This window comes from Halobacillus sp. ACCC02827, assembly GCF_030291935.1.
Classification (GTDB): Bacteria; Bacillota; Bacilli; order Bacillales; family Halobacillaceae; genus Halobacillus.
The window spans coordinates 3384990-3500332 of record NZ_CP128168.1 but is presented as its reverse complement, the minus strand read 5'-3'; the positions used below and the strand labels follow the sequence as shown (position 1 = coordinate 3500332).

The 115343-nt window shown below is 47.4% G+C and carries 107 protein-coding genes and 3 riboswitches (1 of these 110 only partly in view); of the genes, 75 read left to right on the top strand and 32 right to left on the bottom strand.

Annotation, left to right across the window (positions count from 1 at the left end):
- Positions 1 to 41 precede the first annotated feature (41 nt).
- The 3 genes from QRD89_RS18355 to QRD89_RS18345 all read right to left on the bottom strand — a co-directional run bounded on the left by QRD89_RS18355 (position 42) and on the right by QRD89_RS18345 (position 4625).
- Positions 42 to 1442 (bottom strand): MDR family MFS transporter, encoded by a 1401-nt coding sequence (locus tag QRD89_RS18355; protein ID WP_026577719.1) that lies wholly within the window; start codon positions 1440 to 1442, stop codon positions 42 to 44.
- A gap of 386 nt (positions 1443 to 1828) precedes the next feature.
- Positions 1829 to 3049, bottom strand: a complete 1221-nt coding sequence (locus QRD89_RS18350; RefSeq protein ID WP_286095989.1) for a dicarboxylate/amino acid:cation symporter — start codon at positions 3047 to 3049, stop codon at positions 1829 to 1831.
- Between the two features lie 181 nt (positions 3050 to 3230).
- Positions 3231 to 4625: a sodium/glutamate symporter gene (locus tag QRD89_RS18345; protein ID WP_026577721.1), complete on the bottom strand. Its 1395-nt coding sequence runs from the start codon at positions 4623 to 4625 to the stop codon at positions 3231 to 3233.
- 139 nt (positions 4626 to 4764) lie between these two features.
- Here QRD89_RS18345 and QRD89_RS18340 point away from each other — a divergent pair, with 139 nt between their 5' ends.
- From QRD89_RS18340 to QRD89_RS18330, 3 genes are all read left to right on the top strand, one after another.
- The gene (locus QRD89_RS18340) at positions 4765 to 6186 is read left to right on the top strand and encodes an NAD(P)H-binding protein (RefSeq protein WP_286095988.1); all 1422 of its coding nucleotides are present in this window, start codon (positions 4765 to 4767) and stop codon (positions 6184 to 6186) included.
- A gap of 62 nt (positions 6187 to 6248) precedes the next feature.
- Complete coding sequence (locus QRD89_RS18335; RefSeq protein WP_008633681.1) at positions 6249 to 6398, top strand: hypothetical protein; 150 nt, start codon at positions 6249 to 6251, stop codon at positions 6396 to 6398.
- Positions 6399 to 6530: 132 nt separating this feature from the next.
- The gene (locus tag QRD89_RS18330; protein WP_286095987.1) at positions 6531 to 7811 is read left to right on the top strand and encodes a globin-coupled sensor protein; all 1281 of its coding nucleotides are present in this window, start codon (positions 6531 to 6533) and stop codon (positions 7809 to 7811) included.
- Between the two features lie 50 nt (positions 7812 to 7861).
- On the opposite strand, the gene QRD89_RS18325 is transcribed toward QRD89_RS18330, so the two are convergent.
- From QRD89_RS18325 to QRD89_RS18315, 3 genes are read right to left on the bottom strand one after another with little or no spacing between them, the layout of a single operon-like run.
- A complete protein-coding gene (locus QRD89_RS18325) occupies positions 7862 to 8572 on the bottom strand; it encodes a hypothetical protein (protein WP_008633673.1) in 711 nt (236 codons plus the stop codon).
- Entirely contained in the window at positions 8569 to 9018 is a 450-nt protein-coding gene (locus tag QRD89_RS18320; RefSeq protein ID WP_286095986.1) for a DUF948 domain-containing protein, read from the bottom strand. The genes QRD89_RS18325 and QRD89_RS18320 overlap by 4 nt, the downstream gene beginning before the upstream one ends.
- A gap of 15 nt (positions 9019 to 9033) precedes the next feature.
- Positions 9034 to 9447 carry a DUF948 domain-containing protein gene (locus QRD89_RS18315; protein WP_008633669.1) on the bottom strand — a complete coding sequence of 138 codons (414 nt, stop codon included), beginning with the start codon at positions 9445 to 9447 and terminating at the stop codon, positions 9034 to 9036.
- Between the two features lie 367 nt (positions 9448 to 9814).
- Here QRD89_RS18315 and glgB point away from each other — a divergent pair, with 367 nt between their 5' ends.
- The 9 genes from glgB (at position 9815) to QRD89_RS18270 (ending at position 22732) form a co-directional block, all read left to right on the top strand.
- Positions 9815 to 11734 (top strand): 1,4-alpha-glucan branching protein GlgB, encoded by a 1920-nt coding sequence (glgB, locus tag QRD89_RS18310; RefSeq protein WP_008633666.1) that lies wholly within the window; start codon positions 9815 to 9817, stop codon positions 11732 to 11734.
- Positions 11724 to 12884 carry a glucose-1-phosphate adenylyltransferase gene (locus QRD89_RS18305; protein WP_035388126.1) on the top strand — a complete coding sequence of 387 codons (1161 nt, stop codon included), beginning with the start codon at positions 11724 to 11726 and terminating at the stop codon, positions 12882 to 12884. Before glgB ends, QRD89_RS18305 begins: the two co-directional genes overlap by 11 nt.
- 12 nt (positions 12885 to 12896) lie before the next feature.
- The gene (gene glgD / locus QRD89_RS18300; protein WP_026577724.1) at positions 12897 to 14003 is read left to right on the top strand and encodes a glucose-1-phosphate adenylyltransferase subunit GlgD; all 1107 of its coding nucleotides are present in this window, start codon (positions 12897 to 12899) and stop codon (positions 14001 to 14003) included.
- 125 nt (positions 14004 to 14128) lie between these two features.
- The gene (glgA, locus tag QRD89_RS18295) at positions 14129 to 15559 is read left to right on the top strand and encodes a glycogen synthase GlgA (RefSeq protein WP_008633660.1); all 1431 of its coding nucleotides are present in this window, start codon (positions 14129 to 14131) and stop codon (positions 15557 to 15559) included.
- A gap of 30 nt (positions 15560 to 15589) precedes the next feature.
- Entirely contained in the window at positions 15590 to 18028 is a 2439-nt protein-coding gene (locus QRD89_RS18290) for a glycogen/starch/alpha-glucan phosphorylase (protein ID WP_286096897.1), read from the top strand.
- 20 nt (positions 18029 to 18048) lie between these two features.
- Complete coding sequence (locus QRD89_RS18285) at positions 18049 to 19968, top strand: glycoside hydrolase family 13 protein (RefSeq protein WP_026577726.1); 1920 nt, start codon at positions 18049 to 18051, stop codon at positions 19966 to 19968.
- Between the two features lie 15 nt (positions 19969 to 19983).
- Complete coding sequence (locus QRD89_RS18280; protein ID WP_286095985.1) at positions 19984 to 20358, top strand: PH domain-containing protein; 375 nt, start codon at positions 19984 to 19986, stop codon at positions 20356 to 20358.
- A 178-nt stretch (positions 20359 to 20536) separates the two neighbouring features.
- A complete protein-coding gene (gene rpoN, locus QRD89_RS18275; RefSeq protein WP_286095984.1) occupies positions 20537 to 21817 on the top strand; it encodes an RNA polymerase factor sigma-54 in 1281 nt (426 codons plus the stop codon).
- A gap of 90 nt (positions 21818 to 21907) precedes the next feature.
- Complete coding sequence (locus tag QRD89_RS18270) at positions 21908 to 22732, top strand: YihY/virulence factor BrkB family protein (protein ID WP_008633649.1); 825 nt, start codon at positions 21908 to 21910, stop codon at positions 22730 to 22732.
- Positions 22733 to 22967: 235 nt separating this feature from the next.
- Here the strand turns inward: QRD89_RS18270 and QRD89_RS18265 are convergent, their stop codons facing one another.
- Positions 22968 to 24029: a DmpA family aminopeptidase gene (locus QRD89_RS18265; RefSeq protein WP_286095983.1), complete on the bottom strand. Its 1062-nt coding sequence runs from the start codon at positions 24027 to 24029 to the stop codon at positions 22968 to 22970.
- Positions 24030 to 24381: 352 nt separating this feature from the next.
- Here QRD89_RS18265 and gltB point away from each other — a divergent pair, with 352 nt between their 5' ends.
- From gltB to QRD89_RS18205, 12 genes are all read left to right on the top strand, one after another.
- Entirely contained in the window at positions 24382 to 28962 is a 4581-nt protein-coding gene (gltB, locus tag QRD89_RS18260; RefSeq protein WP_286095982.1) for a glutamate synthase large subunit, read from the top strand.
- A gap of 19 nt (positions 28963 to 28981) precedes the next feature.
- Complete coding sequence (locus tag QRD89_RS18255) at positions 28982 to 30469, top strand: glutamate synthase subunit beta (RefSeq protein WP_008633644.1); 1488 nt, start codon at positions 28982 to 28984, stop codon at positions 30467 to 30469.
- A gap of 199 nt (positions 30470 to 30668) precedes the next feature.
- Positions 30669 to 32705, top strand: coding sequence for a catalase (locus QRD89_RS18250; RefSeq protein WP_286095981.1), 2037 nt, complete (start codon positions 30669 to 30671; stop codon positions 32703 to 32705).
- A gap of 293 nt (positions 32706 to 32998) precedes the next feature.
- On the top strand, positions 32999 to 34348 hold the full coding sequence (locus QRD89_RS18245) for a dipeptidase (RefSeq protein WP_286095980.1): 1350 nt from the start codon (positions 32999 to 33001) through the stop codon (positions 34346 to 34348).
- Positions 34349 to 34531: 183 nt separating this feature from the next.
- Complete coding sequence (locus QRD89_RS18240; protein ID WP_026577730.1) at positions 34532 to 35719, top strand: carboxylate--amine ligase; 1188 nt, start codon at positions 34532 to 34534, stop codon at positions 35717 to 35719.
- Positions 35720 to 35825: 106 nt separating this feature from the next.
- On the top strand, positions 35826 to 37373 hold the full coding sequence (locus QRD89_RS18235; RefSeq protein ID WP_008633638.1) for a Mur ligase family protein: 1548 nt from the start codon (positions 35826 to 35828) through the stop codon (positions 37371 to 37373).
- 39 nt (positions 37374 to 37412) lie between these two features.
- Complete coding sequence (gene cuyB / locus QRD89_RS18230; protein WP_008633637.1) at positions 37413 to 38123, top strand: cysteate racemase; 711 nt, start codon at positions 37413 to 37415, stop codon at positions 38121 to 38123.
- Positions 38124 to 38180: 57 nt separating this feature from the next.
- Positions 38181 to 38468, top strand: a complete 288-nt coding sequence (locus QRD89_RS18225; RefSeq protein ID WP_008633636.1) for a hypothetical protein — start codon at positions 38181 to 38183, stop codon at positions 38466 to 38468.
- A gap of 371 nt (positions 38469 to 38839) precedes the next feature.
- Positions 38840 to 39733 (top strand): permease-like cell division protein FtsX, encoded by an 894-nt coding sequence (ftsX, locus tag QRD89_RS18220; RefSeq protein WP_026577732.1) that lies wholly within the window; start codon positions 38840 to 38842, stop codon positions 39731 to 39733.
- A gap of 58 nt (positions 39734 to 39791) precedes the next feature.
- On the top strand, positions 39792 to 41207 hold the full coding sequence (locus QRD89_RS18215; RefSeq protein WP_064503500.1) for a murein hydrolase activator EnvC family protein: 1416 nt from the start codon (positions 39792 to 39794) through the stop codon (positions 41205 to 41207).
- A 141-nt stretch (positions 41208 to 41348) separates the two neighbouring features.
- Positions 41349 to 41696, top strand: a complete 348-nt coding sequence (locus tag QRD89_RS18210; RefSeq protein WP_008633630.1) for a DUF3992 domain-containing protein — start codon at positions 41349 to 41351, stop codon at positions 41694 to 41696.
- A 21-nt stretch (positions 41697 to 41717) separates the two neighbouring features.
- Positions 41718 to 42164, top strand: a complete 447-nt coding sequence (locus QRD89_RS18205) for a BclA C-terminal domain-containing protein (protein WP_008633628.1) — start codon at positions 41718 to 41720, stop codon at positions 42162 to 42164.
- On the opposite strand, the gene QRD89_RS18200 is transcribed toward QRD89_RS18205, so the two are convergent.
- Positions 42142 to 42996, bottom strand: coding sequence for an S-Ena type endospore appendage (locus tag QRD89_RS18200; RefSeq protein ID WP_353477955.1), 855 nt, complete (start codon positions 42994 to 42996; stop codon positions 42142 to 42144). The two genes, QRD89_RS18205 and QRD89_RS18200, sit on opposite strands and share 23 nt — an antisense overlap.
- 424 nt (positions 42997 to 43420) lie before the next feature.
- Between QRD89_RS18200 and QRD89_RS18195 the strand changes: the two genes are divergently transcribed.
- The 3 genes from QRD89_RS18195 to QRD89_RS18185 all read left to right on the top strand — a co-directional run bounded on the left by QRD89_RS18195 (position 43421) and on the right by QRD89_RS18185 (position 46799).
- Positions 43421 to 44386, top strand: a complete 966-nt coding sequence (locus tag QRD89_RS18195; protein WP_286095977.1) for a S8 family peptidase — start codon at positions 43421 to 43423, stop codon at positions 44384 to 44386.
- Between the two features lie 631 nt (positions 44387 to 45017).
- A complete protein-coding gene (locus QRD89_RS18190; protein WP_008633622.1) occupies positions 45018 to 46205 on the top strand; it encodes a ParM/StbA family protein in 1188 nt (395 codons plus the stop codon).
- A 12-nt stretch (positions 46206 to 46217) separates the two neighbouring features.
- Positions 46218 to 46799 carry a hypothetical protein gene (locus tag QRD89_RS18185; protein ID WP_062515021.1) on the top strand — a complete coding sequence of 194 codons (582 nt, stop codon included), beginning with the start codon at positions 46218 to 46220 and terminating at the stop codon, positions 46797 to 46799.
- A gap of 50 nt (positions 46800 to 46849) precedes the next feature.
- Here the strand turns inward: QRD89_RS18185 and QRD89_RS18180 are convergent, their stop codons facing one another.
- Positions 46850 to 47098: a hypothetical protein gene (locus tag QRD89_RS18180; RefSeq protein ID WP_008640206.1), complete on the bottom strand. Its 249-nt coding sequence runs from the start codon at positions 47096 to 47098 to the stop codon at positions 46850 to 46852.
- Between the two features lie 78 nt (positions 47099 to 47176).
- Positions 47177 to 47728, bottom strand: a complete 552-nt coding sequence (locus QRD89_RS18175; RefSeq protein WP_026577738.1) for a biotin transporter BioY — start codon at positions 47726 to 47728, stop codon at positions 47177 to 47179.
- Positions 47729 to 47940: 212 nt separating this feature from the next.
- Here QRD89_RS18175 and QRD89_RS18170 point away from each other — a divergent pair, with 212 nt between their 5' ends.
- Positions 47941 to 49845, top strand: a complete 1905-nt coding sequence (locus tag QRD89_RS18170) for an LTA synthase family protein (RefSeq protein WP_062515018.1) — start codon at positions 47941 to 47943, stop codon at positions 49843 to 49845.
- A 51-nt stretch (positions 49846 to 49896) separates the two neighbouring features.
- Here the strand turns inward: QRD89_RS18170 and QRD89_RS18165 are convergent, their stop codons facing one another.
- The 7 genes from QRD89_RS18165 to QRD89_RS18135 form a co-directional block, all read right to left on the bottom strand.
- A complete protein-coding gene (locus QRD89_RS18165) occupies positions 49897 to 50673 on the bottom strand; it encodes a sulfite exporter TauE/SafE family protein (protein WP_286095976.1) in 777 nt (258 codons plus the stop codon).
- A gap of 56 nt (positions 50674 to 50729) precedes the next feature.
- Complete coding sequence (locus QRD89_RS18160) at positions 50730 to 50957, bottom strand: sulfurtransferase TusA family protein (protein ID WP_286095974.1); 228 nt, start codon at positions 50955 to 50957, stop codon at positions 50730 to 50732.
- Between the two features lie 40 nt (positions 50958 to 50997).
- The gene (locus QRD89_RS18155; protein ID WP_286095973.1) at positions 50998 to 52128 is read right to left on the bottom strand and encodes an MBL fold metallo-hydrolase; all 1131 of its coding nucleotides are present in this window, start codon (positions 52126 to 52128) and stop codon (positions 50998 to 51000) included.
- A gap of 39 nt (positions 52129 to 52167) precedes the next feature.
- The gene (locus QRD89_RS18150) at positions 52168 to 52734 is read right to left on the bottom strand and encodes a sulfurtransferase TusA family protein (protein ID WP_026577741.1); all 567 of its coding nucleotides are present in this window, start codon (positions 52732 to 52734) and stop codon (positions 52168 to 52170) included.
- Positions 52735 to 52768: 34 nt separating this feature from the next.
- Positions 52769 to 53059 carry a rhodanese-like domain-containing protein gene (locus tag QRD89_RS18145; RefSeq protein WP_286095972.1) on the bottom strand — a complete coding sequence of 97 codons (291 nt, stop codon included), beginning with the start codon at positions 53057 to 53059 and terminating at the stop codon, positions 52769 to 52771.
- An 18-nt stretch (positions 53060 to 53077) separates the two neighbouring features.
- Positions 53078 to 53557, bottom strand: a complete 480-nt coding sequence (locus QRD89_RS18140) for a DsrE/DsrF/DrsH-like family protein (RefSeq protein WP_008637832.1) — start codon at positions 53555 to 53557, stop codon at positions 53078 to 53080.
- Between the two features lie 61 nt (positions 53558 to 53618).
- Positions 53619 to 53876 carry a metal-sensitive transcriptional regulator gene (locus QRD89_RS18135; protein ID WP_026577742.1) on the bottom strand — a complete coding sequence of 86 codons (258 nt, stop codon included), beginning with the start codon at positions 53874 to 53876 and terminating at the stop codon, positions 53619 to 53621.
- 141 nt (positions 53877 to 54017) lie between these two features.
- Between QRD89_RS18135 and QRD89_RS18130 the strand changes: the two genes are divergently transcribed.
- On the top strand, positions 54018 to 54731 hold the full coding sequence (locus tag QRD89_RS18130; protein ID WP_062515009.1) for a DUF421 domain-containing protein: 714 nt from the start codon (positions 54018 to 54020) through the stop codon (positions 54729 to 54731).
- A gap of 53 nt (positions 54732 to 54784) precedes the next feature.
- Here QRD89_RS18130 and QRD89_RS18125 read toward each other — a convergent pair whose 3' ends face one another.
- Positions 54785 to 55168, bottom strand: coding sequence for a DUF302 domain-containing protein (locus QRD89_RS18125; protein ID WP_286095971.1), 384 nt, complete (start codon positions 55166 to 55168; stop codon positions 54785 to 54787).
- Between the two features lie 173 nt (positions 55169 to 55341).
- Positions 55342 to 55459: riboswitch (SAM riboswitch) on the top strand.
- Between the two features lie 92 nt (positions 55460 to 55551).
- On the opposite strand from QRD89_RS18125, the gene QRD89_RS18120 reads away from it, so the two are divergent.
- From QRD89_RS18120 to QRD89_RS18090, 7 genes are all read left to right on the top strand, one after another.
- Positions 55552 to 56580 carry a methionine ABC transporter ATP-binding protein gene (locus QRD89_RS18120; protein WP_008638905.1) on the top strand — a complete coding sequence of 343 codons (1029 nt, stop codon included), beginning with the start codon at positions 55552 to 55554 and terminating at the stop codon, positions 56578 to 56580.
- A complete protein-coding gene (locus tag QRD89_RS18115; protein WP_008638903.1) occupies positions 56570 to 57232 on the top strand; it encodes a methionine ABC transporter permease in 663 nt (220 codons plus the stop codon). Before QRD89_RS18120 ends, QRD89_RS18115 begins: the two co-directional genes overlap by 11 nt.
- A gap of 15 nt (positions 57233 to 57247) precedes the next feature.
- Positions 57248 to 58084, top strand: a complete 837-nt coding sequence (locus tag QRD89_RS18110) for a MetQ/NlpA family ABC transporter substrate-binding protein (protein WP_286095970.1) — start codon at positions 57248 to 57250, stop codon at positions 58082 to 58084.
- A gap of 13 nt (positions 58085 to 58097) precedes the next feature.
- A complete protein-coding gene (locus tag QRD89_RS18105; protein WP_286095969.1) occupies positions 58098 to 59285 on the top strand; it encodes a M20 family metallopeptidase in 1188 nt (395 codons plus the stop codon).
- Positions 59286 to 59407: 122 nt separating this feature from the next.
- On the top strand, positions 59408 to 60148 hold the full coding sequence (locus QRD89_RS18100; protein WP_286095968.1) for a Cof-type HAD-IIB family hydrolase: 741 nt from the start codon (positions 59408 to 59410) through the stop codon (positions 60146 to 60148).
- A 282-nt stretch (positions 60149 to 60430) separates the two neighbouring features.
- On the top strand, positions 60431 to 61570 hold the full coding sequence (locus tag QRD89_RS18095; protein ID WP_286095967.1) for a thiolase family protein: 1140 nt from the start codon (positions 60431 to 60433) through the stop codon (positions 61568 to 61570).
- A gap of 69 nt (positions 61571 to 61639) precedes the next feature.
- Entirely contained in the window at positions 61640 to 63196 is a 1557-nt protein-coding gene (locus QRD89_RS18090) for a fatty acid--CoA ligase (RefSeq protein ID WP_026577746.1), read from the top strand.
- Positions 63197 to 63269: 73 nt separating this feature from the next.
- Here the strand turns inward: QRD89_RS18090 and ligD are convergent, their stop codons facing one another.
- Positions 63270 to 65003: a DNA ligase D gene (ligD, locus tag QRD89_RS18085; RefSeq protein WP_286096896.1), complete on the bottom strand. Its 1734-nt coding sequence runs from the start codon at positions 65001 to 65003 to the stop codon at positions 63270 to 63272.
- Positions 65004 to 65114: 111 nt separating this feature from the next.
- Here ligD and ku point away from each other — a divergent pair, with 111 nt between their 5' ends.
- The 3 genes from ku to QRD89_RS18070 all read left to right on the top strand — a co-directional run bounded on the left by ku (position 65115) and on the right by QRD89_RS18070 (position 66822).
- The gene (gene ku, locus QRD89_RS18080) at positions 65115 to 65951 is read left to right on the top strand and encodes a non-homologous end joining protein Ku (protein WP_026577748.1); all 837 of its coding nucleotides are present in this window, start codon (positions 65115 to 65117) and stop codon (positions 65949 to 65951) included.
- A gap of 99 nt (positions 65952 to 66050) precedes the next feature.
- The gene (locus QRD89_RS18075; protein ID WP_008636785.1) at positions 66051 to 66230 is read left to right on the top strand and encodes a hypothetical protein; all 180 of its coding nucleotides are present in this window, start codon (positions 66051 to 66053) and stop codon (positions 66228 to 66230) included.
- A gap of 49 nt (positions 66231 to 66279) precedes the next feature.
- The gene (locus QRD89_RS18070; protein WP_286095965.1) at positions 66280 to 66822 is read left to right on the top strand and encodes a Fic/DOC family protein; all 543 of its coding nucleotides are present in this window, start codon (positions 66280 to 66282) and stop codon (positions 66820 to 66822) included.
- 27 nt (positions 66823 to 66849) lie between these two features.
- On the opposite strand, the gene QRD89_RS18065 is transcribed toward QRD89_RS18070, so the two are convergent.
- Positions 66850 to 67365 carry a DUF3221 domain-containing protein gene (locus QRD89_RS18065; protein ID WP_062514999.1) on the bottom strand — a complete coding sequence of 172 codons (516 nt, stop codon included), beginning with the start codon at positions 67363 to 67365 and terminating at the stop codon, positions 66850 to 66852.
- 99 nt (positions 67366 to 67464) lie between these two features.
- Positions 67465 to 67575: riboswitch (TPP riboswitch) on the top strand.
- Positions 67576 to 67661: 86 nt separating this feature from the next.
- On the opposite strand from QRD89_RS18065, the gene thiW reads away from it, so the two are divergent.
- The 5 genes from thiW (at position 67662) to thiE (ending at position 71163) form a co-directional block, all read left to right on the top strand.
- Positions 67662 to 68150 (top strand): energy coupling factor transporter S component ThiW, encoded by a 489-nt coding sequence (gene thiW / locus QRD89_RS18060; RefSeq protein ID WP_286095964.1) that lies wholly within the window; start codon positions 67662 to 67664, stop codon positions 68148 to 68150.
- Positions 68151 to 68155: 5 nt separating this feature from the next.
- Positions 68156 to 68259, top strand: a riboswitch (TPP riboswitch).
- 42 nt (positions 68260 to 68301) lie between these two features.
- Positions 68302 to 68988, top strand: a complete 687-nt coding sequence (tenA, locus tag QRD89_RS18055; protein ID WP_008636790.1) for a thiaminase II — start codon at positions 68302 to 68304, stop codon at positions 68986 to 68988.
- Entirely contained in the window at positions 68985 to 69791 is an 807-nt protein-coding gene (gene thiD, locus QRD89_RS18050) for a bifunctional hydroxymethylpyrimidine kinase/phosphomethylpyrimidine kinase (protein WP_008636791.1), read from the top strand. The genes tenA and thiD overlap by 4 nt, the downstream gene beginning before the upstream one ends.
- Entirely contained in the window at positions 69788 to 70549 is a 762-nt protein-coding gene (thiM, locus tag QRD89_RS18045) for a hydroxyethylthiazole kinase (RefSeq protein ID WP_286095963.1), read from the top strand. Before thiD ends, thiM begins: the two co-directional genes overlap by 4 nt.
- Positions 70546 to 71163: a thiamine phosphate synthase gene (gene thiE / locus QRD89_RS18040; protein WP_286095962.1), complete on the top strand. Its 618-nt coding sequence runs from the start codon at positions 70546 to 70548 to the stop codon at positions 71161 to 71163. The genes thiM and thiE overlap by 4 nt, the downstream gene beginning before the upstream one ends.
- 82 nt (positions 71164 to 71245) lie before the next feature.
- Here the strand turns inward: thiE and QRD89_RS18035 are convergent, their stop codons facing one another.
- A complete protein-coding gene (locus QRD89_RS18035; RefSeq protein ID WP_286095961.1) occupies positions 71246 to 72148 on the bottom strand; it encodes an aldo/keto reductase in 903 nt (300 codons plus the stop codon).
- A gap of 137 nt (positions 72149 to 72285) precedes the next feature.
- Between QRD89_RS18035 and QRD89_RS18030 the strand changes: the two genes are divergently transcribed.
- The 4 genes from QRD89_RS18030 (at position 72286) to QRD89_RS18015 (ending at position 75099) form a co-directional block, all read left to right on the top strand.
- Complete coding sequence (locus QRD89_RS18030; RefSeq protein ID WP_008636796.1) at positions 72286 to 72489, top strand: hypothetical protein; 204 nt, start codon at positions 72286 to 72288, stop codon at positions 72487 to 72489.
- Between the two features lie 119 nt (positions 72490 to 72608).
- Positions 72609 to 73277: a CAP domain-containing protein gene (locus QRD89_RS18025; protein ID WP_286095960.1), complete on the top strand. Its 669-nt coding sequence runs from the start codon at positions 72609 to 72611 to the stop codon at positions 73275 to 73277.
- Between the two features lie 61 nt (positions 73278 to 73338).
- On the top strand, positions 73339 to 74034 hold the full coding sequence (locus tag QRD89_RS18020; protein ID WP_062514991.1) for an SGNH/GDSL hydrolase family protein: 696 nt from the start codon (positions 73339 to 73341) through the stop codon (positions 74032 to 74034).
- 72 nt (positions 74035 to 74106) lie between these two features.
- Positions 74107 to 75099 (top strand): Gfo/Idh/MocA family protein, encoded by a 993-nt coding sequence (locus tag QRD89_RS18015; protein ID WP_286095959.1) that lies wholly within the window; start codon positions 74107 to 74109, stop codon positions 75097 to 75099.
- Between the two features lie 47 nt (positions 75100 to 75146).
- Here QRD89_RS18015 and QRD89_RS18010 read toward each other — a convergent pair whose 3' ends face one another.
- Positions 75147 to 75518, bottom strand: coding sequence for a winged helix-turn-helix transcriptional regulator (locus QRD89_RS18010; protein WP_008636807.1), 372 nt, complete (start codon positions 75516 to 75518; stop codon positions 75147 to 75149).
- A gap of 18 nt (positions 75519 to 75536) precedes the next feature.
- Positions 75537 to 75728: a hypothetical protein gene (locus tag QRD89_RS18005; protein ID WP_008636808.1), complete on the bottom strand. Its 192-nt coding sequence runs from the start codon at positions 75726 to 75728 to the stop codon at positions 75537 to 75539.
- Between the two features lie 289 nt (positions 75729 to 76017).
- Between QRD89_RS18005 and QRD89_RS18000 the strand changes: the two genes are divergently transcribed.
- The 4 genes from QRD89_RS18000 to QRD89_RS17985 all read left to right on the top strand — a co-directional run bounded on the left by QRD89_RS18000 (position 76018) and on the right by QRD89_RS17985 (position 81015).
- Complete coding sequence (locus QRD89_RS18000) at positions 76018 to 77727, top strand: ABC transporter ATP-binding protein (protein WP_286095958.1); 1710 nt, start codon at positions 76018 to 76020, stop codon at positions 77725 to 77727.
- Positions 77724 to 79511 carry an ABC transporter ATP-binding protein gene (locus QRD89_RS17995; protein ID WP_286095957.1) on the top strand — a complete coding sequence of 596 codons (1788 nt, stop codon included), beginning with the start codon at positions 77724 to 77726 and terminating at the stop codon, positions 79509 to 79511. Before QRD89_RS18000 ends, QRD89_RS17995 begins: the two co-directional genes overlap by 4 nt.
- Before the next feature lie 61 nt (positions 79512 to 79572).
- On the top strand, positions 79573 to 80466 hold the full coding sequence (locus tag QRD89_RS17990) for a vanadium-dependent haloperoxidase (protein ID WP_286095956.1): 894 nt from the start codon (positions 79573 to 79575) through the stop codon (positions 80464 to 80466).
- A gap of 87 nt (positions 80467 to 80553) precedes the next feature.
- Positions 80554 to 81015, top strand: a complete 462-nt coding sequence (locus tag QRD89_RS17985; RefSeq protein WP_008636814.1) for a cupredoxin domain-containing protein — start codon at positions 80554 to 80556, stop codon at positions 81013 to 81015.
- Positions 81016 to 81069: 54 nt separating this feature from the next.
- On the opposite strand, the gene QRD89_RS17980 is transcribed toward QRD89_RS17985, so the two are convergent.
- Positions 81070 to 81528 (bottom strand): GNAT family N-acetyltransferase, encoded by a 459-nt coding sequence (locus QRD89_RS17980; RefSeq protein ID WP_026577763.1) that lies wholly within the window; start codon positions 81526 to 81528, stop codon positions 81070 to 81072.
- Positions 81529 to 81641: 113 nt separating this feature from the next.
- Here QRD89_RS17980 and QRD89_RS17975 point away from each other — a divergent pair, with 113 nt between their 5' ends.
- The 9 genes from QRD89_RS17975 (at position 81642) to QRD89_RS17935 (ending at position 93292) form a co-directional block, all read left to right on the top strand.
- A complete protein-coding gene (locus tag QRD89_RS17975; protein ID WP_286095955.1) occupies positions 81642 to 82952 on the top strand; it encodes a lysine N(6)-hydroxylase/L-ornithine N(5)-oxygenase family protein in 1311 nt (436 codons plus the stop codon).
- Between the two features lie 328 nt (positions 82953 to 83280).
- The gene (argC, locus tag QRD89_RS17970) at positions 83281 to 84318 is read left to right on the top strand and encodes an N-acetyl-gamma-glutamyl-phosphate reductase (RefSeq protein ID WP_026577765.1); all 1038 of its coding nucleotides are present in this window, start codon (positions 83281 to 83283) and stop codon (positions 84316 to 84318) included.
- A gap of 17 nt (positions 84319 to 84335) precedes the next feature.
- The gene (gene argJ / locus QRD89_RS17965; RefSeq protein ID WP_008636828.1) at positions 84336 to 85562 is read left to right on the top strand and encodes a bifunctional ornithine acetyltransferase/N-acetylglutamate synthase; all 1227 of its coding nucleotides are present in this window, start codon (positions 84336 to 84338) and stop codon (positions 85560 to 85562) included.
- On the top strand, positions 85525 to 86334 hold the full coding sequence (gene argB, locus QRD89_RS17960) for an acetylglutamate kinase (protein WP_286095954.1): 810 nt from the start codon (positions 85525 to 85527) through the stop codon (positions 86332 to 86334). The genes argJ and argB overlap by 38 nt, the downstream gene beginning before the upstream one ends.
- Positions 86331 to 87491, top strand: coding sequence for an acetylornithine transaminase (argD, locus tag QRD89_RS17955; RefSeq protein ID WP_008636830.1), 1161 nt, complete (start codon positions 86331 to 86333; stop codon positions 87489 to 87491). The genes argB and argD overlap by 4 nt, the downstream gene beginning before the upstream one ends.
- Before the next feature lie 103 nt (positions 87492 to 87594).
- A complete protein-coding gene (locus QRD89_RS17950) occupies positions 87595 to 88653 on the top strand; it encodes a carbamoyl phosphate synthase small subunit (protein WP_286095953.1) in 1059 nt (352 codons plus the stop codon).
- Entirely contained in the window at positions 88646 to 91663 is a 3018-nt protein-coding gene (carB, locus tag QRD89_RS17945) for a carbamoyl-phosphate synthase (glutamine-hydrolyzing) large subunit (protein WP_286095952.1), read from the top strand. The genes QRD89_RS17950 and carB overlap by 8 nt, the downstream gene beginning before the upstream one ends.
- Complete coding sequence (gene argF, locus QRD89_RS17940; protein ID WP_035388135.1) at positions 91663 to 92619, top strand: ornithine carbamoyltransferase; 957 nt, start codon at positions 91663 to 91665, stop codon at positions 92617 to 92619. Before carB ends, argF begins: the two co-directional genes overlap by 1 nt.
- Positions 92620 to 92806: 187 nt before the next feature.
- Entirely contained in the window at positions 92807 to 93292 is a 486-nt protein-coding gene (locus QRD89_RS17935; protein WP_026577771.1) for a GyrI-like domain-containing protein, read from the top strand.
- 67 nt (positions 93293 to 93359) lie between these two features.
- On the opposite strand, the gene QRD89_RS17930 is transcribed toward QRD89_RS17935, so the two are convergent.
- A complete protein-coding gene (locus QRD89_RS17930) occupies positions 93360 to 94769 on the bottom strand; it encodes a Na+/H+ antiporter NhaC family protein (protein WP_008636837.1) in 1410 nt (469 codons plus the stop codon).
- Between the two features lie 140 nt (positions 94770 to 94909).
- Here QRD89_RS17930 and QRD89_RS17925 point away from each other — a divergent pair, with 140 nt between their 5' ends.
- The 7 genes from QRD89_RS17925 (at position 94910) to galU (ending at position 102119) form a co-directional block, all read left to right on the top strand.
- Positions 94910 to 95353, top strand: coding sequence for an SRPBCC family protein (locus QRD89_RS17925; RefSeq protein WP_286095951.1), 444 nt, complete (start codon positions 94910 to 94912; stop codon positions 95351 to 95353).
- Positions 95354 to 95496: 143 nt separating this feature from the next.
- Positions 95497 to 96642, top strand: a complete 1146-nt coding sequence (locus QRD89_RS17920; protein WP_008636839.1) for a DEAD/DEAH box helicase — start codon at positions 95497 to 95499, stop codon at positions 96640 to 96642.
- Positions 96643 to 96700: 58 nt separating this feature from the next.
- A complete protein-coding gene (locus QRD89_RS17915; protein WP_286095950.1) occupies positions 96701 to 97417 on the top strand; it encodes a CAP domain-containing protein in 717 nt (238 codons plus the stop codon).
- 176 nt (positions 97418 to 97593) lie between these two features.
- Entirely contained in the window at positions 97594 to 98862 is a 1269-nt protein-coding gene (locus tag QRD89_RS17910; protein ID WP_286095949.1) for a sensor domain-containing diguanylate cyclase, read from the top strand.
- Between the two features lie 36 nt (positions 98863 to 98898).
- On the top strand, positions 98899 to 99363 hold the full coding sequence (locus QRD89_RS17905; protein ID WP_286095948.1) for an NUDIX hydrolase: 465 nt from the start codon (positions 98899 to 98901) through the stop codon (positions 99361 to 99363).
- A 305-nt stretch (positions 99364 to 99668) separates the two neighbouring features.
- Positions 99669 to 101201 carry a glycosyltransferase family 2 protein gene (locus tag QRD89_RS17900; protein ID WP_008636850.1) on the top strand — a complete coding sequence of 511 codons (1533 nt, stop codon included), beginning with the start codon at positions 99669 to 99671 and terminating at the stop codon, positions 101199 to 101201.
- A gap of 24 nt (positions 101202 to 101225) precedes the next feature.
- A complete protein-coding gene (gene galU, locus QRD89_RS17895; RefSeq protein WP_008636851.1) occupies positions 101226 to 102119 on the top strand; it encodes a UTP--glucose-1-phosphate uridylyltransferase GalU in 894 nt (297 codons plus the stop codon).
- A gap of 118 nt (positions 102120 to 102237) precedes the next feature.
- Here galU and QRD89_RS17890 read toward each other — a convergent pair whose 3' ends face one another.
- From QRD89_RS17890 to QRD89_RS17880, 3 genes are read right to left on the bottom strand one after another with little or no spacing between them, the layout of a single operon-like run.
- On the bottom strand, positions 102238 to 102960 hold the full coding sequence (locus QRD89_RS17890) for a Bax inhibitor-1/YccA family protein (RefSeq protein ID WP_008636852.1): 723 nt from the start codon (positions 102958 to 102960) through the stop codon (positions 102238 to 102240).
- 41 nt (positions 102961 to 103001) lie between these two features.
- Entirely contained in the window at positions 103002 to 103622 is a 621-nt protein-coding gene (locus QRD89_RS17885) for a response regulator (RefSeq protein ID WP_008636853.1), read from the bottom strand.
- Positions 103600 to 104952, bottom strand: coding sequence for a sensor histidine kinase (locus QRD89_RS17880; RefSeq protein WP_026577777.1), 1353 nt, complete (start codon positions 104950 to 104952; stop codon positions 103600 to 103602). The genes QRD89_RS17885 and QRD89_RS17880 overlap by 23 nt, the downstream gene beginning before the upstream one ends.
- A gap of 177 nt (positions 104953 to 105129) precedes the next feature.
- On the opposite strand from QRD89_RS17880, the gene QRD89_RS17875 reads away from it, so the two are divergent.
- The 4 genes from QRD89_RS17875 to QRD89_RS17860 all read left to right on the top strand — a co-directional run bounded on the left by QRD89_RS17875 (position 105130) and on the right by QRD89_RS17860 (position 108837).
- Entirely contained in the window at positions 105130 to 105735 is a 606-nt protein-coding gene (locus QRD89_RS17875; protein WP_286095946.1) for an anthranilate synthase component II, read from the top strand.
- Positions 105732 to 107462, top strand: coding sequence for an aminodeoxychorismate synthase component I (gene pabB / locus QRD89_RS17870; protein ID WP_286095945.1), 1731 nt, complete (start codon positions 105732 to 105734; stop codon positions 107460 to 107462). The genes QRD89_RS17875 and pabB overlap by 4 nt, the downstream gene beginning before the upstream one ends.
- A 33-nt stretch (positions 107463 to 107495) precedes the next feature.
- Positions 107496 to 107864, top strand: a complete 369-nt coding sequence (locus QRD89_RS17865; protein ID WP_008636859.1) for a thiol-disulfide oxidoreductase DCC family protein — start codon at positions 107496 to 107498, stop codon at positions 107862 to 107864.
- 157 nt (positions 107865 to 108021) lie between these two features.
- Entirely contained in the window at positions 108022 to 108837 is an 816-nt protein-coding gene (locus tag QRD89_RS17860; protein WP_008636860.1) for an STAS domain-containing protein, read from the top strand.
- Positions 108838 to 108929: 92 nt separating this feature from the next.
- Here the strand turns inward: QRD89_RS17860 and QRD89_RS17855 are convergent, their stop codons facing one another.
- Positions 108930 to 109937, bottom strand: coding sequence for an NADP-dependent oxidoreductase (locus QRD89_RS17855; RefSeq protein ID WP_008636861.1), 1008 nt, complete (start codon positions 109935 to 109937; stop codon positions 108930 to 108932).
- 127 nt (positions 109938 to 110064) lie between these two features.
- Here QRD89_RS17855 and QRD89_RS17850 point away from each other — a divergent pair, with 127 nt between their 5' ends.
- Positions 110065 to 110796, top strand: coding sequence for a hypothetical protein (locus QRD89_RS17850; protein ID WP_286095943.1), 732 nt, complete (start codon positions 110065 to 110067; stop codon positions 110794 to 110796).
- Positions 110793 to 111506 carry an alpha/beta fold hydrolase gene (locus QRD89_RS17845; protein WP_286095942.1) on the top strand — a complete coding sequence of 238 codons (714 nt, stop codon included), beginning with the start codon at positions 110793 to 110795 and terminating at the stop codon, positions 111504 to 111506. Before QRD89_RS17850 ends, QRD89_RS17845 begins: the two co-directional genes overlap by 4 nt.
- A gap of 74 nt (positions 111507 to 111580) precedes the next feature.
- Here QRD89_RS17845 and QRD89_RS17840 read toward each other — a convergent pair whose 3' ends face one another.
- Together QRD89_RS17840 and exaC are read right to left on the bottom strand one after the other, a co-directional pair.
- On the bottom strand, positions 111581 to 111949 hold the full coding sequence (locus QRD89_RS17840; protein ID WP_008636865.1) for a DUF779 domain-containing protein: 369 nt from the start codon (positions 111947 to 111949) through the stop codon (positions 111581 to 111583).
- A 23-nt stretch (positions 111950 to 111972) separates the two neighbouring features.
- Entirely contained in the window at positions 111973 to 113493 is a 1521-nt protein-coding gene (exaC, locus tag QRD89_RS17835; protein ID WP_286095941.1) for an acetaldehyde dehydrogenase ExaC, read from the bottom strand.
- Between the two features lie 194 nt (positions 113494 to 113687).
- Between exaC and QRD89_RS17830 the strand changes: the two genes are divergently transcribed.
- A complete protein-coding gene (locus QRD89_RS17830) occupies positions 113688 to 114563 on the top strand; it encodes a 5'-3' exonuclease (RefSeq protein WP_008639961.1) in 876 nt (291 codons plus the stop codon).
- 31 nt (positions 114564 to 114594) lie between these two features.
- Here QRD89_RS17830 and QRD89_RS17825 read toward each other — a convergent pair whose 3' ends face one another.
- Positions 114595 to 115343, bottom strand: partial view of a tetratricopeptide repeat protein gene (locus QRD89_RS17825; protein WP_008639959.1) — the 3' portion only. 514 nt of this gene lie beyond the right edge of the window; the window shows 749 of its 1263 coding nt (coding positions 515-1263); the start codon falls outside the window, past its right edge — the gene reads right to left on this strand; its stop codon occupies positions 114595 to 114597.

Below are 115343 nucleotides of genomic sequence, written 5' to 3'. Positions count from 1 at the left end.
TTCTGTTTAGAGAAAGAGAATCGTTCGGATTTTTTCGTTTTTTAGGTGCTGTACTCTTGGCTGGGCTGGGAATTGGTAAGGAAAATGGACATGACCAATCCAAGAATGGCGAAAATACCTGCGACGATGAAGGATACGTTGACACCGTGGATCAAACCGATCAGACCTTCCGACGGTTCGGCCTGACTCGTCATGACAGATACGAGAAGTGCCGTACCGACGGCCCCGGCCACTTGGCGCATCGTGTTGTTCATCGCTGTACCGTGCGGCATCAAATGTTCCGGCAGCTGGTTGAGTCCTGCCGTTGTGACAGGCATCATGACCATGGCGATACCGAACATACGGAAACAGTTGACGATCGCCAGGTACGTGAACGTTGTTTGCGGCGTAAGATCGGTGAACAGGAACGTGGAGCCGGTAACGAGCACGAGTCCGATGATGGCGAGCCATTTGGCCCCGAATTTATCAAAAAGACGTCCCGTGATCGGGTTCATGATCCCCATGAGTACCGCTCCAGGAAGCAGCATCAAACCGGATTCAAAGGCAGTGAATCCGAGCATGTTCTGCATCATGATTGGTAGAATGACAGCACCGCCGATCATGGCGATGAAGGCAATCATTCCGATAGCTGTCGTTAAGGTGAACATTTTGTATTTGAAAATCCGGAATTCCAGAATTGGTTTCTCCAATTTCAGCTGTCTCGTAATGAACAGGAACAGCGTAACCGCTCCGACACCGAGGGAAATCATTACTTCCCCGCTGAAGAAGCTGTTATTACCGGCGACACTGAATCCATACAGAATCCCGCCGAAACCGAAGGTAGACAGGATGATGGAGATCGGGTCCACTTTCGGAAAGGTCTGTTTGGTTACGTTCTTCAATATGAAGTAAGCGACAATAATATCTGCGATCGCGATCGGCAATATGATGAAGAACAGACTTCTCCAAGGGAATTGCTCGACGACCCATCCGGACAATGTCGGACCGATGGCCGGTGCAAAAGCGATGACGAGTCCGAACATTCCCATTGCTGCACCGCGTTTTTCTATAGGGAAAATCAGGAACAGGATGGTCTGCATCAACGGCAGGATGATCCCCGCCCCGGCAGCTTGAAGGACACGTCCGGCCATCAGTAAGGAGAAGTTCGGTGCGATCCCACAAACGAGCGTACCCGCAGCGAACAATCCGACGGCGGTCAGGAATAAACTTCTTGTCGTAAAACGTTCAATTAAAAAGGCGGTGATCGGAATCATAATTCCATTCACCAGCATAAATATCGACTGCAGCCATTGGGCTGTATTGGCGTCCAATTGAAGATCTTCCATGATCTTCGGCAAGGCCGTTGCAAGTAAGGTTTGGTTCAAAATCGCAACGAACGCCCCCGAGATGAGCACGATCATCAAGGGGACGCGATTAATGGACTTTCTTTCTTCGTCTGTCATCTTACCCCTTCTTTCTTTTGGTGCTTAGCTAAATACTTAGGTGACTAACGATTAATGATAGCATATATTCCATTGGAATTGCATTCTTAATGTTTTTTCCCACAAAAATTCCTTAGAATGCTAACCATTCGACTGCAAAAAGAAAAGAAAGCCGCATAATACAGCTTTCTAATTGAAATTTTTATCGGGTAGAGGAGCGGGCTGCGGGAAATGGGGCGCTTTCCGCGGGGTGGCCGGTGAGCCTCCTCATCGCTGTTGCTCTTCCGGGTTCTCATCTGTGCCACACTTCCCGCAGGAGTCTGCCCTTTTTCCCTCCGCCCTTTACCATAATGATCACTCTACCGATTAGTGGCGTTTGCATAGAAAAGCGCTTTTGTTCTTCTATATTACCGGTTTGTTTTCTTCTCTGATTTATTGATAACGGTCGTTCCGACGAGGTCGCCGGTGACGTTAAGGGCGGTTGCCCCCATTCCGACAAAGACATCCACCGCTGTAAGCAGCGCGACAGCTTCCATAGGAAGTCCGACTTGCGAGAAGACGGTTGCGATCATGATGATTCCGGCTCCCGGAACTCCGGCTGTACCGACAGAAGCGAGGGTACCAACAAGGACGACCTGAAGCATATCCGTGAAGCTCAACGGATCATTGATGACGTTCGCTGCAAATACAGCAGATACAGCAATCCGGATGGCTGCTCCGTCCATATTGATCGTTGCCCCGAGCGGAAGGCTGAACCCGTACAGGCTTTTGTTTAAGCCGAGGTTTTTAGCTGCATTCAGTGTCAGCGGCAGCGTCCCGGAGCTTGACTGTGTGACGAATGCGGTGATCATCGGTGTCCGTGCTTCCCGGAAGAAAGCGGACGGCTTCCGCTTGGTAACCAACAGGATACCGACATAGATCAGCAGCTGGACAAACAGGCCGACATAAAGGACAAGAATGAAATTTCCAAGCGACAGCAGCGTGTCTTTGCCTTCTGTTCCGACAATTTCAGCAACAATCGCGAAGATTCCGACGGGTACGTACTGCAATATTCCCTTCATGACCGTCAGCGTCGCTTCATTCAAGCCTTCAATCACTTGATACGTACTGTCACCGATTTTCTTATAATCGGCGGAGGAACGCAGGAATGCAATCGCGATTCCGAAGACGATGGCCGTAAAGATGATGCCGAGCAGGTTCATCTCCGTCAGGGCCGTCAAAATGTTCTCCGGTACGATATTTAATAGAACACTTGTGAGACCGGGATTATCCGGGACGTCAATGCTTTCACTCCCATCCAGGCTCGTGCCCGTTCCCGGTTGGAACAAGCCTGCGACAATGATTCCGACGATAATCGCCAGGGCCGAGGTGCCGAGATAGTAGAGGAACACCTTCCCGCCCATTCGACCGAGGTCGTGCGTGTTGGTCTGATTGACACCGACAATTAATGTAAACAGAATTAATGGAACGATGATGAACTTGAGAAGACGGAGCAGTAAATCTCCAAGCGGAGCAAGGACAGATGCCCCATCGCCGAAGATCAGCCCGACAAGAATCCCGAGTACAAGTGCGACGGTGATTTTCTTAATCAGAGATGTCTCCATATATCCCTTCCACAGTTTACTCATAAGTAACCTCCTTTATTTACCAATATTTATCATGAATTCTGATCGATTTACTTATGATTACGGACTATAACATATAGCATGCCTGCGCCGGGTGTCAATCGACTTGCTTAGTATGAAACAAAGAGACGCTCGTATGAAAAAAACGCCTGCCGGCATGGCAGACGCTGATCTAATAAATCGTTTATTTCATTTTCTGTTTGCCGAAATAGAACAGCCCGGAAATGATTCCGACAGCCATCATGGCTACAGATACGATGAGGGCAGTCCATGGGCCGAACTGCACAATGAATGGAACGGATAATGCTGTGATGAAACCTCCTCCTAAGAATGGTTCAAAGAACAGCTGCTTATATCCGAATGCTTCAAAGGATGGTGATTTGTTGTCGGGGTCGACGATACGCATAAGGAGAAGCCCTGTAGCGGTGACGCCCGTCGATTGTCCGAAGTCGCCTAATCCGCGCTCGAACCAATAATCAGGAATGAAACGTGGGGCAAAGTACAAGAAACAGAACAAGTTCCATATAATCCCCGCTGCAGCTAACAGCAAGAACGGAACCAGATACTCACCGATGACGTCGATGGAAACCGTAGCGATGGCAGTCAGGATGAGAACATCGAGAGACAGCCCTTGAATACGGTTGACCATACGGCGGTCGACTAAATTATATTTATCTTTTTTGCTGAAGAAGATCTGTAGAAGCACACCACCGACCATAGCCATAGGGAACAGTGGAATGAATTCCATGAAGCCTGATCCCAGTGTCACCGCTTCTAATTGAATGAGTAATTCTAAGATTCCCCAACCAATGAAGATGGCAAGCATGACAATCGCCATGTGGAAGGATAGAGGTTCGATCGATTCCGGACGGAACGTAAGCTTTCCGTTCGGCTCCAGGTTCTGATATTCCATGAACCCGCGCTTCTGAAGATCGGAGAAATCGTTGATTCCATCAATTACCTTCGTCTTTTTCTTACGGATTCCCCAATTGATGAGGATGATTCCGAAGATGACACCGGATAAGACGCCGATCGTCGCAAGCCCGATCGCCAAATCGAACGCTTCATCGAAGCCGAATTGTTCGAACGTACCGGCCATACCGGCAGCCGTTCCGTGTCCGCCTTCAAAGGCTACTTCGATCAGGGCTCCTGCCATCGGTGGAATATTGAATACGGGTGTCAGAACAAGCAGCACGAGAAGAAGTCCTACGACATACTGGCCCCAGCCGATCGTCCAGCCAAAAGCTAATTGAGGACCGGCATAATTCCAAATTTGACTCAATTTAGGAAGGGTTGCGCCAAGGAATAAGGCAGCAAACACGACGTTAATCATCAACCCAGGCAGATCCGCCCAGACTTCTGTCACGACCGGCGGCATGACGCCGTAAGAAAGCCAGGAGTCATCCGGCATGAATTTACCTAATACTTGGGGGCCTAACAATAATGCTACAAAACCTCCGATAATCGAAGATGGTAAGAACAAATTTTGTAAAAAAGTCACTTTCACACGGATGATCTTTCCTATCAATAGAAAAAGTCCGATGTAAAGGAGTGCAAAGCCGATTTCATTAGCTGTCAAATTTCATCTCTCCCTTTACGATGGAATATGTAGGTGTCACCTCGGGAATTTTACCATAAAACTCGAAATTCGGCGAATTTTGTCGAGTTATTAGCATATGGTATCCGGGTACATAGGAAATAAAGAAGGAAGTGAAGCCATGACAGAGCCGAGAAAAAAGGTCGTAGTCGCTGGTGCAAGTGGGTATATCGGCCGTAATTTAATGAAAAAATTGGTAAAAAATCATGACATTATCGCATTATCAAGAAATGGGGATGATAAGGAGGACGAGCCCCATATTCATTGGAAGTCCTGTGACTTATATTCGTTGATTGATGCGGAAAGAGGACTGGAGGGTGCCGATATTGCTGTCTACCTCGTCCATTCGATGCTTCCCTCAGCGAAGTTGACCCAAGGGTCGTTTGAAGACATGGACGTCATCCTTGCCGATAACTTCGCACAGGCAGCTAAAAAGCAGGGCGTACAGCAAATCATTTACTTAAGCGGGATCGTTCCGGATGATGGGCGTCCGCTGTCCCCTCACTTAAGGAGCCGCCTGGAAGTAGAAGAAATTCTCGGAGCATACGGGACACCGGTCACGACGATCCGGGCAGGGCTTATCGTGGGTCCCTCCGGCTCCTCTTTTCCGATTTTGAAGAATTTGGTGAAGCGGCTGCCGTTTATGGTCTTACCAAGGTGGACGCGGACGAAGACGCAGCCGATTGCTCTTCCGGACGTACTCACTACGCTGGATAAGAGCATTGATAATAGAGAACTGGCAGGGAAGGCTGTCGACGTCGGCGGTCCGGAAGTGATGACTTATGAGGAGATGATGGCAAAACTCGCCGCCGTCATGAACCGCAGCCCGAAGATGATCGATGTTCCTTTTCTAACCATTCAATTGTCCAAGCTGTGGGTGCGTCTTGTGACAGGTTCGCCTAAAGAAATGGTTTACCCATTAATTGAAAGCCTTGTGCATCCGATGATTGTGCAGGAAGAGAACCGCGTGAAAGGACTGAGTGAAGGAAGCATAACGTTTGAAGAAGCGGCGAGGGCTGCTTTAGAGGAAGAAGCACCGAAGAAAAAGGGCCGATTCAAGCCGAAGTTCTCTCCCATCCAGCAGGATGTGCGGTCTGTGCAGAGGATTCCGCTGCCAACGGGTCACTCTGCAGACTGGATTGCAAAATATTACGTGCGCTGGCTGGAGCGGGTACTCAATCCGTGGGTGAAGACGACGGTTTTTGATGCCAGCCATTGCCGGATCGGTGTCATCTTTAACCGGACGCCCCTGCTTGAACTTACGTATGCCGCTGATCGAAGTACGAGAGACCGGGCGCTTTATTATATTTCCGGCGGCGTTCTGGCCGATGTCGATAAGAATGAGCGGGGCCGGCTTGAATTTCGAAAAATTCCCGGTAAGAATGAAGCGATCGTAGCGATTCATGATTACATGCCGTCGATCCCTTGGTTCTTTTATAAATATACACAGGCCAAAGCCCATCTGCTTGTCATGCACTGCTTCCGCCGTCATTTGGAAAAATGGGATACAACCCCTCCTGTTTCCTTTCGGAGCCATGCATAAATCAGCCGGAATGGACGAAGAATAGGGGTGTAAGACATCATGTTTTACACGAGGTGAAAACCATGGGCAATAAAGAGAAGAAACACAATCGTCAGTTTAAAGAGACGAAGAGCAAAGGTGAGCATCGAAACGGCCGCCTTGCCCAATTCAAGAACCACAGTACGGAGTTCGGTCAAGAGCCGAATGAATATATCGATCGAGGCCGTTACTAACGGTACTTCGATACGGGTCCGCCTATATGGCGGGCCTTTTTGCGTCTTTTCCTTTTTTTATCAAATGGCTTAAAACCGTACTTTCTATGTCGATACATACGTATAGAAGCGTGAGTGAGGGAGGAAAAGGCATTGTTATTTAAGAAGAAGCAGACGCCAACATTACCAATAGAAGAAAAATTCAGTGGAGAGCTCCATCTCGTAGAAGGGACGGATGTGAAGAGGCAGTGTGACATGATCGGGTTGACAGAGCCCGATCTGGCCGTTCTCCAGTCGCTCCAACCTGTTGTAGCCGTTAATATCGGTGCAGTCGTCGATCAATTCTATGCCAACTTACAGAAGGAACCGTCCTTGACCGCCATCATTGAGGAAACCAGCTCCGTCGATCGGTTGAAGCAGACGCTCAGGAGACACATAGAAGAAATGTTTACAGGAATCATCGACGAAGCGTTTTTGGAGAAGAGGCGGACGATCGCTTCTGTTCACTTGAGAATCGGGCTGAAACCGAAGTGGTATATGTGCGCGTTCCAGGATCTCACCCATTCCTTTCTGGATATTTTCTCTCGGGAACTTGGAACCGGTCCTCAGTTTCTGGAAGCACTTCGTGCGGTGACAAAAATCTTGAATCTGGAGCAGCAGTTGGTTTTGGAAATGTTTGAAGAGGAGGCGGCAGGTCTGCGGGAAGTGGAAGTACATAAGCGCATGGAGGCCTATACGAGGATCGACCGGATGTCGGAGGAGGTCGCAGCTGTATCCCAGCAGGCCAGTGCCTCTACCGAACATCTGACAGACCAGACGAAGAACATCGTCGCAGCATCAAGAGAAGGGGTGCGTATTTCTCATGATGTAGAGCGACAATCTTTAGAAGGACAGGACCGCCTGCAGGTCCAGCAATCACAAATGGATGAAATGAAAGGGCAGATCGATTCGATTACAGCCGATATGAACCACCTCCAAGGGACAGCGGAACAGATCAGCAAAATTGTCACCATTGTATCGTCCATAGCCGAGCAGACGAATTTACTGTCCTTAAACGCGTCTATTGAAGCTGCACGGGCGGGGGAACATGGAGCAGGCTTCACAGTTGTTGCCAATGAAGTAAGGAAGCTCTCCGAACAGACGAAAGCATCTGTGGAAGAAGTAGCAGCGCTTATCACGATGACAAGCTCTCAAATCCACAAGGTGTCTGCCAGCGTGACGCAGATGGATGGGGCCGTCCGTCAGAGCACCGAAAGCATGCAGCACATCAACAAATTCTTCACCGGAATTGTTGAGGCAATGGGGGAGAACAAGGCTTTCAGTGACAGCGTAGAAGCAGAGCTTGCTGCGTTTGCGGAATCAATCCAGGAAATAAATGCAGCGGTAACGGATGTCGCTGCTTCTTCCCAGCGTCTTACACAAGTCACGGAATAATAAAAAAGCGCCGGATCCTACTACGGATCCGGCGCTTTTCGTCTACCTCATCATCGTTGAGCGTTTACTTCCACGACTTTTTCCTGTTGGACGGAAGGCTCTTCCTTCGACTCTGTCAGCTCTTCTTTCGCTTCCTTCGCCTTACCGCCTACCTCCTGCAGGTCCTCTCCGGCGTCTTTTGCCGTATGGATAATGGCTTCGGACTCTTCTTTAATATCTTTCACTTTTTCAGTAATTTCCTTGCCTTGGTTATTGAAGACTTCCTGAACGGTTGTAATGGCTTCGTTAGCGATGGTTACAACGTTCTGGATGCGGGTTAAGAGGTCATCCTTCTTCGCTTTCGGGTCCTCTTTCACCTCGGAGGCATAGCCTGTTACGGCATTTTTGGTGGATTTCGTTCCCTCCATGATACGCTTTCGTTCTTCGGGGTTTTTAATTAGAACAAATGCTCCCCCGATCACTGCTCCAGTCAGCATGGCCAACGGCAGTTTCCCTCGTTTTTTTGTTTGTGTTGCGTTTCCATTCGTTTGTGTCATCTTAATATCCCCTTTCTGTTTCGTATTTGCGGCAGCTGCCTGTTGCAGCTCCTTCTTTGATTCCTGAAGATACTGGTGTCCGGAAAGACCTGTTTCATATAGCTCTTTCTTCTTTCTGTACCATTTCATCTTCGTGATGGATGGATCTTTGCTTATCGATCGTGCCGTATATCCCGCGAGAACCCCTGAAGCTCCTCCGATTATCCAGTCGCTGTCCTTCTTCATACAGACGTACTCTTGATCTGGGCGGATTTCAGCGCTTTTCGCTTCTGGCTTAAATAATACGTCAAGGCGAGGGCCCCGTAAATGCCGCGCCAGCCTTCCTCGTTAATTTTCTGTTCTCCCTCGTGGGTGCTCGTCTTGATCGTGTGGGTCACATCAACGAGAGAAGAGGTTAATTTACGGGAAGATTCCCCAATGTCGCCCACGATATAGAAGAGTGGGCTGAGAGCACGGATCTTTTCATTCACATCTGCCAGCGTATCGTTGCTTTGATGGAGGACGCCGGTCGTTTCCTTTATGACAGAATCCAACTGCTCCGGCAGCTGATCCACCGTCTTTCTTACGCCTTTGAGGACATTGGCTAAATTATTCAGTGCTTTAATCAGGAAGATTGATACGATGGCAAAGGCGATGCCGATGATCAATACTCCAATTCCTAAGAAATCCATATGAGCTGCCTCCTTTTATTTTGCATTTTTCCGTTTCCATTTCAAATAAAGTTCGATGGCCGCATCGCCCCATTGGAGCGCCTTGACCACCTTTTCATCCTTTTGGTGGGAAGCATGGGCGACACTCTCACTCATGCCCTGCAGGGACTGGTTTACGTTACCGACAGTCGACCCTACATTATTAATGGTGTCGAAAAGTCCGTCTAAGGTTTGTGTTTTCGATTCGATATCGGAAGCGATCGTGTTCGTCTTCTTAAGGAGATGTTCTGATTCTGTGGTAATTCCCTGCATCTGTCCCTCCACTTTCTCTAATGTATGGGAGACGCTGGTCATGGTGCTGGCTGCCGCCTTCAGCGTTTTGACGACATAGATACTGATGAATGCGAATGCGATGGCGATGATTAGTAGGCTGATCCCTGCTAATGACATGACTGTTCACCTCGTTAATTTTGGTTTCTAAAGCTATACCACTATTTTTTTTGTCTGAAACGCATTTGAGAAAACTATGCGATGTGTAAAAATATGTAATAAACCGTTTTCTTTTGTAATAAAAAGGGAATCGACATCATATGAAAGCGATTTCCGAAAATTGCGAACCTATTATAAGTGATTTTGGCATTAATTTGGGAAAATTCGACAATATCCGACAAAACTTTTCAGAATATTTTCATTAATTTTAATTGTAAAAGCGTTCGCCAAAATTTATGATGAATATAAGCATATTAAAACGTTCTCAACAGGCCGGTGTAAAACAACGGCATAAGGCTGGTGAAGAACATTCATGAGGAGTGATGATGTGGTTCAGGATACAACTTTAGAGCATGATATCTACTTGTTCCATCAAGGGAATCTCCGGTACAGTTACCGACTGCTCGGTGCTCATCCCGAAACGCGGAATGGAAAGCAGGGCATCCGCTTTGCCGTATGGGCCCCTAATGCTGTCCGTGTAAGCGTCGTCGGTATGTTCAACGACTGGGATGGACGGGAGAACCCGATGGAGAAAGTCAATGATAACGGGATATGGGTGGCGTTCATCCCGAATCTCGATTCAGGGACGATCTATAAATACGAAATCCTGACCGCACACGGACATTTGAGATTGAAGGCTGACCCTTACGCATTTTCCAGCGAACTGCGCCCCGATACCGCTTCCGTCGTCTATCCGCTGGATGGTTATGAGTGGAAAGATCATCAGTGGATGCAAGAACGGAAGGCGAAGAACCCGTATGAATCTCCGATGTCCATCTATGAGCTTCATTTAGGGTCATGGAAGAATATTGAACCGGAAGTCTTCTATAATTTTCGGGAGTATGCAGATATGGTCATTCCGTATGTTAAGGACCTCGGTTACACCCACATCGAATTACTACCTATGACGGAGCACCCGTTCGACCGCTCCTGGGGATATCAGGCGACAGGCTACTACTCCGTCACCTCCCGCTACGGCACCCCGGATGATTTCAAATATTTTGTCGACCGCTGTCACAATTCTGGAATCGGTGTCATATTGGACTGGGTCCCAGGTCACTTCTGCAAGGACGAGCACGGACTGAGACGCTTCGACGGAGAAGCGCTTTATGAGTATGCCGATCCTAAGAAAGCGGAGAAAACCCAATGGGGAACGCTTACGTTCGACTTTGCAAGGAACGAAGTGAAGAGCTTTCTCATTTCAAACGCTGTTTACTGGCTTAAGGAATACCATCTGGACGGGCTCCGTGTCGATGCCGTCGCCAGTATGCTCTACCTCGACTTCGGTAAGGAAGACGGGGAATGGGAGCTGAATGAATACGGCGGAAGAGAAAACCTGGAAGCTGTAACGTTCATCAAACAAATGAATGAATCCGTTTTCGAAGAAATCCCCGATACGCTTATGATGGCTGAGGAATCCACGTCCTGGCCGATGGTTAGCGCTCCGACTTATATCGGAGGCCTCGGGTTCAATTATAAATGGAACATGGGTTGGATGAATGACATGCTCAAGTACATGGAGATGGATCCGATTCATCGGAAGTACCATCACAACCTGATTACCTTCTCGATCCATTATGCATTTTCCGAAAACTTTGTATTACCGATTTCTCATGATGAAGTCGTTCATGGTAAGAAGTCGTTATTAAATAAAATGCCTGGGGACTACTGGCAGAAATTCGCCAATCTGCGTGCTTTTCTCGCCTTTATGTACGCCCATCCAGGGAAGAAACTTTTATTCATGGGAGGTGAATTCGGTCAATTCGATGAATGGAAGGACTTAGAGGACTTGGATTGGGAACTGCTCGATTACGAATCCCACGCCTCCATTTTGGAATACACGAAACAATTGCATCGTTTGTATAAGGACATGCCCGCCCTGTGGGAGTTCGATCACAAACCGGAAGGATTCACATGGATCGATCCCAACAACTACGAGCAGAGCATCGTATCGTTCGTACGCAACAGCCGTACGTCCAATGATCAGCTGGTAGTGGTATGTAACTTCACACCGGAAGTTTATCACGACTACAAAGTAGGGGTCCCGAAAAACGGCTCATACAAAGAAATTTTCTCGAGTGATGCGGAACACTTCGGAGGTTCTGGGCAGACGAACGGACTGCCGCTGGAAACAGTACCTTCTCCATGGCAAGGACAGGATCAACATATTACCATGACGATTCCCCCGCTCGGTGTGAGCTTCTTGAAGAGAACTTCAGTATCCAAGGAGGAAAATCATGAAAAATAAAGAATGCGTTGCGATGCTTTTGGCCGGCGGTCAAGGGACACGACTGAAATCATTAACCAAACAAATTGCGAAACCAGCCGTCTATTTTGGCGGAAAATACCGGATCATTGATTTTCCATTAAGTAACTGCACGAACTCCGGCATCGATACGGTCGGTGTTCTCACACAATACGAACCACTGATCCTGAACGATTATATCGGAATCGGGGACACGTGGGATTTGGATCGTAAATACGGAGGCGTTTCTGTACTGCCGCCTTTCATGCAGGCAGCAGGCGGAGGTTGGTATTCTGGGACAGCGAACGCCATCTACCGTAATTTGAAATTCCTTAACCAATATGATCCGGAACACGTACTGGTGCTTTCCGGTGACCATATCTATAAGATGGATTACAATGCGATGCTCGACCACCACAAGAAGACGGATGCAGATGCGACGATCTCTGTCATCGAAGTCCCTTGGGAAGAAGCGAGCCGCTTCGGGATCATGAATACCGATGATGATGGAAGCATTACCGAGTTTGATGAGAAACCTGAATTTCCGAAGAGCAACCTGGCGTCGATGGGTGTATATATCTTCAAATGGGAAGTATTGAAGCGTTATTTGATCGATGATGCGGAGAAAGAAGATTCCTCCCATGATTTCGGGAAAGATATCATCCCTGCTCTTCTTTATGATTATAAAAAGCTGATGGCATTCCAGTTCGAAGGATACTGGAAGGATGTCGGTACGGTCGATAGTCTGTGGGAAGCGAATATGGATCTGTTGAAGAAGAACCCTGAGCTCGACCTCAACGATCACAGATGGCGCATCTATTCGAAGAATCCGAACCAGCCGCCGCAGTACATTGCACCGAGAGGCTCCGTCCGGAATGCCCTCGTCAATGAAGGCTGCCGGATTTATGGAACGGTTGATACATCGATTATTTTTTACGGTGTGCATGTCGGCGAGTCTTCCGTCGTGAAAGATTCCGTCATCATGCCGGACGTGAAGATCGGCAAGAACGTGAAGATACACCGCGCGATCATCTCCAAAGGCAGCGTCATTGAAGACGGAGCCGTCATCGGCGACCCTTCACCAGACAGTGAAATCACGCTTGTAGCAGATGAAGGCAGCGTCCTTGCGACAAGCTACGCAACGAATAGTTAAAGGGAGGATATTATGGATCGTATTGCAGGAATCATAAACTTAGATCACGAACAAGACATGATGGACGAACTGACTTATTTCCGGTGCGGAGCGGCTGTACCATTCGCCGGCCGTTACCGGATGATCGACTTTACAATTTCGAACATGACCAATTCCAGAATTGAATCCGTGGCTGTGTTCGCGCGTCGTAAGTACCGCTCACTTATGGATCACTTGGAACAAGGGAAAGCATGGGATTTGGACAGGATGCGCGGCGGATTATTCATTTTGCCGCCGGACTGGAATGATCCGACGGACATTTCCCGTGGGGATCTGCAGCATTTCCACAACAATATAGACTTCATCAACCGGACACTTGCAGATTATATCGTCGTTTCCGGTTCCCAGAACATCTGCAACATTGACTTCCAGGATGTCCTCCGTGAACATAAGGAATCAGGAGCGGATGTAACGGTCGTCTATACGAAAGTAGAAGAGCTTTATCCGGAGTTCCATCGAGCCCACAAGCTGGATCTGGATGCAGACAACCGGGTGACAGCTATTCACAATGATCACAGCAATTCCAATGTGTACATGGATATGTACATCATCGAGAAGCAGTATTTGTATGAGCTGATCGAGAAGTGTATCGCACACGGCTGCTCGAACTTTTTCCTGGACGGGATCAAGTCGAAGATTCCGGACATCCATGTCCATGCGTATGAATATGAAGGAACTCATGCTTTGATCAATTCCGTGGAAAGCTACTACCGCAACAGTTCCAAACTGCTTGATGCAGACGAACATGATGCACTGTTTAAGGAAGAAGCACCTATTTTCACAAAAGTGAAGAATGAAGCGCCTTCCAACTATACGGAAACGTCCAACGTCACCAATACGATGGTCGCAAACGGCTGTGTCATCGAGGGTCATGTGGAAGACAGCATCCTTTTCCGAGGTGTGAAAGTAGGAGAAGGAGCCGTCATTAAAAACTCGATCATCATGCAGCGCTGCGAAATTGAAAGCAATGCTGTTCTCGAGAATGTCATCCTTGATAAAGACTGCAGCATCTCCCGCGGCAAAACGCTGATCGGTGCCCCGGAGAAACCGTTTGTTATCGCCAAGAGAAGGACGATGTAAACGAACGTTATCAAAAATGAATGACTAACATAAGGGACTGTCTGGACGCATCACTCTGGTCAGTCCCTTTCGCGTAAGACGCAAGAGGCGGTCCCCCGCACATTAATTGGAGGAGTGAATAAATAATGAAAGTATTGATGATTGGATCTGAATGCACCCCTTTTATCAAGACAGGAGGATTGGCGGACGTACTCGGTTCTCTGCCGCAGGCATTGAAGGATCAAGGCGCTGATGTACGTGTGGTCCTTCCTAAATACGAGAATATGGCGGACGAGTGGAAGCAGCAAATGACCCACCTTGAGGCGCTTGATGTCCAACTCGGCTGGCGCAATCAATATGCCGGGATCGAGTACCTGGAGTATGAAGGCATCCCTGTATATTTCATAGATAACGAGTATTACTTCAAACGCTCGAACCTTTATGGGTACGGCGATGAAGCCGAACGGTTTGTCTTCTTCAACCGGGCCGTCATGGAATTGGTGTGCAGGATGGACTGGACTCCTGACATTCTTCACTGTCACGACTGGCAGACGGGGTTGATTCCGGTATTCTTACATACCCATTATAAAGAGGTCGAGAAACTTCAAGGTATGAAAACGGTGTTCACCATCCATAATTTAAAGTATCAGGGGGTCTTCGCCCAATCCGTGCTTCACGATTTAATGGACTTTGATGAATCGATGATGAGAGACGATGCTTTCGAATTTTTTGGAGACATCAACTTCATGAAAGGCGCCTTGAACTACGCCGATTTCATCACGACCGTCAGTGAAACTTACGCAAAAGAGATTCAAACACCGTATTATGGGGAAAACCTAGACGGAGTACTCCGAAAGCGCACCGATGAATTAATTGGCATTGTCAACGGAATTGATGACCGAAACTATGATCCTATGAAAGACGAGTCGCTCGCCTTCCCGTATCGCAGCTCCCTAATTAAGAAAGGGCAGAACAAGATGTGGCTGCAGGCAGAACTCGGTTTGCCGGTCCGGAAAGATGTCCCGATGATTGGCATCGTTTCCAGGCTGGTCGAGCAGAAAGGGTTCGATTTAATCGGGCGGGTCATTGATGAACTACTGTATCATGAGGATGTTCAAATCGTTCTGCTCGGTACAGGAGAATATCAATATGAACAGATGCTTCAATGGGCACATGACAGGCACCCAGAGAAAATGTCGACGAACATCCGTTTCTCCGAAGCCTTATCCAGGCAGATTTACGCGGCAAGCGACCTGTTTCTTATGCCGTCCCGCTTCGAGCCGTGCGGAATCGGGCAACTGCTCGCACTTCGCTATGTAACGGCACCAATCGTACGGGAAACAGGTGGACTTGTAGACACCGTCCAGCCATATAATGAGGAGACGGGAGAGGGAAACGGTTTCACGTTTACGAATTACAACGCCCATGACATGCTGTACACCATCCGCAGGGCCCTTGCAATGTATCAAGATGCTGATGCTTGGCAAACGCTTGTGAAGAACATTTGCAAGAGTAAGTTCACTTGGAAAAACTCTGCCCAACAGTACATGGATCTCTATCAATCTATGTTCCGTTAGCAGGGGGGACAGGAGGAAACCGTTATGGTGATGTTCAGTGATAAAGAGGAATTCAAAAAGGAGTTCCAGAGGCGGTTGGAAGGAAACCTGGGGAAATCGATCGATAACGCTACGACGTATGATACGTACCGTGCGCTCAGTGGTCTGCTCCAGGAGAAGATCAATAAGCATTGGCTGAAGACCAATGAAGAGTATAGACAAAGCAAGACAAAGCAGGTCTATTATTTCTCCATGGAATTTCTGATGGGGCGTCTGCTCGGTAACAACCTGTTAAATGAAAAGGTGCTGTCGGTGGTGGAGGAAGGGCTGGCAGACCTGAACCTTTCCCTTTCGGATATAGAAGAGCAGGAAAGCGATGCCGGTCTCGGTAATGGCGGGCTTGGCCGCTTAGCTGCATGCTTCCTCGATTCCCTTGCTTCGCTGGAGTTAGCTGGACATGGGTATGGAATCCGCTATAAATACGGCATGTTCGACCAGCACATCGTCGATGGCAAGCAAGTGGAGCTCCCGGATCACTGGCTCCAGGACGGCTTCGTATGGGAAACCCGTCGCCCGGAAGAGGCCGTTACGGTTCGCTTCGGCGGCCGCGTCTCGTCCGAGAAGGATAAAGACGGTGTCCTCCGATTCCACTATACAGATGAAGAACAGATTCTGGCTGTTCCGTATGATGTCCCTGTCGTCGGCTATAGCAATGAAACGGTGAATACGCTGCGGCTGTGGTCTGCGGAGCCCACTGTTTCCGATACGCTTCAGAAAGCGGAGCGGGAAGGGGAATTCGGCCACTTCCTGCATCATAAGCGTTCTTTGGAGAGGATATCGGAATTCCTTTATCCCGATGACTCCAATGAGGAAGGCAAGAAGCTGCGGCTGAAGCAGGAATACTTCCTTGTTTCTGCAGGCGTCCAATCCATCATCCGCACGTTCGAGGCGTTGGATCTGCCGTGGTCGGAATTCCCTGAGAAAGCAGCCCTGCATATTAACGATACGCACCCCGCACTCGTCATTCCTGAATTGATGCGGATTCTCATGGATGAGAAAGGCGTAGGCTGGGAGGAGGCATGGGAGATTACTCAATCATCCGTGTCGTACACCAACCACACGACATTGAGCGAAGCTTTGGAATCATGGCCTGTAGGGCTTGTAAGGTCTTTGCTGCCAAGAATTTTTATGATCATAGATGAAATCAATGAGCGTTTCTGTCAGGAGCTCTGGCGGACGTTCCCCGGGGATTTCAACCGGATTGCCGACCTTGCCATCGTGGCGGACGGACAGGTGAAAATGGCCCACTTATCCATTGTAGGCAGCCACAGCGTTAATGGTGTCGCCAAACTGCACACGGATATATTGAAAGAAAGAGAAATGAAACGCTTCTACAATACGTTCCCCGACCGATTCAACAACAAGACGAACGGCATCACCCACCGCCGTTGGTTGATGCATGCCAACCAGAAACTTGCCTCCGCTGTAACCGATACGATCGGTGATGGGTGGATAGAGAAACCAGGCGAGCTGAAGCGTCTGCTGGATCATAAAGAAGATGCTTCCTTTTTAGATCGGCTTCATGATATCAAACAGGAGAATAAGAAAGATTTCTCCAACTGGGTGAAGGAAACGCAGGGGATCATCGTTGACCCGAATTCCATCTTTGACGTCCACATCAAGCGGCTGCACGGCTACAAACGCCAATTGCTTAACGCACTTCATATTATGCATTTATACAATGAATTAAAGTCCGACCCGACATTGGACATTGTACCGCGCACGTTCTTCTTCGGAGCGAAGGCGGCACCAAGCTATCATTTTGCTAAAAAGGTCATACAATTAATCAATAGAATCGCTGACGTCGTCAATAACGATAAGGCAGTGAATGAATATATTAAGGTCGTTTTCCTTCCGAACTATTCGGTGTCGATTGCAGAGAAGATGATTCCTGCGAGCAACGTAAGTGAACAGATTTCCCTTGCTACGAAGGAAGCCTCCGGAACAGGGAATATGAAGTTCATGATGAACGGGGCTTTGACGGTGGGAACGATGGATGGAGCGAATGTGGAAATCCATGACCTGGTCGGTGATGACAACATCTATATATTCGGATTACGCTCGGACGAAGTATGGGATTATTACCATAACGGTTCCTACTCAGCGAAAGCGATGTATAACCAGGACGAACGGATTCGTAATACCCTTGATGAACTGCTCCATTACAGTCCCTTCTCTAAAGGGGAAAGAGATTTCCAGGAAATCTATGATGCCTTGTTGACGCATAACGATGAATACTTCGTTTTGAAAGACTTTGCCAGTTATCTGCTCGCGCAGAAGAAAGTGAGTCAGGACTATCAGAAAACACGCCTTTGGAACGCGAAGAGTCTGGTGAACATCGCCCAATCCGGAGTTTTCTCCAGTGACAGGACGATTCAGGAATATGCCCGCGATATATGGGGTATCCAACGGGTAACGTCGTTGAAGTGATGTTGGAGGAGGTCGGATCAGTGAAACAAAAAGAGATGTATCATAATAGTTTTGAAGCTTCTTATCGAGAGCCTTTCGGTGCAGCGCCGAGAGGTTCTGCTGTTACTCTGGCGATCGATGTCCACGCAAGATACCAGGCATCCCAGGTCATCCTGCACTATATCCTCGATCGCACCGACGACGAGCACACGAAGAAAATGGATGTTCGGAGCGAAGGTCATCAACAGGCTTCCTACGAAGTGACAATAGAAATGCCGGAAGAACCACAGCTGATCTGGTATTTCTTCGAGGTGGTTCTCGCAGACCAGACGTTGTACTACGGGCGGGAGCGCAGTAATGAGAGTGGAGAAGGAAAGATATACGAGCATATCCCACCGTCTTGGCAAATAACGGTGTACGATCCTGCATACAGGACGCCTAAGTGGTGGAAAAATGCGACGATGTATCAAATCTTCCCGGATCGCTTCTATTGCGAAGGGGAGCTGTCGCTTGAGAAGGCACCGGAAACAAGTCTTGTCCATGCTCACTGGGAAAATGATCCGGTTTATATACGCAACGAACGGGGCGAAGTGATCCGCTGGGATTTTTTCGGGGGAAATCTTGATGGGATTCGTTCCAAGCTTTCGTACATCCAATCCCTCGGTGTGACAGTCATCTATTTGAATCCTGTGTTTGAAGCGGAGAGTAACCACAGGTATGATACAGGCGATTATCATAAGATCGATCCACTGCTTGGAGACAAGGAAGCTTTTGAGACGCTTATTGAAGAGGCTTCGTCTTATGGAATCGAGGTTATGCTTGATGGTGTATTCAGTCATACAGGCAGCAACAGCATTTACTTTAATCGAGAAGGAAAATATGATTCACTGGGAGCGTACCAGTCTAAGGATTCCCCCTATTACAGCTGGTACACGTTCCACCAGTATCCGGATGATTATGATGCCTGGTGGGGAGTCGGCACACTTCCGACGTTGAATAAAGAAAACAAAGACTATCAGAACTTTCTCGTTCACGACGAAGACAGTGTCATCAAAACGTGGCAGCGATCAAATATGAACCATTGGCGCCTGGACGTTGCGGATGAATTAACAGATGATCTGATTCGTCAAATCTACCGCCAGCTCAAGAAAGAGAATGAGTCGAGCGTGCTGCTCGGCGAGGTGTGGGAAGATGCCTCAAACAAAACAGCCTATGGGAAACGGAGAGATTACTTCCTCGGCGGCGTTTTGGACTCCGTCATGAACTACCCCGTCCGTCGCATCATGCTTGATTTCATGAAGGGCGAAATGGACGGCTATAGTGTCTACCGGCGTCTGTTGACGTTATGTGAACACTATCCGAAAGAATATTTCTATGCCGTGATGAACATGCTGTCCAGCCATGATGTCGAGCGTATTAAAACAATGTTGACAGGCTTTCTTCCTGCCTCTTTTCGAGAAGAGGGTGCAGAGGGAATGGTGAGGAAACAGATCAAAGCTCTCAGCTTATGGATGTACACCTTCCCGGGCATCCCTTCTCTCTATTACGGAGATGAAGCGGGTCTCACCGGAGGGGCCGATCCGGATAACCGGAAGCCGTATCCATGGGGAAGAGAAGATGAGGACCTGCTTGACTGGTACCGGAACATCGGAAAGTGGAGGCAGGATCACGATGCTCTCCGAACAGGGCACTGGCAGCCGTTCGCCTTGGATAAGGATGTCTTCTGCTTCGAACGCTGGGTAGACAACGGAGTCGATCATTTCGGTGATCAGGCATCGGACGGACGTTTTCTTTACTTGTTCAACCGCAACCATTACGAACAGCGGGAAGTCGATATCCCGATCGAGAAAGGGAAGTGGCAGCACCTGGAAAACAAGAAGCGGATATTCAGCTCAAAGAATAACCGGCTGACGCTTGAATTGGAACCGGGAGAAAGTATGCTGCTGCGAATGATGAAGTAGAAAGGAGCAAGGACCATGGGATTTTTGAATGAACTGCTTGGCAATGCCAGTGAAGTGGACGTAGAGAAGCTGGAAAAGCAGCTGGATGGTATTTTAATAGATAAGGAAGCGATTCAGAGCGGTTATAAAGTGCTCCGGGACTCCTTCCTTTTCACCGACAAGCGCCTTCTTCTCATAGATAAGCAGGGGATGACAGGTAAGAAGGTCGAATATCATTCCATCCCTTATAAGAGCATCACCCATTTCAGTGTGGAAACAGCAGGAAGCTTCGATATGGATTCCGAATTGAAAATCTGGTTATCCGGATCACACGAACCGATCGTCAAGCTGTTTAAGAAAGACAGCCCGATTGAAGCGGTTCAGAAAACGCTTGCTACCTATGTTCTTTAACAAAATGTTCCACGTGAAACGATAAGCGCCCCCTTTTACGAAGGTGTCCGCTCTTAAAAACAGACAGAAGAAAAGCCGGCCTTGTGCCGGCTTTTCTTATACATAGGAATGGAACTTGAAAGATAGATAGAAACCGTTCATTATTAAATATGAAAGCGTTATCTTAGGGGTGTGAAAGATGAAGCTGGAATTAGCTCAAAAACAGACGACGGGTTTATTCATGACGACAGAGATGAAACAGGCCATCAACCTGCTTCAATATACGACGGCTGAGGTATGGGATTACATATGGGAAGTGGTCGAGAGCAACCCGATGATTGCTTTTGATCCACCGGCTTCCATGTCTTCCATCCTGTCTTCGCGAAACGACGATGCTTATATTGATAGAATAGATCAACTCGCAGCAGATGCCGCGAATTGGCGGGAAGATTTGATCGAACAAATTAGGTGGCTGGAGAGGGAGGAGAAGAAAAAGAAGATTCTTCGCTTTCTTGCTGAAAGTCTTGATGACAAAGGCTTCCTGACTATATCTGAAGAGGAGGCTGCGGTGATTCTGGCGGTGGATGTAGAAGCGGTTTCTTCCGCCAGGCGGCAGCTTATGCATATGGAGCCATTCGGAGCCGGCTGCTTCCACTTCCAGGAGTTTCTACTTCTGCAGATAGAAGAAACGTATCCAGAGGATCACCTCCTCTATCAATTGACAGCAGATCACCTGGAGGATCTTGCAGGGAGGAACTGGGAGTTGCTGCAGACAGTTGGCGTTTCGGAAGGGGAGGCGGAAAGAGCTCTTGCCATTCTCCGTGAGCTTCAGCCTCGACCGCTTATTCAGACGAAGGTACAACCTCGTGAGACAGCTCTGCCTGATTTATATGTGGAGAAAAAGGACCACGGACTTCTTTTGCGCGATCCTTACTCTTTCCAAAAACACATTCATTGGGATGGTATACTGAGTAGGATGCATGAAGAGGAGGAAGAGGCGAAGCTGTTTCTTGAAGACTGCTTCCAGCAGGCCCGCTGGTTGATGCGCGGCATTGAACAGCGGCAGCATACATTGATGCGTGTGGCTGGGATAGTGATGAAACATCAGAAAAGGTACTTCAGTGGAGAACCTTTGCAGCCTTTGACGCTGAGGCAGGTTGCCGATCGTATGGGGGTCCATGAATCCACCGTCAGCCGGGCGGTTGCAGGAAAAGTGATACAGACCCCCCTCGGTATGAAACAGCTTAAGTCTTTTTTCGTGAAGGGGTACGAATCGCAGGTTGGAGAAGCATACTCCTCTTTGCAGATCAAAGACATTCTCTGTGATTGGATTAAGGAGGAGAACAGCTCCCGTCCTTTGTCTGATCAACGGCTCGCAGATAAATTGAGAGATACCTTCCACGTAGATATTTCGCGTCGTACGGTTGCTAAATACCGGGACGGGATGGGGATTCCATCCTCTTCCCGGCGAAAGACGTAAGCCTCTCCTCTCTCCTGCATCCTCAGAAGGTTAGTTCTTACAAAAAAAGGGGATAGACAATTACATGTCTGTGGAGGAGGGAGCAGATCGATGAAGAAAGCGAAAAGCTATTTACAAGATCTCATAAAAGAGTTTCAAAAGGATAACATACCGATGCTTGGAGCGGCGCAGGCCTATTACTATTTGCTTGCGATTGTGCCGCTGCTTATTTTACTGCTGTCCATACTGCCTTATATGAATATTGATTCGGAAAGGGTCGTCGATGCGGTGGGCAGCTTCTCGACACCGGAAGCAGCAAACATTTTCCGGGATAACATCATAAACGTAGTGGAGCAGCCCAACGGTGGGCTTCTTACTGTCGGTATTCTCGGTACACTCTGGTCTGCTTCGAGTGGAATCAATGCCTTCATTCAAGCTGCCAACCAGGCGTATAACGTGGAGGAAACAAGGTCCTTTATTAAAGTCCGGCTCCTGTCGGTGGTATTGACTGTCGGCATGATTATTGCCATTGCTGTCGCACTCGTACTGCCGGTTTTCGGTCAGGTCATTCTTGATGCCATCAATCTTCCTGGGGAAACAGCGTTTCTGTTCCAGGTGTTCCGGTGGGTGATCAGTGTCGCTGTCATCGGAGGCGTGCTTATGGCACTGTACCACTTTGCGCCGAATAAGAATATTCCGTTTCATCATATCCTGCCTGGAGCTGTCATTACCGCTGTCCTCTGGCAGCTGATTTCTTTAGGCTTTTCTTTCTACGTGTCCAACTTCGGTAACTATTCCGCAACCTATGGAAGCCTTGGGGGAATCATTGTTCTGATGCTTTGGTTCTTCCTGACCGGTATCATCTTGATGGTCGGAGCAGAAATCAACGTCATCTATCACCGACGAAGAGAAGATGGGAAACAGGAAGCGGCTTAATAGAAAACGAAGGAAAGCCCCTGTCCTTAAGAGGATGGGGGCTTTCCTTCGTTTTACCACGTCGATACTTGCTGCGACAGCGATTGCGTCCATAAGAATACTAAAGAAATAACGATGATCGTTGAAATTCAGACCGGCTATGAAGACAGCCGGCAAAATAGTTAGTATCCGCCACCTGCGCATAAGGGCATCCCTCCGGTTACTGGAGAAATGTAGCACGGGCATTGTCTCTTTTTCAAGGGTTTTCTCCCTTTGGTACAAGAGATTCTGATAGTAACTCCGTTATAGATCGGCGGATGTTTCCGTCTCGTCCGGTAACGGTTTCTGCACAAAACAGGGATTGCAGGACCGCCTCCTCCGTCGCCTCTGCCACGCCGCGAAAAGCGATATCGATTTCCTCTTCATGAATGGTCGGAATCATGTGAACGGAAGACGGTTTTGCGGGGATGTTGTAAGCAGTTGAGAAACCGAGGGCGATATCACCGCTTCCGTTGCTGATCATCGCTCCTGTTCTAGAAAGGCCGATGACGGAACGTTTGATAATTCTATGCAGCTGTCTGTCGGTAACCGGTAAATCCGTCGCCACCACAATCATGACAGACCCTTTATCCTTCTCCTCCTTCGCTTCTTTCTCCGCGTGCCATTCTTCCCCTGCTGCTCTTCCGTCTATACGAAGATCACGCAGCGTGCCGAAGTTGGTGAGCGTCAACACACCGATGGTATAGTCTTTCGAACCTATCGGCAGTATCCTTGAAGCAGATCCTATCCCACCTTTGAGCGAATAGCAGACCATCCCTCTTCCCGCGCCCACGGCCCCTTCCTCGAAGTGCTTATCTGCTTTTTCAATGGCTGAATGAATGTGCTCCCGTCGGATCGTCCGCCTGCGGATATCGTTCAGTATCATATCGTTGCATTCCCCGACTACCGCATTGACGGTTCCGGTTTCCCTGCCGATTTCCTCGTTACGTTCCAATGTATAATCAATGACGGCATCGATCGCTGTCCCGACACCGAAAGTGTTGGTGAGAATCACAGGCGTCTCAAGCGTCCCCAGTTCTTCTATCTGAATCGATCCGGCTGTCTTGCCGAAGCCGTTGATGACGTGGGATGCCGCCGGTACCTTCTCTTGAAACAAATTCCCTTCGTGGGGGATAATCGCTGTCACTCCTGTCTGCACATCCCCTTCAGCGAGCGTGTGATGCCCGACCTTTACGCCGGGGACGTCTGTGATTGCGTTCCTTTTCCCGGTGGATAGTTTTCCAACTGAAATGCCATACTTCCGAACTTCATGACCCATTATTACACCTCCATCCTTCCTATTCGCAACTTACAGCCGGATTCCTCCTTGTATATTGATTCGTTTTTCTGACTTTTTATACAAAATCTTTCTGTATCCGAAACAAAAAGACACGGTTTCTTGAAAAAATTATAAAAAAATACAAATTTGGTTGGTTGCGCTTACATCGTTCGTGTTATTGGATTTTCCTTTTGGTAATCTCTCTTTATTTGTCGGAAAATTGCGTACTTATGTGCTTTAGGTACGTGAAGGGGCCGGATTTTCATGCTATACTAGTAAGAAACTGAAAAGACAGAATTTTTTAATTTTATGCCTGTAACCTACAAGAATAAGTCCGCTAGGGGGAATGAATATGCAAAAAAACGGATATCCTGTTCCGCAGGGTTTATATCACCCGGAGAACGAACACGAAGCTTGTGGAATCGGAGTAATTGCTAATATTGATGGAACGAAAAGCCATAGTATCGTCGAGAATGCCATTACGATTCTTTGTAACCTGGAACACCGTGGTGGGCAGTCTGCTGATGTCAGTACCGGAGATGGGGCCGGAATCCTGACACAAATCCCTCATAAATTCTTTGAGAAGCAGTGTGAGAAAGAAGATATTTACCTGCCTGAGTCAGGGAAGTACGGCATCGGGATGATTTTCCTGCCGGATGACCATGACTTGAGAATGGAATGTAAGCAGCGCTTCCAGAAGATTGTGGAAGAAGAAGGACAGGAATTCCTCGGCTGGAGAACGGTGCCGATTAACGATTCCTTCGTGGGTAACGATGCGAAGAAGACAAAGCCTTTCATCCGTCAGGCATTTGTGGCCCCTTCGGCTGGTGTGGAGACACAGATGGATTTTGAACGCCGTTTATATATTATACGAAAACGTGCAGAAGCAGAGATTGCAAGTGTGGAAGGCTACGATGATTTCTATATCTGCAGTTTATCTTCCAACACGATCGTTTATAAAGGAATGTTGATTCCTGAGCAGTTGGACTCCTTCTACATCGATTTGAATCACCCGGATTTCATTACTGCCCTCGCTTTAGTGCATTCCCGCTTTAGTACGAACACTTTCCCGAGTTGGAAACGTTCACACCCGAACCGCTACACCATCCATAATGGAGAATTCAATACAATCCGGGGAAATGTCAACTGGATGAGAGCAAGACAGGAATTACTGAAGTCCGAATATTTCAGTGAAGAGGACTTGAAGAAACTTCTGCCGATCATCGATGCAGAAGGAAGCGACTCGTCGATGTTCGATAATGCATTTGAATTTCTGCACTTGTCCGGACGCTCCCTTGCCCATACGGCAATGATGATGGTGCCGGAGCCTTGGTCCAATGACGATACGATTCAGGAAGATAAGAAGAATTTCTATGAATACCACAGCACATTGATGGAGCCGTGGGACGGACCGGCTGCGCTTGCCTATACAAACGGGAAGCAGATCGGGGCCTGTCTTGACCGTAACGGACTTCGACCAGCGAGGTATTACGTAACCAAAGGCGGAATGATCGTCCTCGGTTCCGAAGTAGGAGCCCTTGATATCTTTGCGGATGACATTTTGTACAAGGACCGCCTCGCACCTGGAAAGATGCTGCTTGTCGATTTGGAAGAAGGGAAGATCATCCCGGATGAAGAGATTAAACTGCAGATTGCTCAGGAGCATCCATATAAAGAATGGATCGAAGAGAATAAATGGAATTTAGAAGACCTTCCGGAGCCGGTCACAGAGCACCCGCCGGTAGAGAATTTGATTGGTCAACAGCTTGCATTTGGATATACGACTGAAGAGCTGAATAAGATTCTGATGCCGATGGTCACAGACAAGAAAGACCCCGTCGGATCAATGGGGTACGACTCCCCGCTTGCCGTGCTTTCGAAAAAGCCGCAAGTACTCTACAGCTATTTCAAACAGTTGTTTGCACAAGTAACCAACCCCCCTATCGATGCGATTCGGGAGAAGCTGATCACGATGGTGGAAACAACGATCGGAGCAGAAGGCAACCTTGTCGATCCTCAGCCGGAAAGCTGTCGCCATATTCGTCTTGCCTCTCCTATTTTGACAAACAGAGAGCTCGAACAGCTTCGTCAACAGGACTTGGAGGGCTTCCGGACTAAGACGTTGTCTGTCTTGTTTGAAGCGAAAGAAGAGGCGATGAAACCGGCTCTTGACCGTTTATTTGAAGAAGCCGATCAGGCCATTGAAGAAGGAAATGTCCTCCTCATCCTGTCCGATCGTGGTGTGAATGCAAAGTACGCAGCCATTCCGACACTGCTTGCGGTTTCCGGTCTGCATCATCACCTGATCCGTCAAGGGACAAGGACGAAGGTGTCGATCCTCGCAGAGACCGGGGAAGCAAGAGAAGTCCATCACTTCGCGACGCTTCTCGGTTATGGCGCGGAAGGCATCAACCCTTATATCGCTTATGAGTCGCTGCGTGATTTGCAGGAGCGCAATCTTCTTGAGGTCGAATCCCATGAAGCAGCTGTCGATACGTATGTGAAAGCAGCGACGGACGGCATTATTAAAGTACTTTCCAAAATGGGTATTTCCACGATCCAGAGTTATCGCGGTGCTCAAATTTTTGAAGCTGTTGGAATTAAGAAGGAAGTCGTCGATCAATACTTCACACGTACCGCTTCCCGTTTAGGCGGAATCGGCCTTGATATCATTGAGAAAGAAGTATTGATGCGTCATGAAGTTGCTTTCGATGAAAGCCGTGGATCGAATCGTAAGCTTGAAGCCGGTGATGAATTCCAATACCGGGAGAACGGGGAGGATCATCAGTACAATCCTCAGACGATCGCGACCCTTCAGCATGCATGCCGCTCGAATGATTATGACTTGTTCAAATCGTATTCGAAAATGCTGACAGACGAGAACAATAACCTCCAGTCTCTGCGTGGGCTGTTGTCCTTTAAGAAGCGTTACTCCATTCCGGTGGAGGAAGTAGAATCGGTGGAAGATATTTGCAAACGATTCAAGACTGGAGCCATGTCCTTCGGTTCCATCAGTGCTGAGGCGCATGAAGCGCTTGCGGTTGCTATGAACCGGATCGGAGGCAGAAGCAACTCCGGAGAGGGTGGCGAAGATCCGAAGCGTTTTAATCCGGAAGAAAACGGAGATTCCAAACGAAGCGCCATTAAACAGGTCGCCTCCGGACGTTTTGGTGTGAACAGTCACTACCTTGTGAATGCCGATGAAATTCAGATTAAGGTCGCTCAAGGGGCCAAGCCTGGAGAAGGCGGTCACCTTCCAGGCAAGAAAGTATATCCGTGGGTGGCAGAAGTCCGTGGTTCTACACCAGGTGTCGAGCTGATCTCTCCACCACCACACCACGATATCTATTCCATTGAAGACCTGGCTGAGCTTATTTATAACTTGAAGAATGCCAATCCGAAAGCAAGAGTCAGCGTGAAGCTTGTGTCCGCCGTCGGAGTCGGAACAATTGCTGCCGGCGTTGCCAAAGGACGTGCCGATCTCGTATTGATCAGTGGGTATGATGGCGGTACAGGAGCTGCTCCGCGGACAAGTATTAAACATACAGGGCTGCCGTGGGAAATCGGCTTGGCCGAAACCCATCAGACGCTTGTTCTTGATCGTCTGCGTGACCGTATCGTTGTTGAAACAGACGGAAAAATGATGACGGGGCGGGATGTCGTCGTCGCTGCATTACTGGGCGCAGAAGAATACGGATTCTCCACAGCACCGCTTGTCGTGCTTGGCTGTGTCATGATGCGGGTCTGTCATTTGAACACATGCCCGGTTGGCGTGGCAACCCAGGATCCGGAGCTGCGCAGGAAGTTCACCGGGGAAGCGGACCACCTTGAAAACTTCATGCGCTTTATTGCTCAAGAGGCAAGGGAGCTGATGGCAGAGCTTGGCTTCCGTTCCATCAATGAAATGATCGGACGCACAGACGTGCTGGAAGCAAACGAAGCGATCGATCATTGGAAGGCCAAAGGCATCGACCTTTCCGCACTGCTTTACCAGCCGGACGTGCCGGATAACTACGGCCGCTTCGCAACACAGAAGCAGGATCACGGGCTGGAGAAGACGCTTGATGTTCAAGAGCTTATCCCTCTTTGCAGGAAAGCGATAGAAACAGGAGAGCCGGTGGAAGGTACCGGGTCCATCCGTAATATACACCGGGTAACCGGGACGATTCTTGGTAGTGAAATCACCCGCCGATATGGTGCAGAAGGACTTCCTGAAGATACGATCAAGCTGACGTTCAAAGGGTCGGCAGGTCAGAGTTTCGGCGCGTTCATTCCGAAGGGTGTAACACTCCGTCTTGTCGGAGATTCCAATGACTACGTAGGAAAAGGCTTATCAGGCGGTAAAATCATCGTCCATCCTTCTCCGAAATCGACGTTTGTTCCGGAGGAAAACACGATCATCGGGAACGTCTCCTTCTATGGAGCCTCAGCCGGGGAAGCTTACATCAACGGTCTTGCCGGTGAACGATTCTGTGTCAGGAACAGTGGAGCCGAAGTCGTCGTCGAAGGTGTCGGTGATCACGGCTGTGAATACATGACCGGAGGAAAAGTCGTTGTTCTTGGAGGGACAGGTCGTAACTTCGCTGCCGGTATGTCCGGCGGGGTCGCTTATGTCCTCGATGAATCACAACAACCTTTTGAAACGAAATGCAACAAAGAATTGGTCCACCTGCATACGCTGGATGATGCGGAAGAAATCCAGGAGCTCTACCAATTGATCGAGAAGCACGTAAGTTATACGAACAGCGGCCTTGGTCAACGGATTCTGGCAGACTGGGATTCTTATGTCGCCAAGTTCGTCAAAGTCATCCCGAGGGATTATTTGACGATGCAGGAGCGGATCAAACGTCTGAAAGCAGAAGGACTCGAGAAATTCGATGCGGAAATGACCGCCTTTGAAGAACGGAATAAGCCAGTGGAGACTGTGAAATAACGGAGAAGGGGGAAATCTGATGGGAAAGTCTACCGGATTCATGGAATATCAACGTCAATCGATACCTGAACGCGATCCTGCAACCAGAACGAAAGATTGGGAAGATTACACGCTTCCCCTTTCGGATGAAGAGGCACAGAAGCAGGGGGCACGCTGCATGGACTGCGGTGTTCCCACCTGTCATTCAGGAATGGAAATTAACGGAGTCACCTCCGGATGCCCGGTGTATCACCTCATTCCGGAGTGGAATGACCTTGTGTATCAAGGGCAGTGGAAAGAAGCGCTGGAAAAAGAACATGAAATGAACAACTTCCCGGAATTCACCGGATTCGCTTGTCCAGCACCTTGTGAAGGCGCATGTGTGCTCGGAATTAACGAGCCTCCTGTGGCCATCCGAAGTGTCGAGCGTTCTATCATCGAGAAAGGATTCCAGGAAGGATGGGTCCAGCCTAATCCACCGGCGACACGGACTGGTAAGCATGTCGCCGTGGTCGGATCCGGCCCAGCCGGACTGGCTGCTGCTGCCCAGCTGAACAAGGCGGGGCACTGGGTGACTGTTTATGAGCGTAACGACCGCATCGGCGGTCTGCTGACTTACGGTATTCCGGAAATGAAGCTTCCTTATTCTGTCGTGGAGCGTCGGGTGAACATTCTGAAGGAAGAAGGAATCCGTTTCCTTACCAACACAGAAGTAGGCAGAAACTATCCTGTTTCCCGGTTGAATGAGGAATATGACAGCGTCATTCTTTGTGGTGGGGCGACGACGCCTAGAAATCTGGAGGTAGAGGGACGCCAGCTGAAGGGTATCCACTATGCCATGGATTTCCTTCATTCCAATACGAAGAGCCTTTTGGACACGGATCATGCCGATGGAAATTATATCAGTGCCGAAGGGAAGAAGGTCATCGTTATCGGTGGCGGGGATACGGGTACAGACTGTATTTCCACATCCCTGCGTCATGATTGCGAAAGTCTCGTCCAATTCGACATTTATGATAAGAAAGGTTCCGCGCGTGATAATGAAGCGAACCCGTGGCCGCAGTATCCGCTCATCCACCGTATCGAATACGGCCAGAAGGAAGCAGAAGCGAAGTTCGGAAAGGATCCGAGAGCTTATGCGGTCATGACGAAGAAATTTGTCGGGGACGAGAATAACCGGGTAAAAGAAGTGCATACGATCGACGTTGCCCTTTCCTATGACGAAAAAGGCAACAAAGTACGTACAGAAATCCCTGGAACAGAGAAAGTTTGGGAAGCGGACCTTGTTCTGCTTGCTATCGGTTTCAGCGGGCCGGAGCAGGACTTGATCGAAAAGCTTGGAATTGAAACGACAGTCCGTTCCAACGTTGCTGCTCAGTATGGAAAGTACACAACGAATGTCGAAGGTGTCTTTGCTGCCGGTGACATGCGCCGCGGACAAAGTTTGATTGTCTGGGCGATTAATGAAGGACGTGAAGCGGCAAGGGAATGTGACCGTCACCTGATGGGTGCTACCCAGCTTCCATAATAAATTCCACAGAGAAACACCTGGACGAACTCCTATTCTAAATAGAGTGGGAAGCCGTTCAGGTGTTTTTGTTTCCCCTTTTTTACCTCCCGCCTTAAATCTATATTTATATAACGTTTATCGTGCGGGGGGCGTGGGTACATATTTGTAATGTTTCTTAGTTACTTAACATTCTAAATATAGTACAAGGAGGATCTCCATGAGCGACAAAAGATCGAAGAAGGATGAACAGTTGGAGCAGTTCCGGGTTGATGATTCAGGGAAGCATCTGACGACGAACCAGGGGTTGAAGGTGTCTGAGGATGAATTTTCTTTAAAAGCAGGTGAGCGTGGTCCTACGTTAATGGAAGATTTTCATTTTCGTGAAAAAATGACGCATTTTGACCACGAGCGTATCCCTGAGCGTATCGTACATGCGCGAGGTTTTTCCGCCCACGGGGAATTTGAACTTTATAAATCATTGAAGGACTATACGAGGGCCGATTTCCTCAATGATCCGGCTAAGAAGACACCTGTCTTCGTGCGCTTCTCCACGGTGGCGGGCTCCAAAGGTTCTGCCGATCTTGCTCGTGACGCCCGTGGTTTTGCTACGAAATTTTACACAGAAGAAGGTAACTACGACCTTGTTGGAAATAACATACCGGTATTCTTCATACAGGATGCCATCAAGTTTCCGGATTTGATCCACGCGGTGAAACCGGAACCCCATAACGGCATGCCGCAGGCGGCTTCCGCCCACGATACTTTCTGGGACTTCATTGCGAATAACCAGGAATCCGCCCATATGGCTATGTGGACGATGTCCGACCGCGCTATTCCGCGCAGCTTCCGGATGATGGAAGGGTTTGGAGTACATACCTTCCGCCTTGTAAACGAAGAAGGAAAATCGCACTTCGTCAAGTTCCACTGGAAGCCTGTGCTTGGGACGCACTCTCTTGTGTGGGATGAAGCACAGAAGGTGATGGGGAAAGACCCGGATTTCCATAGAGGAGATTTATACAATGCCATTGAAAACGGCGATTTTCCGGAATACGAACTGGGCTTACAGATTATTCCGGAAGAGGATGAGTTCCGGTTTGATTTCGACATTCTCGATCCGACGAAGCTTTGGCCGGAAGAAGACGTGCCCGTACAGATTGTCGGTAAGATGACCCTGAACCGAAATGTAGACAATGTCTTTGCGGAAAATGAGCAGGTGGCATTCCACCCTGGGCATGTCGTACCGGGAATCGACTTTACGAACGACCCGTTGCTGCAAGGGCGTTTGTTCTCTTATACGGATACCCAGCTGATCCGCCTTGGAGGACCGAACTTCCATGAGCTTCCGATCAACCGTCCCGTCTGCCCGTTCTTTAATAACCAGCGTGACGGTTACGGCCGCCAGACCATTAATACCGGTCAGGTCAGCTATCATAAGAACTCTTTGGCCAAGAACACGCCAACACCGGCGTCAGAGGAAGAGGGCGGATACAAGCATTATCAGGAGAAAGTAGAGGGCCGTAAAGTTCGGGCACGGAGTGAAAGCTTTAAAGATCACTTCTCACAAGCGACGTTGTTCTGGAACAGCATGAGCGATCATGAGAAGAAACACTTGATCCAAGCATTCAGCTTTGAACTGGGTAAAGTCGGCAGCGAATCTGTGCGTAAACAGGTCGTCGACATGTTTGCTAACGTCAGTATGGATCTAGCTGAAGGCATTGCCGATACCATTGGTGTGGCAGTCCCGACAGAGGGAGGTTCGGAAGTGACGAAGTCCTCTCCTGCCTTAAGTCAGGCTAATTCTGCCTCCAAGGCGGCAACCAGGAAGGTCGGCGTCCTATTGGCGGCCGGTTTTGATGGAAGCGGTGTGCAGACCGTGCTTGACCACCTTTCTTCCAACGGGGTTGCTGCCGAAATCATCAGCAGTAAACAAGGGAAGCTGAAATCCAGTGAGGGCAACGAAGTTACCGTTGATCATACGTTCCGGACGACAGACCCGGTACTCTATGATGCGGTTTACGTTGTCGGAGGAAAAGACATGGATGAGTCGTTCCGCAAACGTGCGGCTTATTACCTGGAGGAATCCTTCAACCATTACAAGCCGCTCGGTGCAACCGGAGCCGGAGCGGATATAGTAGAACAGGGAGGATGGAGCGGTAACAGTGGTGTCGTTACCGCAACGGATTATAAACAGTTCTCCGAAGATTTCACGAAAGCCATTGCTGCGCATCGGCACTGGGATCGAGTTATAGTGTAAGAAGTATGGGGAGAGGGCAGGAATTCCTGTCTTCTTTTCTATCCCTGGGGAGTATAAAGACCGATTTATCGTATAGATTGTTTGCGGACACAGAATATAAGGGTAATGGTATGGCAAATACACCTATTCAGTGAGGTGATCTTATGATCCGGACTATTCTGATGATTATCGGCTTGATTGTCGTAGTCAGCTTTATCATTTCTTTAATTTAATTCATACACGAGGAGACTGTCCGAATACGGGCAGTCTCCTCGTGTATAATGATAGACAAAAGAAGGCGGAGGAGGATGACAATGAAAGAGAGCATAGCTTTACATAAGGAAGAATTTCTGGAGGAGTTGAAGGATTTTTTACGCATACCCAGCATCTCTTCCTCAGAACAGCGCAGGGACGATGTAGCTGAGGCAGCCGCTTGGACGGCCGCGGCACTCAAAAAGGCGGGAATGGAACATGTGGAAGTGGTGGAGACGGAGGGTCACCCGATCGTCTATGCGGACTGGCTGCACGCCGAAGGGAAACCGACGGTTCTCGTTTACGGGCACTATGATGTTCAGCCGGAGGATCCAGTCCACTTATGGGATACTCCACCATTTGATCCTGTCATCCGTGATGGAAAGGTGTTTGCTCGTGGAGCGACCGATGATAAGGGGCAGTTGTTTATTCAAATTAAAGCGGTGGACTTGTTGATGCGGGAAAGAGGAGAGCTCCCTGTCAATGTGAAGTTCGTCATCGAAGGGGAGGAGGAAGTGGCGAGTCCGAATCTTCCTGCTTATATAGAGGAGAAAAAGCAGGCCCTTTCCTGCGATGCCGTATTGATCAGCGATACATCCTTTATTGAAGAGGGGCAGCCTGCCATCTGCACTTCTCTGCGCGGAGCACTTGCGCTTGAACTTTCGGTGAAAACAGCTGATTCTGATCTTCATTCCGGAACCTACGGAGGAGCGGTTCCGAACTCGATCCATGCATTAGTAACGGTGCTTGATTCCCTTCACAATACGGACGGGAGCGTCGCGGTCGATGGTTTTTACGAAGGGGTTCCGGAACCGACAGAAGAGCTCCGTGCGGAAATCGCCTCGATTCCTTTTTCAGAAGAAGCGGTGAGGGAGTCTCTCGGTCTCGATGATTTTTACGGGGAAGACGGCTATACGTTCCAGGAACGGGTCGGCATTCGACCGACGCTGGAAATCAACGGAATCACAGGCGGCTTCCAAGGCGAAGGATTGAAGACAATTATCCCGAAAGAGGCTGCTGCGAAAATCAGCTGTCGTCTCGTCGGCAGCCAGAGTCCGGACGCGGTGTATGACGCTGTCGTCCGGCACGTGGAAACCGTTAAACCAAAAGGAGCAAAAGTGACGCTGCAGCAGTACATTAAGGCGGATCCTGTATCCATCGATTCGGATAATCCGATGATTCAATCGGCGGCCGATGCGTTCGAGGCTGTGTACGGGACTCGCCCGCTGTTTCCTAAAGAAGGGGGCTCGATACCGATTGTTGAAGTATTCGGACGTGTGCTGGACGCTCCTGTGGTGCTGATGGGATTCGGTCTGCCGTCGGAGAACCTCCATGCGCCTAACGAGCATTTCCATATCGAAAACTTCACCAAAGGCATCGAAACCGTCTGCCATTATTTGAACAATTTATGAAGATATATCAAGACAGTCCATCAGGGCTGTCTTTTTTGCATCATGGCGACCCCCTTAACGTTTTTTTACAAGTGCGATTGTGATAAAATAGATATGTTTACGTACTGAAAAAATGAAACGACAACGAATCTATATAAATCAAAGTAAATTTGCGTTACATAAAGGTGAAAAAGGGGATTTTTCATGGCTAACAAAGCAGTTGTATTAGGAGCGAATTATTATATCGGTCTCAGCACGATCCGGTGCCTCGGCGTTCACGGTGTCCACGTTGCTGCCGTCGACTATGCGTGGGAAGGTGCCTATGGACTTGAGTCCAAGTATTGTTCCGAAGCGTTGATCGGTCCACATTATAAAGAGGATCCAGAGGGTCTGGTTGCTTTTTTGATTGATTACGCAAAAAAACAACAGGAAGCGCCGGTGCTGATACCGACAGCAGATCCTTATGTCGAATTCGTCGATGCTTATCTTCCGGAATTAAGGGAACATTTCCTTATTCCCCAAAAAGAGCAGGGATTATATACTAAAATAATGGATAAAGGAACGTTGCATAAACTCGCCTCCGAACACGGAGTGGCGGTACCTGAGACGGTCCATGTCGACGGAGCGGAATACGTAGATAAGGTGGAATCGGAAATTGGATACCCTTGTCTCGTCAAACCTGTCGATTCTCCTGCGTTTGTGGCTAAGTTCAGAAGAAAGCTGTTCACCGTTCACACGAGAGAAGAATTGGTGGAGAAAGTGGAAGAATCCAAAGCTGCGGACATTGAGGTCATTGTTCAACGGATTATTCCTGGATTTGATGATCATATGTACACCTTTGACGCCTATCTGGACCAGGATTCGAAGGTTACCCATTGGGTGACTTGTCAGAAACTGCGTCAGTTCCCTGTTAACTACGGTGCTTCCGTCTATACGCAGCAGAAGTATGTCCCGGAGCTGTACGAGCTGGGAAGCAGGTTCCTGGAAGGAATTCAGTACAAGGGCTTTGCGGAAATAGAATTTAAGAAGGATGCGGAAACAGGACGCTATTACCTGATTGAGATTAACGTTCGGATTACGAACTTGAATCATCTGCTGCAGAAAACGGGCATCAATATTCCTTACATCACTTATAAGGAATTGACAGGTGATCCGCTGCCGCCGAAAGCGGTAGAGGAGGATCAGAACATCGTATTCTGGTATGCCTATGAAGATCTGCTTGCAGTGAGAGAATACATCAAGACGGGTCAGCTCTCACCGAAAAAAGTATTCAAATCGTATTTCCGGCCAAAAGCACACGCGATTTGGGACCCGAAAGATCCGAAACCGGCGTTCGCTTTCGGGAAGAAGCTTGCAGGGCTTGTCGCAGGAAAAGTGACGAAACGAAAATAATGGTTTTTCCGTCAGAATAAAGAGGAACAGCCGTTTATAATAAGAAGGAAGAATCATGACACGTACGGATCATAAGGATAAAACATTGGCAGGAAGGTAGATAAGAATGGCTAAACTAAAAGAATTACTATCATCCATTCACATAGTGGCAGCATGGAATGATCGGGATATGGACGTGCAGGGACTCGCCTACAACTCACGGAATGTAACACCGGGCGATGTATTTGTATGTATCAAGGGATTTAAAACAGATGGGCACGTCTACATTGCTGATGCGCTGGCGAACGGTGCTGCGGCCATCGTTGTAGAAGATTACCAGGAAGGATGGGACGACCTCCCTCAATACCAGGTAACGGACAGCCGCAAAGCACTGGCAGCCTTGAGTGACGCTTTCTATGGTCATCCATCCCGTGCGATGAAAACAATCGGAATAACGGCAACCAACGGAAAGACGTCGACATCGTTTATGACCGATGCCATTTTAGAAGAGCATGGTTGGAAAACAGGATTGATCGGGACGGTAGTTGTCAAATTCGGTGATTATTCGGAACCGACGAAACTGACGACGCCGGAATCGTTGGATCTCCACCATTACTTCGCTCAGATGAGAGACCAGGATGTATCCCATGTAACGATGGAAGTCTCCTCCTCTGCACTTGATTTAAGCAGGGTCGGAAGCGTTGATTTTGACATCGTCTCGCTGAATAACATCAGCCGCGAACATATTGACCTCCACGGTTCTTTTGAAGAGTATTTCAACAGCAAAGCAAGTCTTATCCGTAATGCAGGCGCAGGCAAATGGGCAATCCTTAACCTGGACGATGCTTATTCCGCCTCCCTTATAGAAGAGACGGAAGCAAACGTCCTTACCTTCAGTGTGGAGACAGGAGACGGAGATCTGATTTGTAAAAATCTTGACCTTTCCACAGGCCGTGCGAAGTTCACGGTAGAGATCCGCAAGCCATTTACAGTCGGCGGAAGCAAGTATGGCGGAGAGTCCTTTGACATCGAGCTGTCGACACCGGGGTATCATTCCGTATATAATTCCATGGTTGCGATCGCAGCAGCATTGTTGAACGAAATTCCGATTGAGACGATCCAGAAAGGCTTGAAAGGGTTTGGAGGCGTCGAGCGCCGCTTCGAAATGGTGTTCGAAGACGATTTCAAGATCTTGGACGACCACTTTGCGAACTACGGAAATATTAATGTGACCCTCAGTACGCTGGAACAAATGGATTATGCCGATTTGAAATTGGTCTACGCCATCCGCGGAAGCCGCGGCGTAACTGTAAACCGCGAGAATGCCCAGGCTATTATGGAATGGGCGCCTAAGCTCGGTCTGACGGAACTGATTGCGACCGTCAGTCATTCCCACGTCACAGAGAAAGACGTTGTGACAGAAGAAGAGGTGCGCGTATTTCAGGAGATGATGGACAAAGCGGGTATCCGTGTCCACTTATACAAAGAGTTGGATGATGCTGTCCAACATGCCTTGTCTGAAGTGAAGGAAAACGATGTTGTTCTGTTGGCCGGTTGTCAAGGAATGGATCCGGGAGCGAAGATCGCCCTGGAACAGTTAAACAAAACGAGACCAGAAATGGACGAGGACATATTGTTCAAGCCGCTGAAAAATCGAGTGGCAGGTATTTCATAAAGAACTGCTTGGTTCCGGTCTTTTGTTAGGAGGCATCATATGAATGATAAACTGATCGGTATTCTCGGGGGCATGGGCCCGGAAGCGACAGCCGAATGTTATTTGAAAATCATCCGTGCAACGGACGCTAGTAAAGACCAGGAACATTATCGCGTCATCATAGACAGTAATGCGAAGATTCCTGATCGGACAGAAGCGATATCAGGCAGAGGAGCAAGTCCTGTACCTGAAATGACCCATGCTGCGAAGAATTTGGAAAAATTAGGAGTGGAAGTCGCCGTCATTCCTTGTATGACGGCCCACTATTTCATAGAAGAAGTTCAGAAATCCGTTTCCTTCCCGTTACTGAATGCTTTCCTTGAATTGAAGAAATTCATTCAGGACCATTACCCGAAAGTTACGAAGATCGGCGTATTGGCGACGACGGGGACGTTGGAGAGCGGATTGTTCCAGAAGTATTTCGACCACTTGGAGGTCGTTACGCCTACGCCATTGACACAGAAAAATAAAGTCATGGACGCCATTTATGGAGAGAATGGAATTAAAAGCGGAAATACTGATCATGATCCATTGGATAAGTTGAAGGAAGCATCCATGGAACTTTTGAATAACGGAGCAGAACTGATCATTTCCGGATGTACGGAAATCGGTCTTGTATTGAAGCCGTATCATCTCTCTGTACCGCTGATCGATCCGATGGAAGTCGTGGCCAACGTGGTCGTAAAAGAATCGGTGTACCAAAAGTCATAAAAATCTGCTGCCCGCGATATAGTTAAGAAAACGCTTTTCTTAGAGGGGTGACAGCAGATGCCGGAAAGCACCTTTGATCGTTTTCTCCATGATTCCTTTAGAGAAGGGATCTATTACAGGGAGCTCAGGCTTTCGGATCAGGAACTTGCTGCGCTGAGATCCTGCTATCCGAAAGCCACGGTGAAACGAACGAGTGAAGCGGTGGCCGGACGCAGTAAAGCTTGGTATGAAGTCTGCCTGATTCCTGCCGGAAATTCCCGTGAAACTATGCGTCAGGAAAACGAACGGTTAAAACGGGAATTGCTGTTATTAAAACAGCAGAGGACAATCGAAAAGAGCAGGTAAAAGACAGCTGTAACGGCTGTCTTTTTTTGCGGTTTTAATAGGTATTTAAGACTAAGGAAGAGGGAGAGAAAACCATGAAATATGTCGAAAGAATATTCAGTCATGTCACTTTTGTGTAACGTTATGAAACACAAATGTAATAATAATTTGTCTGTATTTAGCGAATAACTTTGTTATAATTGGGAAGGTAAACGACGCAACGACACAGATTACATAGAATCGACAACATAGATTTACAAAATGAGTGTTTAGTAGGAAGTGATATAAATTGTTTGATAGACATCACCGCAAAGAGACGACAACTTGTGGCATGACTACCGTTCAAGAATTCAGCGTATGTGAGGAACGAAGCGTTTGGGGTGGCAGACGAAATGAAATTTAGAACGTTCGGACGCCACATGAAAGAAGGCTTCAAGAACCTTGCGAGAAACCGCTGGATGTCGGTGGCATCCGTTTCAGCTGTCACTGTAACATTACTTCTAGTCGGAGTTTTTGCTACATTACTGCTTAACTTGAATGACATCGGTAAGCAGATCGAAGAGGATGTGGAAGTACGCGCATTCATCGAAGTGACTGCGGATGAAGATGCACGAGATGCACTGCAGGAAGAAATTGAAGGAATATCAGAAGTATCTTCGGTTAAATTCCAGTCCAAAGAGGAAGGGCTCGATGAACTCATCGAAAGCCTCGGAGATGAAGGGCAAGTGTTTGAATCCTTGAAGGATGAGAACCCATTGAACGATGTATTCATCGTCAATGCCGAGAACCCTGAAGATACTATTGCCGTCGCAAAAGAAATTGAAACATTCAAGAATATCGATAAAGTAGAGTATGCAGAAGAGACGGTTCAACGTCTGTTCAAAGTAATGGATATCGCCCGCAATGTGGGACTGGCCATCATAGCAGGTCTGTTGTTCACAGCGATGTTCCTGATTGCTAACACGATTCGGATTACAATCGTCGCAAGAAGAAAAGAAATCGAAATCATGAAAATGGTCGGTGCAACGAATTGGTTCATCCGCTGGCCGTTCCTCGTAGAAGGAATTATGATCGGTATATTAGGATCGGTCATCCCAATCCTCCTTGTCATATTCGGATACGATTTCCTTTTCTCAGAAATCAGCACGCGATACCCGACGTTGTTCATAGATCTACTTCCGGTTTACCCATTCGTCCTTCAAGTATCAGCACTGATGCTGCTCATGGGAGTCATCATCGGACTATGGGGAAGCTTCACATCGATCCGCAAGTATTTGAAAGTATAAAAAAACAAGGAAACTACCATTATTACACAGGTAAGGATTCGGGGGAGGAAACAAGAGAGTGAAGTCTAAAGTATTAATTGCCGCTTTGTCGACCGGTCTTATTCTTGCTGGACTGCCAACCAGCTTCAACACCGTATCAGCCGAAACAAATCAGGAGAAGTTGGAACAGAACCAGCAGCAGCAGTCACAGAAAGAACAGGAAAAGCAACAAACCAAGCAGCAGGTGGATGAACTGAAAGAACGTCAGGACGAGATCAGCTCAGAAATCGCCCGCCTGGATAAACAAATCATGGAAGCGATGGACAAGATCGACGCGAAGGAAAATGAAATTGCCGATACGAAGCAGAACATTGAGCAATTGAAAGAAGAAATCGCAGAACTTGAGAAGCGTATCGCAGAACGTGATGAACTTCTTAAAGATCGTGTGAAGTCCATGCAGCAAAGTGGAGGAGCCGTTGATTACCTGGACGTCCTTATGGGGGCGGAAAGCTTCGGTAACTTCGTGGAACGTGCTATGAGCCTGAATACGATTGCTGAAAAAGATAAAGAATTGCTGGATCAGCACCGTGCTGATAAAGAGGCGGTCGAATCCAAGAAAGCGGAAGTAGAAGACGAACTTGCTTCCCTTGAATCCAACCTTAAAGAGCTGGAGTCACTGAAATCCGGCCTTGATGATAAGAAAGAAGAGAAAAATTCTGTAATGGAAGGCTTATCTGCAGAAGAGAGAGAAGCACTTTCAGAGATTACAGCAATTGAAGACGAGCAGGCAGAGCTTGCAGCTCAGGAAAATGCGATCAAGCAGGAAATTGAGCGTCAGCGTAAGGAAGAAGAAGCCAGAAAGAAAGCTGCTGCAGAGAAAGCCGCTGCAGAGAAAGCAGCACGCGAGAAAGCTGCATCTGAAAAAGCAGCAGCCGAGAAGGCAGCAGCAAAAGAATCAGAGGCTAAAGCTACCGCAGCAGCTGCGTCAAGCTCCAGCAGCTCTTCTGAGTCTTCAAACAGTTCAAGCAGCTCCAGCAGCAAATCAGAATCAAGTGCTTCCAGCAACACGACGTCCAGTGGATCCATGTTCATCTGGCCGGCACATGCTACGATCACGTCTGAATATGGTATGCGATTCCACCCGATCCACAACACAAGCCGTCTGCACTCCGGTATTGATATCGCCGGACCTGGAACGATTCCGATTCATGCAGCAGCTTCCGGTACTGTCTATTCCGCTGGATATTCTTCAGGACTGGGTAACAACGTGAAAATTACCCACCATATTAATGGTCAGACATACACAACGGTGTATGGCCACATGAGAAGTACTCCAGCTGTTTCCGCTGGTCAAACCGTATCCCAAGGTCAGTTCCTTGGAAATATGGGCAGCACAGGTGATTCTACAGGGCAGCACCTCCATTTCGAGATTCACGAAGGATCGTACAATGGTGCTCGTTCAAACTCTGTAAACCCACGTAAATATTTACCATAATAGAATATACAATACGACGCACCGGCCTGAGAGCCGGTGCGTTTTTTTTATTGCCCGGGGAATGACGCTGGACAATCGGCTATACTGTTTTCTCTTTCGTGCATAGGATGAAATAACTAAGGGGAGAAGGGGGTGTTTAGTATGGCTTTATTAGGCGGCTGCAGTGATATGTCTGTCAGCAGTGTCAATGATGCCGTGTGTTTTACCATTACCTTGGAGGACACGACTGCGGGAACGCCTGTGGAAGTGTGGGAGGACAGTACGGGTTTTGCTATTAATGGAACGATTATGATTGAGAACAACGGAATTACGGAAACATCACCTACGGCATCTCTGCTGGTGAACGATACAGAAGTGACTGGATTTACAGTAGCACCGGGAGAAAGCAGGGCAATTACACTGGATAATCTGAACTCCATTGGAATCAGCGGTGCTGGCACAGGATCTTCTGCAGTAAAAGTTTCTTTTTCTTTAAATTATAAATTCTGAACATAGGAAAGGTAGAGGGAGATGGCACAAATTCCGTTCTGTAATAGTGAATCCGATCCTGTCGGAGGAGACTCGATGTATGCTTCTAACACGTCAGGAACCAGCCTGCTCGTCATTGCAGGGGGCACGAATGTACCGCTCCCGAATAATCAGGTATTAGGAGGATTCACAGCCACGCCGAACAATCAGGTATTCACGGTGCCTGTTTCGGGGAGGTACTATGTGTCCTACCAGTTAAATACGACAGTCGGGCTGCTGGCGGGCACGAGGATTCTTCGGAATGGTACGGCTGTACCTGGATCCATTCTCTCTCCATCCCTTTCAACATCCAGCTATAATAATGATCTTATTGTGAATTTGAACGCTGGTGATACGATCAGAGTTCAGTTTTTTGGTCTGCTTGCTACGGTTGTTCTGGTCGGAGGAGGGGCAACGGGGGCTGCGCTTACTGTGATTCGCTTGGCTTAATATAGGGGTGTTTCAGAGAGCCTCGTATGGCGATGGTGTGGATTTTTGTTGACTTTAGTGTAAGATCTACCTGGATTTCATGAGAAATTTTCAAACAGCGCCTCTGATCTATGCATGCAGATGTAGAATGCAGATGAATGTCGTGGATTGTGTAGGAAATTTCTGCTCCGTCAGGGGTATGGAGATGAACGTTTTTCTCATAATGGATTGGTAGAACCTCCACCAGGCACTGTTCCTCTGTTATTGTATCTGTCCGGATAACGGCGAGGAAGCCTTTAATAACCACAGAAAACCGTTGGGGGATTGTTGATGAGGGCTCTCTCCGATTGGTTTTTACATAGACATGTAAGGGGGAGTAATCTGCATTATTTGAAGCATCCGGAGCAGACGTGAAAAAGCTTGATACTTTATACCTGTCGGAAGAATGATATGCCTTCTTAAGGATCACCTCTACTGTACCTATATACCCGGTAATGGTGCAGGATTCAGGAACCTTTAAAACAATAGAGGTGATGTTTGGTACCGTGATAGAGAACGGCTGCTCTGCCTCGATGGAGAAAGACTCTTTCCCGTTCAACACGAGTTTCATCGGGCCTCTCATTTTATGGACCTGAGTAACTTTAATGGTAACCGCATAGGAATGCTTGGAGTAATGTTCCCACAGAGGGAAGTAATACTTGTTTTTACATGCTCTTTCGATGTTAAAAATGAGCTTTTCTACAGGATATGATTCTATCTGGGAAAGAGGAATGTTGTGGTTTTTATAAAATGTCTCGTTTAAGGTAACCCAGTCATATAGAACAGGGACTCGGATGCAGTGATCCTGATTCATGGACAATAGGCCGCCTCCTCTTCGAGCTCCTTTACTATATGTTCCAATCAGGGAGTTTGTGTCCTAATGTGCCTTTTGTAGATAGCTTGGACGGTTTCCCGTTTCGGCAGGCGTGGGGGGGTAATGGAAGCGACGTGTGATAAGTTCTCATGACATAAAGGGCAGACCCATTGAGAGGAGGAGGATCGATAAGATGGTCTTTGACAAGTAGTGCAGATCTTTTTCAACATTTCCTTCACCCTTTCCGTTCTTTATGAAGAACGATTTATTAAGATTATAACGCATATTTATTCAAATGGGTAGATGGTTCTGTTTTCTTGTTTACACACATGCCTCATTCACTCTGGATAAGTGATGATGGTATAATTATGGAAGAGATTCCCTTCATGACTGAACTCCAAACCATAAGCAGGAGGAGATACCCATGAACCAAATGAAACTGATTCCATATCGCACAGAAACTGTTTTAGAGTCCATTTCAGAGGTTCCTTCAGGAATAAAAATGGTGGAAGCAGAGGAGTTGTGGGAACGGACAGATCAAGGTGCAGGCAGTGTCGTAGCTGTTATTGACACAGGCTGTCAGATGGATCACCCGGATTTGGAGGGGCAGATCATCGATGGCTACAATTTCACGGATGACTTTAATGGAAGTATAGAAGATTATAATGATAATAACGGACACGGCACCCATGTTGCCGGTACCATCGCAGCTTTAGAGAATGGAAATGGAGTAGTAGGGGTGGCGCCAAAAGCAAAACTACTTATTTTAAAGGTCCTTTCCGGTGATGGGAGTGGCAGTTATGAGTGGATTGTTAATGCTATTCGCTATGCGATCGACTGGGAAGGGCCTTCCGGAGAGAAGGCAAGAGTCATTTCCATGTCCCTTGGCGGTCCTCAAGATACTGAAGAACTCCATCAGGCTGTAAAAGATGCCGTAGACAGTGGAATATCGATCGTATGTGCCGCTGGAAATGACGGAGACGGCAGGGAAGATACACAGGAATTCAGCTATCCCGGCGCTTATAATGAAGTCATACAGGTAGGAGCCGTTGATGATTCCAAGGGAATCGCGGAATTTACCAATATGAATGATCAAATAGACTTGGTTGCTCCCGGTGTTGATGTCCTGTCCACTTACACGGAAGGGAAGTATGCCAAGCTCTCCGGCACTTCTATGGCTACTCCTCATGTCTCAGGAGGGATAGCGCTGTTAATCCCTTTGGTGGAAAAACAGTTTCAGCGCTCTATGTCAGAGTCGGAGATCTTTTCACAGCTGATCAAGCGAACGACCCCTCTCGGCTTTAGTAAAGTTGCGGAAGGAAACGGGCTGATGACACTCGCTCTCACAGATAAATTGGAAGAAATTTTTCGTGTTCATACAGAAAAATAAACGGATTACTCTATTATTTAATGGGACATCTATACTTGTAAAAGAGGCATACAGTCGTATGCCTCTTTTACGTTTGTTGATATCGGGTCACTTACGTTCTTCGTGTTCTTCCACTCTCTTTCACTTCGGTCCCGTGCATATGGTGCTTATTAAGGCGCTCCCATTCATGTATAGGAATCTCCCATCTCCCTCCTCCTATGCTTCAAATAGGATGATTTTATCTTAAGAGATAATTTCATTTAGAAAATCGACGTGGTTTTTGTTCATCCCCCTTTTTCACACCCTCCTACTTTCCTCACATCAGCCCGGGTTCTGGAAAATCGCAGTAGTACTAAGCCCATCTTTTTGTGTAAGATATTGTATGTTTGCGTAAAATGCACACAAGAACACATTAATGTAAACATGTGTACAAAAAGAAAACAATACGTATTCAAATATGTGTGCATGAAAACAAAAGTGTACACATTCTTATATATCAACGTGCGTGCTAAAAAGTACACTTGTAAACATATTTGTACACATGCACACATGAATGAATACTCAAAAAGGCGCATTGACTATTAGGAGCGTGTTTAATAGATTAAGAGTAAGCTAGACAAAATTTAGTAATAGAAAAGGAGAGCTGTATAATATGACAAATTCAAGAATCGCAGCTGTTGATGTAGGTAACGATGCTGTAAAAGCAAACTTTGGAAAACTAGAATCTTCTTTATATATCCCGAACGTCATTGCAAGAGATCTGGAGGACCGACCTGTAATCGGTATTGAAGATTTGGATGATAAAGAACCACTTGATAACCTACATATCCGCGTGCACTCCCCTGCTCTGAGGGAAAACAACGCAATTTACCGTGTAGGTAATCTGGCTACAAAAACGACCAACTCTACTGAACTCGACCCTGGCAGTTATAAGTCAGAGGAAGATCAGACGCTGGTCATGCTTTTTGCTGCATTAGCTATGGATGCTGTATCCGGTAAAAACGCTCAATCCAGCAAAAATAACGTATTAGAGGCGAACTACACGCTGGGTACAGGACTTCCACTTAGAGAAGTGAAAGAAGGAAAAGACGTTGGGTACCGTTCGCAGCTGCTTGGATCTGTTCACCAGGTCGAGTTCCTTGTAACGCCTAAATATCAAGGAATCAAAGTTAATTTGAAATTTGATGAAGTTAAAGTATATCCAGAAGGATTCGCAGCTTATGTGAACCTGGTAATGGATAATGATTTGACGATTATTAATAAAGAACTTGTGGACAAACAGATTTTGATTCAGGATATTGGTGGTCTGTCCACAGATATCGCTGTGATCCGTAACCGCAATGTGGATGATGACAAAGCACAAGGATTCAACCTGGGTGTTTCTGAATCATTAGAAATGATTCGTGATGAAATCCTGACGAAACACGGTGTGGAATTGGACAGCCGCCGAGATGTCGTTGATATCATCACCCGTAAGAATGACCGCCACCATATCATGGTCCGCGGAAGCCGTACGAATGTTCATGACATTACCGACCGCATCCTTCTTGAACTTGCGAAGAAACAATACCGTTATTTGAGAAATGTATGGCAGAAAAACTCCCAGACAGAGATCTGCTACTTTGTCGGTGGCGGTTCTGCTGTTTTGAAAGATTACATCAAGACACTGAACAACAAACTGGACGGTTTCAATATCGAGTTCTTTGAGGACGAGCAGGAAAGCATTTGGATGATGGCAAACGCTTATTACAAGCTGATTTCTGATTTCATCCGCAAAAACAATAAAGAGTTCTCCAAAGATAACAAGAAGCAAGAACAAAAATCAGGATCCGCTAAATAATAGGAGGATTCTATGAGTTCTTCCAGGAAAAGTGTGGAGAGGGGACAATCGATCACGTTTCGTGTTCCCTCGGACACACCTGATCATATATTGAAGCAATTAACCCGTTTAAAAGAAGAAGAGCGAAGGAACTTTTCAAGCAGAATTGCTCAGTTTGTCATGGACGGGGTCAGTGAGACACTGTCGAAGGAAAAGGAAATGGTGACAATTCCTCTACCGAAGCCGTTGACGAAAGAACAGCGCAGCTGGATGAAGCATGAACATTCCGAGGCGTTGATCGGTAGTATTCTTTATCAATTGATGCTCGACCCGATGCGGGCGACCACGCTGCTCGCCACGATGAACAGCAATGCTTATGATATCGATGATGCTCTCTATCTGCAGGAGGAAGAGGCAGCAGCTTCCAATGAAGAGAAAGAAGTAGATGTCCCCGTTAATAATCCAGTGGCGGAAATCCCTGAATTCACGGACGATGACTTAGACGACCTTGATCTGGACAGCCTTCAAGGGGATCTGCGTGTAGAAGAGGAAGACACCAAGGAAGAAGACGAGGACGATATGCTTGATGATTTCTTCAGCCGAATGAACCGATAAAAATAAGCCCTCTCAATTATGGCGAGTGGGCTTATTTTTATCGGTTTCTTTCAATCCAACCGGTTGTTTTGTGCGAATGCTACGAAGGAACGCTCGTCCTCCACAAGACCGCATGCTCCGCACTGGACCTTTTTATCCGGTCCTTTGTACGGCGTATGAAAGGCGTCCATATTTTCGTTGGAATATTCCGTGTCGACTTCTCCGGTTTTTGGATTCATTTTCACGGCGGATGCCTTCTGCTCGATCACGTTGAACCTGGACCGGTTCGTTTTGCAGTTGGGGCAAAGGTATGGCTGCATCGTATTCACCTCCATTAAATAGGATGCGCCGTCATCATCCAAATTATGTAAAGGTGCGATTTTCTTAACTCATAGCGTTCAGGCTGTCTTCCGTAGAGGTGAATTTCTCCCCTTCTTTTGAATAAGCACACCGAAATAGGCGGCAAGAAGCGCTTTAATAATACCGACTGGGAGAAACGGAATGACTCCTGCTTTAAGGGCTTCGCTCCAAGAAAGATCGAGGAGCGATTGAAGTTGTATCATACCGCATAGGAGGATAAGGGCTGTACCAACCAGGTTGGCATAAATCGCTGTAGTTAGTTGAATTCCTTTTCTTTCTATGAGAAGGCCGATCAAGTAGGCGGCAGGTATGAATCCGAGAATGTATCCGCCGCTTGTCCCGGAAACGACCTCCCATCCGCTTGCTCCTCCTGCGAAAACCGGTAACCCGGCAACCCCCATCCCTGCGTATATAATCATTGCGGAAGCACCCCGCAAACTTCCAAGGACCGTCGCGCTCAAACCGACAGCGAGTGTCTGGCCGCTGATCGGTATAAGAGGTAAAGGAATCTCCAATTGAGCCATGACGCCTGTAAAAGCTGCGAACCCTGTACAAAGCAGCATATTTCTCCATGCTTTTTTCAATTTCATTACAATCACTCCTCAAATGTTAACTATATAAAAATAAGGTTAACTTTTAAAGTGTGTACGGATGAAATAGGTCTCCCGTTTCATTTTTCGTGCGGAATCTATGAGTTTAGACACGAATTGTGTCAGACTTTTTAAAGAATGCAGGGAGTAGTACAAAAAGGTGTTCAAATAAGTTAGAATAGGGTAATGTAAAATTTAACGGAGGTTTTACAATGTTTACAATTAAAAAACATATGAATAAATCACTCGGAATGAAACTATTAGTCTATGCACTAGTCATTTTGGTGTTTTGGATAAAGATGTCTTATATACAAGGGAATATCTTCTCCCTGAACGTTGAAAATGCGAATGAAGGACGGATCCTTCTGTTTAACCCTTTGAGCAGTATTCTGCTCATTTTCGGCCTCGGAATATTGCTCGGCGGGCGCCGCGGGATGTTTGTGTCCTATATTCTTGGGTCCGTTCTTCTATATGTGAACGTGCTTTTTTACAGAGAATATAACGACTTCATTACAATCCCGATGATCAGCCAGGTCGCCAACCTGGCGGACCTTGGTGGAAGCATCACGACCATATTGGAACCCAGTGACATTTTATTGTTCGTAGATGTGCTGCTTGCTGCTTTTCTATTATTCTACTTGAAGCCTTCACGTCTTCAGGTGTTCAAGCCGAAACGCCGGGAAGGATTCCTGCTAGCTATTATCGCCGTACCGCTTTTCCTTCTTAATCTTCAATGGGCGGAAACGGAAAGGACAGACTTGTTGGAGCGTGCTTTTGACCGTAATATGCTGGTTAAATATATCGGTTTGATTAATTACCACGTGTATGATGCCGTGCTTCAAGGCCAGACGGAAATGAAAAAGACGTTTGCGGACAGCAATGAGCTGGTCCCTGCCATCAACTACGTCAATGAAAACGAACAGGAAGACAGCGACCGGTTGGAAGGCATTGCAGAAGGGAAGAACGTCATCGTCCTTTCTCTTGAAAGTACGCAGACCTTTGTAGTTGATAATACTCTTCATGGAGAAGAGCTGACTCCTTACTTTAATGACCTTAAAGAAGATGGTATATATTTCGATAACTTCTATCACCAGGTGAAGCAGGGACGTACGTCCGACTCTGAATTCCTGCTTGCCAATTCCTTGTATCCGCTGAACCGTGGAGCAGTATTCTTTACCCATTCAGGTAACGAATACAAAGGTATGCCGGGTCTACTCAGCGAGAACGGATACTTCACGAACGTCATGCATGCTAACGATAAGACGTTCTGGAACCGGAATGTGATGTATGATTCTCTCGGATATGATGAGTTCTTCTCGAAAGAGGACTATGAGATTACGGAAGAGAAATCGCACAGCTGGGGTTATATGGATGAGTATTTCTTCCAGGATTCTCTGGATAAGATGGAAGAAATGGAGCAGCCATTCTACTCCAAACTCATTACATTGACCAACCACTATCCGTTTACGCTTCCGGAAGATAAACAATTGATTGAGCCTGGTGAAACAGGCAGTAACACGCTGAACCGTTACTTCCAAACGATTCGTTACCAGGACGAGGCATTGAAAGAGTTTGTCGAACGCTTCAAAGCGTCCGACCTGTATGATGATACGATTCTCGTCATTTACGGTGACCACTTTGGTATTTCTGAGAACCACCAGAAGGCCATGGGCGAGTATTTAGGTAAAGATATTAATGATTATGAGCAATTCCAGCTGCAGCGAGTACCGTTGCTTCTGTATGGTAAGGATATTGAACCGGAGAAGAACCATACGGTGGGTGGACAGATTGATCTGCGTCCGACCATCACCAACCTGCTTGGAATCGAAGATGATAATCCGATCCAGTTCGGCCATGATTTATTGGACGAGGACCGCCGTCAGCTTATGATCACACGTGATGGAAACTTTGCTGATGAAGAATATGTAGGTATTCAAGGTGCCTGCTATGACCGTGAAACAGGAGAAACTGTAGAAAATGGAGCGTGTGATACTGGTTTCGATGCTGCGCAGGAAGAATTAGAAACATCCGATTCTATCATATACGGAGACTTGCTTCGTTATCTGGATGAAACAGAAATGGTGAATCCGGAAGAAGAGCAAGAGGAAGCAGCTTAATAAAAGAAAAACCACCATTCCAGGTCAGGGATGGTGGTTTTTTTAGATAAGTTAAAAGATATCGAACCAGATTTTAATGGTTGTGCCAAGTATAAGGACAGCGAGTATGGTTTGGAGAACGTTCGTATTCATTTTCTGTCCTGACTTCGCTCCCAACGGCGCAGCGATCAAGCTTGCCAGGATAAGAATAAAAGCAGGCAGATAATCGAATTGTCCCGTTGTCACTTTCCCGATGGTTGCACCGATCGATGAGATCAAAGTGATCGCGAGAGAGGAGGCGATGGTCATCCTTGTCGGTATTTTCAAGACGACGAGCATTATCGGTACGAGCAGGAAAGCTCCTCCGGCTCCTACAATACCAGCTCCAATACCAACGAGGAAGGCAAGCAGGGAAGCGGCAGGCTTGTGGAACGTCACAAGATTCACGGGTGTTTCATCGGTCCTTTTCTTAGGGATGAACATCATGATGGTTGCAATAAGGGCAATAATTCCGTAAACGATGTTGATGCCGTTCTCCGGCATGAATTGAGAGCCGTATCCGCCGATAAAACTACCGATTAATACACTGCCCCCCATGTATAAGATCAGTGGTTTATTAAGATGCCCGCCTTTTCGATAGGCCCACACACCACCGATCGTTGCGAAGAAGACCTGGATCGCACTGATTCCTGATACTTCGTATGCCGTAAACGAACCGACGCCGATGAAGGCCGGTATATAGAGCAGCATCGGGTAGTTGATAATCGCGCCGCCGATCCCGAGCATCCCGGAGATGTAGGAACCCACAAATCCGATAGCAAATATAGTAAGAATAAATCCATATTCCATGTGTCTTGTACCTCCTTAAAAAAGGGAACCGAATGGACGGTTCCCTTTTGCTGTTGTTATGCTTTTTGAATCCAAAATTTGAAGACACCCTCGTTTTCCTGGTGGTCGAGAAGGGTGTGTCCTCCGGATTTAGCCCATGCAGTCAAATCGCTCTCTGCGCCTTTATCTGTTGCATGGATTTCCAGTATTTCTCCTGATTCTATATCGTTCATCGCTTTCTTCGTTTTGACAATCGGCATTGGGCATGCCAGGCCTTTAGCATCTAATACTTTGGTTACGTTCATGATTTCATACCTCCAGTAGTTTTATTGGGTCGTCTGATGGTTACCTTACTGCACAGCGGTTCGGTCCCACTTCCATTTCGCGCTGTTCCTCCTTATCCGGACGGATTTTACCCATGTTCGTTTCCCGGATCTGCTGATAAGCATTCGGCTGTGGTGGAAGGTTCTCTGTGACAAGTTTACGGAATTCACTAACGTCTTCAATGTTTAAACCATGATTCTCCTGGAATAGTGCTCCCAGTTTTCGAGCAATCGTATGATCTTCATTCCACTCCTCCATCGTCATGAAGTGGGCAGGCAGAACAAGCAGCTCGGCAGATAGTTCCTTATAGCGTGTATAAAGTGTCTCTCTAAGGTCCGCTACCCAGTCTTCTGCTTTTCCGGCAAGGTCCGGTCTTCCAATCGAATCGATGAATAAAATATCTCCCGTCATCAAGTAACGATCATCGACAACGAAGGACGTGGAGCCTTTCGTATGACCAGGGGAATAGAGCGCATGCACATCGATCTTTGCATTTCCGGCCTGAATCTTCGTTTGGTCCTGCAGCGCGTTGTATTCAAATGTTACTTCGGCAGCATCTTCGGGTGGAAGCCAGTAGGAAGCGCCTGTTTCTTCAGCAAGTTGTCTGCCGCCGGATATATGATCGGCATGCAGGTGAGTGTCCAGGATGTGTGTGATCTTCCAATTGTTTTCTTCTGCAAAGTCTTTGTACACGTCGGTCATTCTTGTCGCGTCGATGACAACGGCTTCGCCTTTAGAAACGACCATATAAGACAGGCAGCCTTTACCGATACGTATGAATTGATAGACAGATCCTCCGTCACTCAATTCACCGACTTTTACCGGCTCCAGGTGCTCACTCCACTCTTTCATTCCACCCTCGACGGAATATACGTTTTCATATCCTGCCTCACTAATCAGTTCTGCCACCATTTCAGAGGAGCCGCCTTTGGCACAAACGACGGCAATCTCTTTATCATTCGGTAACTGATCGGTAATAGACTCGACGCCATCGAGCAGATCAAAGTAAGGCACGTTCATATAAGTGAAGCTGTCACTTTCGATTTTCCAATCATGGAATGCGTCCTCTGTCCGTACATCCAGTAGGAACAGCTCTTCCTTATTCAGCACTTTCTTGACGATATCTGCAATCGGCATAGTTTTTACTGACATCCTATTTACCCCCTAAGGTATATTGGTTTGCAAAAAAATTTAATTATGAATGGAGGAAGTTTCTCCGTTCCATTCCCTCATGCCAGGTACGACATTGTACACGTTCTCCAAGCCTTTGTCTGCCAGCTTCTGTGCAGCCAAGTCACTGCGGCTTCCTGTGCGGCAGATGACGTAAACAGGTTTGGTGCTGTCGATCTCATTCATGCGTGCATCCAGCTCTCCTAGTGGAATGGATACCGCTCCCGGGATGTGCGTGAATGCAAATTCTGCCTGTTCACGAACATCCAGTATGGTTACTTCCTGTGAGCGTACTTCCTGAAGTGTTTCATTGTCCACGATGTGTGGATGTTTCTTCTCCTGGGCTTCTTCGCCGCTGGTTTTCCGGAGATAGTGTTTCAGGACATCCCCGTCTTCGATAATACCGAGATAGTCGTGTCCGGAGCTTTTCGCCCATGCCTGCAGATCGGCTTTGGAACCTTTATCTGTTGCAAGCACTTCTAAGACATCGCCTGCAGCAAGGTCTTTGAATGCTTTCTTCGTCTTTACAATCGGCATTGGGCAGGCCAAGCCTTTGGCATCAAGCGTCTGATTCGTTTTAATTGTCATCTGAGATTCCTCCTTACCCATATAGGTATGTGATTTATTCTGTCGGGCCTTCCCAGGCGAGCATGCCGCCCTCCATGTTCGTTACGTCAAACCCTTTACTCATGAGTATTTCTGAAGCACGGCCGCTGCGTCCGCCGGAGCGACAAACCATGATATAAGGTGTATCTTTATCCAATTCAACCGCCCGCTCTTCAATAAATCCCAGAGGGATGTGTGCAGCACCGGGTATTTTACCTTCTGCCACTTCTTCGTCTTCTCTGACATCAATGATGTTCAGAGCCTCACTCAGCTGCTGTTCTACTTCTTTAGCTGTCATTGTTTTCATATGGTTTCAACCTCCTGATTAGATAAATAGGTTAACGTTTCCTTCTTCTGCATCTGCCAAATAAGCAGCTACACCAGCGTACTGGATGTCATCCAACAGTTCTTCCTTTTGGAGACCGAGGAGATCCATCGTCATTGTACAGGCAACAAGGTTGATTTCCTGTTCCTGAGCCATGTCAATCAAGTCCGGCAACGGCACAGCATTATGCTTCTTCATAACGTCTTTGATCATTTTAGGGCCGAATCCTGCGAAATTCATTTTAGAAATGCCCATTTTATCCGCACCCCGTGGCATCATTTTCCCGAACATTTTCTCCATGAAGCCTTTCTTCACTTTAATTGGTTCGTCTTTCCTTAGAGCATTCAGTCCCCAGAAAGTATGGAAGATGGTAACTTCATGATCATAGGCTGCTGCCCCGTTGGCGATGATATAAGCGGCCATCGCCTTATCGTAATCTCCGCTGAATAAAATGATGTTCGTTTTCTTCGTCTCTGACATTTTACTGCCTCCTTATTGGGTTATACTAATACGTGTAGGGGTATATTGTAAAGTAAAAAAATTATCTGCTTTTGACTAGCAATTGAACAGCTTCGTTAATGGACGCTTCTGTTGTCTGATCGTCATCGGACCCTTGAATGCACTCTGCAAGGTTGGAGCTGACGACAAGACCGATGGCACGATCGATCGCGCTTCTGGATGCAGAAAGCTGTGTGATGACATCTTTACAGTCTTTATTCTCCTCCATCATTTTCAGTACGCCTCTCAATTGCCCTTCTAATCGTTTCACTCTGTTTTTCATAGCTGTGTTATATTCCACTGCGTCGGCCTCCCTTAAGCAGTTATTTTTGTTCGCTTTGAACAGTACATGACTAATAATATACCCCTAGTGGTATTTTTGTCAACAAGAAAAGATTCGGATAAGAATACCGATAGAATACCAAGCTAAGGAAGAGGTGACATGATGGAACTTTGGATGGATACCTGGAAGGTACTGCTTAGAATCGTCACAATCCTGCCATTGCTTTTGGCCGTAGGTCTCTTTATGGGGAAGCGGTCGATCGGTGAACTACCTGTCTTTGACTTCGTTGTTGTCCTGGTTCTCGGCTCCGTGGTGGGAGCGGATATTGCTGATCCGAATATCAACCACATCCATACGGTGACAGCTATTATAGCGATCGCGCTCTTACAAAAAGTCATTGTATGGATGAAGCTGAGGAGTCCTTGGTTCGGTAAGTTATTGACCTTCGAACCAACTGTTGTCGTTTTCGAAGGGAAGATGATTGGTGAAAACGTTAAGCGAATTCGCTATTCCATTGATAACATAATACAAATGCTTCGGGAAAAAGATGTATTCCGGATTGAGGACGTATACACGGCAATCATAGAACCGGACGGGAGATTGACGGTGCAATTGAAGCAGGGAAAAGAGCCTGTTACTAGAGAAGACATAGGTATGTGGAATAGGGGTGGGGGTTATGACATCCCCTTGATTATGGACGGTATTTTACAAAAGGATATGATAGCGCGTATGGAAAAGACAGAAGCGTGGGTAGAGAAACAGATCACTCCCCATGCGGTTTCGGATATCTTCTACGGAGCGGTAACCAACCGGGGATCTTTTCACTACTCGTTGAAAGGTACGGATCCGAAAATTCCGCCTATCGAGCATTAAATGGAGATCCCTGGTAGAGTGCGGATGGGTGAACCCTGACCAGGGATCTAATTTCACACGCTTTTGCTTATACAGTGAATCAACCGTTCCTCGATATCGGAGGCGAGTGATTGAACGGCAGCATCGCCAATGAGACTTACAAGAGCAGTTGGTTTCGGCATTCCGATCTTTGTTGTGCCCTGCTCATCATATACGACCATTTTACAAGGGAGAAAATAACCGGCAAGGGTATTCTCGGATAGGATGCTTTCTGCTTCTTTCGGATTACACACTTCAAGAATACGAAATTCCTGATGGAAGTCCAATCCTTTTTTCGTCAGCTTATCTTTGACATTGAACTTCCATAAGACCCCGAACTGCTCCAGACTCAGCTGTTGTTCCAGGCTTTCCACTGCATCCTCGACACTCTTCTTCGTTTCAACTGTATAATGAAACATAGAATCCTCCTTTTTAATTTCCTGATTTATGGCTATACATACCCTTTAAGGTATTTATGGAATCTGAATTTCTCCATTTTTCTGAGAAAAGTTACAAATGGAATTGACAAGGTGGATGAGGCTGTATTATCATTTTCACCAGTGACATAATTGAATAACGAATTGAATCGATCTTCTTATCTAGAGAGGTGGAGGGACTGGCCCTTTGAAACCTCGGCAGCGGATCTGAACGGATGTCTCCGTCAGAAACTGTGCCAACTCCAGCACGCCTGTGGGCGTGACAGATGAGGAGAGACGGATCTCATATACATACGTGTGAGCCTCTCTTCTTGTTTTATAAGAAGAGAGGCTCTTTTTGTTTAGGAAAGCATAGGAGGGATTCGATGATCCAGTTTGAAAACGTATCGAAAGTGTATCAGCACGAAGGGAAAGAACTGCGTGCCGTCGACCGTGTCGATTTGACGATACATAAAGGGGAAATCTTCGGAGTCATCGGTTTCAGCGGCGCTGGAAAAAGCACGCTCGTCCGTCTTGTTAATTTATTGGAACGGCCGACAGAAGGAAGGGTCGTCGTCAATGGAGAGGATTTGACGAAGCTGTCCAAACCGGATTTAAGGACAGTCCGGAAGCGCATCGGAATGATCTTTCAGCATTTTAATCTGCTGGAGTCCAAAACCGTCCACCATAACGTGGCATTTCCATTATCTCTTGTCGGTACGCCGAAGAAAGAGATAGATCAAAGGGTGAAGGAAATTCTAGCCTTCGTCGGTCTGTCTGAAAAGGCAAATCATTACCCGGACCAGCTGTCCGGCGGGCAGAAACAGCGGGTCGGTATCGCCCGAGCTTTGGCGACCTCCCCTGATATTCTATTATGTGACGAAGCAACGTCCGCTCTCGATCCGGAGACAACCAAGTCAATCCTGGAACTTTTGAAGAAGGTGAGAGACGAGTACGGCATTACGATTCTGATGATCACTCACGAAATGAATGTCGTCCGTGAGGTGTGTGACAGGATAGCAGTGATGGAAAACGGACGTGTCATGGAGAGTGGATCCATTTTCGACCTTTTCTCCAATCCGCAGCATCCGACAACCAAGAATTTCGTAAGGACGGTGATGGAGAATGATATACCCGCGTCTATTCTAGACGGCATCGAAAAGCGCCATGCCTCCGGGAATATCTACCGGATCACCTTTGTGGAGGAAAGCGCAGGACAGCCGGTCCTCTCACAGGTGGCAAAACGTTTTGATGTGGAAGTAAATGTACTGTTCGGACAGATTACGGAACTGCAGGGTATTCCATTCGGTCATTTAGTCGTGGAGTTCCAAGGGGATGCGAAAGAAATTCTTAAAGCGATCCACCATATCCAACAAACCGTAACGGTACAGGAGGTGACTGCACATGCAGGTTAATTTGATGGATTTTTGGCCGAAAATATGGGAAGCGACATATCAGACCCTTGTCATGGTCGGTATATCCCTCCTGGCAGCAGCGCTAATCGGCCTGCCGCTTGGAATACTTCTCGTTGTTACGAGACAGGGAGGGCTGCTTCAAAATAAACCGTTCTTTAACGGATTAAGTGCGGTTGTGAACTTCTTCCGTTCCATTCCGTTCATCATATTGCTCGTAGCGATCCTGCCGTTTACACGTCTGCTTGTCGGTTCATCGATCGGGACAGCAGCAGCTGTCGTTCCGCTCGTCATCTTCTCTGCTCCGTACATAGCGAGGCTTGTGGAAAGCAGCTTGCTTGAAGTGAAACCAGGAGTCATCGAAGCAGCAGAAGCGATGGGAGCGACACCGTGGCAGATCATACGTCGTGTTTATATACCAGAAGCATTGAGTTCTATTATTCTTAACTTGACGATTGCAACGATCGGTCTCGTCGGTGCTTCCGCCATGGCGGGCTTTGTTGGAGGCGGAGGTTTGGGAGATTTGGCCATCTCTTACGGCTATCAACGCTTTGAAACAGATATTATGATTGCAACGGTCCTATTGCTCGTACTGATTGTGCAGCTTACGCAGACGGTTGGAAACTTTATATCAAGAAAAATACGTAGACAATAACAGGGGGATATTATTATGAAAAAGTGGGGATTTATTTTAGGTTTCATCGCAATCATCAGTTTTGTATTAGCAGGGTGCTCCAGTGAAGGCGACGCAGCATCTGGTGAGAAGACGAAAGTGAAGGTAGGCCTGAATGGTTCCGGCGTCCCGATTTGGGAGAAAGTCCAGGAGAAAGCAGAGAAAGAGAATATTGACATTGAACTGGTTGAATTCGCGGACTACGTGCGCCCGAACATGGCACTTGCTGATGGAGATATCGATTTGAACGCTTTCCAGACGGTGTCGTATTTTGATTCCTTCATAGAAGAGCACGATTTAGACTTGAAGCCGATCGGTACGACGATCATTGCTCCAATGGGTGTCTATTCCGAAAAATATAAAGATGTAAAGGACATTCCTGATGGAAGTTCCATCGCTGTCCCGAAAGAAGCAACGAACATGGGACGCGCTCTGCTTCTCCTTGAGCAGGCGGGTCTGATCGGTCTACCGGAAGATTTCGACGGAAATGGATCGCTCGATATCATTGAAGATAATCCGAAGAACTTGAAATTTGAGCCGATTGTTGCTGCCCAGACACCACGTGTCCTTCCCGATGTCGCTGCATCCGTCATTAATAATGGAGTCGCGGTTGAAGCAGGATTTGTACCGGTGGAAGACGCTGTCTATATTGAGGATGAAACCGCTCAACCTTATATCAACATCATTGCGGCTCGTGCCGATGAAGCAGATAAAGAAGTCTACCAGAAAATCGTTGAGCTTTATCAAGAAGAGGACGTAGCGGATCACATTAAGAAAACATATAACGATTCCCTTATTCCGACATTTGTCCCATTGGAAGATATCGGCTGGTAAAGGAGTGGAGGAAATGACTACAGAAACAGCAACTTCTCTTTCCACCCTTCTTGAGCAAAAGATAGAAGGGAAGCGGGGAGAATACCTATCCATCAGTCACAGCATTCATGAACGCCCGGAAATAGGCAACGAGGAATATTTCGCTGCAGATACGCTGACCACTCTTTTAGAAAAGGAAGGGTTTGTCGTCGATCGGAATATTCCAGAACATGAAACGGCCTTCCGTGCGGTGAAAAGCTCTGGTGTTCCCGGACCTAAAATCGGGTTTTTGGCAGAATATGATGCCCTGCCGGGTCTTGGTCATGCATGCGGACACAATATTATCGGCACAGCCTCTTGTGCGGCTGCCATTGCATTAGGGGAATTGATCAGTCAAACCGGAGGAGATGTCGTCGTACTCGGCACACCGGCAGAAGAAGGCGGACCGAACGGCAGTGCGAAAGGAACATTCGTCCGCCACGGACTCGTCCAGGATTTAGATGTCTGTATGATGGTTCATCCTATGGGGAGGACGTCGGGATCGGCGCCTACGCTGGCCGTCGATCCTGTCGATTTTGAATTCTTCGGCAAAAGTGCACATGCGGCAAGCAACCCGCACGACGGCATCAACGCCTTGGATGGAGTCATTCAACTGTACAACGGGATCAATGCCCTGCGCCAGCATGTTCCGGATGACGTGCGGATCCATGGAGTCATCTTGGATGGCGGTCAGGCACCTAATATCGTTCCGGATTATGCCCGGGCGAGGTTTTATTTACGAGCAGCAACGCGTGAAGCATGTGATGAAGTAACACGCAGGGTCGAAGAAATCGCTGCAGGTGCGGCGAGAATCACAGGCGCGGATTACAAAATGACGCGCATTCAAAACGGAGTAGATAATTTTAAAGTAACCCCAACGTTTGATGAAGTGTTCCGGCAGAAGATCGAGGCACTCGGCGAAGTGTATCATGCCGAGCGTAAAGGTCTCGGTTCATCCGATGCAGGCAATGTCAGCCAAGTCATTCCTACCCTTCATCCATATATCAAAATAGGCCCGGACTCGCTTGTTGCTCATACGGACGAGTTTCGGGAAGCTGCCCGCTCGAAAGCGGGAGACGAAGCGCTCATGAAAGGAGCCAAGGCGTTAAGTCAGACAGGATTGACCCTGCTGCTGGACCAAGTCCTGCTTCAGGAAATAAAGAAGGAGCACCAAGCTCTATAAAGGCACCCCGTGTAAAGATCCGTCTTTACATGGGGTCTCTCTATTGCCGGGCTTACGGATTTATTGTACCGGGGGCATGGATGTATTAGAATGGATACAGTAATAGAGAGGACGTGGGAGAAATGAAGGAAGATATCAAACTGATCGCCTTGGATTTGGACGGGACCCTCGTAAGTCATGAAGGCACCGTTTCTGAGGCTAACGAAAAAGCTGTAAAAGAAGCAAAAGAACAAGGAATTCATGTCGTACTAAGTACAGGCAGATCGCTGTCCCGGTGCAGGGATATTGCGGAATCTTTAGGACGCTCTTCCTACATCGTCACGATCAATGGCGGGGAAATCTATGATCACGAATTCGAACTGGTAGAGCAGAATAAGCTCCACCATACACATGTCGAGAGGCTGTGGGAACTGAAAAAAGAACACGGCCTGTATTTCTGGTCTACAACCGTACAAGGTCTCTATAATAGTCAAGATCCGTTTGAGAATGAGGTCCATCAGTACGACTGGTTGAAATTCGGATTCGACATAGAAGACGATGAGGTGCGTGAAGTCATCTTGGAAGAATTGAATAACAATGAAGAGCTGGAAGTGACTAATTCCAGTCCTACGAACATTGAAATCAACCCTGTTGGTGTGAATAAAGCAGCTGCTTTGAAAAAAGTCTGCAAGTGGCTGGATTTGGACATGAGTCAAGTGATGGCCGTAGGTGACAGTTTGAATGATATGGCGATGATCAAAGAAGCGGGACTTGGTGTCGCTATGGGGAATGCTCAGGAAGATGTTAAGAAAGCTGCGGCTTTCACGACTGCTACAAACGCGGAAGATGGAGTAGCGCGTGCTATTGAAAAAGTTCTGAAATAAAAGGATACAGATAACCTTGCAGGTTTTTGCTGCAAGGTTTTTTTTATTTCTGAGAACATAGGCGCGTGGGGGATCGTGAAGTTTTTCGTCATTCCGGTCTGTCGAAATCCTTCTAATTTCATATTTTTGTAATCAATTTAAATATCAGGAAGGAATATATTCAGCAAAGAGAGAAATACAGCAACGTAGTTAGAGAGCCATGGATTTGGAGCGCCGACGTTTCCTGCTCCCAGCACCCGCATCTGCGGGTGGCAGGAAGGGGTCTGGCGGGGAGGTTTTGGAATGAGAGAAGTAGTGATCGTTGACGCAGTAAGAACACCGGTCGGAAGGAGAGGAGGCATGTTCCGTGAAGTCAGGCCCGACCTTCTGTTAGCGGAATTGCTGAAAGAATTGATGCGAAGGTCGGGAGTGGATCCTTCTCAGGTGGAGGATGTAATTGCCGGGTGTGTAACGCAAGTTGGTGAGCAGGCAGGAGATATTGCCCGCATTGCTGCCCTTACCGCGGGTTTTCCTGTTCAAGTCCCTGGTGTTACATTGGATCGCCAGTGTGGATCGAGCCAGCAGGCGGTTCATTTTGCGGCACAGGCAATCGCAAGCGGGGATATGGACGCTGTCATTGCCTGCGGAGTCGAAAGTATGTCACGGGTTCCGATGTTTTCGAATCGGCAGGGAGTGAAGGATAACGAACGCCTGACGGATGCATATGAATTGATTCATCAAGGTCTCTCAGCCGAACGTATTGCAGATCGCTGGGACATATCGAAAGAAACGCTTGATTTATATGCGGTCGAGAGCCACAGGCGGGCGATACAAGCGGTAAAAGAAGGGCGGTTTGATAAAGAGATTCATCCAATTACGACAGCAGACGGGGAAGTGTGCAGCCGGGATGAAGGACCAAGAACGGATACATCCATGGAAGCATTGGCACAATTAAAGCCGCCGTTTAAAGAAGGAGGGAAAATCACAGCGGGTAATGCCAGTCAAATCAGTGATGGAGCGGCCGCTCTACTGCTTATGTCAAAGGAGAAGGCGGAAGCAGAAGGAATCAAAGGAAGGTGCCGTATCGCCTCCCGCTCCGTCATCGGCTCTGATCCGACACTCATGCTGACAGGACCGCTTCCTGCGACCTACAAAGCATTGGAAAAAGCCGGATTGGCTCTTGAGGATATCGATCTTTTTGAAGTGAACGAGGCTTTTGCCTCTGTGCCGCTATTTTGGATGAAAGAAACGGGGGTACCGCATGAGAAGGTGAATGTGAACGGAGGAGCGATTGCGCTTGGTCATCCACTTGGCGCGACAGGAGTGAAGCTGATGACAACATTAGTTCACGAACTGGAAAGGAGAAACGCGCGTTACGGATTGCAGGCTGTCTGTGAAGGGTTAGGAATGGCGAATGCGACTATTATTGAAAGAATCAAATGACTGCATGGAGAACGTTAGGTGAGGCAGGTCCGTTTTTAGACTAACCAAAAACAAAGGAGTCGATAAACGATGGCACAAACACTTAAAGGGATGTTCGAACAAACGGTAGCGAAGCATGGGGATAAGGAAGGCTTGGTGGATTTACGACTTGGAATCCGGTGGACTTATGCAGAGTGGGACATTGAAGTGAATAGAGCTGCCAATGCTTTACGGGCATCCGGAGTGGAGAAGGGAGACAGGGTATCGACTGTCCTCTTCAATACATCTGAATTTGCTACGACGCTGTTTGCCTGTATGAAGATCGGTGCCGTCTTCCAACCGGTCAACTTCCGACTGTCAGAACGGGAGATCCGCTATATTCTGACCGACGCCTCCCCTAAGGTCGTATTGTTTGAGAGGGCTACGGCGTCACAAGTCGCTCCGATAGCTGCAGATATGCCTGCCATCGAATTTTGGAGCATTGATGAAGTCGAGCAGGAGCACGCCGTAAACTATCACGATCGACTGGCAAGTGTTACAGCAGATCGACCGGTGTGTCAACTCGATGAAAACGATCCATATGCCATCATGTACACGTCAGGGACGACCGGGTCACCGAAAGGCGTCATCCACTCCCACCGTGACATGATCGATCAAGCGCTGATTATGACAGCTTGTCTGCGTCTCACGAAAGAGGATCGCGGATTAACGGTTGCCCCGATCTTTCACTGTGCGGAACTGCACTGCGCCTTCTTCCCGCGCGTTATGATAGGGGCAGCAAATGTGATTATGCACCACTTCGAAGCGCAAGAACTGATTGAAACCGTCAAGCAGGAGCAGATCACCTGCTTGTTTGCAGCACCGACGATGTGGAACATGGTGCTGGAAGAAGAATTCAGTGCAGAGGATTTCCAGACGCTCCGACAGGGATTATACGGTGGAGCTCCCATGGCTCCATCCCTCACGAAGCGTCTGCATGACGCCCTTGGAGTAGAACTGCTCCAGGCTTATGGCATGACGGAGATGGGCCCTGCCATTACAGCATTGATGGACGAGGAGCAAATAAGAAAAGCAGGATCGGCAGGAAGACCGCTGCTTAATCATGACGTCAGGGTCGTGCGAACGAATGAGCATGGACCGGCGGAACCCAATGAAATCTGCAAACCGTTCGAACTGGGGGAAATTATCGTCCGCGGGCCGAGTATGATGACGGCCTATTACAACAGGCCGGAAGAAACGGAAGAAGTCTTATACAAAGGGTGGTATCACACCGGTGATATCGGCTCCTTTGATGAAGAAGGATATCTGTGGGTAAGGGACAGAGTGAAAGATATGATTCTATCCGGTGGAGAGAACATCTACTCGAGAGAAGTAGAGGATGTGCTCTTTGATCATCCTGGTGTGCTCGATGCGGCGGTTGTTGGGGAGCCGGATGAGATGTGGGGAGAGCGGGTGGTCGCCTTCATTGTCCGTAAGGGGGACCCGGTGTCCTCCGAAGAGTTGGATGCTTTCTGCACCTCAGGCGGAAGGCTGGCCCGCTTTAAGCGGCCGAGACGATATGTATTTATGGAAGAATTGCCGAGGAACGCCAGTGGTAAACTGCAGAAATTTAAATTAAGAGAAGAACGGACAGCTATGTTGGAATAAGGGAAAGCGGTGCTCTCATGCGCAGGGAGCACCGCTTTTTTGTTGTCATTTCCCGGGAAATGTTTCGACAAAATCATAAGAGTCGCTTCAACTGTTTGACCGGCTGCCGCTTCCGTGCCTCTTCATATTGGAGAAACGGACAGCCTTTCTCTTCGAGTCGGGCCAGGACGTTCTTAATCGTGAAGGATTCCGGTCGCAGTCCTTCTTTTACCTCTTCCCAAAATAACGGACAGGCAACCGTGGCTTCATCGGTACGGCGAGCGGAATAGGGGGCAACGATTGTTTTCCCTTCTGCATGCTGGACATAATCCAGATACAGCTTCTCTCCTCGTTTTTTCTTCAGGCGTTCGACTGTGAACAGGTCCGGGCATTTTTGTACGAGTGTTTCCGCCACAGCTTCGGTAAGGTTCCGCGTTTCCTCATAGCTGAAGTCGCCTGCTTGAATAGGGATATGAATCTGCATCCCTTTGTTACCAGACGTTTTGATGAAGCTGATGACTCCGATTTCATCCAGCATCTGCTTCATCCACTGTGCAGCGGTAATCGCAAGTGAAAAGTGTTCCCGGCTTGGGGGATCCAGGTCGAAGACAATTTCATCGGGTAAGGATGCATCTGTTTTGTCAAAAGGGATATGGAACTCCACTGCTCCTTGATTGGCAAGCCAAAGGAGCGAGGGGAGATTATTGCAAAGGATCCGGCTTCCGTCTTTTTCTTCCCATGTGTCTAAATAGTCCGGAGCATGATCCGGGGCTTGCTTTTGATAGAATGACTCAGCAGTAATCCCGTCCGGACAGCGGATTACTGTCAATTTCTTCTCCGCTAAGAATGGCAGCATGTAAGGTGCGATATGACGGATATATTGAAAGTATTGTTTCTTACTGACGTTCTTCCACAGCTGTTTATCCGAGTTCGTGACAGGTACTTCTTCAGGATAGAGGGAAAGGTCCCACTCCATCTTCTCTTTTGTGCAGTTCTCCGGTGTCAGATCAAAGCGGAATCGGTGAAAAGTAGGTTCGCGCATTTCCCCATCCGCTGCATCAAGGCAATGGATATCCGCGCAGACGCTTGGAGTTACATGCCATTTCCCGGCCTGATTTTCTCCGTTACTTTTAAAAAACATCTGAAGTGTTTCTGCTTCTTCGACAGACAGCCCATTTTTGAACTTTCCCAACGTCTCCTCCTTGAGAGTGACGTCATAGTAGCCGTTGGCCGGATCATAGGCTGTCAGACAGCCGGAAACGCTGCGGAAGTTCTTCCATTTCAACCATTGCTTGGACCGCTCCCCTTCGCTGTACAAGCTCTTCTTGTGTTTTGCGACAATCCCTTCCGCCCTGTGAAGCAATACTAATGCTTTTATCTTTTCTAGGCTGGTGTGTACTTCTGAAAGCACGATGTGAGGATGCTGGATGGTTTGAACGAGAGCGTACAGGCTTCGCTTTCGTTCTTCCAATCTCTGTTTCCCCCCCGTCAAATGATCAAATGCGACAAATGTACACGGCCTTTCCCGGGCGGCCCTGGCTATTACAGCTTCCTTCTTTAACCGTCCTCTCGTCTGCAAGCGAGAGAAGTTTGTCTGCCACCGTGTGTTACGGATGACGAGTTCCCCGTCAATCGTGAAGGGGAGCGAGTCGGCTGGGGGAACAAATCCGCATATCTCCGGGAAGCGGCCACTCAAGTCCTTGCCGTTTCTACTCCATAGCTTTATCCCGTCCTCCGAAGCATGGAGGAGACAGCGGAAGCCGTCATACTTCACTTCATAAATCCAATCCGGTCCGGTCGGCAAATCTTCTGCAGCAGTCAATAGCATCGGTTTCAAAGACACCCGCTCCTTTTTTATATGCTGCTTAGTTTACCCACAGCCGGCGAACATATTTTACCGACCTGTCGTGAATGCTAGGAGAAAAAGGAGTCGAGAACTATGCATACGATGTGGAAAGGAACCATCAGCTTCGGTCTCGTCAATATTCCGATCAAGCTTCATGCAGCGACGGAGAACAAGGATATTAAGCTAAGGCAGCTTCACAAAGAATGTAAGACACCGGTGGAATACAAAAAACGCTGTCCGGTATGTGAAGAGGAAATCAGCCAGGAAGAAATTGTGAAAGCCTATGAATATGCCAAGAACAAATTCGTGGTGCTGGATGAAGAGGATTTGGAACAACTGAAGAAGGAGCAGGAGGATAAGGCGGTCGAAATCCTCGACTTCGTCAAGTTGGAGGAAATCGATCCGATTTATTTTGAACGAAGCTATTTTATATCGCCCAATGAAGGGGGATCGAAAGCGTACGGGTTGTTACGCCAAGCTCTGTCCGATACGGGGAAAATAGGTGTAGCAAAAATTATTATTCGATCCAAGGAACAGCTGGCGGTTGTTCGTGTTTATGAAAATACATTGCTCATGGAAACGATCCATTTCCCGGACGAAGTAAGAAACGTACAGGATGTCCCGAATGTGCCGGCAGAGGCGGATTTAGGAAAGAAAGAGCTTAGTACCGCAGTGACATTGATCGATCAATTGACCGAAACATTTGATCCGGGAAAATATACGGACGAATACCGAACCGCGTTGATGGACTTGATTGAGGCGAAGAAGAACAACGAAGAGGTTACGACGGCAGCAGACAAACAAAAACCGGACAATGTCACCGATTTGATGGAAGCTCTGGAGAAATCGTTGGAGCGGACCAAAGGCGCGAAGAAGAAAAAAACAACGAAACGAAAAACGACTGCCTCCACTAAGAAGAAGACGTCATAATCCCTTATGTGACAAGGGTTTGTCGAACGTTTTGACTGTATTATTAAGAGGCGTTGTAGTATAATATATAGTAGATACATGTGGTTCGGAGGGGAAAGAATGAGTGTTCGGACAGAAGAACAGGCAGAGCATTTGATGCGTTCTGCGAAAGCGTCCATGGCTATTGAAGGGTTCAGCTTGAATAAGAAGCAGGAATCATTAGTTAAGAAGTGTCTTACAGGAGCCATATCCCATAAAGAATTCGTCAAGCGGGCTTTGGAATTGTCCCGCCATGCCTAGTTCCAGGTATGGGGGTGAATCCTCCCGCTATTGTTATGCAGGGACTGATGTGCTGATTAATCACTATGACCTTATGGACGACAAGCAGCTGGAGTATATGGAGGCGATCCTTGCCACCCAGCGTTTGTCGGAACTGCAGGAAAAGCCTGTGAAAGGGGACTTCGACCTCAGACATTTGCAACGTATTCACGCCCGTTTATTTTCCGATCTTTATCCTTTTGCGGGCAATATCAGGACAGAGAATATCACGAAGGACGGGTTTTCTTTTGCGCAGGCCCGCTTCATTCAGGAAGCTTCTGTCCCGATCTTTGATTCTCTAATGAAGGAAGAGTGGGCAGGGATGGACAAAGAGGACTTAGCACGGAAACTGGCTCACTATATGGCGGAGTTGAACGTCCTTCATCCGTTTCGGGAAGGAAATGGTCGGAGCTTGCGTGAGTTCATCCGCACAATCGCCTTGGAAGCCGGCTACCATCTGGATTGGTCCTGTGTACCGAAAGAGGAGGTCTTTCAAGCGAGCATCGATTCAGTCAAGGATATCAGCAGTCTTTATTCGGTTATCCAAGCGTCGCTTGTTCCACTTGCCAAATGAGCAAAAGCCGGGGGAATCCCCGGCTTTTTATTCATCTTCTACAAGCACTTCCTTCTCCGGTCCTTCGTTTTCCTTAAGAACAATCTGCCACTGGTCATCGTCTTCATCAAATAGAATTTCCGCCACGGCGACAATTTTGTCATCTTCTACATCGGTTAGAGCGGAAGCCAAGGCTTCGGAGGTCGTCAATCGGGCCCCTTCTACTTCACTCATCTCCACTTCGGAAACCTTATCGGCAGGTGCCTGTTCTGGAAAACTTTCTTTAATGGGGCCGTCTGTCCAAACATCTACATATTTACCTGTCCATTCGTTGTCCGGAGCTTCAGACACCCACATCGCCCGCCCTTTTTCTTCTGACTCTGTAGTCGGAGTGACGACAAGGATACTGGATCCTTCCTGTTCCATCACATATCCGCTGATTTCTGCTTGCTCCGGAGGCGCCTCTGCTTCCGTTTCCTCATAATCCGAGCCGGCTGGTGCAGAACTGCACCCCGCCAAAAGAATCAAACAAGCGGCCCCCATCATTGTCCAGATGTTTCTCATTGTCATTCTCCTCTCGAATACAGATATTATTCAGAATATTGCACATGACAGAAGATACGAACTTTGTTATCATAAGACTCAACCAAGCAAATAGTACGATTCAACTACTAGGGGGGCCTTGTTACAGGCTGAGAGGAAAGCGTAAAGCTTTTCGACTCTTATAAACCTGATCTGGTTAATACCAGCGGAGGGAAGTAGTCAGACGAACGAATAGTTATTCATCGACTGTCTATGATCCGAGTCAGGTCCTCTCCAGGACCTGGCTTTTTTATTTTCCTATGGAAGGGGGGAATGTATTGAACCGTACACGTTTATTGACTATTATGGCACTGTTTGTTGCCATTGGAACATTCGGAGCACAGCTGCTCTGGTTTCCGGCAGGCATCGCGAAGGCATATCCTGTCCAACATGCGGTAAATGTCATGGCTGCTGTGATGCTTGGACCGCTGCCTGCTGCTGCCATTGCTTTCTGCATCGGCCTGCTGCGATTTCTTTTAGGGCTAGGAACACTGTTGGCTTTTCCTGGTGGAATGGTCGGAGCATTATTTGCTGGTTTGTTTTATCGGATATACAAACGGAAAGGGACAGCTGTAGTCGGCGAGGTGATTGGAACTGGAATCATTGGAGCATTACTCGCCGTTCCGCTGGCTGGATTCATCATGGGCAGTGCGGCCGGAGCGTTTGCCTTTGTTCCTTCTTTCTTCATCAGCAGTCTGTCAGGAGCTGCCATCGGCTGGTTTGTGCTGTCACGTATCAAAGCAGAACAACTTCTATTACAACCATAATACACGGAAACTGCTAGGGGCGCGAATTATCGCTGAGATAAGGATTATCCTTTGTCCCTCAACACCTGATCTGGTTCGTACCAGCGTAGGGAAGTAGTCTGGACCTCTGCAATCCTCTAGTAGCTTCCGAATAACCCAGGGAGGCACCACTATGTCATTCTCCACTCAATTAAGAAAAGAAAATCAGGACGTGTTTGAAGCTATTTTTCACCATCCATTTGTTGAAGGTCTCGGAAAAGGAGAACTTCCGAAAGAAGCTGTCGCTCATTATGTGAAAGCGGACTTTGAATATTTGAATGCATTTATGCATGTGTACGGCATTGCTGTTTCCAAATCACCAAAAAGAGAAGATATTGAGCTCTTCAATGACCAGATCAACTTTGTGCTCCACAGTGAAGTGCATCCCCATAACAACCTGTGCCGATATATCGGTAAAGAATATGAGGAACTGCAGGGTTACCCGCTGCCACCGACAGCGGACCACTATATTAAACATATGCTCTACCATGCGCATATGGGCAGTATTGGAGAAATTATTGCCGCCTTACTTCCATGCCCCTGGACATATCTCGAAATCGGTAAAGAACTAACGAAAGCCTATCAACCGGACGAAAATCATCCGTTCTTTGATTGGATCGATTTCTATGCAGAGGAAGAAATAGGCGGATTGACAGGACAGCTTTGTGAGAAGCTTGATGCCTATGCAGAGCAAGCTTCAGACGAGGAGAAGAATAAGATGCGTGAAGCTTTCCGAAAGAGCTGCCAGCTGGAATTATCCTTCTGGGAAATGGCCTATACCGTCGAGGAATGGCCCGTAGCTGAGGGGGTTTACCGATGAACCGAGTGAAGTGTGCTCTTACCATCGCCGGAACGGATCCAAGCGGCGGTGCGGGTATCCAGGCGGATTTAAAGACGTTTCAAGAGCTTCAAAGTTATGGGATGAGCGTCGTCACTTCGGTAGTCGCTCAGAATACGACCGGCGTATCTGCGGTTCATCATCTTCCGGTCACGATGCTGAAGCAGCAGCTCTATGCAGTATCAGACGATATGCCGATCGATGCACTGAAAACGGGTATGGTGGCAACTATCGATATGATGGAGGTCCTTAAACAATGGCTGAAGGAAACAGAGGCTGCATACGTCATGGACCCTGTGATGGTAGCAACGAGCGGCGATCCTTTAATTGAGGAAAAGGCGAGGGATTATCTCAGGAAAGAGCTTGTTCCTTTAACAACGCTCGTAACACCGAACATACCGGAAGCGGAGTATTTGACCGGTAAGGCGATAGAGACGGAAGAAGCTATGAAAAAGGCAGCGGAAGAACTTGTCGAGGTTTATGGAGCTGGTGCAGCACTTGTCAAAGGAGGTCATCTGAGAGGTCATGCGGTCGATTATTTATATGATGGAAACGAGATGACCGTTTTGGAAGCAGAGCGAATCGATACGAATAACACCCATGGCACCGGTTGTACGTATTCGGCTGCGATCACGGCATACTTAAGCCGGGGCGATACGTTGAAAGAAGCCGTCCGTAAAAGTAAGTACTTTGTTACCGAAGCCATTCGTTACTCCTTTGACCTGGGAGCAGGAAGCGGACCCACCAATCATTTTGCCACCAGGAAGGAGACGATGAAAGGATGAACACCATCATAGAAAAAGTAAGAGAAAAGCGGCCGCTGATTCATCACATCACGAACCAAGTGGTCGTCCATTTCACAGCGAACGGTGCGCTTGCTTTCGGGTCTTCGCCAATCATGGCAGCCGCCCATCAGGAAGCGGCGGACGTAGCGATGTTGGCAGACGGGGTGTTGTTGAATATCGGAACATTGAATGATTACCAGGTGGAATCCATGATCTTGGCAGGAAGAGCCGCTAATGAGAAAGGTATTCCTGTCGTTCTCGATCCCGTCGGGGTAGGGGCGACCAAGTATCGTTATGAAGCATTTCAACGCATCGTAAAGGAGGTTCAACCGACGGTCATCAAAGGAAATGCAGGAGAGCTGGCTCGGCTGGTTGATATAGAAGTGGAGACGAAGGGAGTCGATTCTGTCGGGGAAGGGAATACCGGGGAAATTGTTCAAGCGGTTGCTGAAGCATTACGAACAGCGGTCGTCTGCACAGGTGCCGTTGACCGCTTTTGTGCCGATGGAAAAAGCGGTCGGAACGAGAGCGGTCATCCGCTGCTTGGCCGCGTCACCGGTTCCGGCTGTCTCCTGGGTTCCATTCTCGCCGCTGTTCTTAGCGTCGATGGCGGAGTGTACGAGAAACTGGAAACGGCGTTGAAGCATTACGGTCGTGCAGCGGAGCAGGCCGCTTCTCTCCCATCTGTTCAGGGCCCTGGAACATTCCTGCCGCATTTCCTTGATGCACTCAGCCGGGATCTGGAGGAAGGAATATGACACTTTCCCATCGTCTGCGGAAGTATTTAGTCATGGGTAGCCAAGACTGTGTAAAAGATCCTTTGGAAACGCTGTCTGAAGCTGTCTCCGGCGGAATCACGGCTTTTCAATTCCGGGAAAAGGGGGATGGTTCTATGGAGTGGAAAGATAAAGTCGAACTCGGGCGTGCTTTGAAGCGGGTATGTGATGCAAACAACGTCTTATTTGTCGTCAATGATGACATCCGACTGTTCGAAGTTTTAGATGCCGAGGCCATTCATGTGGGGCAGGAAGATGTTCATGTAGAGAGTATCCGGGCGGCATACCCTGACGCTGTGATCGGCCTATCTTTGTCCGATAGGAATCACCTGGAACAAAGCCCTCTTCATCTAGTCGATTATGTTGGTGCCGGGCCGATTTTTCCTACTTCCACGAAGCGTGATGCTAATCCAGTTACGGGTCCGGAGTTTATTCGTGATATACGGATGACTCATCCCGAATTACCAGTCGTCGGTATCGGGGGCATTGATGAGCATAATGCGCATCTTGTCATGGAGGCAGGGGCGGCCGGCGTCGCTGTCGTATCGGCCGTGACGAAAGCCGCGGACATTGAACGAGCGGTTCAGTCATTATAAAAACAAAAGGAGTTCCGGCAAACATTTCCGGAACTCCTTTTTTTAAAAGTCTGTGTAACACTTAAAGCCGTTAACACATCCATTACGGGACGTCATGCCCCATTGAACTTTGCAGGATATCAAACCACTGATCGCGGTTTAATTGGTAATCGAGCGCGCGGACAGCTTGGAGAACCCGCTCCTTCTTGCCGGAACCGATAATCGGCATAATCGAGGCCGGGTGGGCCAGCAGCCAGGCATAAAGCACTTGATCGATACCATCCGCTCCGATTTCATCCTTCACCCTATGTAAGCTGTCGCGCAGGCGCACGGCTTTCTCGTCATTGGAGTGGAAAATATCTCCACCGCCCAAAGGAGACCACGCCATTGGTGCCGTACGTTTCTCCTGGCATACATTCAGCGTACCATCTTCGAAATTTTCAAGCTGTATGGCGGAGAGTTCCAGTTGGTTGGTCACTAATGGGAAATCCAAATAGGATTGAAGCATAGTCCATTGGTGATTTTTAAAATTGGACACACCAAAATGCCGGACTTTGCCTTCCTTTTTCAATTGAGTGAAAGCGGCCGCCACTTCCTCTCCGTCCATGAAAGGATCCGGGCGGTGAATAAGCAAAGTGTCGATATAATCGGTTTGGAGGTTGGTCAACGAATGATCCACAGAGGTGAGTATATGCTCCCGGCTTGTATTGTAATGGTGTGATTTATGCTCAGGCCGGTTTTTGGAAGGAAGGACGATGCCGCATTTCGTCACGATCTCCATTTTTTCTCGTAAAGAAGGTTTTAGAGCCAAAGCTTCCCCGAATAAAGCCTCACACGTGTAACTTCCGTAAATATCTGCATGATCGAAAGTTGTGATGCCGAGATCAAGGTTATATTCCATTAACTCCAGTGTTTCTTCCTTCGTCTGCTTCCAGTCTGCCAGCCTCCAAAGGCCGTGGATGAGTCTTGAGTAAGACATGTCTTCCGTAATAGATACGCGTTGCATATTTGTTCCGCCTCTCGTTATGGTTTTGGTTCTATGCTATATCCTACCATGAAGCATTTAAAACAGTGTGGATAACGCTTCCTTTCCGGTTTCAATTCATCTTGTCGGGGTACAAAGAGGCTAAGGAGGAGATATTAGTGGCTCAATATTTTGCGAATCAGAATCAGCAGGCAGACGGCGGACATGAGGTGCATGTCGAAGGTTGTAATTTCATGCCTTTCGAGAAGAACCTGCTTGCTTTAGGCGGACATAGCGAGTGCAGCAGTGCACTCGAGGAAGCGCGAAATACATTTGATAAGGTCAATGGCTGTCAACATTGTTGTCCGGATTGTCATATGTAAGGGAAAAGGGAGCGGAATTCCGCTCTTTTTTTATTTGGGATGGAACATCTTCTCATGGATAAGTTTTGATTGGGCGTACATAGTAAAACTGATGAAATTCCTGAGGAGGATAAAGAAACATGCCTAAACATTTATGGTACACAGCATTTGCCGTCATGATGCTCATCATGCTTGCGGCTTGTAATACAACAGATCAATCTGCAAGGGAAAGACAGCAGAATAATTTAAATGAGGTCAGTTTTGATCCTGCAGACCGTGGGACGCAGGATCGCGGAAGTTACGGGCAGTATGAGAACGGACAGAATCGTTTTGACGCGAACATTCCTTTCGAAGGGATGAACCCGAATGGTACAGCGCAGGATCCATACTTATTTGAACAAAAAGATGGTCAGGATCAGTCTGCCGCACCAGAAGGGGATTTTCAACAGAAGGTCCTGGATCTTACAAATGAAGCTAGAGAAAAACAAGGACTTCAGCCTTTGAAGAATAGTAACGAGGTGGAAGAGGTAGCCCAGGATAAATCCGAAGATATGGCAGAAAACAATTACTTCTCTCATACATCACCGAAGTATGGAAGTCCGTTTGAAATGTTGAAAGAGTATGGGGTCGATTATAGAAAGGCCTCTGAAAACATAGCGGCAGGACAAAGCACACCGGATGAGGTTGTCAAAGGATGGTTGAACAGTCCCGGACACCGCAAGAACATAATGGATAAGAACATGACCCATGTAGGAGTCGGATTTTCTGAAGACGGAAACCAATGGGTACAGATGTTTATTCGGAAATAGTCAGACGGGTGCCTTAGCGGGCGCCCTGTCTTACATAATTCAAGAACAGGGGATGTATAAGGTGAAAGTTATATCGATATTGACTGCTCTGTTTCTCGTCTTGTCCTTTCCGCTTACCGCCGGAGCTTTTCAAGATAAAAGAATGGTCGCGATAGGAGACTCCATTCCGTTTGGATACAACCTGGTAGAAGGGAACTTAAATCCTCCTAAGCAATCGTTCCCATCCCTTATTGGTACGGAGCGTGATATGGAGGTCATCAACTTAAGCATCCCTGGTCTTACATCGGAAGAACTGCTTCAGGCCGTCCGTTCTAATGATATATTTCGTGAAGCGCTTCATGACGCCGACTATGTCGTCCTCTATATTGGAGGGAATGACCTGCTGAATATTCTTAAGAAAAATGGTGGCTTGAAGGGTTTGAAGATGGAGGAAGCGGCGCCGATTATCAGAGACCTTATCTACAATGTTTATTCAACTATATTAGAAATCGATCAACTGACTGACGGGAAGGTTCTCGTCTACAATATCTATAACCCTTATCCGGCAGCAGGGGAGAAACTTTCGACACCATTATCCTATATCAATCAGCAGTATGCATCTGTCATTAAACTGCTCCAGCATTTCGCTTCTGTGAAGTTGATCGATGCCCATAAGGCTTTTGAGGGAAAGCCGAAGCTGATCATCGAAGGAGACGTCCACCCGACGACAGAAGGCCAGGAAATCCTTGCTGAAATTGGTCTGAAGCACATCGACTGAAATTTCCATCAGGTAGGTCTTTTCATTGGTGTGTTGTATAATAGTGCTACATTAACGAATGGGGTGTTAGGAATGATCAGGTTCGCAGTGATCGGAACAAATACGATTACAGAGAAGTGGATAGAGGCGGCCCGTCAGCATAAAGAGGTAGAACTGACAGCCGTCTATTCCAGGACGGAAAGCCGTGCCAAAGCATTTGCGGAGAATTATGGAGTTTCCCAAACGTACACAAACATCCATGCACTGGCTGAAAGTGATAAAGTGGATGCTGTATATATTGCCAGTCCAAATGCCTTTCATGCCCGACAGGCTGTTGAGCTTATGAAGGCTGGGAAGCATGTTCTGTGTGAGAAGCCGATGGCGTCCAATCAACAGGAGATCGCATCGATGATTCAAGTGGCAAAGGAGAATGGTGTCGTCCTTATGGAAGCTGTCAAATCCACGGTGATGCCCGGTTTTCTTGCTGTTCAGGAGAATTTACATAAGATTGGAAAGGTCAGAAGGTACGTAGGTGTTTTCTGCAAATATTCTTCCCGTTATGATGCTTACAGAGAAGGGGAAGTATTAAATGCTTTCCAACCTTCTCTATCCAACGGTTCTCTGATGGATCTCGGTATTTATGGGATTTATCCGATGGTCACCCTGTTCGGGGCTCCGGAGGAAGTAAAGGCAAACGGGGTGATGCTTGAATCCGGCGTGGATGGAGAAGGTACCGTCTTAGCCCGATATAAGGATATGGAAGGTGTCGTCATGCATTCGAAAATCATCAATGCGTATGCACCGTCGGAAATTCAGGGAGAAGAAGGTACCATAGTCATTTCTAATATTTCAGAACCGAAGGACATACAGATTAGATACAGAGATGGAAGCGTGGAGGAGTTGGAAGTGGAAGAAAAGGAGTTTCTTCCTATGTATTATGAGACCGAAGCATTCGTTTCTCTTCTTAAAGGTGAGAAAAATCATGCTGGAAATAATTCATTGACACATACTTTGATCGCAGCGAAGGTAATGGAAGAAGCCCGTAGACAAATCGGCCTTACTTATCCGGCAGATCGTTCGTTTTGATCCATTCCGAAGAGGCCTCTTCACTCGTTCAAGGGCCTCTTCTTCTTTCAGCAGCTGTTATCCTTCTTATGTTGTATTTCACCGGTAATGTCCTTATCTGACAGACTTATTTGATTATGTATAAGCCCCCAGCGGTTCATACTTTCCAAAAACGTGGATGTCGTTTTCCCATAAGGAGTGATGCGGTATTCCACTTTGGGAGGGACGGTTCCATAATCGATTCGCTCGATTAAACCGTCATCAATCAGCATCTTTAATTCCCTGGTAAGGATTCGGGAGGAGATGTTCCCCTCTATAGAGCGGCGTAACTCGTTGAATCGGATTGAATCAATATGCAGCAGCTGCCAAAGGATCAGTCCTTTCCATTTGCCGCAGACAATATCAAGGGTGACATCGATCCCGGTGGTTTTCCCTGTCACTCCATCCACCTCGTTCTTTTATTTTTTTGTTTTTTGTTTCTCCATCGCTTTTTCATAACCTTCCATGATGCCTTGAGCATAAACCTTGTTCAGAACAGCCATGGTTTGAGGAATGACCTGGTCTTCGTTGTCTGTAGAGACCTGATTGAGCAAATCGACGAGTTCGAGGAGCTCTTCCGTCACTGGAAAAATCGGTTTTATATTGTCCATCAAGCATCACCTTCCTCCGTCGTACTTAAAGCATTATTAATATAATTCTATTTTGTTTGTGCAATTCCCACAAGTACTTACATATATGTTAGCGATACATTCCCATTATGCCGGATTTTTGCTTATTAAACAACGACTAAGTCCGGGTTTTTGGATAGGGGTAAGGCCTCGTATACTGTCGTAATGGTTGTACAAAAGTTATACTGAAATATTTAAAAAAGAGAATGTCTGTATAACCCTGACTGAAGTAGGTTTCAAGAAACCTGTAAGGAGAGGAGGAGGTTCCTTCATGCGTTACGTGTTGGCTTATACAAAGACTTATAAAAGCTCGGCATCCATAGCGTTAATTTTGATGCTGTTGGAACTGGTTGTGGAGTTAGTCCAGCCTCTTTTAATGGCTAAGATCATTGATGATGGAATTCTTCAGGAACAATATTCTGTCGTAGCTCTTTGGGGAGGGATCTTGTTGTTGTTGTCTTTAACCGCGTTTGCAGCCGGAATTACGAACTCTTTTTATGCATCCCGTTTTAGTCAGGGGGTAGGGTATGATCTCCGCAGGGACCTCTTCCGGCAGGTACAGGCGTTCACGGATGAAAACTTCCAGCGTATTCCTACGCCGAGTCTGGTAACAAGGGTCACAAACGATGTCATCCAGATTCAGAACTTTTTGTTCATGTTTGTTCGTATCGGTCTCCGGGCGCCTTTATTCATAGTTTTCGCATTAATAATGGCCTTTACAATTGATGTCCGTCTGGCTGTAATCATGCTCGGCAGTGTTCCGTTTCTGCTCGTTTTTTTGTATTTTGTTCTGACTAAAGGAGTCCGGCTGTTTAGAAACGTCCAAACTAAGCTGGATGCCCTGAATACCGTCATCCGTGAGAATTTAACAGGCATCCGTCTCATTAAGGGATTCCATAGACAAGCACATGAGAAGGACCGGTTCAGCGAAAGAAACGATGACCTTGTAAAGCAGAATAAGCGCGCACTATGGCTCGTGGAAACGGCGATGCCGGTCGTTATGCTCGGTATGAACGTCGTGATTCTTTTCCTGCTCTTCTTCGGCGGGGAGTGGCTGCGTGCTGGAGATTTGCAGGCAGGTGAAGTGGTCGCAATCATCAATTACGCAACAAGGATTTTGTTTACTTTTTCTGTTTTTACGTTTCTTATCATGGTGTTCTCAAGAGCTTACGCATCAGCGGTCCGCCTGGAAGAAGTCGGACGGGAGGATACGGACATCGCAGAACCGTCTTCTCCTGTAACGAAAGAGCTGCAAGGATCTGTAACCTTTCAGGATGTTTCTTTTGAGCGATCCGGCGAATGTGTACTTCAGGAAATTTCCTTTCAGATCGAAGCTGGTCAAACCGTAGGAATTCTTGGAGAAACAGGTTCAGGAAAAACGTCCTTGTTACATTTAATACCCCGCCTGTATGAAAAAAACTCCGGGCAATTGTCTTTGGATGGGGAAGAATTGGAGAACTTCGCCCTCCTGCCATTACGGAAACAAATAAGCCTGGTTCCACAGGACGTCCATCTCTTCTCTGGTTCCGTACGAGAGAACATCGCTTGGGGGAAAGAGGATGCGACGGAAGAGGAAGTAAAGGAAGCCGCTGAACGGGCTCAAATTCACTCCTTCATTTCAAGCCTTCCTGACGGCTATGATACGGAAATCGGTCAAAAGGGTGTCGTCTTTTCCGGTGGCCAGAAACAAAGACTCTCCATAGCGAGAGCGCTCGTCCGAAAGCCTAAAATCCTTTTGCTTGATGACAGTACAAGTGCGCTCGATGCACATACGGAACAACGGTTGTTTCAAGCATTAAATGAACTGCGCTGCACCGTCTTCATCGTTGCACAGAAAATCAGCTCCGTGGAAAATGCGGACACCATTCTGCTGCTTCAGAACGGCAGGCTGATTGCGAACGGAACCCATGAAGAATTACTGGACTCAAACGATTTTTATCGGGAAGTCCATGCAACCCAGCAGGAAGGGGTGATTTCATGAGCAGGCGTCATCAAGGATTAGGCACAAGTCCGCCGAAGGTTGACCGTGTGTGGGAGACGCTGCAGAGGATATGGGGATATATGGCGAGCCAAAAGCAGCGGTTTATTATGGTGATAACGGCTATTCTGGTCAGTTCTTCCTTGTCACTATTAGGTCCGTATTTACTTGGCAAAACCGTGGACTTAGTGATCGAAGTTCCTTCCCGTGACACACTTGTCGGTATGCTTGTCCTGCTGCTCATACTCTATGTATGTCAATCTGTCTTCCTGTGGCTGCAAAACTACTGGATGATCGATATCGCGCAAGGATCGGTTCGCAGAATGCGGAATCACTTATTCTCCCATGTACAAAAACTTCCGGTTCTGTATTTTCAACGGATGCAGCAAGGAGAGCTGATGAGCCGGTTGACCAATGATATCGAGAATGTGAGCCGAACCATGAACACAGCGGTCGTCCAGTTCATTACCAGTGTTCTTACTTTGACCGGCACTATTGTGCTTATGTTATGGCTGAGTCCTTTGCTGACATTGCTGACTTTGACTATCGTTCCTGTCATGTATTTCGGAATGAAATGGATTACGAAACGGACAGGACCTTTCTTTAAGCAGCAGCAGACAGATCTGGGGGAAGTGAACGGGTATGTGGAAGAGATGTTTACCGGCCAGCCGGTCGTCCGCATGTTTTCCAAGGAGCAGCGGGTAATAGAGCGTTTTGAAAAGAAGAATGAAGCACTCAGGGAATCCGGTTATTATGCACAGGTTTACACAGGATTCATCCCGAAATTAATGAACATGCTGAATAATGTAAGCTTTGCCATTATTATCGGGGCCGGTGGTATCCTTGCGTTGAATGGCAGTATTTCCATTGGTGTGATCGTTGCTTTCACCACTTATTCCCGTCAATTTACCCGTCCACTCAATGACCTTGCTAATCAGTTCAATATGATTTTATCGGCAGTAGCTGGAGCGCAGCGTGTATTTCAAGTGTTGGATGAGGAAGTAGAGGGTGAGGTCAAAGAAGAGCCGCTTGAAAGTATATCTGGTGACATCCGTTTTGATTCTGTGTCCTTCGCCTATGAGGAGGGCCAGCCGACGCTTGTGGATATCAACTTTGTTGCAGAACCTGGAGAGACAATTGCACTTGTCGGTCCGACGGGTGCAGGGAAGACAACGATTCTTTCGCTTCTTTCCAGATTTTACGACCCGGATGCAGGCGCGATTTATTTGGACGGGGTGGATCTTCAGAGAGTACCCAGAAGTTGGCTGAGGAGCAGAATGGGAGTGGTTCTTCAAGATGCGACCATGTTTCATTTGTCTATCAGGGAAAACATCCGCTACGGCCGTTTGGAGGCTACGGATGAAGAAGTCGAGGCTGCAGCAAAGGCCGCGCGTGCCCATGAGTTCATCGTAAACCTTCCTGAAGGGTACGAAACGGTTCTGGATTCCGATGGAAAAGGGGTGAGTCACGGTCAACGTCAGCTTCTTTCCATCGCGAGGGCGATGATTGCTGATCCCTCCCTGCTCATTTTGGATGAAGCGACAAGTAGTATCGACAGCTTGACCGAAAGTAAAATTAATACGGCGCTACAGCGGCTGATGGCGGGTCGCACAAGTTTTGTCATAGCTCACAGACTTCATACCATCCGTTCGGCAGACAAAATACTCGTTATGCAGCACGGAAAAATTATAGAGCAGGGTAGTCACCGCCGGCTGATGAATCAGGGTGGATTCTACGCGGATTTGATCAAAGCGCAATCTCCTGTAACGGAAGGTCATCACCAGTGACATATTAATGGAACACTCCTTTTGTCTCTACATATGGTAAGGATAAAAGGAGGGGAATGCCATGTCTCGTCACTATCCGAGCTGGACCGAAATACCTTATGCAGGGACGAAGGTGCCGCCTGTTGTAGAACGGGGAGTGGAGTTTGAAGCAGGCGAGTGGAAAACATATTTCATTCAGCATAGTCGAAGGCACGGTTTTAAGAAAATGGATGGGCGTCCCATTCGTCTTGCCATTAAAGATCCGGATACGATCGATTGGTATGAGGAATTAGAAACCGTTAAAGGAACCCTTGCAAACTTGACGCAAGAACAAATTACCATTGCCAAGTACTGGGGAGCTGGTCCGCCTTCCAAACAGTGGATTCCGATCATTGATCGACTCATTGATACGTATGGAGTGGAAGCCCCTCGGGCAGCAAGAATCCTTGGAGCTTTGTTCAGCGGCATGAATGATGCCTTCGTGGTGTGCTGGTCTCTGAAATATAAATGGCTCGTACCCCGGCCGAACCAGTTGGACCGCCATTTAGCTACGGTCGTCTGTACGCCGAAGCATCCGTCGTATCCATCCGGTCACGCTACTGTTTCCGGAGCGGCAGAGATAATTCTCGGCTATTTTTTCCCTGCTGAAAGAAGGAAGCTTAATCAGGTTGCTGAAGAAGATGCACGCTCGCGCCTTTATGCGGGTGTACATTACCAGGCAGACAATGACCAGGGGCTCCGGTTAGGCAGACAAATTGGTCGGATCGTTGTCGATGAGTTGAAGAAGGACAGAGTAAATGGGCGTCCCCTCGATCGGCCGTTTACGGAATATAAGGATGCAGATCTTCTCCCGCACGATTATGTGCAGGCTATTCCTTTTGAATACTCCCAATCCTGTGACTCGCTTTTGATGAATGGGGACGATGAATCTTCGTCCGGCTACACGGAGTGGATCGATCCGAAATTATTTATGTAGGAGCTGCCTTTGGCAGTTCTTTTTTTGTTATCTGGACAAGTTATCCACATTCTTGCATATATATGTACTATCAAGAGGGAGAGGGGGATGTGGATGAATGCGTGGATTGTAAATGCGCGGAAGATCGGCTGGATTGCGGGTGCTGTTGTCATTGCCTTCGCTGCATATTTTTTGGGGAGCTATTTCTGGAAAGGAGCCGTAGCTACTTCCACTGCACCGACCAATGAAGAACCCAGGGTCATTCAATTAGTTACCGGTGAATTTAAAACGACGACCGCAGACGGCAGAGAGGTGGAGGCTTACCGTTGGGATCCCGGCACAATTGTCGTCGAGAAGGATGAACCCTTCCAATTGAGTATGTACGGGGTGAATGGGGAGGAACATCCATTCTATATAGAAGGTACGGATATTAAAGGGGTTGTAGAGAAAGGGAAGGAAACAGTCGTCGATTTAAAGTTCAAGAAAGAAGGCGTGTATCGTTTGATCTGCACGACACATGCAGACAAGGCCGCCAGCGGTCCGATGATCGCTTATATTGTTGTGGATTAATTGGACAAGACGAACGCTCCTCTCTTAATGAGCAGGAGCGTTTTTATTGTTATTTTAATCAAGCAGCGATTTTCGGAATACCACCATATCGATGCCGCGGATGCCGTTCTCATAAAACGGCTGAGGGTAACGAAGGAAGTAATCGGGAAGGATATGATCGAAACGGAAGCCCGCCTTTTGATAAAAGGACAAGTTCTCGATGCTGGAGTTTGATGTGCCCACAATCATACTTGTGTACCCTTTTTCTTTATATTGTTGAGCGGCTTTTGTAATCACGTGTTTTCCAATACCTTTTCCTCTGTAAGCTTCTGATATGGCGATATTTTTAATTTCGACCGATTCTTCATCTGGAAAAACGAACAGGCATACACCGACTACAGCGGAGTCCAATCGGATGGCTGTCAGCTCTCCTTCATGAAGATAAGCGTCCACCATATCCACTTCTTCATCTGCCAGTAAGAGAAACGGCTTATATTCTTCCCGGTTATCCACAGGCAGCAATTCTATGTCCATATTCTTTTCCCCTTTAATCATCAGTTATCGTTTGTTTATGGTTATGATAACATAGAAGCAATACATCGATTTCTGAAATGAAGGTATTTTCAGATAAAAAAGGGGTAGTGACTATGGAACAACAAGAACCTATATATGATTTGATCGGAATCGGAACAGGACCTTTCAACTTGAGCCTTGCCGCTCTTTTGGATGATATAGAGGAAGTGGATGCATTATTCTTTGAACAGAAATCTGCCTTCGAATGGCATCCGGGTATGTTGATCGAGGGAACGAAGATGCAGGTTCCGTTTCTTGCGGATCTGGTTACAATGGCCGACCCGACGAACCCGTACAGCTTCCTGAACTATATCAGCAAGCACGATCGGATGTATCAGTTCTATTTCCTGCAGCGTCTGGACATTCCGCGCAGAGAATATAATGATTACTGCCGATGGGTCGCCGATCAGTTGTCATCCTGCCGGTTTGGTAAGCGCGTCACGGGGATCCGTCATGTCAAAGATAACGGGGACACCTTCGAAGTCGATGTTCTCGATATCGAAACAGGTAATTCTACGCTGTATCGAACCAGGAATCTCGTTATGGGAACAGGCAGCGTTCCATCCATGCCGCAATCTTTCCAAGGACTACCGGAAACGGATGTTTTTCATACGGCAGACTTCCTTATAAACAAAGATGCATGCCTGAATAAGAAATCGATCACAGTGGTCGGATCCGGACAGAGTGCTGCCGAAACGTTCCGCGATCTCCTGCAGGAACAGCGCCGGTACGGCTTCCAGCTGGACTGGATTACGAGATCGCCCGGCTTCTCTTCCATGGAAGAGTCGAAATTGAGTCTGGAACACTTTTCTCCAGACTATGTAAACTACTTTTACAGCCTTCCCCAGGAGCAGAAAGATGAAATTTTTGCTACGCAGGGGTTATACTACAAGGGGATCAGTAATCATACAGTGAATGATATCTATAATTTGCTTTACGAATACTCCGTTGGTGGAGAAGAGCTTCCAGTCGGCCTTCAGGTACTTACCGAAGTCCGGGATGTCCATGCAAAAGCAGACGGCGGCTATGAACTAGACTGCTACCATTATCAAAAAGGGAAGAAGTACACGCACGAAACAGATGTCATTATCGCCGCGACCGGGTATAAGCCTTACGTTCCGGATTTCGTTCATTACATGGAGGACTTCCTTGTTTGGGATGATCAAGGCCGTTATGAAGTGACAGAAGATTACAGATTGAAGAAAAATGCAGACACGCCGAATGAAATATTCGTCCACAGCGGTATTTCCCATACGCATGGTGTCGGTTCGACAAACTTGGGGCTGTCCATTTACCGCAATAAGTTAATTATTAATCAGCTGACCGGCCGCGAAGTCTTTCCGCTCAGTGAGAAGAACATTTTTCAATCCTTTTCTGTTCAATAAATGTGAAGCACATGAAAGGTGACAACTCTTTCATGTGCGTTTTTTGGTTCTGTTGATAATGTGTATAAAATTGTGTATATGTGAATGGAAATCAAAGAGGTGGCGCAGTCTTTCCGGGTTATCCACATGTGTATAAATCCACCCATCCTTTCCTAAGGATGCGATTGGGGATAATGTTGATAAAACAAGGGTTCAGCGAATCTGGGAAAATATTAATATGTAAAAAAATCAATTAGTCTCATCTGGCTATTGACATATTAGGGCTAAGGGTTAATAATATTGTAAATATACAGAGGAAATTATAAATATACATAGAGGTGGTTTTAGTTTGAAAGCAGGAATTGTCGGAGCTACAGGATACGGCGGCATCGAGCTGTTCCGGATTTTACAGGCTCATCCAAATATACAAACAATCACATTGTATTCCTCCTCACAGGCAGGGGAGTATTTTGAAGATATATATCCACAAATGAACAGTGGTACGAAGCACGAATTGAAAGATGTCGAGCCGGAGAAGATGAAGCAAGAACAGGATGTCATCTTTTTAGCGACGCCCGCCGGGGTTTCCAGTAAACTCACTCCCCAGCTTGCCGGCAGCCGTGCGAAAATTATCGATTTATCGGGAGACCTGCGGCTGAAGGATGCGGAAAGCTACTCCCGGTGGTATAAAAAAGAACCTGCTGCCTCAAACGTGCTGCAAACCGCTGTCTATGGCCTGCCGGAATGGAATAAAGAGGCGATTCGCGGGGCGGATGTCATCGCAAACCCTGGATGTTATCCGACAGCCACACTTCTTGGTCTTGGGCCGCTGGTCAAAGAAGGCCTTGCCGTTCCTTCTTCCATCATTATTGATGCGAAGTCCGGCGTATCAGGGGCAGGGAAGAACCCGAACCCTGTGGCTCATTTTGCACATGCACAGGAAAACTTTCAAATATATAAAGTGAATCAGCACCAACACATTCCCGAAATTGAACAGCAGCTTGCTGAGTGGGAAGAAGATACGGAGCCTGTTACGTTCTCTACACATCTCGTTCCAATGACGAAGGGGATTATGTCGACGATCTATATGACTCTCAAACAAGAGGTTACGGAAGAACAACTGCGCTCCATCTACCGTTCCTATTACGCACAGGAGCCGTTCGTGCGTGTCAGGGAAGATGGTACGTTCCCTTGTACGAAGGACGTGTACGGAACGAATTATTGTGATATCGGTATGACGATCGATCCGAGGACGAAGCGGGTAACCATCGTCAGCGTCATCGATAATTTGATGAAAGGCGCAGCAAGTCAGGCGGTACAAAATATGAATCTAATATTCAATAAGGACGAAAGTGCAGGATTACCAGAATTTCCTGTCTATCCTTAAGAAGAGGAGGAGAAACGTTGATAGAAGCGAAGAACGTACATCAAATTGAAAAACTAGAAAAAGGGTCAATCGTGACGCCGAAAGGCTTTACAGCGGGAGGGGTGCATTGCGGCCTCCGATATCGCAGGAAGGATTTCGGTTTGCTGATGAGTGAGACTCCAGCCTCCATCGCGGCTGTTTATACGCAGAGTCACTTTCAGGCTCCACCTCTGAAGGTCACACAGGAGAGTATCGCTAAGGGCGGAAAGATTCAAGCCATTGCAATCAACAGTGCTATTGCCAACGCTTGTACTGGAGAAGAGGGTATGGCCAACGCCTACGAGATGCGTGACCTCATCGCTTCTAGATTCGAGATCCCTAATGAATACGTGGCTGTCGCTTCTACGGGTGTCATCGGGGAACAGCTTCCGATGGATAAGATTGCGGAAGGTAGCCGGACTGTAGAACTCAGCGAGCAAGGCAGCGGGGATTTCCAGGAGGCTATCCTCACTACAGATACATGTCAAAAGCATACATGTTATCAAGTGCAGATCGACGGAGTCGCAGTCACGATCGCCGGTGCAGCAAAAGGTTCCGGTATGATCCATCCGAATATGGCTACTATGCTGGGCTTCATAACAACAGACGCTGTCATTGATACGGCCGATATGCAGGCTGCCCTGAGCCATACGATTGATAAGTCATTCAATCAGATCACCGTAGACGGCGAGACGTCTACGAATGACATGGTGCTTGCGCTTGCAAACGGAAAGGCAGGCCACGAACCGTTAAATACAGATCATCCGGACTGGGAAGCATTTCAAGCAGCCCTTCAGCTCGTCTGTGAAGACTTGGCTAAGCAGATCGCCCGGGACGGAGAGGGTGCCACGAAGCTGATTGAAGTAAATGTTACCGGTGCTAAATCCGACCATGAAGCTCGAATTATCGCCAAGAAAGTCGTCGGTTCCAGTCTTGTCAAAACGGCTGTTTACGGTAGGGATGCCAACTGGGGCCGTATTGTAAGTGCAATTGGGCACAGTGAAGCAACGCTTGATCCGAATGAATGCGATATTCATATGGAAGACCAACTCGTATTCAGTAAAGGTACGGCATGTGCCTTCTCTGAAGAGAAAGCAGCAGAAGACCTGGAGAATGAAAAGGTGACAATCGGCATCAAGCTTGGCGTAGGGGAAGGTACCGGCACAGCTTGGGGGTGTGACTTGACTTATGACTACATCAAAATCAATGCAAGCTACAGAACATAAACCGGTGATTGTCGTCAAGCTTGGCGGCAGTATGACAGACCAGCTTACGGACGAATTCTATCAAAGCTTCCGGTCAGTGCTAGCACACTATCACTGCATTATCGTCCACGGCGGCGGCCCGGCTATCAACAGAATGTTGGAACAGTTGAAAATAGAAGGTGAATTCTACAATGGTCTGCGTAAAACGACCGCTCCGACGATGGCTGTCGTCGAGATGGTGCTGGGTGGTCAGGTGAGTGCACAGATTACAGGAAGCTTAGCCGCACAGGGTATATCTGCAATCGGAGTCAAAGGATCTGAAGCGGATTTATTAACCTGCAGCTTCGCAGATGAAAAAAACCTTGGCTACGTTGGTGAGGTAGAAGCAGTAGAACCAGGAGTGCTGAACCATATTCTCGAAGGAGGGTATCTTCCTGTTGTAGCCCCGTTCGGTAAAACATCGGATGGAGTGACGGTAAATGTCAATGCTGACATGGCGGCAGGAGCAATTGCACGTGCAGTCGGAGCGAAGAAGCTGCTGTATGTGACGGATGTTCCCGGTATTCTTATTAATGGCTCTCTATTGGACGCAACGACGCCGGAAGAGATAGAAAGTATGATCGAAGACGGTTCCATTTATGGTGGTATGATTCCTAAAGTGAAATCCGCTGTCGAAGCACTGTCCGACGATTTGGAAGAGGTTTTGATCGTTAGTGGAGAGACAGCACTGATGGAACATGGAACGATAAAAGGGACATCGATTTCAGAGAAACGAAAGGAGAAAGTCAAATGAGCTTATTTCCTACCTACAATCGGTTTCCGTTGACGATCGTCTCCGGAAAGGGAACGAAAGTAATGGATGATCAAGGGAAGGAATACCTCGATTTCGTTTCCGGAATCGCCGTATGTAATCTTGGTCACCGGCCGGACAAAGTGGAAGCTGCAGTGAAAGAACAAATGGAGCAGGTTTGGCATGTCTCAAACCTTTATCAGATCCCTGTGCAGGAGCGGGCAGCGGAGCTTTTAGTTTCAAAGACCGATCTGGATCATGTCTTCTTTTGTAATAGTGGAGCAGAAGCGAATGAAGCGGCCATTAAGTTGGCACGTAAACACACTGGAAGAGAAAAGATCATTACATTTAAGCAGTCCTTCCACGGAAGGACATTTGCAACGATGAGTGCAACGGGGCAGGCGAAAATCCACGACGGGTTTGGTTCCTTGCTGCCTACCTTTAACTACTATCCATACAATGATGTGGAGGCTATTGAAGAGGTTCATGACGGCCATGTTGCTGCGATCATGGTCGAAGTCATCCAAGGGGAAGGCGGCGTCGTCCCGGGTACGAAGGAGTTCCTGAAAGCTGTCGAAGCGAAGTGTGACGAGCTCGGTGCTTTGCTGATCATTGATGAAGTGCAGACGGGAATCGGCAGGACAGGTCGACCGTTCGCGTATCAGCATTATGATCTGAATCCCGATATCGTTACTTCTGCAAAAGGTCTCGGCAGTGGTTTTCCTGTAGGAGCCATGCTTGGAAAGGCAGAGCTCGTGGAAACATTCACAGCTGGTGTCCATGGTTCGACTTTTGGTGGGAACCCGTTGGCTTCTGCCGCAGTGAAAGCGACGCTCGAAACGATTTTCAATGATTCCTTCCTCGAAGATGTGACAGAGAAAGGGCGCTTATTCAAGCAAAAGCTTGTGTCTGAGCTATCTTCTGTCGATTACGTGAAGGAAGTGAGGGGCGAAGGATTGATGCTTGGGATTGCACTGGATACGGAAGCAATCCAGCTCGTACATGCTTTAAGGGAGAGTGGATTATTGACAGTCCTTGCTGGTCCTAATGTTCTTCGGCTTTTACCGCCTCTGACAGTTTCGGAAGAGGAGATCGATCAGGCGGTTGCGCTTTTGGGCGAAGTATTAAAGAAACATGAGCAGGAACTTCAAAAAGCTTAATATAAGCATTGGTGGACCTCGCATTTCGGGGCCACCTTTTCTGGAAATTAAATGTATAAAAATTCATTAAAAATAATATTTATTCAAGTTATGAGGTGAACGTATGAAAGGTTACTTAAGCTTACAAGATGGAAAAACGTTCGAAGGAAAGGTCTCGGGATATTATCAACAACCTGTTCAGGGAGAGGTCGTTTTCTTTACCGGTATGACAGGTTATCAGGAAGTTTTGACGGATCCGTCCTATAAAGGGCAGATTGTTGTTTTCACGTATCCACTAATCGGCAATTACGGCATCAACGCCGATGATGGGGAGAGTAAGGAGGTACAGGTAAGCGGCGTCGTCATGTTTCAGTGCGCAGACATGGTGACCCATTACAAAGCGACACATTCTCTTGGTGAGTACTTGGAGGAGAATAACGTCCCGTATCTGACTGGTGTCGATACAAGAGAGTTGACTAAGGCCATTCGGTCTGGAGGAACGAGACAAGCGATTTTGGCAGATGAACCTGTCCGTGACTTCGAACCATTGGAAACAAACCAAATGTATGAGGTGCATGGGGAGGAAATAGAAACGCACGGCGATGGACCGCTGCATATAGGAATGATCGACTTCGGATGGAAGAAGTCCATTTTGAAATCCCTGCTTAAATGGAACGTCCGTGTGAGCGTTATTCCTTTTACTCAGGTGGAGAAAGTGAACGATCTTCACCTTGATGGACTTGTCCTATCTAATGGTCCGGGGGATCCGAAAGACGTTCTGCCTCATCTTCCGGCTTTAAAAGAGGCGTTGGATACCCACCCAAGTTTCGGAATTTGCATGGGACACCAAGTCATCGCTCTCGCCTATGGAGCCAATACCAAGAAACTGCCTTTCGGACACCGTGGGGCCAATCACCCGGTTAAAGACCAGCTGACAGGAAAGGTGTTCCTGTCTTCTCAAAACCACAGTTATGTGGTGGACGAAGCCAGTCTCGATGTTACACCACTTACAAAACGATTCTATAACGTAAACGATGGGTCTGTCGAAGGCTTAATGCATAAAGAAAAACCGGTAATGTCTGTGCAGTTCCACCCGGAAGCGAATCCGGGACCTGCGGATGCACAATGGTTATTTAATGACTTTGTAAAGGTAGTGGAAAAAGGAGTGAACGTTCATGTCTAAGAAAGTATTAGTCATCGGTTCTGGTCCGATCGTGATCGGCCAGGCGGCGGAATTCGATTATTCAGGCACACAAGGGTGTCTTGCACTTAAAGAGGAGGGGCATGAAGTCGTATTGGTCAACAATAACCCGGCGACGATTATGACCGATCATGAAATAGCGGACGTCGTCTACTGTGAACCGCTGACGGTCGAGAGCATTGCTGCCATCATCGAGAAAGAGAAGCCGGATTCCGTTCTTGCGGGACTTGGCGGGCAGACGGCACTAAACCTTGCTGTTGAGATGGAAAAAGAAGGAGTACTGGAAAAATACGGAGTAGAACTTCTTGGAACAAGCGTGGATTCTATCAAACAAGGGGAGGACCGGGAGTTGTTCCGTGCCTTGATGAACGAGCTGGATCAGCCGGTTCCTGAGAGTGAAGTAATTACGACGCTGGAACAGGCGAAAGCATTTGCCGAGCGTGTCGGATACCCGATTATCAGCCGCCCTGCCTACACACTTGGCGGCCGAGGCGGTGGAATCGTGGACGAAGAATCAGGATTGGAAGAGTTGATCCTGACTGGTCTGAAAGCGAGTCCGATTCATCAGGTCATTGTTGAAAAGAGCATTGCCGGTTTTAAAGAAGTCGAATACGAAATTATGCGGGACCATAATGGAACATGTATTTCGGTCTGTAACATGGAGAACTTCGATCCGGTTGGCGTTCATACAGGTGATTCCATTGTTGTAGCGCCTTCCCAGACATTAACGGATGAAGAATACCAAATGTTGAGAAGTGCTTCCCTTAAAATCGTGTCGGCTTTGGAGGTTATCGGAGGCTGCAATGTTCAACTCGCCCTCGATCCACACAGCAAAAACTATTATGTCATCGAAGTTAATCCGCGTGTAAGCCGTTCTTCTGCATTAGCATCAAAAGCGACCGGTTATCCAATCGCCAAGATGGCGACAAAAGTGGCTCTCGGTTATTCGTTGGATGAATTGTTGAACCCATTGACAGGCCATACGTATGCAAGCTTTGAACCTGCTTTGGATTATGTCGTTGTGAAATTCCCGCGCTGGCCGTTTGATAAATTTCCCGAAGCGGAAAGAAGCCTTGGCACGAAAATGAGAGCAACGGGAGAGGTCATGTCGATCGATCGAACGCTCGAAGGGGCTTTTCAGAAGGCCGTCCAATCGCTCGATACAAGCATTCCTGTCATTACAGATAAGTGGACACAATTGACGAAACCGACGGACCTCCGCTACTTCGCCATTTTAGAGCTTCTGAGAGAAGGCGTGACGATCGAGAAGATTCATGAAGTGACTAAAATTGACCTGTTCTTCTTGAACGTCCTTAAGAACATCGTCCATACAGAAAAGCAGCTGGAATCCGGTCCTGTCACCGAAGAGCTTCTTCAGCAGGCGAAGGTCTATGGATTCTCTGACCCGACCATTGCCGTGCATACAGGTGCGTCGGTGCAGGAAGTTAAGAGTTGGAGAAAGGATTTCGATTTACAGCCGAAGTTCAAAGTCGTCGATACATGTGCGGCTGAGTTTGAAGCAGCTACCAACTATGTGTACAGCACGTATGCCGGCAACAATGAAATAGCACCGTTGGCGGGGGAGAAGAAAGCATTGATCCTCGGATCCGGACCTATTCGGATCGGTCAGGGTGTCGAATTCGATTATAGTGCCGTTAAAGCGATCGAAAGTCTCCAAAAGCTGGGCTGGACGACGGTCATGATCAACAATAACCCGGAAACGGTAAGTACCGATTACGCAACTGCTGATCGTTTGTATTTCGAACCGATTCATACAGAAATTGTGGAAGCCATTGTCGAACAGGAAGGAATCGATCTCGTATTCACACAATTCGGTGGTCAGACAGCCATCAACCTGGCCGAGGAGCTTTCAAAAGCAGGTCTCCCGCTGGCTGGTGTATCAACAGACGTTCTGGATGAGCTGGAGGACCGTGATAAATTCTATGAAGCATTGAAGAAATTAGATATTCCGCATGTTTCCGGAACGACATGTCATACGAAGGAGGAAGCTTGGTCTGCGGCGGCAACTTATAATTTCCCGATTCTCTGTCGTCCTTCCTACGTTATCGGCGGACAGGGAATGGTGAAGATCGAGAACGAAACAGAATTGAAGCAGGCGCTCGACGAAACGGAAGACCGTCACTATCCGATCGTTCTTGACTCCTTCATGCAGGGCATGGAAGTGGAAGTCGACCTGGTCGGGGATGGTGAAACCATCTTCCTTCCGGATGTCATGGAGCACATTGAACCGGCAGGCGTTCATTCCGGTGACAGTATGGCGATCTTCCCTTCGGCTCTGTCGGAAGAAATCAAATCCACAGTACGCCGCTATAGTGAGCAGATCGTCCAGCACTTCCAATACAAAGGTATCATGAATATTCAATTCCTCTGTGTCGATGGACGCGTGTACGTACTGGAAGTGAATCCGCGCGCAAGTCGTACGGTGCCGATCATCAGTAAAGTTGCTGCCGTTCCTTTGGTCGATTACGCGGTACAAGTGCTCGTCGATGCTCCTGGGTTCGCACTCGCTGAGAAGCAGGTTCCGAACATCACCGTAACAGCTGTTAAATATCCGGTCTTTTCTTCTTATGCCATGACGGAACTGGACCACAAGCTTGGACCGAACATGAAGTCCACTGGAGAAGGGATGTGTCTCGGTAATACGGTAGAGGAAGCCTTGCAGAAAGTATTCGCTCATCTTCCTGATATCCGGGAGGACAAGGACATTTGTTACGTCGATGTGGAGGGATATTCTCACATTCCGTCATCTGAACTCGACTTTGAAGAGTGGCTGACGACCGCATCTGCCGTCCTTTATGTCAATGACCAGGAAACGGAGCTGGCGCGAAGCAGAAGAATTCAGGCAACGAAGAACGGTGTGCAGGTGTTTAGCGAAACAACAACGTTTGAAGCCTTTTGGCAGGGGCTTCAAGTAGAGAAGAACGAACCTACCCCATTGCCGGAGATGATCCTGGAAGGAGTGCATACGTAATGAATTTAATGGAGCAGATGTATTCAACGAACAGTTCTATGCAGGGCAAACATATTCTGACTTGGCTGGATTACAGCCAGTCGGAAGTCTGCCAACTGCTGGCACAGGCACAATATATTAAGGAAAATCCCTACAATCAGTCATTAAAAGGAAAAAACCTTGCTATGATTTTTGAGAAATCATCGACTAGAACCCGTGTTTCTTTTGAAGTCGGGATGGGGCATATGGGAGGGCACGCTCTTTATCTCAACACGAAAGACATTCAGGTCGGGCGTGGAGAAACGATTGCCGATACCGCCCGCGTCCTATCCGGCTATGTAGACGCCATCATGTTCCGTACGACTTCCAACGAGCGCTTAACGGAGCTCGCCGAGCATGCGACAGTCCCGGTTATCAATGGATTGTGTGATATCTATCACCCGTGTCAGGCGCTTGCGGATGTGTTTACCATCCTTGAACTGAAAGGCCAATTGTGCGGCATCAAGCTGGTTTACATCGGAGACGGCAACAACGTCGCTCATTCTCTAATGATCCTTGCAGCGATGATGGGGATGGAAGTGGTGGTATCTGCTCCGGAAGGATATGAGCCGGATGAAGAGATTACCGCTAAATCAAAAGCTCTGGCGGAAGAATATAACGGTTCTGTCACCATCGAACCGGACCCTGTCCAAGCGGTGAAAGATGCAGACGTTGTCTATACGGATGTGTGGACCAGCATGGGACAGGAGGAGGAAGCGGAGCAGCGCTTAAAAGACTTCCAAGGCTATCAGGTAAATAAAGAGCTTCTTTCTCATGCCAAACCGGACGCCTCTTTCCTGCATTGTCTTCCAGCTCACAGAGAAGAAGAGGTGACAGCAGAGATCATCGACGGTCCGCAATCCGCCGTTTTCCAACAGGCGGAAAACCGTATGCACGTACAGAAGGCAATTTTACAGGCGATTATCGGCTGGCGGTAAAAAAACAAGCATATTTTTATAGAACCGAACCGTATGATATGGAATGAGGAACTTCATTAATGGACGATTCACTAATATGGTCGAATTACTACGAATAACATCGAACAACCTTTTTTATAAAGGGAATTTTGATTGAATGTGGAAGTAGTTAGGGAAAGCGATCAAATCTTAAAGGAGTGGCCATTGAATGAGTGAACAAATGACAACGGCTGTGGAACCTAAAGTCATGAAGAAGTCCCATTTCAAAGTGGTCGGTGTCTCTTGCCAAACGATGATGGATGAAAGGGAAGTGAAGGTTCCGCAACTAATGGAACAATTCCATACGATGAAGCTTCCGAAGGTAAAAAATCGTATTAATGCTCCCTGTTCTCTCGGTATGTTCGTCGATCCTCCCAATTGGAATGAGATGACGGATGCCTTTTACTGGATCGCCGGTGTCGAGGTAGACAGTTTCGAGAAGATTCCACAAGATATGATTACAAAAACAATTCCTGCTTATACGTATGCGGTGTTGGAGTATGATCCGTCCCTTCATGAGTTCAATCCTTACCTTTATCTCCACGAATGGATCAAGGAAAAGGGTTATGAACAGGTGGAAGGATTCGGTTTCGAAGAATACCAGCCTTACACGGGATCCCAAACCAGCTATCGGCTATATCTTCCTATCAAATAAGTGCAATAAAAAATCCGAACGCTCCTGGAATGCTCTGATCAGCATTCCGGGAATCGTTCGGATTTTTTTAGAGGAGAAAAGATAAACCAAAGTACAAAACAGCTGCAATGGCAGCGGCGATCAAGGCGGGCTTTAACTTGAATTTGGCATATTTAATTGGATTCAAGTTGAGGATTCCGGCTGTCGTATTCGTATCATCACTTAAAGGTGAAGCGAATGCACCGAAGGTCCCGCTCGCGAAGACAGCGCCGATCACCATCGGGAGAGAACTGCCGGCGACTGTGGCAATGGATATTCCGACGGGCATCAGTATTCCCCACGTGCCCCAGGAAGATCCGATGAAATAGGACAGCCCGCAGCCGACGATGAACAGCACAACAGCTACGAATCCGGAGGGAATCCAGCCGAAGGAGGAAGATATCGTGCCGGCGAAATCCAGTGTTTCGGAGCCGCGACTCAGGCCCCAGACGAGAGCGAGCAGCATAATAACACCCATCATTTCATTGCCGCCTTCTGTAATAACTGTCATCATCTTTTTCAGTGATTCCGAACGAACCTTCAGGAACAGGACGAGTGCAATTAACGTGATGAGAACGGCGAGTACCATTGCATCCAGTACGTTATCGTTGATCAATGCATCAAATCCGCTTTTGCCATCACGGACTCCCGACATATACATAAGCAGGAAGGTGAGCCCGATTACGGCGAAAAGCGGGATAATCAAACGCCAGGGTTTTGCGGGCAGCTCCTTCGTCACGGCAGGGTGACAGTCTTCCCACTGGTCATCATCTTCCCGCGGCTCCTGATCCATATTTTCCGCATCTGTGGCAGCTTTTTTATTCCTGTGGAAGAAACTTAAATAAAGGCCTACAAGGAGCATAGAGAAGGCGAAGAAGTTGAATGGAATGCTCTGGATGTATAAGCTGTAAGCATCTCCTGTCGTATTCGCCTGCTCCAGAGAAAGGGCGATGACCGAGGTCATATAGCCGACGAAAGCAGTTGCTACCGGAATCAGCACGACGAGTGGGGAAGCAGTTGTTTCAATGACGAAGCCCAGCTCCTGTTTGGACATAGGAATGTTCTTCCTCATTGCTTTCATCACCGGCCCGATTGTCACAATACGAAAACTGGGTGCAGAGAAGGTGCCAAGGGATGACAGCCACGTCAGCAGGAAGGCTCCTCGTTTGGTTTCGATTCTTTCGGTAGCTTCTTTTACGAAGCCTTTGATGCCTCCGGCCATTTTGATCAGACCGATTAAGGCAGCGAACACATAAAGAAAAAGGATGATTTTCAAATTGCTGTCATCAGAAAGCCCTTCGATAATGAACCCAAGGGCTGCCATCATGCCACCCAGCAGGTGGAAGTCGGATATGTATCCTGCGACGACGACGGCGAAAAGCAGGCTTGGAATGACTTGTTTAGTCCAGACGGCAGCGATGATAACCACAATGAAAGGGACGACGGATAACCAGTCCATGACAATGTACCTCTCTTCCTTCTATATCTTCTTCTAGCATGCGTGAGTTGATGCTTGGATATTCTTTTTATTGAAAAAGGACTTTTATCACTATCACACGAATAGGTGGAAGAACTGACTTTTGACAGGAGGGCTTTCCTATGACATTTATGAAGCAGTCTGTAATAATACAAAAACCGTTGGAAGAAGTATTTGCTGCCGCCATCGATTTCTCTAATAGTCCGGAAGTGATGGACGCCGTTGTTGATGTGGAGCTGTTGAGTGAGGGGCCTGTGCGTGAGGGGTATCGTTTCAAGGAGACGAGGTTGATCAGAGGAAGGAAAATCCCGGCGGTTATAGAAGTAACGGACTTCGTAAGGAATGAAAGTTATTCTGTCCGAAGTGTCCAGAACGGTCTTGATTTGCGTTATCACTATGTGTTCACGGAGCGGGAAGCGGGGAGTACGGAAGTGACATTCCGAGGAGAAATGAAGACGGAGGGAATCCGTAACACCATGATGAAGCCCTTGATCCAGCGGATTATCAAAAAGGAAGATGAGGACCATCTGCCTCGTTTGAAGAAGTTTATCGAAAACAGGCCGTAATGGTGGTATAATGGAATTAAGCTATGGATCATGTATGAAAGGTCTCTCCGCCATCCAATATGGGAAGAGGCCTATTTTTTTATAGACAGCTCCCGGAAGCATTGACGGAGCCTTATGGAATGAGGAAAGGAAAGATATAGATTATGACTCAACAAGAACAGCCTTGGTTTGCTGAACTATCCCCTTCGCTTAAGGAGGCGTGGAAGAATTCTGGTTTCCACACTTTCACGAATGTACAGGAGCAGGCCATCCCATTTATTTTAAATAAAGAAGACGTCCTTGCGGAGGCGCCGACCGGAAGTGGTAAAACCCTTGCTTATTTACTGCCTTTAATCCAGCAGGTGGACGCGGAGAAGAAGCAGACGCAGGTTTTGGTCATGGCTTCGTCTCATGAACTGGTGATGCAGATTCATCAGGAAATACAGGTATGGACAAAAGACAGCGGTATGACAAGCACTACTTTGATCGGCGGAGCGAACGTGAAGCGTCAGATCGATAAGCTGAAGAAGAAACCTCATATTGTGGTCGGGACACCGGGAAGGGTGTACGAGCTGATTCAGAAGAAGAAGCTGAAAGCACATGAAATGCATGCGGTCGTGATGGATGAAGCGGACCAATTGCTTGTCCCTGAGCATATTCAGACGGTTGAGAATGTGTTGAAAAGCACAAGGAAGGATACGCAGATCCTGCTATTTTCTGCTACTTTGCCGGATACGGTCATTGATGTAGCTCAAAGCTTTATGAAAGAAGACGCTGAGGTAATCCGGGTGCAGGAAGAGGCTCAGAAGCCGGCTGTCACCCACACCTATATTGCTTGCTCCGACCGTGATAAAGTGGAGCTCGTTCGTAAACTGTCCTACACAGATGGTTTCTTCGGCCTGGCCTTCCTTCAAGACATCGCCAAGCTGAATATTATGGCAGAGAAGCTGACTTACCATAAGCTGGACATTGGTCTCCTGCATAGTGATGCAAAAAAAGAACATCGGGCGAAGGCGATCCGGGAATTCCGCCAGGGTCAGTACCCATTGTTGTTAGCGACAGATGTAGCGGCCAGGGGGTTGGATATCCAGGAAATCAACTGCATCATTAACTTGGACATGCCTAAGGACAGAACTTCCTACATTCATAGAGCTGGTCGTACAGGAAGGATTGGATCGGAGGAGGGCACGGTTGTGTCACTCGTCAATCCGGTCGAGGAGAAGCGGTTGAAGAAGTATGCCCGTGACTTGGACATTGACTTGAAGAAAGTAGAAATATATAAGGGACGTCTGCAGGAAGCGCGTCGCTAGCTAGCAGACGCCGTGACACGGAAGTTGATTATACTATTTAAACGAGGAGACAACCACCATGAGAAAGTTACTATTGTTTCTGATTGCTTTACTTGTCATCATCGTCGTTGCAACCCCTGTCTCTGCTCAAGATATATGGAAATGGAAAGATAACCCGAAAGAATCGTATGAGAAGGTGACCCGTCATATTCAGGGCCTGGTCGAAGGTACGGATGTGAAACAGGAAGTTCAAACATTCGGGGAGGATCTACGCTCTTTCTTTGACGGAATCGAATGGAAATACGTAGAGGACTCTGAATTGGAGCAGCCGCAGGCGGAAAATAATGGTGTGGAAACACAGGCAGAGCCGGCAGCTGAGGAAGGGTCCATCGACGATTATCAACCGAATGAGTTCGAGAAGGAAGTTGTAGCGCTTGTCAATGAAGAACGGGAGCAGCGCGGCCTTGCCCCGTTAAAAATAGATAATCGGTTAAGCGGTATGGCCAAGGTTAAATCGCAGGATTTATCGGATAAAGACTACTTCAGCCACGAATCGCCGACTTACGGTTCGCCTTTTGATATGATGAACCAGTTTGATTTCGACTATAGGGCAGCTGGTGAGAATATTGCTGCAGGTCAAAGGACGCCGGAACAGGTAGTGGAAGGTTGGATGAACAGTGACGGCCACCGTGCCAACATTCTTCACAAAGACTTTACGCATATCGGTGTCGGTTATGTGAAGGGTGATGGAAGGTACACAACGTATTGGACGCAGCTTTTCATGACACCAAAATAAACAGAGAGCAGGGCACGAAATCGAGGTGCTCTGCTTTTTTGTTATATATATCTGATTGTTTAGAAAATTGGGTGAAATATGCAGATCACAATAGTTTTTATTCGTTATAAAGTGCTATAATTCTATAGCGACTATTTATTATTACTAATTGAAGATAAAGAAAGAAGGGTAACTGCATGGACAACCTCCCCGGTCTGTTTAAAAACGAGAGATGGATGAAAAGCCTTTTTCAACAATTGGAAGACGGTATAGCGATTGTGAAGAAGGAGGAGGACTGTTTTCTGTTCCTTTATGTGAACCCCAGTTTGCTGGAGAGGTACCCCGGGATGGAAGGGAACATCCTGAAGAAAACGGACCACGCAGCAATGTATAATCATCTGTGTCGTGTGTGTGAAGCGGCAGATCGAAAGAACGGACAGGTGGTACCTATAGCCGAAGAACCTTCTTCCCCATTTCAGGAGCCTTATCAATTATATTGCATGAAACCGGAGGCCGTCTATTGCATTTCCATAGATGGGAAAGCGAGGAGAGGTGCCGGCAGAATAGAGATGTGGATGGAGGATGCGTACCGCTATCGTTCTCTCGTAGAGACGTCGCCGGATGCAGTGTTCGTTCACGATCAGGATGATAGAATTGTCTATATTAATCAGACGGCCGTTCATATGATCGGGGTGAATAAACCGGAAGACGTGTATGGACAGGATATAAAAAGATATTTCTCAGGGGAAAACGAGGAGAAAATAAGGGACCGTCTCAGGCGTCTGTTTGCCGGTTTGGAGGTTAAGGGACCGATTGAACGTCAACTAGTCAAAGTGGACGGCACATGCATGGAAGTGGAAGTACACGGGGGACTTGTACACTATTCCGGAGAAAAGGCGGTACAAACCGTGTGCCGGGATATTTCCGAGCGAAGGATGCAGCAGGAAAAACTGAAGACGATGGCCTATTATGACCAACTTACCAATGTAGCAAATAGAAGGTACTTTTTTGATAAGTTGAACAGCGAACTCGAACAGGCGGAAGAAGATCAGTCTATGCTTGCTCTCCTTTTCATTGATTTAGATAACTTTAAACAAATCAATGATAGGTATGGACATCAGATCGGAGATGAAATACTTGTCATCTTCACCAAACGTGTGAAACAGAAGCTGCGTGATTCTGATACACTTTCCAGGCTCGGCGGTGATGAGTTCGTCATCCTGCTTACCAGTATAACATCGGGTGATCAGCCGAATAAAGTGGCCGATCGGATCATGAACAGTATCACGAAACCTATCTTCAAAGAGGGCCGCGCTATCCATATCAGTGCTTCTATAGGGATTTCTATTTACCCAGATCACGGACGGGACAGGAATGATTTGATGACGAGGGCGGACAGAGCCCTTTATGACGCTAAAGAACGAGGAAGAAGCAGAATTTCTGTCTCTACGGAAGAAGACAGGTGATAACTGGAAGGCGTGAACCAGCAAGGAGGAATACATATGGATTACATCCGTTATTTACGCTCTATGGTCGGACAGCAGCGGGTAATTATGACAGTGAGCGGGGTCTTCGTTCTTGACGAACAGGATAGAATCCTGCTGCAGCTCCGTTCGGATACAAACAGTTGGGGGATCCCGGGGGGCTTTATGGAAATGGACGAAACTGTGGAAGATGCAGCGAGGAGGGAAACGAGAGAAGAAACAGGACTGGATCTCGGGAATATGGAATTGTTCGGTGTTTACTCAGGAACCTCCTTACATAAGACATTCCCAAATGGAGACAAGGCTGCCCTCGTACAAATTCTTTTTACCTGCAGAGATTTTGAAGGGGAATTGAATGAAGGGGACAGCGAGACGTTGGATGTAGGATTCTTTCCTCTGCACGATCTGCCTGAGAAAATGTTTGAAAAGCATAGGTTGTTCATTGAGGATTTTTTACAAAAACAGCCTCCGGTGATCGGATAAAAAATCATTCCTATTCTTTTAAAAAGAACCCTTAAGGGTTCTTTTTTTAGTTGTCTGTTCACTATAATGAAAGGGTTTTGTCGATAAATTAAGAAAAAAGTAGATATATTGAGAAAATAAGGCATAAACACGCATTTTATGTTCGTTATAGAGGATTTATGGGGGAATTTTAGCTTTGACACTTTCATAAAATATCTTATAATCAAAGTAACATTCGTTAAAACGAACAGAGGAGGCGGTCTTCCACCCATCGTTTTGGACGTGTCATTGTTGGACTCCGTCATGAAAAATCAGGAGGTTAAGATATGGAAAATGTAGTGACTATTCCTAATGTAAACGAACAATCCCCCTCATTGAATATTTCTGGTGTAAGACATACGTACATGAAGCCTCGTATCACTGCCTTCATTCCTGCACATAACGAAGAAAAGTCGATTCGTGACTGCCTCGAAGGACTCGGGGACCAGACCCTGCCGAAAGATGTGGAATTGGACGTCATCGTCATTGCTGATAACTGTACTGACAGAACAGAAGAAATCGCACTCCTTGCCGGTGAAGAGTTCAACCTCAACTTGAAAGTGTTGACAACGGAGAATAATAAACAACGCAAAGTTGGAGCATTGAATTCTGCCTGGAAGAGTATTTATGGCGATCCGCTGGACTTGTATAACAAAAAACCGACAATCTATGAAGAATATTATAAGAGTTCGGTCAAAGCCATCCTCGGTATGGATGCGGACAGTCGTCTTGCTCCGGATGCTCTTGCAGAACTCTGGGAAGGATTGATGAGTGCTCGTAATATCGGTGGAGTTATGGCCAAGTACACGATGAGAATGCCTAAGAAGAAGAGCCTGCTTTCGAAAGATGACGTTCGTTATGAAGAACTTCTGGCGAGCGGTCAGTATGGAGGTCCTGTGACCAGATGGTGGACGCACCAGCAGAAGCAGGACATGGCGAGCTGGCTGCTCGATCTGCAATACAGGGGAGGAAGCACATACGTTCTTGGAGGTCAGGCGACCCTGTTCCGTCCGGAAGCGCTGCAGGATATCGTAGACGAGAACAAACTCGACGGTCCATGGCAGGATGAAAGTGATGTAGAGGATATGCTGCTTACATGGCAGATACAGAAACGCTGGAAGACTTTGATCAGTCCCAAAGCCCGCTGCTTCGTTGATGCTATGAGGTCCTATCATACGTTTCGTCAGCAGCGTAATAAGTGGCAGGGAGGAACGGTCGAATTACTTACGAATAACGATATCGGGGTGAAATCAAAGCACAGGGCGAAAATCTGGCGGTCACAAATCAAGACGATGATTGATCTATCCATCCGTCTTATCTTCTTTACCCTTCTGCTCGTATCTATTACGACCGATCAATTTTACTGGGCGTGGATATGGTTGACGCCTGTTGCGCTTGCTTCGATCCTTAATACGATTCTTGCTCTGAAGACGCCGATGCACAGGCCGGTTGATGTGATTCTGGCGGCGCTGCTTATCAGCCCCGAGATTTATTTATGGGTAAACTTCATCACCTTCTCCAACGTTTGGCTTGGTAAGTTATCGGCCCATAAGAAGGATGGATGGGCAGTCCAGTACAATGCAGAGCGCGGGCAGACGAAGAGTAAGATTGTAGAAGGGATGCTCGCAGTCATTGTCTTGATCGGTGCACTCGTTTATGTAGCCGTTACACACAGGGATTTCTTTACCAGTGAGAAGGTTCAAACGGCTGTTTATCCATACTTGGATGCAGGCTGGACAATTTTGACCTTCCTTACCGTGTACACGTCATTACTGATGCTTTATCAGATTTGGACATTAAGAGGAAGACATACGGCTTGATCCCATAAACCAGGAGGTAGAACGATGAACATTAAAAAAGCGATCATTCCTGCTGCTGGATTCGGAACAAGGTTCCTTCCTGCTACAAAAGCCCAGCCGAAAGAAATGCTGCCGATTGTCGATAAGCCGACCATTCAGTATATCGTAGAAGAAGCAATAGCTGCCGGCATTGAGGAAATCATCATCGTGACCGGGAAAGGGAAACGCTCGATTGAAGACCACTTCGATCACGCCTTCGAGCTGGAAGCCAATTTGAAGAAGAAAGGCAAGTGGGAGCTCCTGGAGGAAGTGCAATACTGCTCAGGGCTTGCTGATATTCACTACATCCGTCAGAAAGAGCCGAAAGGACTGGGGCACGCCATCTGGTGTGCAAGGAAGTTCATTGGTGAAGAGCCGTTTGCGGTTTTGTTGGGAGACGATATTGTGAGGTCCGATTACCCGGGTATCCGGCAGTTGATGGACGTCTACGATGAAACGGGAGCATCTGTAATCGCTGTCCAGGAGGTTGCCCCCGAAGAAACCCACCGATATGGAGTAATTGCTCCGACAGCCAACACGGGAAGGAAGTTTGAGGTCGGTGGTTTTGTAGAAAAACCGGTGCAGGGGACGGCTCCATCCAATTTCGCAATCATCGGCCGTTATGTACTTACTCCGGAAATATTTGCTTATTTGGATAAACAAGAGATTGGGGCAGGGGGAGAGGTGCAGCTGACGGATGCGATTGATCGGTTAAACCGTACCAATCCCGTGTATGCCTGGAATATGGAAGGTCGCCGGTATGACGTTGGGGAGAAGGTCGGTTTCGTCCAAACGACCATCGATTTCGCTCTGGAGCGCGAAGAGCTGAAGGATGAACTGCTTGCCTATCTGCGGGACGTCGTCGCCCTTCATGAAGAACAGAAGCTGCGCGTCTTATAAATTATAGAAAAGCTGCGGATAATGGATCGCCTCTTGGAAAGCGTTCCATTATCCGCAGCCCTGTCCTATAAAAATTGCTGGAAGCAGCCCCGGTATGGGGCTGCTTCTTTGTTAGTAATCATCGTCTTATTTTTTGAAGGAGTCTTAGAATTTCAATGTAGAGCCATACGAGCGTTACGATCAAACCGAAGGCTCCGTACCATTCCATGTGCTTCGGTGCACCACGGTTGACTCCCTGCTCGATGAAATCGAAGTCGAGAACAAGGTTCAGTGCGGCAATCGCTACGATGAACAAACTGATTCCGATACCTACAGGTCCGCTGGAATGAAGATAGGGGACCGAGGCACCGAAGAAATTCATGATGAAATTGATCAAATAAACAATTAGGATTCCGAACGTCGCGGAAACGACCATCAGTCGGAAGTTGCGTGTCACTTTGATTATTCTTGTGGCATAAAGGAACAACAGAGCTGCCATAACGGCGAAGGTGAGACTAACGGCTTGGATGACAATCCCCGAGTATGCTCCCTCGGCAAAGGCTGAAATACCGCCGATGAAGAAACCTTCCAATGCCGCATAGATCGGCCCTGTTACGGGTGCCGCTTTAGGAAAGAATGCTGTTATGATGGCGAACACCAATCCGCCGATCACTCCGATCATCATCATCATCGTTACGTCGACGCCTTGAGTATATTGGTACCATGTATAGAAAGCTGTTCCTAATAAGAAAAGGAATAAGAGTGCGATTTTCGCTACTGTACCCCCTAGGGTCATCGTCGCGCCCATCTCACCCCGGCGTTGAAACGTATCGTTCTTTAAAATGGGATTTCCACTGCGCATGTTCTTCCTCCTTTATACGATATATGAGATCGTTCCCTGCATCAATGAGCGTACCACTGATACAATTTCTTTGGTCTGCCGATCTTTTGATGACTGACGACCTGCTTGACCTTTCCTTCTTCCAGAAGGTGCATGAGATAACGATAAACCGTCGGATAGGCCAATCCGATCTCTTTGGAAATATAGTCGACCGGATACGGTTCTTTGTTTTTCTTGAGAAAATCGGAAATCGACTGCAGCGTACCGCGGCTGATACCTTTCGCGGTAAAGACATCCTCTTCGTCCTCTTGTACGAGCTTCATGTTGGCAATCTGGGCATGAAGCTTGATTCGTGAAATCAAATCAGGTGCTTTTACCGGTTTTAAGGCAAAATCCGTCGCTCCCTCTTCCAGGAATTTGTCTGCGATCTCCTGCCGTTCATCCACCGTCAATACAAGAATGGGTACCACCGAATTGTGTTTGCGGATCTCCCGTACGGTTTGAAGTCCGTCCATCTCCGGCATATGATAGTCTACCAGAATGACGTCATAGGAATTTTCCAGGAATTTAGCCACTCCCTGACGGCCGTTCTCTGCAGTATCCGATTCCCACTGGGCATGCCTGCAAAACTCTGTCAGCATATACCGCAGTGATTCATCATTATCCATGATCAATATTTTCATCTCGTACTCTCTCCTTCGGTAAATGAATCCAAAATGCTGTTCCTTCCCCTTGCTGGCTTTCAATAGAAAGGTCAGCGCCATGTTCCTGAACGACATTCTTTACAAAGGTCAGTCCGACGCCTGGGTGTGATTTGGTGCTGTATCCGGCATTCCATATTTTATTAATATTTGCCTGGCTGATCCCGTGCCCATTGTCTTTGACACCGATCTGGATGTTACTACCGGATACCTTAGTGGCGATAATGACTTTGGCGTCCTGCTTCCCGGCGACGGCATCGCTTGCGTTATCTATCAAGTTCACCAGCGCTCGCGTCATTCGTATCTTGTTAATATAAATTTCAATCGTTTCTTTCGCTTCTAATTCAAATTGATAGATCGGTTCATCCGATAATTTATTGGCTCGGACGTATTCGATGAACGTCTTCAAAGAGCACCAATTCTTCTTCTCATGATAGAGGATTTCCGAGACCATATCACTGGTGGATTGAATGGAGGCGGAAATCTTCTGTGTGTACTGCCGAATGTCCTCATCCTGCGTTTTCATCTGGATGAGAGAATTTAAGCCTTCCATTAAGGATAAAGGTGTTTTCAAGTCATGCACTAGGTGCAGAGCTTCCCGTCCTGATCTTGATTCCACCATGTCGAGGCGGGCGATATCGAGATCCTGCCTCATTTTTGTCCGCTGTTCTGAGACGATCAAATAAACGCCCAGAACCGTCGCATTGGTAACAAAAACAAGGAAGAAAACGAGGCTGTAGAAATTAAGTGTCGTTCCGAACCCGAGTGCTTCCGCTGCTGCCTTCACCTGAAGAGAAATCTCCCCGCCGCCGAATCCGAAAGCGGTCAGGAACAGAACCATATCAAGCCACTGGGCTCCGAACAGCAGTTGAATGAACAAAATCGATTTGAACAGCGGCCGCAGCCTTCCTTTTCCGAGAAAGTGAAGAATGGAAATGGAGACGAGTAGGAAAAGAGCCGGTCCGCCAAAATAATAGTTTATGGAATTATACCCGTTGATGACAGCATAGACAAGAGGAATGATAAGAAGCGGGATGACTACTTTCAGCCACGGGCGCTGTAACTTATCCCCGAGCTCATCTCCAAGCAGTAAGGCTCCAAGGTAATGAGGAAGAGCCCTGATGGTGTTTAATAAGACGAGTCCGAAGGCGGCGAGCATTAAGGTGCTTCCGGAAGGCGTCTCATCCAAATCCTCAAGGACGGATGCGAGCCCGGATCGTTCGACCGTGAGCCAGAGCGGCATCGTTGCACCGATGAGGATGAGAGCGACCTGCAGCCAGATGCTCTTCGAGTGTATGACTTCTTTGAACATGATATCCCCCTAATCATCGTATATCTTTCTCTACATTTTAATACAGGTTACTGCTTTTTACGATCTTTTTTCCAATAAAGGGCAGAAGGGAAGAGATTTTGAAGATCGGTCCTACCAATCTTCTGCAGGCATAGTATAATGGATTCAAAAAAAGAGGATGAAAGGTGAACGACACTTATGATTGTGATCATCGACAACTATGATTCTTTTACTTATAATTTAGCCCAATATTTTCAAACAATGGAGGAGGATGTCCGCGTCTTCCGCAATGATGAAGTGACAGCGGAAGAGGTACAGCAAATGGACCCCACACTAATTGTGCTGGCGCCAGGTCCTGGAAATCCGGGAGAAACAGGTGTAGCCAAGGAAGTTCTTACCCTTTGCAGCAGAACCATTCCCATTCTCGGCATCTGCCTTGGTCATCAGCTGATTGTGGAGCATTTTGGAGGGGTGATTGAAAAGGGAGAGCAGCCCGTACACGGGAAAGTGACGGAAATGACACATGACGGGCGCACGATTTTCCGTGATCTTCCGGAGCGGATTAAGGTGACCCGCTACCACTCCCTGAAAGCATCCACAAGCAGGCTGCCGCAAGTCTTTGAAATTAGTGCGGTCTCAGAGGATGAAGTAGTTATGGCTGTCCGGCACTGTGAACTGCCTGTTGAAGGGATCCAGTTCCATCCGGAATCGATTCTGACGGAGTTTGGGATGGAGATGCTTGAGCGTGCGTATCGTCAGGCGGTTGTTTTTAAACGTGCGACCTTGGAAGTGGCCGGCATATGATCGAAGAAGGCTCCCTGTTGTTTGAGTTTGCGGACAAGGAAGGAAAGGTCACACCTCAATGGTTCCGGCATCCTCTTGAAGTTTTGACCGCAGCGAGTGTGGAAGAAGTCCAGCAGATCTTTGCACGAGTAGACGAGCTGCTTAATCAGGGGTACTACGTCGCTGGGTATGTTGCTTATGAGGCAGCTCCGGCCTTTGACGAGTCCTTTATTGTTCACACGGAGACAGATTGGCCCTTAGTCTGGTTCGGCGTCTATGATGGTCCTGTGGAAGACAGTGGCGATCAAGACAGGTGCGGTTCTTTCTCTGTCTCTGATTGGCAGCCGATCGGTGATTATGAGACATATAAAGAAGGGATAGGGAAGATCAAGGAAGGAATTGAGCGTGGAGATACCTATCAGGTGAACTATACGACCAGATTAAGAGCGGCGATTAAAGGGGAGGACTATGCTTTTTACCGTCAGCTAGTTGAAAATCAGCGCTCTAAATACAGTGCTTATCTGCATATGGGAGAACGACGCGTCCTGTCTGCGTCTCCGGAACTGTTCTTCCGGATTGACGGTTCGACTATCACGACAAAACCGATGAAGGGTACGGCTCCGAGGGGGAGAACTTATGAAGAGGATGAACAGAGGAAGAGGCAGTTGGTGGAATCAGAAAAGGAACGGTCGGAAAACTTGATGATCGTTGACCTGCTCCGGAACGACGTCGGCCGTATTGCCCGTCCTGGTTCGGTACGAGTGCCAAGATTGTTTGATGTGGAGACATATCCCACCGTTCATCAGATGACATCAACGATAGAAGCGGAGCTTCCTGACATCTGCCGCATGGGTGACATCTTTCAAGCGTTGTTCCCATGCGGGTCGATCACTGGTGCTCCTAAGGTTCGTACGATGGAGTATATTTCCCGGCTGGAATTGTCCCCGCGAGGCGTTTATTGTGGTGCGATCGGATATATGACACCAAAGAAAGAGGCTGTCTTTAACGTACCGATCCGAACGGTCATGTTGGAAGGGGATAAGGCCGTGTATGGTACAGGCGGCGGAGTGACGTGGGATTCAACGTCGGAGGGAGAGTATGAAGAACTTCATACGAAAGCGAGACTGCTGAAGGAAAATCGTCCTGAATTCCGGCTTTTGGAAACGATGCGCCTGGAGGATGGAAGGATAGGTCTGCTTTCTTACCACCTTCAAAGATTGCGCCACTCAGCAGATTATTTTGATTTTCGTCTGGATGAATCTTCGGTGAATAGCAAGCTGGAAGAGCAGATGCACCTTCATCCGCATGGAGCCTTTAAAGTCCGTTTACTAGTGGATAGAAACGGGGAGAGTACTGTAGAAGTACATTCTATTGACCCGCCTCATGGGCCTGTCGTCTGCGGTGTTGCCGATCAGGCGGTGGATGAGGATGATCCGTTTCTTTATCATAAGACGACTCACAGGACTGTTTACGAACAGCATCAGAAACCGGGGATGTTCGCCACTTTACTGTGGAATTCCAGAGAGGAATTGACGGAATTTACGTTCGCTAATCTCGTTGTCAAGGATAAGGGGAAGTATTATACGCCTCCAGTCTCCAGTGGATTGCTTGCCGGGACATTCAGAGCAAAGCTGCTCGATGAAGGAGTGATCGAGGAGAAAGTGCTGGAGAAACCATCCCTCTCCGGTTTTGAAGAAGTTTGGATGGTCAACAGCGTGCGTGGGTGGATTCGGGTGGATTTTGAATAGGATGATCATAGGTTAACAAAGGAGTTTGGGGTCATGAAACATATTGTTTTTTATGATGCACAGTGTCCATTCTGTTTCTATGTGAAGAAGACTTTCCGAGCATTCGATTGGCAGAATCGTATTAAATGGGTATCTGTTCAGGAAACGGAGAAAACAGACAGGTATCCTTATCTGGAAGGAAGACCAGTTCTGGAAGAGATTCATATGTTGACGAAAGAAGGAGAAATCGTTCAGGGGTTCCATACAATCCGCAAACTGCTGCTGGCCCTTCCGCTGTTCTCTGTTTTCGGTATACTGTTATCTCTACCCGGGATGAGCACCATCGGTTCCCCGCTCTACCGGTTCGTTTCCGATCATCGCCACCAATGGTTCGGACGCTATGATATCCCTAGATATGAATAAGCAGGTAAGGGAGCATCTTTCAAGGAGAATTCCATTCTTGAAAGATGCTTTTTTTTGTTCATAAAGTTTATTTTTCTTCTCTTAAAGGGATTAAAAGGGAGGTAATCTATGTTACATTTGTTATATCAAAATAATAATCGCGCGAGGAGTATGCATGATGAATACGGAGTACATGTATATCGGTGAGAAATTAATAAACGACCATGTTATGCTCTCAGACAAGGTGGAAGAGATTGGGAGATCGGAATTTCCGAGAGGGTATAACAAAACAGCTGCCTGGGAGAAACTGTTCGTTTATCTCGGAGAAGCGCTTCTGAATGGGAGCGGACAAGTAGACGATAAAGTGTTTCGTTGGGCGGAAGAGGCGGCGGAGAGGAAAGTGGAAGCCGGTATCTCGCTGGATCAATCACTTCAGACGATCGGATTTGTCCGCCGGGCTCTTTGGGAAGTTTTCGAAACCCAGATCGAAGGCAATCGGTTCTCCCCGAGTTCGATTCTTCAAGTATGTAAAGTTGTCAATCCGTTGATCGACAAGGTCGCCTTATACTTCAGTCAGGTTTATTTAGAGAATATCCGGATAGAGACAGAAAAGAAAGAGACGCGTCTGGAAGAGTTATCTGTGCCCGTCGTACCGATTACGGAAGGAGTGGCTGTACTGCCATTAATCGGGGAAGTCGATACGATACGAGCGCAGTGGATGATGGAACACACACTTGATAAAAGTACCGTACTGGATTTGGATTTTCTTTTTATCGATGTGTCAGGAGTGCCGGTCATCGATACAGTGGTTGCTCATTATATCTATCAGGTCGTACATGCTCTCGAGCTTGTCGGCGTCCACGCAACATTGACAGGTCTGCGTCCGGAAACGGCAAAAGCGCTGGTGGATATGGGGATTGACTTTGCTCACGTCCATACTAAGGCTGGGCTGCACCAGGCTTTGGAGGAAATCGGAATGTACAGACATGTCTAGCAGTCTGCAACACCCTTAAATTGGAAAAGGGTGAAAGTTGTTTTATAATGAAAGGGCCGTTGGAACTGTTCCAACGGCCCTTGTCTTATCTTTTATTTAGAAGATGGTTCAGAAACTTTCACCAGTTGTTTACCAAGGTTTTTCCCTTCGAACAATCCGAAGAATGCATCAGGAAGATTCTCGAAACCGTCCACAATCGTCTCCTCATAGGTGAGCTTTCCTTCTTTCACCCATTTGGACAAGTATTCGAATCCTTCAGAGAAACGATCTGCATAGTCGCCTACAGTAAAGCCTTTAAGAAGCGCACTGGATTTGATCAGGTGCATCTGGATGCGCGGGCCTTGGTCGTTCGGTACGTTGTAAGAAGCGATGGCACCACATTGAGAAATGCGGGCAAACTTATTAAGCAACGGATAAACCGCATCAGAAATGTCGGCACCTACGTTATCAAAGTAGATGTCTACACCGTTCGGGCATGCTTTCTCTAAAGCTTCCGCAACGTTTTCTTTCTTATAATTGATAACTTCATCTGCGCCGAGCGTGTCTTTCACGTAGGCAAGTTTCTCATCAGATCCGGCGATTCCGACAACGTGGAGTCCTTGGATCTTACCAATTTGGACGACTGCGGAACCAACGGCACCGGCAGCTCCGGATACGACAAGTGTTTCGCCTTGTTTCGGCTGGCCGATATCCATGAGTCCGAAGTAAGCCGTCAATCCAGGCATACCTAGAATTCCAAGAGATGTTGTCACAGGCCCCAGGCTTGTATCTACTTTACGTACTTGATCGGCCTTGGCAATCACGTATTCCTTCCATGGAAGCATTCCAGTGATGACGTCGCCTTCTTTCAAAGCATCGCTTTCTGATTTTACGACTTCCGCAACCACGCCGCCTTCTAGTGGCTCGTTTAGTTGGAACGGCGCAACATAGGATTTCGTATCATTCATTCTGCCTCGCATGTATGGGTCTACAGATGCGTAGAGCAGCTTGACGAGTACTTCTCCATTCTGCGGGTCCGGTGTTTGTGTTTCGACCATTTTGAAATGTTCATGTGTTGGTACAGCTTCAGGTCTTTGAACTAATTGAATTTCACGATTCATCTTAACACTTCCTTTCATATTTTTAATGGTAACTCGTAATTTACCGAGAGGGAAATCATCCGCTCATATCAAAGGAAGTTGAACTATTAATTCTATTTTTACTTTTCACTGATCAAGGAGTGGGTCTATGAACTGGAAGGAAAAGGCGTCCTACATACAGGGGGAATCCTTCATCGTTATTGAATCCATTGTAAAGGAGGATCCGGAGGAATGGTTGGAGGTGTTGGAAGCTTTGTCCAAGGACGCTTCCATCTGGAGGTGTTCCTCCGTCCGTGTCCTCCTTTCTGCAATGAATGATACGGTAGAAACCCGGTTGAAGAACCTCGGATTTACCTTCTTGGAAGAAAAAATCTTCGTGCGTTTCGATTTGGATAAGCTGGGAAAGGAATTCTCTCTCTTTATCTTGAGGTCCATCCATGATGTCCCGCCGCACGTGTTTCAAAAGACATGGCAGAGAACGATGGCCGGCTCCCCCAATGCCCCTTCCACCATGTCGATGGAGGAACAGATGCGCAATGTCGCAAATGAACTCGGCCCAACTTACAGGGACAGCTGCCTGATCGCTTATGAGGAAGAGGAACCGATCGGTGTCCTCATGCCTCACCTTGAGCCGGGAAAAGAAGGGGAAGGCAGGTTCTTTTATTTCGGTCTCGTACCGGAGGAAAGAGGTAGGGAGAAAAGTCTGCCTTTGTATGTACAAGGGCTGCATCTATTAAAAGAACAGTTTGGAGCGTCTTATAGTGTGGGTTCGACAAGTGCTGGGAACATACCGATGAGAAAAGTGTTCCGTAAAGCAGGTGGAATCCAGACGGGAAGGAAATACCTTTATGAATGGAGAAAAAGGGGAGAAGGAAAATGAAGCTGTACACCAATATTCAAGGAGAAGGCGATCCGCTTGTATTTCTGCACAGCGGTCTTCAGACAGGCAGCAGTGACTTCCTAAAGCATGCAGAGCACTTCAGTAAGTCCTTTAAGGTAATTAGACCTGATCTGCGGGGACACGGGAATTCATTCAGCGGTGATTTTACCAATTACTTCGAAGACGCAGGCGAGGATTTAAAGGAAACACTGGACGGACTCAAATTAGATTCGGTACATATAGCTGCCAGTTCGTTAGGATCTCTCGCAGCTCTCAGTTTTGCCTGCAAGTATCCGGAATGCGTAAAGAGCCTTACTATTTCCGGAATTCAAGCAGTAAAACCAAAGAAGTGGAGCGACATGCACCGTCAGGAAGTCGACCATCAACGGAAGCTCCTGCGGGAAGAAGCGTTTGTTCAATACTTTAATCAGCTCCATAATACGAATTGGCGGGAGCTGATCTATCTATCCAGGGAAGAGAACTGGTATCCTTTTTACTTAACGAAGGCTTTGCCGGGAATTGGAGTTCCGACGCTTTACCTTGCCGGAGAACAGAATGGACCGGAAGTGAAAGCAGCTTACCTCTTTTCCGGCTATGATCACATCCATACAGCTGTCCTCCCTTTTGCCGGGCACCTGGTCCATAACGACCAGCCGGAGTGGTATATAAATCTACTGGAACGTTTTCTCTCAGAATTGGAAGATTACTAGAAGCATAAAAAAAGAGGAAGGTTGGATTCCTTCCTCTTTTTAGACTGCCTCGATATCCATTTCGTGGAATTGATCTAGACGGACTCGGATTCCTTCAGTTCTTCCAGCTCCTCTTTTGTAAAGGCCCGGGACCGCGTCAGGAAACGCTTGCCTTCTACACCCTCTAAGGAGAACATTCCGCCCCGGCCATCCACGACATCAATGATCAGCTGCGTATGCTTCCAATAATCGAACTGCTTCTTGTTCATGTAGAAGGGCGTATCATCAATGCTGCCGAGCAGCACATCCTGACTACCGATCAAAAGATCCCCTTCTTCATAACACATAGGAGAACTGCCGTCGCAGCATCCCCCGGATTGATGGAACATGACTGGTCCGTGCTTCGCTTTCAGCTTATTCAGCAGTTCATACGTCTCCGCTGTCGCTTTCACACGTTCCACCATGGTCATTCCTCCTTTGCTTCAGATTAAAAGAATCCAAGTTTCTTAGGGCTGTAGCTTACGAGCATATTCTTCGTCTGTTGGTAATGGCTCAGCATCATCTTGTGGTTTTCCCGGCCGACTCCGGACATCTTATATCCACCGAATGCTGCGTGGGCAGGGTAGGCGTGATAGCAGTTCGTCCACACGCGTCCTGCTTCAATGCCACGACCGAAACGATAGGCGGTGTTCATATCACGGGTCCATACACCGGCTCCAAGGCCGTAAAGGGTGTCATTGGCAATGGCCATTGCTTCTTCTTTGTCTTTGAAGGTCGTTACGGATAACACAGGACCAAAAATCTCTTCCTGGAAGATGCGCATATTGTTGTTTCCTTTGAATATGGTCGGTTGGACATAATATCCTTCTTTGAAGTCGCCGCCGATGTCATTACGGGCTCCTCCGACAAGGCATTCTGCACCTTCATCTTTACCAATCTCCAGATAAGAGAGGATCTTTTCCAATTGTTCAGAAGATGCCTGGGCTCCCATCATTACTTCCGGATCGAGCGGGTTGCCTGTCTTGATCTCTTTCACCCGTTTGACAGCACGATCCATGAACTCGTCATAGATAGACTCCTGAATCAAGGCGCGGGAAGGACATGTACAGACTTCCCCCTGGTTTAATGCAAATAGCACCATTCCTTCTATTGTCTTATCAAGGAAGTCATCATCTTCCCTCATGACGTCCTCGAAGAAAATGTTCGGTGATTTTCCGCCAAGCTCGAGGGTTACCGGGATAATGTTTTGGGATGCATACTGCATGATCATCCGCCCGGTCGTCGTTTCACCAGTAAAGGCGACTTTGTTGACACGCGGACTCTGGGCGAGCGGCTTGCCTGCCTCCAGTCCGAAGCCGTTTACGACATTCAATACACCAGCCGGCAGCAGGTCTTCAATCATTTCCAGCAGGTAAAGGATAGAAGAAGGCGTCTGCTCCGCCGGCTTCAGAACGATAGCATTCCCGGCAGCAAGTGCAGGTGCAATTTTCCAAACCGCCATCAGAATCGGGAAGTTCCAAGGAATGATCTGCCCGACGACTCCAAGCGGCTCTTGGAAATGATAAGCGACCGTATCTTCATCAATTTCGCCGATGGTTCCTTCTTGAGAGCGGATAACAGAAGCGAAGTAGCGGAAGTGATCTACAGCAAGAGGAATATCAGCATTCAGCGTTTCCCGAACCGCCTTCCCATTTTCCCATGTTTCTGCGACGGCGAGCTTTTCAAGGTTCTCTTCCATACGATCGGCAATCCTGTTCAGGATGAGCGACCGTTCGGTCACAGATGTCCGCCCCCAGGCATCTTTCGCCTTATGAGCGGCATCCAGTGCAAGTTCTATGTCCTCTTCTGTCGACCTAGCTACTTGGCAGAAGGATTTGCCGGTCACAGGTGTGACGTTTTCGAAGTATTGCCCTTTAACGGGTGCCGTCCATTCTCCTCCGATAAAGTTATCATAGCGTTCTTTGAATTGTACCGGAGAGCCTTCTGTGTTCGGAAATGCATAGACCATTTTCATTCATCCTCCCGATTCTAATTTAATGCAAACGCTTACAAATTAAGTTATGTAATTACTCAGGTGCTTTCCTTGAACGTATCATTTTATCAGAAAATTGTCAATTTTAAGCAGATGGGGGAGAATATTTTGATACGAACGACTGCTTATCCCTGTTATAATGGGAATAGGTTTATAAAGGAGAGGGTAAGATGACGACTACAAACAGAATTTTACTCGTCGACGGAATGGCACTCTTATTCCGGGCTTTCTATGCGACAGCGATGAGTAATTACTATATGATCAACAGCAAAGGTACCCCTACGAATGCTGTATATGGGATGATGAAGCATTTGTTCCGTGCGATCGACACGTATCAGCCGACACACGTCGTGTGCTGTTGGGACATGGGCAGTAAAACGTTCCGTAACGATTTGTATCCAGAATATAAAGCGAACCGCGGAGGACCACCGGAAGAGTTGATTCCACAATTCGACCTTGCGAAGGAAGTGGTGGCTTCACTGGATATTCCGAACATTGGACAGGTCGGTTATGAAGCGGATGATTGTATGGGGACGCTCAGCCGTGTGTACAGCGAGCATTCCCAAGTTTTCCTGCTCACAGGGGACCAGGATCTTCTTCAATTGCTTCGACCGAATGTAAGTGTCGTGCTGCTTCAGAAGGGGTACGGCAATTATGCGGAATATCATGAAGACTCCTTCTTAGAGGAGAAGGGGATTACCCCCGCACAGATGATCGATTTGAAAGCGTTGATGGGAGATACGAGCGATAATTATCCAGGCGTTAAGGGAATAGGGGAGAAGACGGCTTTGAAGCTGCTGCTCCAATATGAAACCATCGAGGGAATCCTTGAGAATATCGAGGCTCTTACAAAAGGACAAAAGACGAAAATTGAACAGAATCTCGATATGCTTCATCTGTCGCGGAAGCTCGCAGCCATCCATTGTGAAGCGGACGTGGATTGTTCGCTAGATGATGCTTTGTTCTACATTGATGATGGTAAGATGAAAGCGAAGTTTGAGGAGCTGGAGTTTAAAAACTGGGAGAAGAACATCGTCGGTGTATAAAAAAAACGGAAGCTATTGCTTCCGTTTTTTTTTATACAAGGTCAGCTTTTTGCGTAAGTTTGTAGTTGTTGGCTTCTTTATAGTACGTTGCCGCTTTTTTGTACATTCGTTTTTGATAATACAGGTTCGCCAGCATTTCCACTGCTTCCTTGTAGTCCTTGTATTCGTTCAGCCTGCGAAAATCAGGGATGATTTCGTTTTCTAATTTATCGATGAAAGCATCGTCACGGGTCTTTCCGTGGATGCGGTTCTTCAATATATAAAACTTATGTTGGAATTTAAGAAGTCCATCTTTCTCGGATTCTATTTCCCCATCTCTGATGTATTGCTTACACAAGTCCATATCTCCGGATTGGTAGCTGGTAAGCGCAAGGAGATAGATGGTACCTGATATGAAGTCCCTTTCTTCTGTAGGGATTTCATAAGCTTTGTTTAAATATTCAAAGGCCAGGTCATATTTCTCTTGGTAGATGTAGTTGGTACCGAGGTTGTGATAGATGCGCCTTCGTTCCACGGGGGGAAGATGATATTTTGCCACTTTTAAAACTTTGTGTAGAAATTCTTCTGCAATTTCCAATACTCCCAGGGAATTGTAGTTGATGGCGATGATGATGTAATTATCCACCATTCGTGAATAATGGAGACTGGACTTGTATTCTTCCAAGGCTAGAAAAGCATAGTAAGTGGATTCTACATAGGACCTTGTTTTAGAGTAGGTTAGCGCAAGATGGTAATAAACTTCTCCTTCTTTCCAAGGAAGGGTAGACATTAACCGCTTTG

What these genes read in the sequence shown, in the direction of transcription:
- QRD89_RS18355 (WP_026577719.1), bottom strand. Translation starts at nt 1,442, where the DNA reads ATGACAGACGAAGAAAGAAAGTCCATTAATCGCGTCCCCTTGATGATC.
- QRD89_RS18350 (WP_286095989.1), bottom strand. Translation starts at nt 3,049, where the DNA reads ATGAGTAAACTGTGGAAGGGATATATGGAGACATCTCTGATTAAGAAA.
- QRD89_RS18340 (WP_286095988.1), top strand. Translation starts at nt 4,765, where the DNA reads ATGACAGAGCCGAGAAAAAAGGTCGTAGTCGCTGGTGCAAGTGGGTAT.
- QRD89_RS18335 (WP_008633681.1), top strand. Translation starts at nt 6,249, where the DNA reads ATGGGCAATAAAGAGAAGAAACACAATCGTCAGTTTAAAGAGACGAAG.
- QRD89_RS18325 (WP_008633673.1), bottom strand. Translation starts at nt 8,572, where the DNA reads ATGAAGAAGGACAGCGACTGGATAATCGGAGGAGCTTCAGGGGTTCTC.
- QRD89_RS18320 (WP_286095986.1), bottom strand. Translation starts at nt 9,018, where the DNA reads ATGGATTTCTTAGGAATTGGAGTATTGATCATCGGCATCGCCTTTGCC.
- QRD89_RS18315 (WP_008633669.1), bottom strand. Translation starts at nt 9,447, where the DNA reads ATGTCATTAGCAGGGATCAGCCTACTAATCATCGCCATCGCATTCGCA.
- QRD89_RS18305 (WP_035388126.1), top strand. Translation starts at nt 11,724, where the DNA reads ATGAAAAATAAAGAATGCGTTGCGATGCTTTTGGCCGGCGGTCAAGGG.
- glgD (WP_026577724.1), top strand. Translation starts at nt 12,897, where the DNA reads ATGGATCGTATTGCAGGAATCATAAACTTAGATCACGAACAAGACATG.
- glgA (WP_008633660.1), top strand. Translation starts at nt 14,129, where the DNA reads ATGAAAGTATTGATGATTGGATCTGAATGCACCCCTTTTATCAAGACA.
- QRD89_RS18290 (WP_286096897.1), top strand. Translation starts at nt 15,590, where the DNA reads ATGTTCAGTGATAAAGAGGAATTCAAAAAGGAGTTCCAGAGGCGGTTG.
- QRD89_RS18280 (WP_286095985.1), top strand. Translation starts at nt 19,984, where the DNA reads ATGGGATTTTTGAATGAACTGCTTGGCAATGCCAGTGAAGTGGACGTA.
- rpoN (WP_286095984.1), top strand. Translation starts at nt 20,537, where the DNA reads ATGAAGCTGGAATTAGCTCAAAAACAGACGACGGGTTTATTCATGACG.
- QRD89_RS18270 (WP_008633649.1), top strand. Translation starts at nt 21,908, where the DNA reads ATGAAGAAAGCGAAAAGCTATTTACAAGATCTCATAAAAGAGTTTCAA.
- QRD89_RS18265 (WP_286095983.1), bottom strand. Translation starts at nt 24,029, where the DNA reads ATGGGTCATGAAGTTCGGAAGTATGGCATTTCAGTTGGAAAACTATCC.
- gltB (WP_286095982.1), top strand. Translation starts at nt 24,382, where the DNA reads ATGCAAAAAAACGGATATCCTGTTCCGCAGGGTTTATATCACCCGGAG.
- QRD89_RS18255 (WP_008633644.1), top strand. Translation starts at nt 28,982, where the DNA reads ATGGGAAAGTCTACCGGATTCATGGAATATCAACGTCAATCGATACCT.
- QRD89_RS18250 (WP_286095981.1), top strand. Translation starts at nt 30,669, where the DNA reads ATGAGCGACAAAAGATCGAAGAAGGATGAACAGTTGGAGCAGTTCCGG.
- QRD89_RS18245 (WP_286095980.1), top strand. Translation starts at nt 32,999, where the DNA reads ATGAAAGAGAGCATAGCTTTACATAAGGAAGAATTTCTGGAGGAGTTG.
- QRD89_RS18240 (WP_026577730.1), top strand. Translation starts at nt 34,532, where the DNA reads ATGGCTAACAAAGCAGTTGTATTAGGAGCGAATTATTATATCGGTCTC.
- QRD89_RS18235 (WP_008633638.1), top strand. Translation starts at nt 35,826, where the DNA reads ATGGCTAAACTAAAAGAATTACTATCATCCATTCACATAGTGGCAGCA.
- cuyB (WP_008633637.1), top strand. Translation starts at nt 37,413, where the DNA reads ATGAATGATAAACTGATCGGTATTCTCGGGGGCATGGGCCCGGAAGCG.
- QRD89_RS18225 (WP_008633636.1), top strand. Translation starts at nt 38,181, where the DNA reads ATGCCGGAAAGCACCTTTGATCGTTTTCTCCATGATTCCTTTAGAGAA.
- ftsX (WP_026577732.1), top strand. Translation starts at nt 38,840, where the DNA reads ATGAAATTTAGAACGTTCGGACGCCACATGAAAGAAGGCTTCAAGAAC.
- QRD89_RS18210 (WP_008633630.1), top strand. Translation starts at nt 41,349, where the DNA reads ATGGCTTTATTAGGCGGCTGCAGTGATATGTCTGTCAGCAGTGTCAAT.
- QRD89_RS18205 (WP_008633628.1), top strand. Translation starts at nt 41,718, where the DNA reads ATGGCACAAATTCCGTTCTGTAATAGTGAATCCGATCCTGTCGGAGGA.
- QRD89_RS18200 (WP_353477955.1), bottom strand. Translation starts at nt 42,996, where the DNA reads ATGAATCAGGATCACTGCATCCGAGTCCCTGTTCTATATGACTGGGTT.
- QRD89_RS18195 (WP_286095977.1), top strand. Translation starts at nt 43,421, where the DNA reads ATGAACCAAATGAAACTGATTCCATATCGCACAGAAACTGTTTTAGAG.
- QRD89_RS18190 (WP_008633622.1), top strand. Translation starts at nt 45,018, where the DNA reads ATGACAAATTCAAGAATCGCAGCTGTTGATGTAGGTAACGATGCTGTA.
- QRD89_RS18185 (WP_062515021.1), top strand. Translation starts at nt 46,218, where the DNA reads ATGAGTTCTTCCAGGAAAAGTGTGGAGAGGGGACAATCGATCACGTTT.
- QRD89_RS18180 (WP_008640206.1), bottom strand. Translation starts at nt 47,098, where the DNA reads ATGCAGCCATACCTTTGCCCCAACTGCAAAACGAACCGGTCCAGGTTC.
- QRD89_RS18175 (WP_026577738.1), bottom strand. Translation starts at nt 47,728, where the DNA reads ATGAAATTGAAAAAAGCATGGAGAAATATGCTGCTTTGTACAGGGTTC.
- QRD89_RS18170 (WP_062515018.1), top strand. Translation starts at nt 47,941, where the DNA reads ATGTTTACAATTAAAAAACATATGAATAAATCACTCGGAATGAAACTA.
- QRD89_RS18165 (WP_286095976.1), bottom strand. Translation starts at nt 50,673, where the DNA reads ATGGAATATGGATTTATTCTTACTATATTTGCTATCGGATTTGTGGGT.
- QRD89_RS18160 (WP_286095974.1), bottom strand. Translation starts at nt 50,957, where the DNA reads ATGAACGTAACCAAAGTATTAGATGCTAAAGGCCTGGCATGCCCAATG.
- QRD89_RS18155 (WP_286095973.1), bottom strand. Translation starts at nt 52,128, where the DNA reads ATGTCAGTAAAAACTATGCCGATTGCAGATATCGTCAAGAAAGTGCTG.
- QRD89_RS18150 (WP_026577741.1), bottom strand. Translation starts at nt 52,734, where the DNA reads ATGACAATTAAAACGAATCAGACGCTTGATGCCAAAGGCTTGGCCTGC.
- QRD89_RS18145 (WP_286095972.1), bottom strand. Translation starts at nt 53,059, where the DNA reads ATGAAAACAATGACAGCTAAAGAAGTAGAACAGCAGCTGAGTGAGGCT.
- QRD89_RS18140 (WP_008637832.1), bottom strand. Translation starts at nt 53,557, where the DNA reads ATGTCAGAGACGAAGAAAACGAACATCATTTTATTCAGCGGAGATTAC.
- QRD89_RS18130 (WP_062515009.1), top strand. Translation starts at nt 54,018, where the DNA reads ATGATGGAACTTTGGATGGATACCTGGAAGGTACTGCTTAGAATCGTC.
- QRD89_RS18125 (WP_286095971.1), bottom strand. Translation starts at nt 55,168, where the DNA reads ATGTTTCATTATACAGTTGAAACGAAGAAGAGTGTCGAGGATGCAGTG.
- QRD89_RS18120 (WP_008638905.1), top strand. Translation starts at nt 55,552, where the DNA reads ATGATCCAGTTTGAAAACGTATCGAAAGTGTATCAGCACGAAGGGAAA.
- QRD89_RS18115 (WP_008638903.1), top strand. Translation starts at nt 56,570, where the DNA reads ATGCAGGTTAATTTGATGGATTTTTGGCCGAAAATATGGGAAGCGACA.
- QRD89_RS18110 (WP_286095970.1), top strand. Translation starts at nt 57,248, where the DNA reads ATGAAAAAGTGGGGATTTATTTTAGGTTTCATCGCAATCATCAGTTTT.
- QRD89_RS18105 (WP_286095969.1), top strand. Translation starts at nt 58,098, where the DNA reads ATGACTACAGAAACAGCAACTTCTCTTTCCACCCTTCTTGAGCAAAAG.
- QRD89_RS18100 (WP_286095968.1), top strand. Translation starts at nt 59,408, where the DNA reads ATGAAGGAAGATATCAAACTGATCGCCTTGGATTTGGACGGGACCCTC.
- QRD89_RS18095 (WP_286095967.1), top strand. Translation starts at nt 60,431, where the DNA reads ATGAGAGAAGTAGTGATCGTTGACGCAGTAAGAACACCGGTCGGAAGG.
- QRD89_RS18090 (WP_026577746.1), top strand. Translation starts at nt 61,640, where the DNA reads ATGGCACAAACACTTAAAGGGATGTTCGAACAAACGGTAGCGAAGCAT.
- ligD (WP_286096896.1), bottom strand. Translation starts at nt 65,003, where the DNA reads ATGCTATTGACTGCTGCAGAAGATTTGCCGACCGGACCGGATTGGATT.
- ku (WP_026577748.1), top strand. Translation starts at nt 65,115, where the DNA reads ATGCATACGATGTGGAAAGGAACCATCAGCTTCGGTCTCGTCAATATT.
- QRD89_RS18075 (WP_008636785.1), top strand. Translation starts at nt 66,051, where the DNA reads ATGAGTGTTCGGACAGAAGAACAGGCAGAGCATTTGATGCGTTCTGCG.
- QRD89_RS18065 (WP_062514999.1), bottom strand. Translation starts at nt 67,365, where the DNA reads ATGAGAAACATCTGGACAATGATGGGGGCCGCTTGTTTGATTCTTTTG.
- tenA (WP_008636790.1), top strand. Translation starts at nt 68,302, where the DNA reads ATGTCATTCTCCACTCAATTAAGAAAAGAAAATCAGGACGTGTTTGAA.
- thiD (WP_008636791.1), top strand. Translation starts at nt 68,985, where the DNA reads ATGAACCGAGTGAAGTGTGCTCTTACCATCGCCGGAACGGATCCAAGC.
- thiM (WP_286095963.1), top strand. Translation starts at nt 69,788, where the DNA reads ATGAACACCATCATAGAAAAAGTAAGAGAAAAGCGGCCGCTGATTCAT.
- thiE (WP_286095962.1), top strand. Translation starts at nt 70,546, where the DNA reads ATGACACTTTCCCATCGTCTGCGGAAGTATTTAGTCATGGGTAGCCAA.
- QRD89_RS18035 (WP_286095961.1), bottom strand. Translation starts at nt 72,148, where the DNA reads ATGCAACGCGTATCTATTACGGAAGACATGTCTTACTCAAGACTCATC.
- QRD89_RS18025 (WP_286095960.1), top strand. Translation starts at nt 72,609, where the DNA reads ATGCCTAAACATTTATGGTACACAGCATTTGCCGTCATGATGCTCATC.
- QRD89_RS18015 (WP_286095959.1), top strand. Translation starts at nt 74,107, where the DNA reads ATGATCAGGTTCGCAGTGATCGGAACAAATACGATTACAGAGAAGTGG.
- QRD89_RS18005 (WP_008636808.1), bottom strand. Translation starts at nt 75,728, where the DNA reads ATGGACAATATAAAACCGATTTTTCCAGTGACGGAAGAGCTCCTCGAA.
- QRD89_RS18000 (WP_286095958.1), top strand. Translation starts at nt 76,018, where the DNA reads ATGCGTTACGTGTTGGCTTATACAAAGACTTATAAAAGCTCGGCATCC.
- QRD89_RS17995 (WP_286095957.1), top strand. Translation starts at nt 77,724, where the DNA reads ATGAGCAGGCGTCATCAAGGATTAGGCACAAGTCCGCCGAAGGTTGAC.
- QRD89_RS17990 (WP_286095956.1), top strand. Translation starts at nt 79,573, where the DNA reads ATGTCTCGTCACTATCCGAGCTGGACCGAAATACCTTATGCAGGGACG.
- QRD89_RS17985 (WP_008636814.1), top strand. Translation starts at nt 80,554, where the DNA reads ATGTGGATGAATGCGTGGATTGTAAATGCGCGGAAGATCGGCTGGATT.
- QRD89_RS17980 (WP_026577763.1), bottom strand. Translation starts at nt 81,528, where the DNA reads ATGGACATAGAATTGCTGCCTGTGGATAACCGGGAAGAATATAAGCCG.
- QRD89_RS17975 (WP_286095955.1), top strand. Translation starts at nt 81,642, where the DNA reads ATGGAACAACAAGAACCTATATATGATTTGATCGGAATCGGAACAGGA.
- argB (WP_286095954.1), top strand. Translation starts at nt 85,525, where the DNA reads ATGACTACATCAAAATCAATGCAAGCTACAGAACATAAACCGGTGATT.
- argD (WP_008636830.1), top strand. Translation starts at nt 86,331, where the DNA reads ATGAGCTTATTTCCTACCTACAATCGGTTTCCGTTGACGATCGTCTCC.
- QRD89_RS17950 (WP_286095953.1), top strand. Translation starts at nt 87,595, where the DNA reads ATGAAAGGTTACTTAAGCTTACAAGATGGAAAAACGTTCGAAGGAAAG.
- carB (WP_286095952.1), top strand. Translation starts at nt 88,646, where the DNA reads ATGTCTAAGAAAGTATTAGTCATCGGTTCTGGTCCGATCGTGATCGGC.
- argF (WP_035388135.1), top strand. Translation starts at nt 91,663, where the DNA reads ATGAATTTAATGGAGCAGATGTATTCAACGAACAGTTCTATGCAGGGC.
- QRD89_RS17935 (WP_026577771.1), top strand. Translation starts at nt 92,807, where the DNA reads ATGAGTGAACAAATGACAACGGCTGTGGAACCTAAAGTCATGAAGAAG.
- QRD89_RS17930 (WP_008636837.1), bottom strand. Translation starts at nt 94,769, where the DNA reads ATGGACTGGTTATCCGTCGTCCCTTTCATTGTGGTTATCATCGCTGCC.
- QRD89_RS17925 (WP_286095951.1), top strand. Translation starts at nt 94,910, where the DNA reads ATGACATTTATGAAGCAGTCTGTAATAATACAAAAACCGTTGGAAGAA.
- QRD89_RS17920 (WP_008636839.1), top strand. Translation starts at nt 95,497, where the DNA reads ATGACTCAACAAGAACAGCCTTGGTTTGCTGAACTATCCCCTTCGCTT.
- QRD89_RS17915 (WP_286095950.1), top strand. Translation starts at nt 96,701, where the DNA reads ATGAGAAAGTTACTATTGTTTCTGATTGCTTTACTTGTCATCATCGTC.
- QRD89_RS17910 (WP_286095949.1), top strand. Translation starts at nt 97,594, where the DNA reads ATGGACAACCTCCCCGGTCTGTTTAAAAACGAGAGATGGATGAAAAGC.
- QRD89_RS17905 (WP_286095948.1), top strand. Translation starts at nt 98,899, where the DNA reads ATGGATTACATCCGTTATTTACGCTCTATGGTCGGACAGCAGCGGGTA.
- QRD89_RS17900 (WP_008636850.1), top strand. Translation starts at nt 99,669, where the DNA reads ATGGAAAATGTAGTGACTATTCCTAATGTAAACGAACAATCCCCCTCA.
- galU (WP_008636851.1), top strand. Translation starts at nt 101,226, where the DNA reads ATGAACATTAAAAAAGCGATCATTCCTGCTGCTGGATTCGGAACAAGG.
- QRD89_RS17890 (WP_008636852.1), bottom strand. Translation starts at nt 102,960, where the DNA reads ATGCGCAGTGGAAATCCCATTTTAAAGAACGATACGTTTCAACGCCGG.
- QRD89_RS17885 (WP_008636853.1), bottom strand. Translation starts at nt 103,622, where the DNA reads ATGAAAATATTGATCATGGATAATGATGAATCACTGCGGTATATGCTG.
- QRD89_RS17880 (WP_026577777.1), bottom strand. Translation starts at nt 104,952, where the DNA reads ATGTTCAAAGAAGTCATACACTCGAAGAGCATCTGGCTGCAGGTCGCT.
- QRD89_RS17875 (WP_286095946.1), top strand. Translation starts at nt 105,130, where the DNA reads ATGATTGTGATCATCGACAACTATGATTCTTTTACTTATAATTTAGCC.
- pabB (WP_286095945.1), top strand. Translation starts at nt 105,732, where the DNA reads ATGATCGAAGAAGGCTCCCTGTTGTTTGAGTTTGCGGACAAGGAAGGA.
- QRD89_RS17865 (WP_008636859.1), top strand. Translation starts at nt 107,496, where the DNA reads ATGAAACATATTGTTTTTTATGATGCACAGTGTCCATTCTGTTTCTAT.
- QRD89_RS17860 (WP_008636860.1), top strand. Translation starts at nt 108,022, where the DNA reads ATGAATACGGAGTACATGTATATCGGTGAGAAATTAATAAACGACCAT.
- QRD89_RS17855 (WP_008636861.1), bottom strand. Translation starts at nt 109,937, where the DNA reads ATGAATCGTGAAATTCAATTAGTTCAAAGACCTGAAGCTGTACCAACA.
- QRD89_RS17850 (WP_286095943.1), top strand. Translation starts at nt 110,065, where the DNA reads ATGAACTGGAAGGAAAAGGCGTCCTACATACAGGGGGAATCCTTCATC.
- QRD89_RS17845 (WP_286095942.1), top strand. Translation starts at nt 110,793, where the DNA reads ATGAAGCTGTACACCAATATTCAAGGAGAAGGCGATCCGCTTGTATTT.
- QRD89_RS17840 (WP_008636865.1), bottom strand. Translation starts at nt 111,949, where the DNA reads ATGGTGGAACGTGTGAAAGCGACAGCGGAGACGTATGAACTGCTGAAT.
- exaC (WP_286095941.1), bottom strand. Translation starts at nt 113,493, where the DNA reads ATGGTCTATGCATTTCCGAACACAGAAGGCTCTCCGGTACAATTCAAA.
- QRD89_RS17830 (WP_008639961.1), top strand. Translation starts at nt 113,688, where the DNA reads ATGACGACTACAAACAGAATTTTACTCGTCGACGGAATGGCACTCTTA.